General features: G+C 34.8%; 83 protein-coding genes, 4 tRNA genes and 1 pseudogene. 29 read left to right on the top strand and 59 right to left on the bottom strand.

Annotated elements, in window-relative coordinates:
• Positions 1-132 precede the first annotated feature (132 nt).
• The 8 genes from COL05_RS10555 to COL05_RS10515 form a co-directional block, all read right to left on the bottom strand.
• Positions 133-1,188 carry a GGDEF domain-containing protein gene (locus COL05_RS10555; protein ID WP_098668577.1) on the bottom strand — a complete coding sequence of 352 codons (1,056 nt, stop codon included), beginning with the start codon at positions 1,186-1,188 and terminating at the stop codon, positions 133-135.
• 141 nt (positions 1,189-1,329) lie between these two features.
• Positions 1,330-1,533, bottom strand: coding sequence for a YbdD/YjiX family protein (locus tag COL05_RS10550; protein WP_000919824.1), 204 nt, complete (start codon positions 1,531-1,533; stop codon positions 1,330-1,332).
• On the bottom strand, positions 1,526-3,601 hold the full coding sequence (cstA, locus tag COL05_RS10545) for a carbon starvation protein CstA (RefSeq protein ID WP_098668575.1): 2,076 nt from the start codon (positions 3,599-3,601) through the stop codon (positions 1,526-1,528). The genes COL05_RS10550 and cstA overlap by 8 nt, the downstream gene beginning before the upstream one ends.
• A gap of 121 nt (positions 3,602-3,722) precedes the next feature.
• Positions 3,723-4,439: a LytR/AlgR family response regulator transcription factor gene (locus COL05_RS10540; protein ID WP_098668574.1), complete on the bottom strand. Its 717-nt coding sequence runs from the start codon at positions 4,437-4,439 to the stop codon at positions 3,723-3,725.
• A 209-nt stretch (positions 4,440-4,648) separates the two neighbouring features.
• The gene (locus COL05_RS10535; protein WP_098668573.1) at positions 4,649-5,848 is read right to left on the bottom strand and encodes an MFS transporter; all 1,200 of its coding nucleotides are present in this window, start codon (positions 5,846-5,848) and stop codon (positions 4,649-4,651) included.
• A 238-nt stretch (positions 5,849-6,086) separates the two neighbouring features.
• Positions 6,087-6,827: a WecB/TagA/CpsF family glycosyltransferase gene (locus COL05_RS10525; RefSeq protein WP_098668572.1), complete on the bottom strand. Its 741-nt coding sequence runs from the start codon at positions 6,825-6,827 to the stop codon at positions 6,087-6,089.
• Positions 6,828-6,848: 21 nt separating this feature from the next.
• Positions 6,849-7,958, bottom strand: coding sequence for a glycosyltransferase family 4 protein (locus tag COL05_RS10520; RefSeq protein ID WP_098668571.1), 1,110 nt, complete (start codon positions 7,956-7,958; stop codon positions 6,849-6,851).
• A 95-nt stretch (positions 7,959-8,053) separates the two neighbouring features.
• Positions 8,054-9,526 (bottom strand): O-antigen ligase family protein, encoded by a 1,473-nt coding sequence (locus COL05_RS10515; protein WP_098668570.1) that lies wholly within the window; start codon positions 9,524-9,526, stop codon positions 8,054-8,056.
• A gap of 494 nt (positions 9,527-10,020) precedes the next feature.
• Between COL05_RS10515 and COL05_RS10510 the strand changes: the two genes are divergently transcribed.
• The 3 genes and pseudogenes from COL05_RS10510 to COL05_RS32295 all read left to right on the top strand — a co-directional run bounded on the left by COL05_RS10510 (position 10,021) and on the right by COL05_RS32295 (position 12,085).
• The gene (locus tag COL05_RS10510) at positions 10,021-10,653 is read left to right on the top strand and encodes a trimeric intracellular cation channel family protein (RefSeq protein WP_000924376.1); all 633 of its coding nucleotides are present in this window, start codon (positions 10,021-10,023) and stop codon (positions 10,651-10,653) included.
• 130 nt (positions 10,654-10,783) lie between these two features.
• Positions 10,784-11,281 (top strand): annotated as a pseudogene (locus COL05_RS32300) (protoglobin family protein); the annotation flags it as partial.
• A 63-nt stretch (positions 11,282-11,344) separates the two neighbouring features.
• Positions 11,345-12,085: a methyl-accepting chemotaxis protein gene (locus COL05_RS32295; RefSeq protein WP_370530095.1), complete on the top strand. Its 741-nt coding sequence runs from the start codon at positions 11,345-11,347 to the stop codon at positions 12,083-12,085.
• 92 nt (positions 12,086-12,177) lie between these two features.
• On the opposite strand, the gene COL05_RS10500 is transcribed toward COL05_RS32295, so the two are convergent.
• Entirely contained in the window at positions 12,178-13,491 is a 1,314-nt protein-coding gene (locus COL05_RS10500; protein WP_098668568.1) for an ArnT family glycosyltransferase, read from the bottom strand.
• Between the two features lie 298 nt (positions 13,492-13,789).
• Between COL05_RS10500 and COL05_RS10495 the strand changes: the two genes are divergently transcribed.
• The 3 genes from COL05_RS10495 (at position 13,790) to COL05_RS10485 (ending at position 15,610) form a co-directional block, all read left to right on the top strand.
• Positions 13,790-14,302, top strand: coding sequence for an acyl-CoA thioesterase (locus COL05_RS10495; RefSeq protein ID WP_000412126.1), 513 nt, complete (start codon positions 13,790-13,792; stop codon positions 14,300-14,302).
• Between the two features lie 216 nt (positions 14,303-14,518).
• Positions 14,519-15,247 carry a glycosyltransferase family 2 protein gene (locus tag COL05_RS10490; RefSeq protein ID WP_098668567.1) on the top strand — a complete coding sequence of 243 codons (729 nt, stop codon included), beginning with the start codon at positions 14,519-14,521 and terminating at the stop codon, positions 15,245-15,247.
• A 6-nt stretch (positions 15,248-15,253) separates the two neighbouring features.
• Positions 15,254-15,610, top strand: a complete 357-nt coding sequence (locus COL05_RS10485) for a DUF2304 domain-containing protein (protein ID WP_098668566.1) — start codon at positions 15,254-15,256, stop codon at positions 15,608-15,610.
• Between the two features lie 75 nt (positions 15,611-15,685).
• Here COL05_RS10485 and COL05_RS10480 read toward each other — a convergent pair whose 3' ends face one another.
• Complete coding sequence (locus tag COL05_RS10480) at positions 15,686-16,963, bottom strand: glycosyltransferase family 39 protein (RefSeq protein WP_142337426.1); 1,278 nt, start codon at positions 16,961-16,963, stop codon at positions 15,686-15,688.
• Positions 16,964-17,188: 225 nt separating this feature from the next.
• Between COL05_RS10480 and COL05_RS10475 the strand changes: the two genes are divergently transcribed.
• From COL05_RS10475 to COL05_RS10455, 5 genes are all read left to right on the top strand, one after another.
• Complete coding sequence (locus COL05_RS10475; protein ID WP_098668565.1) at positions 17,189-18,169, top strand: glycosyltransferase family 2 protein; 981 nt, start codon at positions 17,189-17,191, stop codon at positions 18,167-18,169.
• 96 nt (positions 18,170-18,265) lie between these two features.
• On the top strand, positions 18,266-19,687 hold the full coding sequence (locus tag COL05_RS10470; protein WP_098668564.1) for an oligosaccharide flippase family protein: 1,422 nt from the start codon (positions 18,266-18,268) through the stop codon (positions 19,685-19,687).
• A gap of 309 nt (positions 19,688-19,996) precedes the next feature.
• Positions 19,997-22,663 (top strand): YfhO family protein, encoded by a 2,667-nt coding sequence (locus COL05_RS10465; RefSeq protein WP_098668563.1) that lies wholly within the window; start codon positions 19,997-19,999, stop codon positions 22,661-22,663.
• A gap of 96 nt (positions 22,664-22,759) precedes the next feature.
• Positions 22,760-23,698, top strand: a complete 939-nt coding sequence (locus COL05_RS10460) for a glycosyltransferase family 2 protein (protein ID WP_098668562.1) — start codon at positions 22,760-22,762, stop codon at positions 23,696-23,698.
• 156 nt (positions 23,699-23,854) lie between these two features.
• Positions 23,855-25,408 (top strand): ABC-F family ATP-binding cassette domain-containing protein, encoded by a 1,554-nt coding sequence (locus COL05_RS10455; RefSeq protein ID WP_000055410.1) that lies wholly within the window; start codon positions 23,855-23,857, stop codon positions 25,406-25,408.
• Between the two features lie 47 nt (positions 25,409-25,455).
• On the opposite strand, the gene COL05_RS10450 is transcribed toward COL05_RS10455, so the two are convergent.
• Positions 25,456-26,331 carry a TetR/AcrR family transcriptional regulator gene (locus COL05_RS10450; protein ID WP_098668561.1) on the bottom strand — a complete coding sequence of 292 codons (876 nt, stop codon included), beginning with the start codon at positions 26,329-26,331 and terminating at the stop codon, positions 25,456-25,458.
• A 142-nt stretch (positions 26,332-26,473) separates the two neighbouring features.
• Here COL05_RS10450 and COL05_RS10445 point away from each other — a divergent pair, with 142 nt between their 5' ends.
• The gene (locus COL05_RS10445; protein WP_098668560.1) at positions 26,474-29,590 is read left to right on the top strand and encodes an efflux RND transporter permease subunit; all 3,117 of its coding nucleotides are present in this window, start codon (positions 26,474-26,476) and stop codon (positions 29,588-29,590) included.
• Between the two features lie 27 nt (positions 29,591-29,617).
• Here COL05_RS10445 and msrB read toward each other — a convergent pair whose 3' ends face one another.
• The 6 genes from msrB to lytS form a co-directional block, all read right to left on the bottom strand.
• Positions 29,618-30,583, bottom strand: a complete 966-nt coding sequence (gene msrB / locus COL05_RS10440) for a peptide-methionine (R)-S-oxide reductase MsrB (protein ID WP_098668559.1) — start codon at positions 30,581-30,583, stop codon at positions 29,618-29,620.
• Between the two features lie 90 nt (positions 30,584-30,673).
• A complete protein-coding gene (locus COL05_RS10435; protein WP_098668558.1) occupies positions 30,674-31,717 on the bottom strand; it encodes an AI-2E family transporter in 1,044 nt (347 codons plus the stop codon).
• A 328-nt stretch (positions 31,718-32,045) separates the two neighbouring features.
• Positions 32,046-32,738 (bottom strand): antiholin-like protein LrgB, encoded by a 693-nt coding sequence (gene lrgB / locus COL05_RS10430; RefSeq protein WP_000168869.1) that lies wholly within the window; start codon positions 32,736-32,738, stop codon positions 32,046-32,048.
• Positions 32,739-32,772: 34 nt separating this feature from the next.
• Positions 32,773-33,204, bottom strand: a complete 432-nt coding sequence (gene lrgA, locus COL05_RS10425) for an antiholin-like murein hydrolase modulator LrgA (RefSeq protein WP_098668557.1) — start codon at positions 33,202-33,204, stop codon at positions 32,773-32,775.
• Positions 33,205-33,337: 133 nt separating this feature from the next.
• A complete protein-coding gene (locus tag COL05_RS10420) occupies positions 33,338-34,078 on the bottom strand; it encodes a LytR/AlgR family response regulator transcription factor (RefSeq protein WP_098668556.1) in 741 nt (246 codons plus the stop codon).
• Positions 34,056-35,825: a two-component system sensor histidine kinase LytS gene (lytS, locus tag COL05_RS10415; RefSeq protein ID WP_098668555.1), complete on the bottom strand. Its 1,770-nt coding sequence runs from the start codon at positions 35,823-35,825 to the stop codon at positions 34,056-34,058. The genes COL05_RS10420 and lytS overlap by 23 nt, the downstream gene beginning before the upstream one ends.
• A gap of 331 nt (positions 35,826-36,156) precedes the next feature.
• On the opposite strand from lytS, the gene COL05_RS10410 reads away from it, so the two are divergent.
• Positions 36,157-37,455, top strand: a complete 1,299-nt coding sequence (locus tag COL05_RS10410; protein ID WP_098668554.1) for an MFS transporter — start codon at positions 36,157-36,159, stop codon at positions 37,453-37,455.
• Between the two features lie 95 nt (positions 37,456-37,550).
• Here the strand turns inward: COL05_RS10410 and COL05_RS10405 are convergent, their stop codons facing one another.
• A complete protein-coding gene (locus COL05_RS10405) occupies positions 37,551-39,119 on the bottom strand; it encodes a BCCT family transporter (protein ID WP_098668553.1) in 1,569 nt (522 codons plus the stop codon).
• A 362-nt stretch (positions 39,120-39,481) separates the two neighbouring features.
• On the bottom strand, positions 39,482-40,552 hold the full coding sequence (locus COL05_RS10400; RefSeq protein ID WP_098668552.1) for a nitric oxide synthase oxygenase: 1,071 nt from the start codon (positions 40,550-40,552) through the stop codon (positions 39,482-39,484).
• A 215-nt stretch (positions 40,553-40,767) separates the two neighbouring features.
• On the opposite strand from COL05_RS10400, the gene sodA reads away from it, so the two are divergent.
• On the top strand, positions 40,768-41,394 hold the full coding sequence (gene sodA, locus COL05_RS10390) for a superoxide dismutase [Mn] (protein ID WP_098668551.1): 627 nt from the start codon (positions 40,768-40,770) through the stop codon (positions 41,392-41,394).
• Between the two features lie 88 nt (positions 41,395-41,482).
• Here the strand turns inward: sodA and COL05_RS10385 are convergent, their stop codons facing one another.
• The 3 genes from COL05_RS10385 to COL05_RS10375 all read right to left on the bottom strand — a co-directional run bounded on the left by COL05_RS10385 (position 41,483) and on the right by COL05_RS10375 (position 44,315).
• On the bottom strand, positions 41,483-42,364 hold the full coding sequence (locus tag COL05_RS10385; RefSeq protein WP_098668578.1) for an NAD-dependent epimerase/dehydratase family protein: 882 nt from the start codon (positions 42,362-42,364) through the stop codon (positions 41,483-41,485).
• A 105-nt stretch (positions 42,365-42,469) separates the two neighbouring features.
• The gene (locus COL05_RS10380) at positions 42,470-43,060 is read right to left on the bottom strand and encodes an AmiS/UreI family transporter (RefSeq protein ID WP_000542569.1); all 591 of its coding nucleotides are present in this window, start codon (positions 43,058-43,060) and stop codon (positions 42,470-42,472) included.
• Positions 43,061-43,496: 436 nt separating this feature from the next.
• Positions 43,497-44,315 (bottom strand): endo alpha-1,4 polygalactosaminidase, encoded by an 819-nt coding sequence (locus tag COL05_RS10375; RefSeq protein WP_098668550.1) that lies wholly within the window; start codon positions 44,313-44,315, stop codon positions 43,497-43,499.
• 296 nt (positions 44,316-44,611) lie between these two features.
• Between COL05_RS10375 and COL05_RS10370 the strand changes: the two genes are divergently transcribed.
• From COL05_RS10370 to pelG, 5 genes are read left to right on the top strand one after another with little or no spacing between them, the layout of a single operon-like run.
• Entirely contained in the window at positions 44,612-45,835 is a 1,224-nt protein-coding gene (locus COL05_RS10370; RefSeq protein ID WP_098668549.1) for a GAF domain-containing protein, read from the top strand.
• The gene (locus COL05_RS10365; protein WP_098668548.1) at positions 45,835-46,755 is read left to right on the top strand and encodes a tetratricopeptide repeat protein; all 921 of its coding nucleotides are present in this window, start codon (positions 45,835-45,837) and stop codon (positions 46,753-46,755) included. Before COL05_RS10370 ends, COL05_RS10365 begins: the two co-directional genes overlap by 1 nt.
• Positions 46,739-48,571 carry a DUF2194 domain-containing protein gene (locus COL05_RS10360; RefSeq protein ID WP_098668547.1) on the top strand — a complete coding sequence of 611 codons (1,833 nt, stop codon included), beginning with the start codon at positions 46,739-46,741 and terminating at the stop codon, positions 48,569-48,571. The genes COL05_RS10365 and COL05_RS10360 overlap by 17 nt, the downstream gene beginning before the upstream one ends.
• Before the next feature lie 3 nt (positions 48,572-48,574).
• Positions 48,575-49,996, top strand: coding sequence for a GT4 family glycosyltransferase PelF (pelF, locus tag COL05_RS10355; RefSeq protein WP_098668546.1), 1,422 nt, complete (start codon positions 48,575-48,577; stop codon positions 49,994-49,996).
• A complete protein-coding gene (gene pelG, locus COL05_RS10350) occupies positions 49,984-51,438 on the top strand; it encodes an exopolysaccharide Pel transporter PelG (protein WP_098668545.1) in 1,455 nt (484 codons plus the stop codon). The genes pelF and pelG overlap by 13 nt, the downstream gene beginning before the upstream one ends.
• A 50-nt stretch (positions 51,439-51,488) precedes the next feature.
• On the opposite strand, the gene galE is transcribed toward pelG, so the two are convergent.
• Positions 51,489-52,505: a UDP-glucose 4-epimerase GalE gene (gene galE, locus COL05_RS10345; RefSeq protein ID WP_098668544.1), complete on the bottom strand. Its 1,017-nt coding sequence runs from the start codon at positions 52,503-52,505 to the stop codon at positions 51,489-51,491.
• Between the two features lie 178 nt (positions 52,506-52,683).
• Positions 52,684-53,331, bottom strand: a complete 648-nt coding sequence (gene trhA, locus COL05_RS10340; protein WP_000995364.1) for a PAQR family membrane homeostasis protein TrhA — start codon at positions 53,329-53,331, stop codon at positions 52,684-52,686.
• 164 nt (positions 53,332-53,495) lie between these two features.
• On the opposite strand from trhA, the gene COL05_RS10335 reads away from it, so the two are divergent.
• Entirely contained in the window at positions 53,496-54,056 is a 561-nt protein-coding gene (locus tag COL05_RS10335; RefSeq protein WP_098668543.1) for a DUF1836 domain-containing protein, read from the top strand.
• 38 nt (positions 54,057-54,094) lie between these two features.
• On the opposite strand, the gene COL05_RS10330 is transcribed toward COL05_RS10335, so the two are convergent.
• Positions 54,095-55,540 (bottom strand): DEAD/DEAH box helicase, encoded by a 1,446-nt coding sequence (locus COL05_RS10330; RefSeq protein ID WP_098668542.1) that lies wholly within the window; start codon positions 55,538-55,540, stop codon positions 54,095-54,097.
• 474 nt (positions 55,541-56,014) lie between these two features.
• Here COL05_RS10330 and guaC point away from each other — a divergent pair, with 474 nt between their 5' ends.
• Together guaC and pepF are read left to right on the top strand one after the other, a co-directional pair.
• Positions 56,015-56,998 (top strand): GMP reductase, encoded by a 984-nt coding sequence (guaC, locus tag COL05_RS10325; RefSeq protein WP_000432444.1) that lies wholly within the window; start codon positions 56,015-56,017, stop codon positions 56,996-56,998.
• 134 nt (positions 56,999-57,132) lie between these two features.
• Positions 57,133-58,950 (top strand): oligoendopeptidase F, encoded by a 1,818-nt coding sequence (gene pepF, locus COL05_RS10320; RefSeq protein ID WP_098668541.1) that lies wholly within the window; start codon positions 57,133-57,135, stop codon positions 58,948-58,950.
• 187 nt (positions 58,951-59,137) lie between these two features.
• Here the strand turns inward: pepF and COL05_RS10315 are convergent, their stop codons facing one another.
• The 24 genes from COL05_RS10315 to COL05_RS10200 all read right to left on the bottom strand — a co-directional run bounded on the left by COL05_RS10315 (position 59,138) and on the right by COL05_RS10200 (position 78,615).
• On the bottom strand, positions 59,138-60,016 hold the full coding sequence (locus COL05_RS10315; RefSeq protein WP_097852436.1) for a radical SAM/SPASM domain-containing protein: 879 nt from the start codon (positions 60,014-60,016) through the stop codon (positions 59,138-59,140).
• A gap of 136 nt (positions 60,017-60,152) precedes the next feature.
• Positions 60,153-60,632 (bottom strand): 23S rRNA (pseudouridine(1915)-N(3))-methyltransferase RlmH, encoded by a 480-nt coding sequence (gene rlmH / locus COL05_RS10310; RefSeq protein WP_001027003.1) that lies wholly within the window; start codon positions 60,630-60,632, stop codon positions 60,153-60,155.
• 59 nt (positions 60,633-60,691) lie between these two features.
• Complete coding sequence (locus tag COL05_RS10305) at positions 60,692-60,877, bottom strand: CxxH/CxxC protein (RefSeq protein ID WP_001052827.1); 186 nt, start codon at positions 60,875-60,877, stop codon at positions 60,692-60,694.
• Between the two features lie 53 nt (positions 60,878-60,930).
• Positions 60,931-62,106 carry a S1C family serine protease gene (locus tag COL05_RS10300; RefSeq protein WP_098668540.1) on the bottom strand — a complete coding sequence of 392 codons (1,176 nt, stop codon included), beginning with the start codon at positions 62,104-62,106 and terminating at the stop codon, positions 60,931-60,933.
• A gap of 63 nt (positions 62,107-62,169) precedes the next feature.
• Positions 62,170-62,964 carry an MBL fold metallo-hydrolase gene (locus tag COL05_RS10295; RefSeq protein WP_098668539.1) on the bottom strand — a complete coding sequence of 265 codons (795 nt, stop codon included), beginning with the start codon at positions 62,962-62,964 and terminating at the stop codon, positions 62,170-62,172.
• Positions 62,948-63,790, bottom strand: coding sequence for a two-component system regulatory protein YycI (locus tag COL05_RS10290; protein ID WP_098668538.1), 843 nt, complete (start codon positions 63,788-63,790; stop codon positions 62,948-62,950). Before COL05_RS10290 ends, COL05_RS10295 begins: the two co-directional genes overlap by 17 nt.
• Entirely contained in the window at positions 63,771-65,087 is a 1,317-nt protein-coding gene (locus COL05_RS10285; protein ID WP_098668537.1) for a YycH family regulatory protein, read from the bottom strand. The genes COL05_RS10290 and COL05_RS10285 overlap by 20 nt, the downstream gene beginning before the upstream one ends.
• Positions 65,084-66,925 carry a cell wall metabolism sensor histidine kinase WalK gene (gene walK, locus COL05_RS10280; protein ID WP_098668536.1) on the bottom strand — a complete coding sequence of 614 codons (1,842 nt, stop codon included), beginning with the start codon at positions 66,923-66,925 and terminating at the stop codon, positions 65,084-65,086. The genes COL05_RS10285 and walK overlap by 4 nt, the downstream gene beginning before the upstream one ends.
• 3 nt (positions 66,926-66,928) lie before the next feature.
• Entirely contained in the window at positions 66,929-67,636 is a 708-nt protein-coding gene (gene walR, locus COL05_RS10275) for a cell wall metabolism DNA-binding response regulator WalR (protein ID WP_000971872.1), read from the bottom strand.
• 435 nt (positions 67,637-68,071) lie between these two features.
• Positions 68,072-68,144, bottom strand: a tRNA-Phe gene (locus COL05_RS10270).
• 41 nt (positions 68,145-68,185) lie between these two features.
• A tRNA-Asp gene (locus tag COL05_RS10265) sits at positions 68,186-68,261 on the bottom strand.
• Positions 68,262-68,282: 21 nt separating this feature from the next.
• Positions 68,283-68,354 (bottom strand) — tRNA-Glu (locus COL05_RS10260).
• 13 nt (positions 68,355-68,367) lie between these two features.
• Positions 68,368-68,443: transfer RNA gene (locus tag COL05_RS10255), tRNA-Lys, on the bottom strand.
• 141 nt (positions 68,444-68,584) lie between these two features.
• Positions 68,585-69,874 carry an adenylosuccinate synthase gene (locus tag COL05_RS10250; RefSeq protein WP_001977509.1) on the bottom strand — a complete coding sequence of 430 codons (1,290 nt, stop codon included), beginning with the start codon at positions 69,872-69,874 and terminating at the stop codon, positions 68,585-68,587.
• Between the two features lie 216 nt (positions 69,875-70,090).
• The gene (gene dnaB / locus COL05_RS10245) at positions 70,091-71,452 is read right to left on the bottom strand and encodes a replicative DNA helicase (RefSeq protein ID WP_001286244.1); all 1,362 of its coding nucleotides are present in this window, start codon (positions 71,450-71,452) and stop codon (positions 70,091-70,093) included.
• Positions 71,453-71,479: 27 nt separating this feature from the next.
• Positions 71,480-71,926, bottom strand: a complete 447-nt coding sequence (rplI, locus tag COL05_RS10240; protein ID WP_000864230.1) for a 50S ribosomal protein L9 — start codon at positions 71,924-71,926, stop codon at positions 71,480-71,482.
• The gene (locus COL05_RS10235) at positions 71,923-73,896 is read right to left on the bottom strand and encodes a DHH family phosphoesterase (protein ID WP_001113895.1); all 1,974 of its coding nucleotides are present in this window, start codon (positions 73,894-73,896) and stop codon (positions 71,923-71,925) included. Before COL05_RS10235 ends, rplI begins: the two co-directional genes overlap by 4 nt.
• Positions 73,897-73,974: 78 nt before the next feature.
• Positions 73,975-74,910: a YybS family protein gene (locus COL05_RS10230; protein WP_142337425.1), complete on the bottom strand. Its 936-nt coding sequence runs from the start codon at positions 74,908-74,910 to the stop codon at positions 73,975-73,977.
• A gap of 80 nt (positions 74,911-74,990) precedes the next feature.
• A complete protein-coding gene (rpsR, locus tag COL05_RS10225) occupies positions 74,991-75,224 on the bottom strand; it encodes a 30S ribosomal protein S18 (RefSeq protein ID WP_000918873.1) in 234 nt (77 codons plus the stop codon).
• Positions 75,225-75,269: 45 nt separating this feature from the next.
• Positions 75,270-75,791, bottom strand: a complete 522-nt coding sequence (gene ssb, locus COL05_RS10220) for a single-stranded DNA-binding protein (RefSeq protein WP_000981967.1) — start codon at positions 75,789-75,791, stop codon at positions 75,270-75,272.
• Positions 75,792-75,817: 26 nt separating this feature from the next.
• A complete protein-coding gene (rpsF, locus tag COL05_RS10215; RefSeq protein ID WP_001233778.1) occupies positions 75,818-76,108 on the bottom strand; it encodes a 30S ribosomal protein S6 in 291 nt (96 codons plus the stop codon).
• Positions 76,109-76,299: 191 nt separating this feature from the next.
• Positions 76,300-77,400 (bottom strand): redox-regulated ATPase YchF, encoded by a 1,101-nt coding sequence (ychF, locus tag COL05_RS10210; protein WP_000524669.1) that lies wholly within the window; start codon positions 77,398-77,400, stop codon positions 76,300-76,302.
• Between the two features lie 115 nt (positions 77,401-77,515).
• On the bottom strand, positions 77,516-77,713 hold the full coding sequence (locus tag COL05_RS10205) for a DUF951 domain-containing protein (protein ID WP_000436051.1): 198 nt from the start codon (positions 77,711-77,713) through the stop codon (positions 77,516-77,518).
• 20 nt (positions 77,714-77,733) lie between these two features.
• The gene (locus tag COL05_RS10200) at positions 77,734-78,615 is read right to left on the bottom strand and encodes a mechanosensitive ion channel family protein (protein WP_098668534.1); all 882 of its coding nucleotides are present in this window, start codon (positions 78,613-78,615) and stop codon (positions 77,734-77,736) included.
• A 259-nt stretch (positions 78,616-78,874) separates the two neighbouring features.
• Here COL05_RS10200 and yyaC point away from each other — a divergent pair, with 259 nt between their 5' ends.
• Positions 78,875-79,471: a spore protease YyaC gene (gene yyaC, locus COL05_RS10195; protein WP_098668533.1), complete on the top strand. Its 597-nt coding sequence runs from the start codon at positions 78,875-78,877 to the stop codon at positions 79,469-79,471.
• Between the two features lie 20 nt (positions 79,472-79,491).
• Here yyaC and spo0J read toward each other — a convergent pair whose 3' ends face one another.
• The 10 genes from spo0J to rpmH form a co-directional block, all read right to left on the bottom strand.
• Positions 79,492-80,343 carry a stage 0 sporulation protein Spo0J gene (gene spo0J, locus COL05_RS10190; RefSeq protein WP_098668532.1) on the bottom strand — a complete coding sequence of 284 codons (852 nt, stop codon included), beginning with the start codon at positions 80,341-80,343 and terminating at the stop codon, positions 79,492-79,494.
• On the bottom strand, positions 80,336-81,097 hold the full coding sequence (soj, locus tag COL05_RS10185) for a sporulation initiation inhibitor protein Soj (protein ID WP_000516117.1): 762 nt from the start codon (positions 81,095-81,097) through the stop codon (positions 80,336-80,338). Before soj ends, spo0J begins: the two co-directional genes overlap by 8 nt.
• 189 nt (positions 81,098-81,286) lie before the next feature.
• Positions 81,287-82,159, bottom strand: coding sequence for a nucleoid occlusion protein (gene noc / locus COL05_RS10180; protein ID WP_000799027.1), 873 nt, complete (start codon positions 82,157-82,159; stop codon positions 81,287-81,289).
• 105 nt (positions 82,160-82,264) lie between these two features.
• Positions 82,265-82,984: a 16S rRNA (guanine(527)-N(7))-methyltransferase RsmG gene (rsmG, locus tag COL05_RS10175; protein WP_001019622.1), complete on the bottom strand. Its 720-nt coding sequence runs from the start codon at positions 82,982-82,984 to the stop codon at positions 82,265-82,267.
• A 21-nt stretch (positions 82,985-83,005) separates the two neighbouring features.
• Positions 83,006-84,895 (bottom strand): tRNA uridine-5-carboxymethylaminomethyl(34) synthesis enzyme MnmG, encoded by a 1,890-nt coding sequence (mnmG, locus tag COL05_RS10170; protein ID WP_000541043.1) that lies wholly within the window; start codon positions 84,893-84,895, stop codon positions 83,006-83,008.
• A 46-nt stretch (positions 84,896-84,941) separates the two neighbouring features.
• On the bottom strand, positions 84,942-86,318 hold the full coding sequence (gene mnmE / locus COL05_RS10165; protein WP_098668531.1) for a tRNA uridine-5-carboxymethylaminomethyl(34) synthesis GTPase MnmE: 1,377 nt from the start codon (positions 86,316-86,318) through the stop codon (positions 84,942-84,944).
• A gap of 226 nt (positions 86,319-86,544) precedes the next feature.
• The gene (gene jag / locus COL05_RS10160) at positions 86,545-87,162 is read right to left on the bottom strand and encodes an RNA-binding cell elongation regulator Jag/EloR (protein ID WP_098668530.1); all 618 of its coding nucleotides are present in this window, start codon (positions 87,160-87,162) and stop codon (positions 86,545-86,547) included.
• Positions 87,159-87,926 (bottom strand): YidC family membrane integrase SpoIIIJ, encoded by a 768-nt coding sequence (gene spoIIIJ, locus COL05_RS10155; RefSeq protein WP_098668529.1) that lies wholly within the window; start codon positions 87,924-87,926, stop codon positions 87,159-87,161. Before spoIIIJ ends, jag begins: the two co-directional genes overlap by 4 nt.
• Positions 87,927-87,978: 52 nt before the next feature.
• Positions 87,979-88,326: a ribonuclease P protein component gene (rnpA, locus tag COL05_RS10150; RefSeq protein ID WP_000726626.1), complete on the bottom strand. Its 348-nt coding sequence runs from the start codon at positions 88,324-88,326 to the stop codon at positions 87,979-87,981.
• A 76-nt stretch (positions 88,327-88,402) separates the two neighbouring features.
• Entirely contained in the window at positions 88,403-88,537 is a 135-nt protein-coding gene (gene rpmH / locus COL05_RS10145) for a 50S ribosomal protein L34 (protein ID WP_000831901.1), read from the bottom strand.
• Positions 88,538-89,102: 565 nt separating this feature from the next.
• Here rpmH and dnaA point away from each other — a divergent pair.
• From dnaA to gyrA, 6 genes are all read left to right on the top strand, one after another.
• Positions 89,103-90,443: a chromosomal replication initiator protein DnaA gene (gene dnaA, locus COL05_RS10140; RefSeq protein ID WP_098668528.1), complete on the top strand. Its 1,341-nt coding sequence runs from the start codon at positions 89,103-89,105 to the stop codon at positions 90,441-90,443.
• A 178-nt stretch (positions 90,444-90,621) separates the two neighbouring features.
• A complete protein-coding gene (gene dnaN, locus COL05_RS10135) occupies positions 90,622-91,761 on the top strand; it encodes a DNA polymerase III subunit beta (protein ID WP_098668527.1) in 1,140 nt (379 codons plus the stop codon).
• A 127-nt stretch (positions 91,762-91,888) separates the two neighbouring features.
• The gene (yaaA, locus tag COL05_RS10130; protein ID WP_000821367.1) at positions 91,889-92,101 is read left to right on the top strand and encodes a S4 domain-containing protein YaaA; all 213 of its coding nucleotides are present in this window, start codon (positions 91,889-91,891) and stop codon (positions 92,099-92,101) included.
• A gap of 12 nt (positions 92,102-92,113) precedes the next feature.
• A complete protein-coding gene (recF, locus tag COL05_RS10125; RefSeq protein WP_000470750.1) occupies positions 92,114-93,241 on the top strand; it encodes a DNA replication/repair protein RecF in 1,128 nt (375 codons plus the stop codon).
• Between the two features lie 38 nt (positions 93,242-93,279).
• Positions 93,280-95,202, top strand: coding sequence for a DNA topoisomerase (ATP-hydrolyzing) subunit B (gene gyrB, locus COL05_RS10120; protein ID WP_098668526.1), 1,923 nt, complete (start codon positions 93,280-93,282; stop codon positions 95,200-95,202).
• An 88-nt stretch (positions 95,203-95,290) separates the two neighbouring features.
• The gene (gyrA, locus tag COL05_RS10115; RefSeq protein WP_098668525.1) at positions 95,291-97,762 is read left to right on the top strand and encodes a DNA gyrase subunit A; all 2,472 of its coding nucleotides are present in this window, start codon (positions 95,291-95,293) and stop codon (positions 97,760-97,762) included.
• The last annotated feature ends 161 nt before the right edge of the window (positions 97,763-97,923 follow it).

The raw sequence follows: 97,923 nt of genomic DNA, 5'->3' as shown, positions 1-97,923 counted from the left end.
AGTTAAACTACCTGTCTCCTGTAGAATATAAGAAACAGGTAGCATAGGTGTTTTTTTCATGTACCAAATTCGTGGGTCAGTTCATTTCCTCTCTGTGGGTGTTTTTTATAAGCTCTTCGGGTCATCTTACCTTTAAGAGGCAGAACTAACCTGATTTCTACCATTTCTTTTGGAATAATATAATGCATCATCAGCTGCTTGAATAAATTGCTCTGGAGATTCTTCATACACTGAAATGCCTACTGAAACTGTAATATTTATTTTTGTTCCATTTAACAACTGAAATGAATGGTTTTCAACAGCTGTACGAACTTGTTCTCCCGTACGCATTCCATAAGCTATTCCCTTTTTTGGTATCAAAAGAGCGAACTCCTCTCCACCTTTTCGAAAGGCCAAATTTGGGAACGATGAAACTTCTCTTAAAATATAACCTATTTGTTTTAATACTTCATCTCCTGCAGGATGTCCATACGTATCATTTACATACTTAAAATGATCAATATCTATAAGTAGTAAACAAAGTGAATCATTCGTCATACGCTTATTACCAATATGACGATTCATCTCTAAATCAAATTGTCTTACGTTTCCTAAACCTGTCAATGCATCTATCGTTGCATATTGCTTCATCGTTTGAAATAACTCATTGGATTGCAATACATAATTTGCACTTATAAATGTGATATATGCTGCAACACTACTACAAACTAAATATAGTGCTACTATAGACATATCCTCAAATAAAATAGAAAGCGGCACTGCTAAAATAAATAAACTGTATACATTAAACCAGACCCACTTTGTAAATATAGAGGCTTTCATCCGCCAAATGAAAGTAATCCCAACACCTATCAATATAATCGTATAACAAGCCAATTCAGAGGCTAAAGAATACTCAGTTAAAAATAATCGGGTAATCAAAATAATTGTAACTGTTATACTACTAGCTATCGGACCTCCGATTATAATTGCCAAAATAACCGCTAAATAGCGTAGATCCAACATAATATTTTCAATATGTACACCAAAGTACATCAACAATACACTTAACATTCCAGTAATAATACCTACTACACATTTCTGCCAAAAAGAGAACTCTTCTTTTAACGGCCTATCTCTTAAAATCTGACCTCCAACAAAAATAAAGGAAAGAATAATTGTTGTATTTACAAATAAGTCCTTTAACATAAAATAATCTCCCTACTTTTCTATCTATCCCTTTCCTTATTTTATTGTATACGAAATACCTATAATTCCCAAAGCTTTTTATTTATTTTTGCTGTTCCACGTGAAACAGCAAAAATAAAAAGGGCGAAAATTCGCCCTTTATTAACAACAACGTGATATCTTTCCACCCTTCGCATTAAATCTAGCTTCTTGCGCTTCTGCAAAAAACTGTTTTTGACATACAACTTCTTCTTCTGGATGATGCTTTTTCATATGCTCTACATATGTTTCATAACTTGGCACCCCAACGAGCAAACTAATAAAGTGTTTTCTTTGTCCCCATACTTGTCGTAGTCTTTTAAGCATAGTTTCTCGACTCACTTTCATCTCTAGGTATATATGGTGCCTCTTTTAGCGACATTGGCTTATTTCTTAATACTTGAATCCAAATTCTAATCGCAGAAATTAATACAGCAATTACAACAATCATAAAAATTCCGCAAAGTGCTGCATCGATATAATCGTTGAAGATGATTTGCTTCATTTGAGCGACATTTTTAGCTGGTGCTAACACTTTCCCTTCATCTAATGCTCCCTGAAACACCTTTGCATGAGATAAAAATCCTATTTTAGGGTTTTCATGAAATAGCTTTTGATAACCCGCCGTCATTGTTACAATAAGCAATCCAACAGTTGGAATAAGCGTCACCCAAACATATGCCTTTTTCCCCATTTTGAACAAAATTGTCGTTCCAAGTAATAATGCAATACCTGCTAACATTTGGTTTGCAATGCCGAAAAGTGGCCATAATGTATTAATCCCACCAAGCGGATCAACTACCCCTTGATATAAGAAATAGCCCCATCCTAATACACATAACGTTGTAGCTATTACATTTGCTAATGTAGAATCCGTTTTCCCAAATGGCTTATATACATGCCCTAAAATATCTTGAATCATAAATCGGCCTACACGCGTTCCAGCATCAATTGTTGTTAAAATGAATAAAGCTTCAAAGAGGATTGCAAAATGATACCAAAATGCCATCATGGCCGTTCCACCTATTACTTGCGAGAAAATATATGCCATACCTATCGCTAACGTTGGCGCACCACCTGTACGTGATAAAATCGTTTGCTCTCCAACGTTCACAGCGAGATCTTTTAATTCATTTGGTGTAATAGCAAATCCCCATGAAGAAATAACTTGAGCTGCTTGAGAGACATCCGTACCGATAAGTGCTGCTGGGCTATTGATTGCAAAGTAAGTTCCTGGTGTTAATACACAAGCTGCAATCATCGCCATCGCGGCTACAAACGACTCCATTAACATCGCTCCGTAACCGATTGGCTGTGCGTGTCCCTCTTGCTCAATCATCTTCGGCGTCGTACCTGATGAAACGAGAGCATGGAATCCAGACACTGCACCACAAGCAATTGTAATAAATAAGAATGGGAATAAGTTTCCGGAGAACACGGGACCAGTTCCATCAATAAATTTTGAAACTGCCGGCATTTGTAAATCTGGTGCTACAATTAAAATACCGATTGCTAACCCTACAATTGTTCCAACTTTTAAAAATGTGCTTAAATAGTCACGCGGTGCTAAAAGCATCCAAACTGGTAAGGCCGATGCGATAAATCCATATATAATAAGCATAATAGCAATCGTTTCACCACTAAACGTGAACATACTTGCAAGGGTTGGATTTTCGGCTACATACTGCCCTCCAATAAGAGACAATATAAGTAGGATAATTCCGATTGCTGACCCTTCGCCAACCCGTCCAGGCCTAATGTAGCGCATGTATACTCCCATTAAAATAGCGATAGGAATCGTCGCTGCTATTGTAAACATTCCCCAAGGACTTCCGACAAGCGCCTTTACTACTACTAATGCTAATACCGCTAATAAAATAATCATAATGCCTAAAATGCCAATCATTGCAATGAGCCCTGTAACAGGACCGATTTCATCTTTAATCATTTCTCCTAAAGATTTACCATTACGTCTCATCGAAGCAAATAAAATTACAAAATCTTGCACAGCTCCAGCGACAACTACCCCAACAATAATCCATATTGTCCCTGGTAAATAACCCATTTGCGCTGCCAAAATCGGTCCTACTAACGGTCCTGCCCCAGCAATCGCTGCAAAATGATGCCCAAATAATACCCATTTATTTGTCGGAACATAGTCCTTTCCATCGTTTAATGTATGGGCTGGTGTTTGCCGATTATTATCTAAACCGAATACCTTTCTCGCTATAAATCTACTATAAAATCGATAAGCAACTGCATATACACATACCGCAGCTACTAAGAGCCACACGGCATTAATAGTTTCACCTTGCGATAAAGCTATTACACCAAAAGCACCCGCTCCTACTGCTGCAATAACTCCCCAAAGCAAAATCGACTTCAATGTTCTCACATACAATTCCCCCAATACTATTTCTTAGTGGGATTGTACTAAATTTTCTGAATATTTAACTTAAATCCTCCTTATCATGAAGGATTTTTAGTTTATCATGTTAAAAAGTTCGCATTATCTACTATAATTCAATTTTATTTCGGAGTTTTTTCACATAATTACGACTAACTGGAATCGGTTGCTCATCATATTTATCTAAATACAAATTATATGTGCCATTATAGTAAGGTTTTAACTCTTGTACATATGACATGTTAATTAAATAACTTTTATGCACACGTAAAAAATCATATACATTTAGCTTATTTTCCAGCTCCTGAAGTGTATATGTTGAAATATACTGATTATTTGTTGTATAAATTGAAACCGTTTTGTTTTCCTTATTTTTGCTTACATATACAATATCTTCAGGGAAAATATACCGAATCCCCTCTTGACCTTCTATCGGCAGTTTTCGTAAATAACTCTTTGCTTTCTCGCCTTGCTCTTTCCCCATTCTATATAAAAGGAATTGCAAATCTTCTTCGCGAAATGGGCGTAGTAAATAATAAAATGCTTGAAAACGAAATGCCGTAATCGACTCTTCTATATCTTCACCCATAAAAATAAATTTCGTATAACAATTTACTTCACGTAATAAACTTGCATATTCAAAACCTGTTCCATCTAGTAATTTAGAGTTCAAAAAAACAAAATCTGGTGTATGCTTTTTCATGATAAATAATGATTCTGTTCCTGTGTTTGCTTCAAAACATTCTACATTCCTTATATTTTCAGTGAATTTTTCAGCTAAACTTCTTCGCTCTTCTGCTTCTTCCATGATCAGTAAAATTTTCATTCCTTCAACCACCTAATTCCTTTGTCCGTATGTCCTGTTGTATACATTCGCTTTTATAAGGAACATTCCCTTTTTCTTACTATACCATTATTTATCTAAAAAAACAGAAAAAAGGAAACCTTCACGGTTCCCCCCTGCCTTTTTATTCCGCTATCGGTAAGGACCAATAATCAGCGTGGGAATAACCCCTCACTGATTAAAGCCTCATCTTATACTAATTCTCGTTGTTTCGTTTCTTGTCCGAGTACAATTACAGCAAGTACGCCAATTAAAATCGATCCACAGAAAATCGTAAATATTAGTGATAGTGAAGCCTGTGAAGCAACCAAATACCCTACTAATAACGGCCCAAGAATACCGCCAATACGACCAAATGCTGCAGCCATCCCTGCACCTGTACCACGAATAACTGTCGGATACTGTTCAGGTGTATAAGCGTACAATGCACCCCAAGCACCTAAATTAAAGAAGGATAATAACATGCCTGCTACGATTAATACCGTTAATGACTCTGCCACTCCAAACAAGTAAGCACTGCACGCTGTACCGATTAAATACGTAACTAAAACAAATTTACGACCAAGACGTTCAATAAACCAAGCAGCTGTGAAATACCCTGGCAATTGAGCTAACGTCATAATCAGTACGTATTGGAAACTTTTTATTAAGCTAAATCCTTTTAATACCATAACACTAGGTAACCAAAGGAACATCCCATAATAGGAAAAGACAACAGAAAACCATAGAACCCATAACATAATTGTTGCCTTACGGTATTCCCCAGACCAAACTGATTTTATATTTTCAATAACGGACGGTCTTTTTTCAACCTTTTGGAATCTCGGAGAATCCGGTAAATTCCATCTTAAGTATAAAGCATATAGTGCTGGAACCGCACTCAATACCATTGCAACTTCCCAACCATATTTCGGAATAACAAAATAAGAGATAAGAGCTGCAATTAGCCATCCACCTGCCCAAAAACTTTCTAATAGCACAACTATTTTGCCACGTTCATGTGCTTCAACGCTCTCCGATACTAATGTAGAAGCAACTGGAAGTTCTCCGCCAAGCCCCATACCAATTAAAAATCGTAAAACAAGGAACATCGCAAGTGTTGTCGTTAAAGCAGTTAAACCACTACCGATAGAAAATAGTAATAATGTAATAATAAAGACTGATTTCCGTCCTATTTTATCTGATAGTATTCCAAAAATGAGCGCTCCAACTGCCATACCAATTGAATTAATGCTGCCTATCCAGCCCATTTCTTGCGTACTTAATCCCCAATCTTTTTGCAGCGCTACCATTACGAATGAAAGCATTCCAACATCCATTGCGTCAAATAACCATCCAAGCCCTGCTATACCAAGTAGCTTTCGCTTCGAAATTTCTTTCACCTTACCCACAAGAAGTCCTCCTTACACAGCTGTCTTTACACATCATTTTACATGTGTGAATTGTATAAGTAAAATACTTTCGTGTAAAAAAATTCTCCTTCATCATTCCCAAAAAATAAAATACTTATCCCACTATTTGAGCGCCCAGTAAGACCCTTGCCTCAAAATTCAGCTGGAGCAATGAGTAATAGATGATAAAAACCTTACTTGATCAAAAATGGCCAAATAAAAAAGTAGCGATAGGACGCTACTTTTTTGAACGCATGACTTCTTTTAAAAATTCCGCTAATACTAACTGACGACGCCAGCGCGTTGGATTACTACACAATCTATAAAACCACTCTAAATGGATTGCTTGAATCCATTTTGGTGCGCGTTTTACTTCTCCAGCCCATACGTCTAAACTTCCGCCCACTCCAACAGCCATTTTCGTTTCTAAACGATGCTTATTCGTTTGGATAAAGTTCTCTTGTCTTGGGAAACCAAGTGCGACAAGTAATAAATCCGGCTTTGCTTCTTGAATACGAGAAACGATATTCTCTTCTTCTTCTTTTTTAAAATACCCATCTTGTATACCAACAATAGATACAGCTGGATATGTCTTCGTTAGATGATCTGCTGCAGCTTGTACAACATGCGGTTTTGCACCTAATAAGAAAACTGATACTGGTTTACTATCTTCTGATAACGATGCAAGTAAATTACACATTAAATCAAACCCTGCTACACGTTCCTTTACAGGTGTACCTAACATACCACTTGCTTTTACGACTCCAATACCATCAGGTGTAATTAAATCTGCATTTAATAATGTTTGATGGAACGCTTCATCCTTTTTTGCACACATAACAATTTCAGGATTTGCTGTTACTACCTGAAAGGTATGTGTTCGCTCCACTTCTAGTTGTTCTTTTAAATATTGGACCGTTTCATCCATTGTCATTGTAGAAAAAGGAACGCCCAGAATATCAACTGTTTGTACTGCCATAGTTAACTATCCTCTCTATCATTACAAGTTTTTCGCTATTAATTGCTTATATGTTTCCTTTGTATCTTCATATAGTTTTTGAAGTGAGAAGTTCATAGTAGCATGCTCATAAATATGTTTCCCCATTGCTGCTAATTCTCCAGTTTTCCACTTATCATACGCTTCTTCTAAAGCTAATGCTAATGCCTTTCCATCACCTGTTGGCACAATCCATCCGTACGTTTCATCTACAATTAATGGTTCAATTTCTCCCGCCCTAGTCACAATTGATGGTACGCGTTGATTTGCTGCTTCTAATAAAACTAGTGGGAACCCTTCACTATGGGAGGTTAATAAATTTACATGTGACGACGCAAATAATTGTTTTACATCTTGACGATGCCCTAAAAACTCAACTTTATTATTAATCCCTTTTTCAGTAGCCAATGACTTTAGATTTTCTTCTAACGGGCCATCGCCAACTAACAATACTTTAATTTTCTCTAATTTTGTTTGTTGTAACGCATCAAATAGAACTTCATGTCCTTTCACAGGATGCAATCGTGCTACTTGGATTGCCGTAAATACATCTTCATCAATATTGAACATTTCTTTTTTATTATAACCTTCTGCTTTTTCCTTATCATATTCAATTCCATTATAAATAACATGCATCTTTTCATTAGAAATACCTAAAGCAGCTAAACTTTTCTTTAATCTATTTGTTACAACAAAAAATAAATCTATATTTTTTAAGGCTTTCAAATTTAACTTAGTAAAAATCCAACCTTTTAAGCCTTGTTTAGTAAAGTCTTCAAATGGATCACTATGAATAGTCGTTACCCATTTTGCCGTTATTCTCTTTTTCATTAAAGAAACATAGAAATTCGCCCTAGGACCATGCGTATGAACTATATCAAATTTTTCATTATTAATGAATTCACCTATATTCTTTAAAATGGATAAATCATAGCGAGATTTTTGTGAAAACACATGGACTTTTATCCCTAACTCTCTTGCTTCTTTCGCAACAATTCCATCTTCAAATACCGCTAATTCTACTTCACCAGTTGGAAACTGATCAAGAAGTGAAATAATATGTGTTTTCCCTCCCCCATCTTCTGCTCCTGCATTCATATGCAATATCCTCATATTTTTTCCTCCTTTAAATCCTCGCTACATTTCCATCTATCTTTATTTTACTGTACTAAAAAATAAAAGCTAACAAAAGTTAGCTTTTATTTTGATCATTCAATTTCTAAGTCTACAATTAGATAAGCTAACACCACTACAAAGTAAATCCCAACTCCTGGTGCTGTTAAAATATGTCCTGCAATATAAGCAATACCTAATGCTAACAATAAGCTTGCTGCAATCATTCCATATTTTATATTAAATATCTCTTTAAACCTTGTAATAAATACTAGTAGGATTCTTAAGCCGTAATAAATAAATGGAATCATTAGTAATGCAAAACCAATAATCCCAAAGTCATAAAACCAATCGTGGAAGTCCATTTCAATTAGCTTTGGATCTGGCTGCTTTTGTTCATTATATTTAAAATTACCTGCATAACCCATTCCTAATAACTTTTGTGACATTGGCGCTTCTTTAAAGAACTGCTTATGTCTTTCTTCATATACTTGACGTCCGCTGAAAATAAGATTTTCTTGATTTTCTTTCTTTTGCTCTTTCTCAAGCTCTTTCTTAACTTCCTCTTCTATCTTCGCCTTTTCTTCTGGCTTTTCAACTTTATGATGATTTTCTTCTTTTGCTTTAAGTTCTTGCTCTTTTTTCAGCTTTTCTTTAATTTCTTTTTCCTTTTGACCTTGCTGTGCCACATTTTGCTCTGATAAATAGTTATTGTGAATACCCATATTTTGTGCTAATGGCGTTTGTTTAAACGTTCCAACTACACCAGCTAATAGGACAATAGCAATGAATGCATTAAACACAAGAGATCTTTTGTTTGGATTTTTTCTATCAAATAATAATTGTAGTACAATGATTCCGATTGCTGCCGCTAACGTAGCACCAATTGAGCCCATTCCTACTTTCGTACCGACCTGAATTAATGAGTAAATCATTAAAAGCGATGGAATCCAATATAAAACGTGTTTCCAGCTCTTTGTTTTTTGAATAGAATATAGTACCACAATAGGGAAAATAATAGCTAAGATTGAACCTAGTTCATTCCCTGCATAGAACCAACCTCGAGAACCTACCTTCATCCATTCATAACTACCAAAGTCAGTAGATGTTGAAATAGAAATAACCATAATTGCGTTAATGATTAATGTAGCATATACAATACTATTTCGAACCTTATCACTAATATTAACTTTCTTTTTCAATGATTTTAAAGCTAAAATGTATGATCCCAGCATGATATATATATATAATGCTTTCGCAACGAATTTAACTTCTTCACTAAGTACAATAGGATCCTTAACTAGTTTATTATTAATAAATCCTACCCCTAAAACTCCGGCTAATAATATAAGATAAATTAAAAACTTTCTATTTTCCTTCTCTTTTGCCTGAATTAAAATGTAAATACCACCAACAGCCATAATAAGGAATCTTACTAAAATTCCAACGGTAGCACTTGACTTTAATAAAGTGATGCTAAGAGACGTTAATAAATCTAAAACAGGCTGTAAAATAATAAAAAAGAGCAAAAAACGCTCAAATCTAACCCTAGCTTGATTTGCTAACATTCCAAGACCTCCATACAAAATCTTAACATTATCTTTTAATCATAATTTTTTATCATTCAAACACACCTAGCAATTATAACATAACTCATATTCAAATCGAGAACTATTTTTCCAGCTAAAACTAGCCAGGACAAGTATTAATCAGTAATAGAAATTACTGTCCTTTAGCTATACTCCCTATTTTTACAAAAGCTATCTAACAACCATCCCCTTATTTTTGTCAGTATATACATATTTTTTTATCATTTTATACAGATGTAAATAACATATCTAACATTGTAACATTTTACCAACTAGGTAACATCAAAAAAATGTAAAATTAATCTTTTCATATCTTTTTCAAATTACTTTATAGCTATTTTCCAAACATTTTCAAACGCTTTCTTTATGTATTTTATCCGTTTTTCTACATGTAGCGAAAAGTAATTGTTATTTCCAATACTTTAGTGTATATTTTTTCTCTGGAACATCTTTAAGAGGAAGGGATTAAGGCCATGTTATTAATCGATATATTTACGTTTCTTGGCATTATCGCCGCTGCCATTTCTGGTACATTAGTTGGTTTAAAAAAAGATTTAGATTTATTTGGTGTCCTTTGTTTAGCTGTAGCTACTGCGCTCGGCGGCGGTATTATTCGTGATATTATGATCGGTAACCTGCCTCCCGTCGCATTTGTTAAACCCATTTACTTTTTCGTAAGCGTATTATCAGCATTATTTACTTGTATGTTTTTTGAGCGTATCAATAAACTTCAAGTTGTTATTATGCTTTCTGATGCTGTTGGCTTAGGTGTTTTTACAGCTATTGGTGCAAATGCGGCAATGTCACATCATGTTGACGCCTCATTTTTAGTTGTTTCAATGGGAGTCATTACAGGTATTGGAGGCGGTATTTTGCGTGACATTTGCGCTCAAGATATCCCCTACGTATTCCGAAAAGAAATTTACGCCATCGCTTCTATTTTAGGAGCAATTAGTTTCCTAATCACATATGCAATGGGGGCACACGTATTGGCTTTCTATGTTTGTTTACTAGTAACATTCATTATTCGTGTTGTCACTGTCATATATAATGTACATTTCCCAGTTTTCTTTAAAACACATGCTAAAATTAATAAAGGTCATTAAGAGAATTCTATATGGAATTCTCTTAATTTATATACTATTCTACACACCAATATAGAGTAATTGTATATAAAAATATATAATTATATTAGAACTAAAAAATGAAAACGCTTTACAAACAGGGGGAAGAACGATGCTTGGGGTTTTTAAAAAACATAACAATAAAACAAACGTCAGTATACTTGAATTAAGTAAGAATCAACAAATCACTTTTAACGTTCCTACTAATTCTGAACTGAAAATTCAAATGGATATGCTACATATTTCAAAAGAAGATTTACAAATCGTAAAGGTACTACAGCCCTTTATTTATGAAGAAATTGATTGGATTACTGAAAAATTCTATTCCAATATTACAAAACAGCCTAATTTAATTACGATTATCGAACGTTATAGCTCTATTCCAAAACTAAAGCAAACTTTAAAAACACATATAAAAGAATTATTTAGCGGAGATATGCATGAAGACTTTATTGAACAACGTGTTAGAATTGCCAAAAGACATGTACAAATTGGGTTACATAGAAAATGGTATACTGCCGCTTATCAAGAATTATTCCGCTCTATCATGAAGATTTTAAAAACGAAAATTACAACAATTGACGATTTTTCTTATTCCATAAACGTAATAAATAAATTATTTACTCTTGAACAAGAACTCGTTATTGCGGCTTATGAATCTGAATATGAAAGAATGCAAAAAGAACTTGAAAAAGAAAAAGAAATAACAGCTATGACCATTACGCATATTGCAACAGAACTAGCATCTGTATCTGAAAAAACAAGCGCTTCTATTCAGCAGTTAACCGCTAAATCTGAAACGATTGTAGAGATTGCTAAAACAGGTACGTCATTAGCTACAACATCAGAAGAAAAAGCAAATAAAGGTAAAGAACAATTAAATGAGCAAAATAAACGAATGGAATACATTCAAACGAACATGGAAACGATTATTACAGATACGCATGAACTTCTCGATATTTCTAACAAAATTAACGAAATTATAGATATTGTAAAATCAATTGCAGAGCAAACAAATTTACTCGCACTAAATGCTGCAATTGAATCTGCGCGTGCTGGGGAATTTGGCAAAGGCTTTTCTGTTGTAGCTGGAGAAATTAGAAAGTTATCAGAGCAAACGAAAGAATCTATATTTAACGTTACAAAGCTCGTTGAAAAAACAAATGAACAGATTGTTCGTGTCTCTTCTTCCGTGAAACAAATTAGCTCTCTCGTATCTGAAGGAACTGATAGTATGTCTGCAACGGATCAATACTTCCAAGAAATCGTAAAAGACATGTCTAACTCGAAAGAACAGAATAAAAAAATTGAAAATGAGTTAGAAACCATTTCACAAGTAATGAAAGGAATTCAAGACGATTCCTCAAAAATGGCTCTAACAGCCGATAGTTTACAACTGGAATTAAATCGATAGAGTGAAGTTTATGTCAGTAGAGATATTTTATCCCTGCTGACTCTTAGCTTTCATCTTCTATCCATAAAAAAAGAATCCAAACTGGATTCTTTTTATTTTCTGAAAAATATTTTTTGACAATACACATAACTCATATAAACACCAAAGCTCTGCAAAATAAACAATGCTGGCATAATTACATTGTAATATGCCATATCTACTTGGAAGAGCTTTAACAATACGTAGCCACTAGTTAAAAATAAGAACAACATATATCCCTCATTTTGTTGTTTCTTAATAAGGAAGTGTAATAGAGCTATAGTCATAAACAATGTTACGGCTATATATATCAGTTTTTCACATTTAAAAAGAATAGAATTTATTCCCTCATCTGAAAACTGATTTATCATCGGTTCTAAAAGTTTAAATCTTTCTCCCTCAATCTCTTTTAACTTTTGATCAATATGCTCTGTTACACTTTGATTTTTCGATACTCTTTCCTCATGTTGCGTTTTTCCAATTAAGACAGATTGAACATACGTCTCATTCGTAATCGTATATTGTGACAGTCCCATTGTCTTAATTCCATAATTCACACTAAAATGAGCACTATAAAATAGAATAAGTACCCCTATCGTCTTTAGTAACACTTTTTGTTTCGTTGCTGATTGAAACACTTCAATTAATAATACATATATCGTGATAAAAATAGGAAGAAATAATCCCATTGGGAAAATCATATTACTAAATGCAAATAAAATCGCTGAAAACACCCACATATAAGGATGATCTAATCCTTTATATAAAAGTATGTAGCAAGCAAAATAAAATAAAAATATTGCAAGTGACTCAGGAGTTAATACGGAACTCATGAATATATTTGGAATATACAGAGCATAAAATGTGGAAGCAATACGACCGCATTCTTCTCCAAAAACTATTGCCGCAATACGATAAATAAAAAATGCAGTTCCTGCGCAAAATAACACATTAAATAGTTGTAAAGCGAATAATGTATCACCAAATATACGAATAATTACTGACTCATATATAATAAACGGCAAATGAGTTACAGTCCCTATATTATTACCAATTGCAATCTCCTTTGCAGACTCATACATCACTTTCAGATCACCAATTATTGGAGCGTCTACAAATAACAGCATACTAAGCCTCACAACTATAGATATACTTATAAGAAAAATAAGAAATTGTTTGTCTGTAAAACGATATTGTAGAATTGATGCCACTAACAAAATGAGTATGACGAAAATTGCCAATATGATTGTTACACTTGTTGTACTTCCCCCAAAAAATTGCTTACTTGTCTCAAATGCTGTCCAACAACTATAAACAAAAAATGCAAGCATCGCACCAATCGTAATTTTATTGAAGAAAGATGAAAAATTTGTTTGTATATGATTCATATGTCCATTGCACCTCTATTTCCATTCATAACAAAACGATTCTATCATGAATGGGTACACGGCTGATAGGGAATTTCTATGACAAATACATAGTCATTACTTTTTGCTTGCAATGTAAGCGAATCCTCTTTTACACTACATTTTAGATAAAATAAATTTTCTTTCAGTTACATGAATACAAATACAGAAGTTTAAATAATCCTCTTTTGGAATACGCTTTACTTTATTAAATATCTAATATGAGTAATCCACTTACACATATTATTCTGATTGAAAACAGACTATAGGGGCTGAATATATGGAAAAGAAATTCATGCGAGAATCTAAAGCAATTAAAACAACACGTGTTTTTCCTAACGATTTAAATAATCACCAAACACTTTTTGGAGGGAAATTATTAGCAGAAATTGATAGTATTGCTTCAATTGCGGCTGCAAGACATAGTCGTAAACATTGCGTAACAGCATCTATTGATTCAGTTGATTTTTTAACTCCAATTCACCAAGCTGATTCTGTTTGTTATGAAGCATTTGTATGTTATACAGGGAAATCTTCAATGGAAGTTTTCGTAAAAGTAATCGCAGAAAATTTATTAGCAGGCGAGCGTAGAATTGCTGCTACTTGCTTTATTACATTTGTGGCAATAAAAGATGGAAAACCTTCGTCCGTACCACAAGTACTTCCTGAAACTCAGGAAGAACATTGGTTACACACAACCGGTTTAGAACGCGCGGAAAATAGAAAAAAAGGACGTTTAAAAAGTAAAGAGATGGCTGAAGTTTTAACTTTAAGTAAGCCATGGAATATATAATAAGATACTCTCACTTCATACATGCACAGGTTTATTTCATCCTTGCATGTATTTTTTTATCGTAAAAAATTCTATCTCTTATCTTTTATTTACTGTTTGCCTCCTAAACAACCCACCAGTTTTTCCTTTATTTTGCTATACTATTAATGGTATATTAGATAAGGTTCGTTTAAAAATAACTATAATATAATTAAGTATATAAGGGATGGTGCGATAATGTCTATTGAGGTACCAATTTCAATACCAAAAACGTTAATTATTATTCCTGCGTATAACGAGGAAGAAGCAATTGCAGATACATTAACAAGATTATTAAAACTAAAACAGCATTTTACAGGATTAAGCATTTGCGTTATTAATGATGGATCACATGATAAAACAGCTCAAATCGTAAATGATTTTCCTGTTCATCTTGTGAACTTACCATATAACCTAGGTATTGGATCAGCTGTACAAACTGGTTATAAATACGCTTATGAGAATGGATATGATATTGCGATTCAGTTCGATGCTGATGGGCAACATAATCCTGATGACTTGTACAAAATTATAAAACCTATTGCTGAAGACCAATGCGATATGGTGCTAGGTTCACGTTTTACAGAGAAAACAGCCTATAAAGGTAGTATTTCCAGAAGAATTGGTATTTTTTATTTTACTGCTCTACTGAAAGTCCTAACAAAACAAACCTTTATGGATCCAACTTCTGGGTATCGTGCTATCAATCGAGAAGTAATTAAGATTTTTGCACATAATTATCCAAAAGATTATCCAGAACCAGAGGTCCTTATTCATTTAAAAAAGAAAAAATTACGCATTAATGAAATCTCCGTAAATATGCAAGAGCGCCAAGGGGGACAATCTTCTATTACACCCCTTAAATCTGCATATTACATGATTAAAGTAAGTCTCGCTATATTGATGCAAAAAATTGTGAAAGGTTGATAATAAATGCCTATAATTACCTTTTCATTTATCTTCATTCTATTATTATTTTTATTAATTATTAATTCCATTCGTCGTGGAGCTTTAGAAACTAAATATGCCATTTTGTGGATTTTCGTTTGTGTTTCAATGGCAATTTTAAGTTCTACTGAAAAAATTATAAATTGGATTGGACAACTATTACACGTAGAATATCCTCCATCTGTTTTATTCTTATTTGGACTATTATTCTGTTTCATCTTAATTTTTGACTTAACAAGAAAAATTTCTAAATTACATCATCAACTTGTAACGTTAACGCAAGATTATGCGTTATTAAAGCAAAAATTAAAAGTAACGCAACCTGAAACCGATAACGAATAGTTTTCTATTTAAATATGAATATATACAAAAAACATCTTAATTTTTTTAAAAAATTAAGATGTTTTTTATTACAAACTATTTTTTTCTAATTAATAATTTACTAATTTTCATAACCGTTGCCACGGTCCCTACTCCAATTATAATAAATAAGAATGGTATTAACGGTAATGCATAACGTTCATATGCAACATAAAAACATGTTAAAGCTGTTTGTAATACAAGGATTGACCATAAAAATGTAGTCTCTCTCCACCTTTTTAAAAGGCAGATAAACGAAAGTACTGTACATATTAAAAACGTCGTCTTAATAAAATTATATATTTCATTCATATCTTTTGCAGAAACATTGAACACTTCAATATTATGCTCTATAGAATAATACGGTTTTTTCCAAAGAATTTCTGGCTTCAAGACTATATAACTCTCTATCATAGATTCCTTATCAGTTTTCCACCATTCTTTCATTTTATCAATCGCTATTTTTTCTTCTAATTCCATAAATTCATGTGCTTCAAGATTAGGGTACTTTGCATGTAACTCTATTTCAAGTTCCCCCATATCCTTACCTTCTGGGTAGCCTTTCCCTTGATACGTTCCAAGTAATAACGGATTCCCTGCCCCAGCAGTTAGTGGGATAAATTTATCAAATTGAATGTAATTGCGAGCCCACCATGGTCCAAGTACGATAAGCCCTATTCCTATGCTTATAATCGCTTGCTTCATCATAATACGGAATGGGTAGCGTTTCATTAAAAGGTACCCAAATAGTAAGATTGGATATAAGGCAATTTGTACGCGGAGGTACAGTGCTAAAAAGTAGAAAATTAATACGATCAGAAGATGTTTCGTTTTATGAGTATCAGCTAATTTTAAACTCCAATATACTAATCCTAATGAAAGGAATAGAAATGGCCCTTCTGTTAAAGTTAAATTTTCCATAACAATCTCTGGAGGATACACAGCTAATAAGAAAGCACCTATTAATCCTGCAGCAGGATTCAATAAATAAGTACCAATCTTATAAGTTAGCAAAATACTAAGTACCCCTAAGAGGATAATAATTAATTTTGCTACAAAAAGACCTTCACTGCCATTTCCAAAAAAATAAAATACAGCAGCTAATAAGGCTGGAAAACCCGGCATGATATGAATCGTTGGTTTATCTGGTTCATGATATGTTAACATCCCTGTTTCCAATAAAATATTTGCCGTTTTTTGATAACCTATATCATCACTAGCTATAGATAAATCTGCACCATGTGTTTGTAAAGTTGCAAAACGAAGTGCAAAACCGACTATCATAATAATCCCTAAAAGGATTATATTAGATTTGCGAGTAAATCGCCTTAACATCTCATCTTCTCCCTTCAGATACATAATTTTCAAAATATATTTCTATATTTTTACAACACAATACGTTCTATAATAAATACTTTTTATACAAAGTACAACAATAGAAAGTTGATTTACAAAGTTTATATGCGTTAAACTTATACAGATGTTCTTGTAATCTTCTTCCTTTCAAAAGGCTTGTATATATGATGCAAGACATAAAAAACTTGAGGAGATAAAAATTCTATGATGGAACAAAAGCAACTTGTTTCTGTTGTCATACCCCTGTATAACACGGAAAAATATATTGAAGAAACGATGCAGTCAATACTAGATCAAACATATAAAAACATTGAAATTATAATTGTAGATGATGGGAGTAAAGATCAATCACCTTCTATCGTGAAAAACCTTGCTGAAAAATACCCAGGGCAAGTAAAATACGTTCATCAAAAAAACCAAGGTGTTTCGGTAGCCCGTAATACAGGTATCGAAAATGCTAGCGGAGAATATATCGCTTTCCTTGATAGTGATGACTTATGGCATCCAACTAAAATTGAGAAGCAAGTCGAAAGTATGCATAAAAACGAAATGGACGCGTGCTATTGTGGTTATATGAATTTCTACGAAGAAACAGGTGAGAAAGTTGAGCATACAACAAACTTCATTAAAGGCGATATGACAAAAGCGTTCTTAACACATCAAGTTGTCGCTCAAACAAGTACTTGGATTTTCAAACGATCTATCGTTATGGATCATAACATTCGTTTTACGCCAGAATGTAGTTGGGGAGAAGATTTGGAGTTTTTATTTAAACTAATGAGTGTGACAAATGTATGCTATGTAGATGAGTATTTAACATATTATCGAATCTTATCAGAAGGAAATCTTTCTTCTAAGTATAAAGATTATGAATTAAAAACAACAAAAGAACTGGAAGTATTCAATCGTATGAAAGACTGGGTACATAATAAATCTCAAGATTTCATTACACAAGACCCCCAGTCACTTGTTGAAATCCTTGAGACTTATTTATTTCCTTATACAGTCATCAATAACGCTTGTATATACATTAAAGAAAACTCTCAATTAGATAAATCACAAGTCAAATTAATTAAAAAAGATATAAAGAAATATTGCCGTAAAATCTATTCAAAAAACGGAAAGCGTAGTAAAAAGCTATATGCAATGCTTTGGTTTGTACGAATTAAATTTTTGTTTTCTTAAACCAAAAATTTAATGCTACTCTCTCTTTCTGTAAACAGATCAAATTACAAATAGGACAAACTAACGAGATCCTAAAGAATAGAAAGGTCTTTTCTCATGAAAACAAATAAAATTTTAAAAAACGCATCCTACCTCTTTGTAGGAAACATTACTGTTCGCTTTGTACTAGCTATTGCAACAATTCTCTTTGCACGATATGTTTCTCCAGAGGATTACGGTATGTTTACAACTGCATTAGCTGTTTCAGCTGTTATTTGTTACTTTACAGATGCAGGTTTAACACATACATTTATGCGTGAAGGAACAAGAAGCGATGCTAATATTAGCGTACTAATAAGTAGTTATTTACGCATTCGTTTAATATTAGCTATCGTAATTTCTGTACTTTTCGCTATTTTTGCCCAGTTCTTCTATCCTGACGCTTACTTACGTGCGATGGTATATTGGGTTGTTCTACCAACGATGTTCGGAGCAACCTTACAAGGTGTTGGTATGGCTTACTTCCAAGTTACAGAGCGCATGCAATTTACAGCTATTATTTCTGTACTACAAGGTGTAACAGCTGCTGCTGCCCTATTATTAGGGATGTCTTTTCAATGGTCACTTATGATGGTTGCTGCCATGTACGGGGTATCTAGTCTTGTAACAGGTGTTATTGCCTTTATAATGACAATACGCTATACGAAAGTCCATAAAGGTTGGGATAAAGGTATTTTAGATCAACTACTTATTTTCACAATCAATGGAATCATCATTATGCTCTTACCACAATTAGGGCCTATTATATTAGAAAAAGTTTCAACATATAAGCAAGTTGGATTCTTTGGTGCTGCATATAAAATACCTGCCGTACTATATCAAATACCTGGAGTAATTGCAGCTGCCTTTTATCCAAGGCTTTTTGCTTTTGGTAATGAGCAAAATATTGAAGAACATAGAAAATTATCAAGCTTTGAACTAAAACTTATGTCTTTTTTAGGAATGGGAATTTCTATCCCCTTTATTGCTGATCCAAGTTTCTGGATTGTTAGTTTATTAGGGGAAAAATATGCTCCCGCCGGGGGCGCTCTTGCTATTCTAGCGTTTATGGTTATTTTACAATCAATTAACTATCCACTAGCTGACAATTTAACAACGATTGGCCAGCAATGGAAACGTGCAACAACAATGACTATTGGATTAGTTGTTGCCATCATAGGTTATATTGTATTAGGTAGTAAATATGGAATGATGGGGGCTGCTGCAGCAGCTATCCTTACAGAAATTACACTATTAATTGGATTTACCCTCTTTATTCGTAAAGGCATGCAATTATTAGTTAAAGGAATTATATTTAATTCCTTAGCCTTTATTATTAGTTACGGTATATACCGAATTGCATTAATCAACTTACCGCCACTAATTGCTTTAACTCTTACTGGTATACTATACGGTATGATTGGAATTGGAATTGATCCTCAAATACGTGGATTCGTTTTAGGGTTTATAAAACAAAAGCTCATTCGCAAACATACTTAAAAGCAAAAAGCTTTTCCTATTTAAAAATGGAAAAGCTTTTTGCTTTTTTTATATCCCCTCATTTTTCTTCAGTAAAAAAATTCTATATATTCCAGCTCAAATTGACTTACTTTCTGAAAATGCCTTATACTAAATTACATGTAAACTATGAACTTCAACACTTGTAAAAATATATATGCTTCAACAAAAATATATATTTTCTCATGTTAAAACTAAAAAACACACCTTTAAAAATTGGTGTGTTTTTATATGCTAACTAAAAACTAGTGGCTACATGTAACGACTTTCAAAGGAGGATTATCAATTTTTATGAGCATAAAGCCGAATAATACATTCTTTTCCAAGAAAACAATGATAATTATGCCAATATTATTATTGTGCGCTTTTGCTTTTCATTATTTCTTTTTAACATCTAACCAAGCCTTTTCTGGTACAGGGGATGCGTTACGTCAATTTGGCTTTTTTACGTTCCTTCTACAACATGCCTTTAAAGATGGCAACCTTTTTTGGTCTTTTGATTATGGTTTAGGTGGAGATTTATTTGGAGAGTTTAGTTATTATTACAGCACATCACCGTTTTTCTGGATTACACTGTTACTACCTAAACTAAGTCTTGAACAAGTATATGATATGAAATTATACATGAGTATTTTAAAAAACTTTTTAGCTATGTTATTCATGTATGGTTCTTTACGTTATCATAATAAAACAGTATTCTCATCTTTTGTTGCTGCTATTATATATGGTGGCTGCATTACTTTCATGCGTCATTCTTTACTATGGGATTTCATGGCTGATGCCATTGTATTTTTACCATTAGTAATGTGGGGGCTTGATAAATATATTATTGAAAAGAAGCGAGGACTTTTCTTAATTGCTTCTACTTTAATGTTAGCATCAAACTTTTATTTTGCTTTTATCACAAGTATTTTCCTGTTCATTTATGCATTGTTCCAATACTTTGCAACACAGCAAAATAAAACGATTATCTCTTTTCTAACCTATTACATTAGAATCGGCTTACTGTACGGACTATCACTCGGTTTAGCCGCCGTTTGCTTCCTCCCATCAGTTAATGCCGTATTTAGCGCTGATAGACTATCAAAAAAGTTTGAAATACCATTATTATTTGAAGATACATTTTATAAAGATTTAATGGAAAATATTTTCTTCATGTATAGTGCTGAAAATCATCAATTAGCTTTACCAGCTTTAATTTTATTCTTAATCGTATTTGGAATGTTTATACGTGATAAACTTGTTAAAAACAAAGTATTCTTTACGTTTTTCATGTTTATTCTGTTTATGCTTCCATATACATATTCTGTGTTTAATGGTTTTTCAGCAATGCAATCTAGATGGTTTTATTTGTTTGTATTTGTAATTGCCCAAACAATTGCATACATTCTAGATTGGATGATTATTCATAAGAAAGACTACAAATTACCTTATTTAATAAGTTTATTAGTGTCTATTGGATTATTCATTTATGCATTTTATAGAAAAGCAAATATAAATGTAACTGATAAACCTTTACAAGACGTTGATAACATTTTACTCGGAACTGTCATTTTTTCTGTTATTACAGTATGTTTATGGCGCTATATTTCTAGATCTTTCATACAATTTTTAGTTATATTAAACATACTCGTTAGCACAATTTCTATGAATTATATGTATGCGAATAATATACTTAGTACAGTTTATGGACAGAGCCAGATTTCAACTGAAAAGTTACACGAACCAGGCTACGATAATAAAGAAGAAATTGACGCAATCCGCTACATCCAAGAACATGATAAAGGCTTTTATCGTATTCTTAATCCAGGTAGCGAATATAACGCACCAATGCTACAAGGATATCATGGCGTAAGTACGTATCAAAGTTTAGTTAATTATTATGTCCATGACTTTATGAAAAATAAATACGGCGTATACCAAAACTACGATACACCTTCAATGTTTTATCAAGCTGATAGTCGACTACTACTTGAAAATATGCTAGGTGTAAAATATCGCGTATTAAGCGCTAATACAGATCCAAAGAATATACCTTATGGATATAAACTATTAAAGCAAGTGGGACCATATAATATTTACAAAAATGATTATGCTTTACCGTTAGGATATGTATATGATTCGGCTATAAGTGAAGAGGAGTTTTCTAAATTAAACTTCGCTCAGCGTGATCAATTATTATTACACGCTGTTGTCGTTAATAATACAAAAGAATTTTCATTAAACCATTTTAATAAACAAGACCTTAAATCAAAGGCAATATCTATTAAACCAGAAAAGGCAAAATTCGAAAACATGGAAAAAGAGGGAAATAAATTAATTGTTCATGGTTTTGGAAATATGATCGTACCTATCAATTATCCTAATACGTCTGGTGACCTACTGATAGAATTAAAACTGAAAAATACAGGTACATTCAATACAACTGTTAATGGAAAAACGCTAGGAAAAGGTGACGATGCTGGTGCATACTCATATCCATTAGAAAGGTTCGTTTATAATTTAGGCACTAATCGTCCAGACAACCTAACTATTTCTATTGATAACGCAGGTGAGTATGAATTAGGGGACTTACAAGCAAATATCGTAAACTATGAAAGTGTACAAAAAGAAACAAAAAAATTAACTGAAAATAAGCTTGAAAATATTTATTATAAAAACAATTATTTAAAAGGGGACATCAATTCAAATAAAGATGGTCTACTATATTTATCGGTTCCATATAGTAAGGGCTGGACTATAAAAGTTGATGGAAAAGAAACAGAATTTACAAAGGCAAACTCTGCCTTTATCGGTGTTCCAATTACAAAAGGTTCACATGTAATCGAAATGACTTACGTTACACCTTACTTCAAATTAGGTATGATTATATCGATCATTTCACTAATTATTTGTGTAGCTTTATTAATTTTCACAAATCCAAACGCACGACGAAAATTCTCTTTTAAAAAGCAATAGTAAGCACCTAATTAATCATGAAGCTATCCAATTGGATAGCTTCATATAAAAATGCGTAATATTGTTTTAACCCATTTCAAACAAGGAGTGTCAAAAATGACTCTTTCAATCGTTGTACCATGCTACAATGAAGAAAAGGTGCTTCGTGCCTTTTATTCAGAGACTTCTCTTGAAATTCATAAATTAACTACCGATTATGAATTTGTTTTTGTTAATGATGGTAGTAAAGATGATACATTAAATATTTTACGTGATTTAGCTAGTGCAGATTCATCGGTACATTATATATCATTTAGCCGAAACTTCGGAAAAGAGGCTGCAATGTTAGCCGGTTTAAAATATGCTACAGGTGATGCAATTGTTATTATGGATGCTGACTTACAACATCCTCCTACGTTAATAAAAGAACTATTAGAAGGATATAACGAAGGCTACGACCAAGTAATTGCAAAGAGAACAAGAACTGGTGATTCACCTGTTCGCTCTTTCGTCTCTCGTCTTTACTATAAAGTGATGAATAAATTTGTAGATATTGAACTAGTAGACGGCATTGGTGACTTTAGACTTTTAAGCCGAAGAGCAGTTGATTCTTTATTATCTTTAAGTGAATACAATCGATTTTCAAAAGGCTTGTTTTCTTGGATCGGTTATAACGAATTAATCATTGAATATGAAAATGTATTACGTTCAGACGGGGAAAGTAAATGGACGTTTTCAAAGTTATTAAACTACGGAATCGACGGTGTAATTTCATTCAATAATAAGCCGTTACGCCTATCTATATACCTTGGATTATTAACAACTATTTTGGGACTTTTATACGTAATCACTACATTCGTTCAAATCATACTTGGTGGTGTAGAAGTTCCCGGTTACTTTACTCTCATTTCCGCTATACTATTTATTGGCGGTATTCAACTCATATTCCTAGGTGTTATTGGTGAATATATCGGTCGTATTTATTATGAAACAAAACGTAGACCGCATTTTATTGTAGCTGAAAAGAAAGTTAGTGAAGTGAAACAAAAAGCATAATAAAAAAGTTACTTCTGTAGGTAGAAGTAACTTTTTTATATATTAACATTTACAAACACTTCTTTTGAAAAAATATACATTTTGAAATGATGGCATTATATGAAAGAATTTAGTATCATGATTCAAGGTACTATTTCAAGTTGGACGGAGGATACTATGAGCTTATTAACAGTTGAAAAATTAGGACATACATTTGGCGATCGTACATTATTTAAAGATGTATCTATGCGATTACTAGCAGGTGAGCACGTTGGATTAGTTGGTGCAAACGGTGTTGGTAAATCAACATTCATGAATATCATTACTGGTCAGCTTATTCATGACCAAGGTCGTGTAGAATGGACACCGGGCACACATTACGGTTACTTAGATCAGCATACGGTTTTAACGCCTGGACGTACAATTCGTGACGTACTAGCGGATGCATTTTTACCGCTATTTGAAAAGGAAAAAGCTTTAAATGAAGTTACAGAAAAAATGGGAACTGCTACACCAGAAGAACTAGAAGAACTTCTTGAGCAAATGGCAGAAATACAAGATGCACTTGAGGCGGGCGGTTTCTATTTACTAGATATGAAAATTGAAGAGGCTGCACGTGGTCTTGGAATTGATGCAATTGGTTTAGATCGTGATGTTTCAGCACTAAGTGGTGGACAACGTACAAAGGTATTGCTTGCAAAGCTATTACTTGAACAACCAGAAGTATTATTACTTGATGAACCTACCAACTATTTAGACGTTGAACATATTCATTGGTTAACAAATTATTTAAAAGAATACCCACATGCGTTCCTGTTGATTTCCCATGATACGGAATTTATGAATAAATGTGTTGATGTTATTTTCCATCTAGAATTTACAAAAATGACGCGTTATACAGCAACATATGAAAAATTCCTAGAGCTAGCAGAAATCAATAAAAATCAACATATAAACGCTTATGAAAAACAACGCGAGTTTATCAAAAAGCAAGAGGACTTCATTGCAAAGAACAAAGCTCGTTATTCAACGACAGGTCGTGCAAAGAGTCGTCAAAAACAACTTGATCGTATGGAGCTTATTGATCGCCCGGAAACAGCAATTAAACCGGAATTCTCATTTAAAGAAAGTCGTGCAAGTAGTCGCTTCGTCTTTGAAGGTGAAAATGTAGAAATCGGATATACACATCCGCTACTACCAAAGTTATCAATGACAATCGAACGTGGTGAAAAAATTGCTATTGTTGGATGTAACGGTGTTGGTAAATCAACATTACTAAAAACAATCTTAGGTAAAATTAAACCTTTAAGCGGTAAAACAAGCCTTGGTGACTTCTTAGAGCCTGCATACTTTGAGCAAGAAGTTAAGGCTGACAATATAACACCAATTGATGACGTATGGAATACATTCCCTGGTCTAGACCAGCATCAAATTCGTGCGATGTTAGCAAAATGCGGATTAAAAAATGAACATATTTCTCGCCCATTAAGTCAATTAAGTGGTGGAGAACAAGCAAAAGTTCGTTTATGTAAACTAATGGGTGAAGAAAGTAACTGGCTACTATTTGACGAGCCGACAAACCATCTTGATGTTACAGCAAAAGCGGAACTTAAGAAGGCTATGAAAGCATATAAAGGAACAATCCTCCTTGTATGTCACGAACCAGACTTCTATGAAGATTGGATCACAAAAGTTTGGGATGTTGAAGAGTGGTCTCAAAATAGTAAGTAGTCTTAAAAAACTCCTTGTATGGACAAGGAGTTTTTTGCTTGTTTTTATTAAGAATTTTTTATATTGTAATATCCCATAAGTCGTAATTGAAATTCTTTTAATTCCGGATATGTCTCTAAATTTGCTAACATTCCTCTAATGACCGGAATTCTTGGATTAGACAATCTCATCTCCGCCTCTAAAACATCTAATGTAACAAGTAATTCATCATTTTCTAATTGATCTGCTAATGTACGTTTAAATGTAATAATTTCTTTTAAAAAATGTTCTTTAACCTGTTCCTTAATAAGTTCTGATTTACAAAGAAACTCCCCAAGCCTTTCTTCATGCAAAACAGGTTTCTCTGCAGATTCTACAAGCCCTCCTACTAAATGATCTACTCTTTTTAAAATAAAAGTTGAGACATACGATAAGTCAATTTCTGGCGCCTGTAAAATAATTAATTCCAAGTATCCGCGGCATATACCTTCTACCATAATTACTAAATCCAATAAATAGGGTATAACCTTTTCACCATAAATGGACAATAAACTATTCCGATAAAATGCATGGGACTCTAACTTCATCCGCATCATAAACTCTTCCACTTCTTTATTAAAAGGAATCGCATTTTCCCTCGCATGCATAATAATAAATTCTTTATGCTTTTGTATATCATTAAACTGGCAATGCAATTGTTTCGCAAATTTTTCACGCGGCAATAACGATTCTTTTTCAATATCCATCATTTTATTTTGAATCTTGTCATAGTAATATCGAAGTGTTGCTAATAAAAGCTCTTCTTTCGATTTAAAGTATAAATAGAAAGCTCCCTTAGATATACCACAAGCGGTCACAATTTCCTGCACTGATGTCGCATTTACACCCTTAGTCGCAAACAACTTCATAGCCATCTCTATAATTAAACGCTCTTTTTCTTTCATATCATGTCTCTCCTAAATTTAATCTCGCATCTTATTATGAATGTATTATACCATCTCTTTTCATTGACGACTGACCAATCAGTCAGTTATATTATGTATTAGACTGACCAGTTGGTCAATACAATACAAAGGGAGCGCAAACATGAACAAAATTATTAATTTCTCGTTAAAAAATAAGTTCGCAGTTTGGCTACTAACCATTATTGTTACCATTGCAGGTATTTATTCTGGGCTAAATATGAAGCTAGAAACAATTCCTGATATTACAACACCTGTTGTAACAGTAACCACGGTTTATCCTGGTGCTACACCAGAAGAAGTAGCTGATAAAGTTTCAAAACCGATGGAAGAGCAACTACAAAATTTAAGTGGTGTAAACGTTGTTAGTTCATCATCTTTTCAAAATGCATCTTCTATTCAGGTAGAATATGATTTTGATAAAAATATGGAAAAGGCTGAAACAGAAATAAAAGACGCACTCGCAAATGTGAAACTGCCAGAAGGCGTAAATGATCCGAAAGTTTCACGTGTAAACTTCAATGCCTTTCCTGTTATTTCATTAAGCGTAGCAAGTAAAAATGAATCTTTAGCTACCTTAACTGAAAATGTAGAAAAAAATGTTGTTCCAGGATTAAAAGGACTTGATGGTGTTGCATCTGTTCAAATTTCAGGTCAACAAGTAGATGAAGTACAACTTGTCTTCAAGAAAGATAAGATGAAAGAGTTGGGTCTAAGTGAAGATACTGTAAAAAATGTAATTAAAGGATCGGACGTATCTTTACCACTTGGTTTATATACATTTAAAGACACAGAAAAATCAGTTGTTATAGATGGCAATATTACAACAATGAAAGCATTAAAAGAATTGAAAATCCCAGCTGTTCCTACCTCACCGAGCGGTCAAGGTAGTCAAAATCCTGGGGCCGGTGCACAAACATCGCAAATGAATCCAGCCGCTATGAACGGGATTCCAACAGTTACGTTAGACGAAATTGCTGACATTAAAGAAGTCGGAAAAGCTGAATCTATTTCTCGAACAAATGGAAAAGAAGCAATTGGAATTCAAATCGTAAAAGCTGCTGATGCGAATACAGTTGATGTTGTAAATGCAGTAAAAGATAAAGTAAAAGAGCTTGAGAAAAAATATAAAGACTTAGAGATTATTTCAACATTTGACCAAGGTGCACCTATTGAGAAATCAGTAGAAACAATGCTGAGCAAAGCTATTTTCGGCGCTATCTTTGCGATTGTTATTATTATGCTGTTCCTACGAAATATCCGAACAACATTAATCTCTGTCGTTTCCATACCACTTTCTTTATTAATTGCTGTATTAGTTATAAAGCAAATGGATATTACGCTTAACATTATGACACTCGGAGCAATGACAGTCGCTATCGGGCGCGTTGTGGATGACTCCATTGTTGTTATTGAAAATATTTACCGACGTATGTCATTATCGGAAGAGAAGCTGCGCGGAAAAGATTTAATTCGTGAAGCTACGAAAGAAATGTTTATCCCGATTATGTCTTCTACCATCGTAACAATTGCAGTATTTTTACCGCTTGGACTAGTAAAAGGTATGATTGGTGAAATGTTCTTACCATTCGCCTTAACTATCGTCTTCGCTTTATTAGCATCGTTACTAGTGGCAGTTACAATTGTACCAATGCTAGCTCACTCTTTATTTAAAAAAGAGAGCATGAGGGAAAAAGAAGTACATCATGAAGAAAAACCAAGTAAATTAGCAAACATTTATAAATGCATACTTGCATGGGCTTTAAATCATAAAATTATTACATCAAGTATCGCTATCCTTCTATTAGTTGGTAGTCTTGCACTTGTTCCAGTTATCGGTGTAAGTTTCTTACCATCTGAAGAAGAAAAAATGATCATTGCAACGTACAATCCTGAACCAGGTCAAACGTTAGAAGACGTTGAAAAAATTGCAACGAAAGCTGAAAAGCACTTCCAAGATAATAAAGACGTCAAAACAATTCAATTCTCATTAGGTGGCGAAAACCCAATGAGTCCTGGTCAATCGAACCAGGCAATGTTCTTTGTGCAATATGATAACGACACGAAAAACTTCGAAAAAGAGAAGGAACAGGTCGTTAAAGATTTACAGAAGATGTCTGGAAAAGGCGAATGGAAAAACCAAGATTTCGGAGCAAGTGGCGGTAGTAATGACATTAAACTATACGTGTACGGAGATAGCTCGGAAGACATTAAGCCTGTCGTAAAAGATATTCAAAACATAATGAAGAAAAACAAAGACTTAAAAGATATAGACTCTAGTATTGCAAAAACATACGCAGAGTACACTTTAGTCGCAGATCAGGAAAAGCTAAGTAAAATGGGTCTAACGGCGGCGCAAATTGGAATGGGACTTTCTAATCAACATGATCGCCCTGTTCTGACAACAATTAAAAAAGACGGTAAAGACGTCAATGTATATGTAGAAGCTGAAAAACAAAATTATGAAACAATCGATGACTTAACAAATCGAAAACTTACAACACCACTCGGTAATGAAGTGGCTGTGAAAGATGTGATGACTGTAAAAGAAGGGGAAACTTCAAATACAGTGAAACACCGCGATGGCCGTGTTTATGCAGAAGTAAGTGCAAAACTAACATCTGATGACGTTTCAAAAGCATCTGCTGCTGTTCAAAAAGAAGTAGATAAAATGGATCTTCCTTCTGGCGTAGATGTTTCTATGGGCGGCGTTACAAAAGATATTGAAGAATCATTTAAGCAACTTGGCTTAGCGATGTTAGCTGCGATTGCCATTGTATACTTCGTTCTTGTCGTTACATTTGGTGGTGCCCTTGCACCATTCGCAATTTTATTCTCGCTACCATTTACAATTATCGGAGCTCTTGTTGCCTTATTAATCTCCGGTGAAACATTAAGTGTGTCTGCAATGATTGGTGCGCTTATGTTAATCGGTATCGTTGTAACAAACGCAATCGTACTTATCGACCGCGTTATTCATAAAGAGAATGAAGGTCTATCAACACGTGAAGCTTTATTAGAAGCTGGTGCAACACGCCTTCGTCCGATTTTAATGACTGCAATTGCAACGATTGGGGCCCTTATCCCGCTTGCATTAGGATTTGAAGGTAGCGGCTTAATTTCTAAAGGACTTGGTGTAACCGTAATTGGTGGATTAACAAGTTCAACGTTATTAACACTTCTTATTGTTCCAATCGTTTATGAAGTATTAAGCAAATTTAAAAAGAAAAAAGCAAAATAATAAAAAATAACCTCGCAGTTAGCGAGGTTATTTTTTATTTCCAAACAAGACTAGAAAATCACCATAGCCTTCTTTCTCTAATTCCTCTTTTGGAATAAATCGAAGGGCTGCAGAATTAATGCAGTAACGAAGTCCATTTGGTCCTGGACCGTCTGGAAATACATGCCCAAGATGTGAATCTCCTTCTTTACTTCTCACTTCTGTACGCGTCATATTATGACTCACATCCATTTTTTCTTTCACACTAGCTGACATAACTGGCTTCGTAAAACTAGGCCATCCACACCCACTATCAAATTTATCTAAAGAAGTAAATAACGGTTCTCCTGAAACGATGTCTACATAAAGACCTTCTTCTTTATGATTCCAATACTCATTTCGAAATGGTGGTTCTGTACCATTTTCCTGCGTTACATAAAACTGCATCTCATTTAGTTTTTCTTTTAAATGAGCATTATCCTTTGGCCAATGTTGCTTAATAAAAGCATCTCGTCCCGAGCCTTTACGGTATAACTCGTAGCGAAATGTATTTTTCTTATGATATCCTTGATGGTATTCCTCAGCCGGATAAAACGTAGTAGCTGGTAATATTTTTGTCGCAATTGGCTTTGAAAAGCGTCCACTCTTTGCAAGATCCGCTTTTGAAGCCTCTGCTTTTTTATGTTGCTCTTCATTATGATAAAAAATCACTGTTTCGTAAGACTGTCCGCGATCGTGGAATTGTCCACCTACATCGGTCGGATCAATTTGTCTCCAATATATATTTAATAACTCCTCATACGGTATTTTATTTGCGTCAAATGTAATTTGTACTGCCTCATAATGTCCCGTCGTTTCTGAACATACTTCTTTATATGTTGGATTCTCTTTATGACCACCTGTATAGCCCGAAACAACTTTTATAATCCCTTCCATCTCTTCAAATGGCAAAACCATACACCAGAAACATCCTCCAGCAAATGTAGCTAACTCTACCTTTTCATTTACAGCCATTCTTTCACCCCTATTCTATGTTCTTCTTACAGTATGGCATAAGGAACATCATGTTATAAAAGAAAAAGCATCGAACATCGATGCTTTTTCTTACTTCACTTTATTTTTTCCAACTTCCTTCTCCATCTCATCACTTGTCACATCTAAGACGTCTAATAAGAAAATGAAGATTGGAATACCGATAATTAATCCCCATACACCTAAGAAGTGTTCTGAGAAGATTAATACCATAAACGTATAGAAAATCGGTAAGTTTGTTTTTTGGGACATAAACTTCGGATTTAACACGTAACTTTCAAGCGCATGAATGACTGTTACGATAACTAAAATATAAACAACGTACATAATACCGCCGATATTGTAAGCAATCATACAAAGCGGGAATAACGAAATGATAACCCCAGCTACTGGAATTAAGCCGAGTAAGAAGATCATTAACGCTAAACCTAATAATTGCGGGAATCCTAATATCCATAGTGCAATAACAGATAGAACACAGTTAACAACTGCAATTAAAAATTGTGCTTCGATTACTTTTCCGAATGAACGTGCAAATTTCTTACCGAAGTACTCAATTTCAGTATAGAAAATTGCAAGTCGGCTTTCTTTAAACTTTGCAGTAAAGGCAACGATACGAGCTTTCTCCAATAAGAAAAATAGGCTTAAAATTAAAGAAAGTAACACTTGAAGGCCAAATTTTCCAACATTCGTAATCGATTTATATAAAATGTCTACGCCTTGTCCTACATACTTCGACAGTTCCATATGATTGACAGCATTAACTGCATACTTAATTAATTCACTATCTGGTGGATTTCTTAAAAATACGTTAAATTGATAAATCAATTGTGAAATTTGTATCGTTAATACTGGTAAATATTTAAATAGCGTAATAGCAATTCCGCCAATTAACATGACATATAGAAATGCTATAATGAGTTTTCGATTAATGGGCATGAAATGATCTAATTTGCGGGAAATAAACTTTTGGAATCGATCCATTAAATACGTAAGAATAAACGTAATTAAAATTAAATTCAACATACTTTGCAGCCCGTATAACACGAGAGCAAGTATTACTAATATGAGTAACCTCTGAAATCCTTTGCTTTGAAACAGGTTTTTTATTTGCATAATCGACGAGTACTCTCTCCTGTCCTATAAAGTAAAACGTTAATAAGTAGATTTTTTCTCTATTCTCTACCTTTAATTATTCATTCATATGAAGATTTTTATAAGCTTATTATATGTCTCCCTTAGCAGACCCTATAGTAGCTTACTTCTTATTTTACAATACAATGACCTAATTCAAAACGTATTCTACACAGTATTAATGAAGATTTAAGGAAACTTACATTTTGTTAAAATAGGTCTTACCACTACTGTAACATAAAAAGCAAGCTATCAGTAGAAATCTGTCCTACAAATAGCTTGCTTTTCTCATTTTTCCAAGTAAGTTTTACTAGCCAATGAATGGCATAAACATCGGTATGACAACTACAGTTACAACCCCAACTACTGTTACAGCAATACTCGCCATAGCTGCCTCTACTTCACCCATTTCAATTCCTACTGCTACTCCTAATGCGTGACCTGCTGTTCCAAGTGCTAAACCTTTTGCAATTGGATGTTTTACTCTAAATGTTTTTAAGAATAATGCTCCCAATGCGTATACAATAACTGCGTTAAAAATAACTGCAAATGATGTAATTGCTGGTATACCACCGATACTTTCAGAGATTGGTAATGCAATTGCTGTTGTTGCTGCTTGTGGTAACATTGAATTCATTACTGCTGTATCTAAACCAATTGCTTTTGCAACAATAAATACAACAATTACTGAACAAATAGATCCAACTACGATAGCCGATAAAATTTGCCACCAATATTTTTTTAACTTATCCACTTGTTTATATAATGGAATTGCAAATGCAATTGTTGCTGGCTCTAAGAAGAAACTAATCATTTTTCCGCCAGTATTATATTCTTCGAAAGTAAAATTACCTACTTTTAGAAAGACAATCCCTAATACCATCGCTACGAATAATGGTGTGAATAAGAAGAATCCTTTTGAATGCTTAAATAATAATGTTCCGATTCCGTATGCGATCAACGAAACGACAATTCCGAAATATGGAGTCATTGTGCTTGCCATGTTCATTCCCTCCAAACAATATATACTAAATTGGTTACGCAACTTTTCCGTGCTTGCGTCCTTTATTTACTACTTTCAATTCTTTCGTATCTTTTGTTTCTTTATCGTCTTTGCCTAAAATGAATTGTGCAAATAACCCTGTTACAGCGAGTAAAATAACTGTTGCGACAACAATTACAGTTAAAATTTGTACAAAATATTGTCCCATTACACCAAGAGAGTTAATAACTGAAATACCTGATGGGACGAAAAGGAATCCGATAATACCTGTTAAAGCTGTTCCAAGTGATTCAACTTGCTCCAATTTAATAACTTTTAAACATAATAGACTAAATAAAATGACTAACCCGATTACCGATGAAGGCATCGGAATTGGTAAATGTGTTGCAATAATATTAGAAACTAACATAATAGCTGAAAATATGAATGCTTGTGATAAGAAACTATATACTTTTTTCGTACTCATTTCGGCCACCTCTTTCGATTTGGTACCTTTATTGTATAAAATACAAACGAAACTGTAAGCGTTTACACATTAGAACGTCAAATATACAAAATTAGTTACAAAAATAGGCAGATGAAATGCAAAAAGCTACTTCTTAAATACGAAGTAGCTTTTTGAGTTCTTTTGCATATGTTCGGCTAACAGGTACTTTTGACCCTTCTTTCATAATTAAGTTATAAGTAGAGTTAAACCACGGTTGTATTTCCGTAATATGATTAATATTTGCAATAAAACTACGATGAACACGCATAAAACTTGCTTGCGGCAACTTCTTTTCCAAAATGACAAGTGTATCATGTGTTACATATGTTTCCTTCATCGTTTTTACTGTCACTTTTCCGTCCACAAGTCCTACATATATAATATCTTCAATATTCACAAGTACGATCGATTCCTCAATTGGTAATGCTAATTTATGCATCTCCGTCGTTACATCTACACTCTTTACTTCCTGTTTTGTTTCTAATTTTATTTGTTTTTGCTTTTTATATTTCTTTAATGTCTGTACGATACGTTCTTCATCAAATGGCTTTAAAATGTAGTCTAACGCATCTACTTCAAATGCTTGCAGTGCGTATTGATCGTAGGCAGTCGCAAACACAATTGCAGGTGGATTTTTCATCTTCTTTAATATATTTGCGATCTCAAATCCGTTATCATCCGATAACTGAATGTCTAGGAAAACAATATCTGGTTTGTTTTGCATTAGCTCTTCTAATGCATCTTCTACACAATCAGCCTCACCAACTATTTCTACTTCTTTCGTTTGTTCTAATAAATATTTCAACTCATCCCGTGCTAACATTTCATCGTCAACTACTAATACTTTTAACACTCCGCTTTTCCTCCCCTACTTTTTTCGGGATTACGAAGGAGATTTTTGTCCCTTGCTCTAATTCACTTTCAATTTGAAGCATTGTCTCTTTCCCAAATAACCCGATAAGTCGTTCATTAATGTTATATAAAGCCGTTCCAGTCCCTTTCTTTGATGGAACTACCATTTTTCCTAATTGCCCTAGACGTTCACTCTCAATCCCTTGTCCATTATCTCGCACTTCAAAATGAACCATCTCCTCTTCTTCAAACACATGTATCTCAACTTGGCAAACTGGCTGCTTTTTCGGAAAAGCATGACGTAATGCATTTTCAACTAATAACTGAAGTACAAACGGTGGAACTAAGGTCGTCTTTAACTCTTCCTCAATGTACATCTTCACCTCATACTTATTTGGAAACCTCGCTTGTTCTAAAGATAAATATGCATGTACATGATTTAACTCTTGTTCTAATGGAATAAGTAATTGGCGTGCTCCTTGCAAATTACAACGGAAATACACGCTAAGCTGTAATAATAACTTCCTTGCCTTCTCTACATCTGTTCGGCATAAAGCTGATACTGTATTAATCGCATTAAATAAAAAGTGTGGGTTAATTTGTGCTTGTAATGCTTTTATCTCTGCATCTTGCAATAATTTACTTTGCAACTCAGCTTCACCTAATTCAAGTTGTGTAGAGAATATTTTTGCTAACCCTTCTGCTAATTCCTCTTCTACGCGACTTAACTGATTAGAATTTTTAAAATACAGTTTTAATGTCCCAATTGTATTTCCATGTGAAGTTAGTGGAATAACGATCGCCGCTTGCAAAGGGCAGCTTTCATGTTGACAATTAATAACCTCACGCGATTTTGCCTTCATTATTTTTCCCGTATTCAACACTTCTTTCGATAAACCCGTTATTAAACTATGTGAAGGAATATGATGATCTGATGCTAATCCAACATGAGCTAATATTTTCTCTGTATCTGTTAAGGATACCGCATCTGTTCCCGTAAAGCGGTGAATAATTTGTGCCACATGTTTACAAGAATCCTCTGTTAATCCGCGGCGAAAATATGGTAATGTTTTGTCAGCAATTCGTAATACTTTATGCGTTTGCAGGGCTTTCGCATTTTCTTCCTGACGCAAAATAGCTTGTATCATAGAAAGTAAAATAAAACTCCCAAAACTATTTACAAGGATCATTGGTATCGCAATTGTTTTCACGATACTACTCCCATCCTCTACGATTAATAGGATCATAATCATTTCTAAAGAAACGATAAACACACTTAAAACCGCTGAAAATTTAGGCGTAATTACACGATTATATTTTTTGAAAATGTATCCAATGTACCCTGTTATAACACCTGCTAAAATTGACGAAATTGCACAACTTAGCGCTGTCGTCCCGCCAAGCATATAACGGTGAATACCTGCAATTGATCCTACTCCAATGCCGACGATAGGACCTCCAAGCAATCCACTAATTCCAACACCCATAATACGTGTATTCGCAATTGTACTAGATGACGAAACACCTTGTAGCCAATTTTCTTTCATAATTGTATTCCCGGCAATTTCAATTCCTGTGTAATTGCTTACAATTGTAAACACTGAAAAAATACAAATAAGCTTAAGCTTATCTACATATCCATCTTGCTTATGAAGAAGGCGCCTGAACGTTTTAATATGAGAAAGTAAAAATCCTAAAATAACAATAAGTCCGACACGTTCAATCATCATAAGTACTAAATTTAGCATCCGTGATTCATTCCTTTTTATATGAGTTAGTTTTATTATGGGAAAATAATGAAGTGTGCGTCAAGAAGAATGAAATATCTTTTGAAATATTTTACACATAACAATTCCCTCATTATTTGACAATGTAATAGAAGAGTGCTAAAAATAAAGTAATATAATACAGTCCTTTAACCCAACCCCGTGAGGTTGAGAAGGAAGTCGGAATATACTCTATACGTATGCCCTTTTTTAGGGATACGTATGAATTTTTGGCCTTCTCATCATATCAGGTGAGAAGGCCTTTTGTTATTCTTCCATAGCGACTGTAGAAAGAAAATGAGGAGGAGTAATGATGAACGTCACTACTGATGTACAATCAACAACAGAGGAGACGAAAGAGAAAAGATATAAAACATTATTTGGTTCTGCGCTAGGGTATGCAGCAGAAGGTTTAGATATGTTGCTCTTATCTTTCGTACTCGTCTACATTTTAAAGGAATTTCATTTAAGCCCTGTTGAAGGTGGAAACTTAACATTAGCCACCACAGTAGGAATGCTAATCGGGTCTTATTTATTTGGATTTATTGCTGATTTATTTGGTCGTATCCGTACGATGGCCTTCACAATCTTACTATTTTCACTCGCAACAGCACTCATTTATTTCGCAACAGATTATTGGCAATTATTAATTCTTCGCTTTTTAGTTGGAATGGGAGTTGGTGGTGAATTCGGGATTGGAATGGCCATCGTAACTGAAACATGGTCGAAAGAAATGCGCGCAAAGGCAACATCCGTTGTGGCACTTGGATGGCAATTCGGCGTACTAGTCGCTTCACTCCTACCAGCATTTATCGTTCCACACTTTGGATGGAGAGCCGTTTTCTTATTTGGACTCATTCCCGCACTACTAGCTGTCTATGTCCGAAAAAGTTTAAGTGAACCGAAAATATGGGAACAAAAACAACGATACAAAAAAGAATTGTTACAAAAAGAAGCTGAAGGTAGTTTAACAACTACTGAGGCAGAGCAACTAAAGCAAATGAAAAAGTTCCCACTCCGAAAGTTATTTGCAAATAAAAAAGTAACGATAACAACAATTGGTCTTATTATTATGTCATTCATCCAAAACTTCGGATATTATGGAATTTTCACATGGATGCCAACTATTTTAGCGAATAAATATAACTACACATTAGCAAAGGCGAGCGGCTGGATGTTCATCTCTACGATCGGTATGCTAATTGGTATTGCAACTTTTGGTATTCTAGCTGATAAAATTGGTCGCCGTAAAACTTTTACAATCTATTATGTCGGTGGTACTATATACTGTCTCATTTACTTCTTCTTATTCACAGACTCAACATTATTGTTATGGGGAAGTGCATTGCTTGGATTCTTTGCCAATGGCATGATGGGAGGATTCGGGGCAGTTTTAGCCGAAAACTATCCTGCTGAAGCTCGCTCTACAGCAGAAAACTTTATTTTCGGTACAGGACGTGGTTTAGCTGGATTTGGGCCTGTTATTATCGGCTTACTTGCTGCAGGTGGTAATTTAATGGGAGCATTATCTCTCATCTTCATTATCTATCCAATTGGTTTAGTTACGATGTTATTATGTGTTCCAGAGACGAAAGATAAAGTATTAGAATAGATTGAAACTGTATCCTTCAAAAAAATAGTTGGATAAATAGGAAAGAGGAAGTATCTCAAATGAGATGCTTCCTCTTTTTATATAAATACAATTATTTACTTTGATTTACTAGCTTTTTGGAACAAGAAGGAGGTTTTCTCTTCTTCTTTTACAATACCTTGCTTTAAAGCTAATTCCCCCGCAACTTTTGGCGCTAGCCATAGCATTGGGAATAACAGAATGGATACCGGGACAGCTGTTACTACGATGAATGATTGCAGCGCATTAATACTTCCCTCACCCATGTATAAAAGAATCGCTGCAACTGTTCCCATAATAAGCGACCAAAACACTCGTAAGCTAATTCTAGGGTCTCCATCTCCAGTCACTGCCATTGAAATCGAATACGCCATTGAATCCCCTGTTGTTACTACAAATAAAATTGTTAATAAAAGAAATGCCGGTCCAATAATGTGAGAGAGTGGCAGTTGCTCTGTAATTGCAATCATAGCCGCTGGCATGCCAGATTCACTTAATGCTGCCGATATAGAACCAGGATTCATTAACTCATAAAACACACCTGATCCTCCCAAAATAGTAAACCAAAACGTTGTAATAATCGGTGCAATAATTCCAATTGCAACGATTATTTCTCGGATTGTTCTTCCTCTTGAAATACGGCTCACTAAAATTGCCATCATCGGTCCATACCCAATAAACCATCCCCAGAAAAAGATTGTCCAGGATCCTAACCAAGTTGTATCACCACGATATGTGCTCATTGGAATAAATTCATTTATATAAAATCCAAACGAAGAAACAAATGAATCAATAATAAATCCACCTGGTCCAAACAGTAATACGAATAGCATTAATAAAACTGCTAACCTAACATTTAAATTACTTATAATTTGAATCCCTTTATCAATTCCTGTTACCGCAGATATAGTAGAAACAGCTACTACACAAACAATAATGGCTAATTGAGTCGTAAACACATCCGGGATGTTAAACAATGCTTGTAGGCCATAACTTGCTTGTAGACCTAAAAATCCAATTGGACCAATCGTCCCTGCCGCTACCGCAATAATGGCAAATACATCGATCATTGTTCCAAGCCAACTCTTTCGCAATTTCTCTCCAAAAATAGGATATAAAAGCGTTCGAGGTTTTAATGGCATACCTTTATGATAATGACCATACATCATAACTACCGCACTAATTGTCCCTAAAATCGTCCAAGCCAGGAACCCCCAGTGCATATAACTTTGTGCTAAAGCAGGCATAACTGCTTCTTTCGTTCCAGCAGTTATACCTTCATGTATTGGTGGCACCGTCATTAAATGGTACATCGGCTCTGCCGCTGCCCAGAAAACACCACCTCCGGCCAGTAATGTAGACATTATAATAGCAAGCCATTTTGTCGTACTAATCTCAGGTTTTTCTAATCCCCCAAGTTTAACTCTCCCATACTTCGAGAACGCCATACACATTGCAACAACAAATGTACCAATTAATAGAATCTGCCAAAAAGCACCAAAGTATTTAATTGAAGCTGTAAAACTGCTATTAATGACTCTCTCTACGTAACTTTTATTTAAGAAAACCGCAATTACAAATAATAAAAGCGAGCCACCACTAATAAGAAATACAGGCCAATCCGTTTTTCGACTCTTCATCCTCATTTACACTTCCTCCTTCCTCAGCAATCTAAAAAAACAACTTTATTATGTTTTATTGTTTACACCCAAAACATAATGATTATATAAGCATAATAATTCATCAATTTTCTACACACTTATGTTGTCCCTAAAAATATGCTAAATCCCTTATTTAAAAGAAAATTTCTATTCCTCTTACATAAAAAAGCAAAACAAAAGACCTTATATTTCTATAAGGTCTTCGAAACAGAAATTTGATTATAACATAAGGAACTCTTTGGTTCAAAAAGCTCCTTCCAAAAATAACCGAGAGTAAAGGCTTCCATTTGCTACGTAACAGTAATGAAAAAAATTATATTTTTATAGAAAACGCCCTATACTACAAACTATTTATGAAAGAAATTCGGCTTCAAAATTTCATTTGGATACGGTTTATGATAAATATGAGTGGTAGCTGGAGATAATGGTGGAATGAGCCATACCCAATTGCCGGTTACAACACGACCACAAGCAGCTTCTTGCTTCTCAAATTGCTGAAATTGTTGTGCAGCAGTATGATGATCAACAATACTAACTCCTTGTTTTTTAAAGGAATGTAAAACAGCCACGTTTAATTCAATTAATGCCTTGTCTTTCCATAACGTACCGTTTCTCGATGTATCTAGCTTCATCATCTCCGCAACTGCCGGAAGTAAATTATAACGATCATGATCCGCTAAATTACGGGCCCCAATTTCCGTACCCATGTACCATCCATTAAACGGAGCGGCAGTATAAGAAATGCCCCCAATTTCTAAGCGCATATCTGAAATCATCGGTACTCCATACCACTTGACTCCTAAAGATGAAATTGGGTACTCTGGATGTTCAATTGGTACTTCTTTCACTTCGTTTTTAGGAATTTCTTTATATACAGGTTCCTTTCCATCGATAGAAAACACCAGTGGCAATACATCGAAATTCGTGCCTTCTCCTTGCCAGCCAAGTTCCTGACAAAAATCCGTAAATGCAGCGGAATGAGAGTCACCAATCACTCCCATTTCTGTTTTATATCCTGCATATCGAATTAATTGATGATTATAAATTCGTATATTATTCTCTTCACCTTGATATTGCTTAAAAATCGTAATTGTCGGTTTCACTTTTCCATCGTTCGTTGCATATTTAATATGATGAATCAACGCATTATATACACCTTCCTCATTATCTACTTCACGTGCATCTAATATGTGCATCTTACTCCAAAATAGTCTTCCGATACATCGATTACTATTGCGCCATGCCATTCGCGATCCATGGACAAGTTCTTCAAATGTATGTTCATACGTCCCCGTCTTTTCTATTTCAACTTGAATTTCTTTCATACGTTCTTCTATGAATTGTTCTTTATTAAGTTCTTTATAGCAAATCGTAATAAATTGACTCGCTTCCTCTATTAATTGTTTCGTTTTACTCATAAACGATCTCCTTCTATTCCAACAAAACGTTCTACTTTACAGTATAAGCAAAAAGAATAAGAGTCACAAACGAAAGTCGAATTGTTACTTTTATTGTAATATTTTTCAGAAAATTAAAGAGATTACTATTGACTTACATAAAAAATAGGTGTATTTTTGACTCAGGTAAATTATTTTTACCAAGACCAACTTTTAAAGAGAAAGGAGGTAATGTTATGTCTTCATTTCAATTGCCAAAGCTTTCATATGACTATGATGAACTAGAGCCATATATCGATGGCGACACACTTTCTATTCATCATGGAAAACACCATGCGACATACGTAAATAACTTGAATGCTGCTTTAAAAAACTATACGGAATTACATAATAAATCTTTAGAAGAGTTACTATGTAATTTAGAAACTTTACCAAAGGAAATTGTTACAGCTGTCAGAAATAACGGTGGTGGACATTATTGTCATAGTCTGTTTTGGGAAGTAATGAGCCCACAAGGTGGCGGCGAGCCTAATGGAGACGTTGCAAAAGTAATTGATTATTATTTCAATACCTTTGACAACTTAAAAGATCAACTGTCTAAAGCAGCAATTAGCCGTTTTGGAAGTGGCTATGGGTGGCTTGTCCTTGATGGTCAAGAACTTACTGTTATGAGTACACCTAATCAAGATACACCTCTGCAAGAAGGGAAGACTCCATTACTCGTCATCGATGTATGGGAACACGCCTATTATTTAAAGTATCAAAATCGGCGTCCAGAATTTGTTACCAATTGGTGGCATACAGTGAACTGGGACCAGGTAAATGAAAAGTATTTACAAGCAATTCAGTCACAAACACATTAGTCGTGCGTATAAGGTAAGTTTGGTAATGTAAAATTAGTATTGTCGAAATCCTCCAGAATCCCCCGGATTGCCACCGGGGGATTTATGATTATTTCATTGCATGTATGTAATAACGTAATACTTGTTCTATTTCTATTTTCAACTCTCGGAACGGGAATCCTAGTTTACTAGCTTTTCCATTATGTAATGTACAATTAATCACTTCATTATAAGGCGCTACATGATCTCCTACCTCTTGAACGAGTGCTTTTAATCCCGTATTTTCTTCTATGAAATGAATAACTTCGCTAGTAGAAACTACCCCATTGCTACAAGCATTAATTGGCCCTTCTATGTCCTTCATCCCGCACCAAGCTAAAAATTCTCCTGCTTCTTTCTCATGTATAAATGACAACTCTCCATCTAAATGCTTCACGGCGACAGGCTCTTGTTTCACAATATGTTCAACGTAAAAATGTAATCTTTTCGTATAATCGTTTTCTCCAATAACAACTGGAAAACGCACTGCAACAACTGGAAATGTTGCTTGTTGAAATACAGCAGCTTCAGCTAATCGCTTGCCTTCACCATAAGTAAAATCCTTCCTATCCCCATACGTAATGGCATACTCATACGGATTAAAGTTTTCTTCTAACAAGCCTATTGCTGGCTCGTAAACAGCCATTGAAGATGTCATAACGTATTTCTTCGTTTTCCCTCGTAACACTTCACATATTATCTTCGCTGCATTCGAGCTATAGCATAAATTATCGTATACAATATCATAACTTTTATCTTCTAGACGCTCTGTTAGTTGTTTTTCATCTTCTCTATCTACAATAAGTCTTTTTACTCTACTGCCAAAAGAATCTTCCGTAATTCCTCTCGTCGCAATCGTTACATCGTGCCCATCTTGCAAAAGCGCTTCTACTAAATGTTTACCAAAAAATCTTGTTCCCCCTAGCACCAATACTTTTTTCAACTTCATCATCCCCATTTTAATAAATTGTAAAATACTACCTCTCTATTATAAGTGTTAACATATAAAAAGCATGGAATTCGTTTAACGATTCCACGCTTTTCTACAGAACATATATTAACGTACTCGATATTTATAAATACAATAACAGAAGTATAAAATAGAAATTACAGATACATAAACCCATAATTCATATACGAATCCCTCTCCCCATACTCCCATAAAATAAAAGAGTGAAGGTAACGTCAATGTTACCCATGATTGTACGAAGGCAATCCTTCCAAGATATTGATTGATGTTCTTTTTTTGTGTATTTAATACAAAGAATAAATACCAAAGTAATGCCCACATAAACCACGTTAACGCATTCACAACATCGTGGAATTGAACAAATGAAACAACCATATAGAATAAAGCAATAATTGCTACCCAAATGCAGAACCACCCTAAACCGCTACTGTCCATTCCTTTTATAAAAGTAACACCTACATATAAATAGGTTAATCCAAATAAGAAAGTAGCTGCATATGAATATACTGTCCAATTGCTTTGGTCAGAAATCATGATCAAATAGAACGGAATAATAATTTGTAGTGCACCTACAAATAAATTAAAAACACCCGCACTTTTCATCTCTGCTTTTCCTAATATAACAAGACTATTTAAAAATAAAGCTGCACCCGAAAGTAATAATCCTACGTAACCCATATATATTCGTGTGAAAGTCTTTCCCTTTCACACTTTTAACCTCCCCACAATATAAAGTGATTCTTTATTATTTTTCTTCCCATTTAAAACTACATACATAATTTTTAATCTAAATAGGTCAGACTTCCTACCTTAAAGAACGCCAGATTTAAAACGCTTTCAATTATAAATAACCCTATCAGAACATTAATAGGATTCCTTGATTATAAACGTACTCTAACCATGACACAAGTATTGATGTTATTTTAAATATTACGTTTTTCATTTCTATAAAAATTAATAGGATAATGCATTTTTTCTATCTCACTCTACTAATTTCTAACATGGAATATTATAGAATGAGCTAGTCAGTAATACATTCATCTTTATAAGATAGTCGTATTACTGACCTAAACTTTCATAGTTAATATTGATAGTTTCTCATCCCTAATAATTGCTATTTATCATAAATATCATTCGGATTAATTGTGGGAATAAATCCATTTATAGAACTATATTTTTTAGATACGGTATTTGGAGTAACGGTAAACGTTACAATCTTATTACTTTGTTGTTTAAAATAGCGCATCCAATTTTGACTCCATTCATCTTTCGTAATAACTTGTTTATTGAAGTCTTCCCACAATACACCATGTATAAAATTCAAGGATGTATTTTTGATTGTGTCAAATCCCCAATTCTGTATAAGAAGCAAATCAGAATCAGCACCTTTTATTTCTTTTAATAAATTTACATATGCTTCGCGAAATTTCCCTTGTGTAACTGGCTGATCATAAAAATAGTCATCAATATCACCAGCGGTATCTAAAAACACACCGTCTATTCCTTTTCCAATAACTTGCTGTTTCACCTTATTTACAACAATCCGACGGTAATGTTCATCAGCTAAATTCATAATATATGTATCCCACTGCTCAATCTTCATTTTCTTACCGTCTCGATAATAATAGTCTGATTCAACTACTTGCGATTTATGCCACGATTCTAATTCTAAAACACTAACATACCCAAGGACTACTGTTCCTGATTTTTTTAATTGCTGAACTTGCCCTTTCGTAAATGCATATGGCTCTATAATGACCATGTCATACTTTGAAAGTCTCTCAATTACTTGCTCATTTGCTTCACCATAATAAATTTTATAACTTCGTACATTTTTTAAAACTGGTTCCACGACATTTGCTTGTGCGGATGTACTTGAGGAAAAAATAAAAGAAAATATAGCTAAAAAGCATATGGAACGTTTCCACTCCATAATAATATCCCCCCCTATAAAACTGTAATTTTTTATCATTTTAAATATTAATACAAGTATAGTAATACAATAACATTTTACATTTTTTCAAACTCGACATTTAATAAAAATTCCAATAAATACAATACATTAACAAAAATTAGAATTTTTTTCACTTGAATTTACTACATCTCTGTTGATAAAATGATTTGGGCTTCATATATTATATATTTTAAAATAATTCTTTTAAATTATGTATTTTATTTCAGTGTACTATTCCTCAAAATTAAATTTGCAAACGAAAGAAGGGATTTTTTATGCACTATAGACAATCTAATTTATTACAAAAAATGATTGAACCTACGATTCTCTTTATTGCTCTATTTTTTCTCTCAATACTAACTGATTTTCTAACACCAACGTATGAATACTTCTTACTCTTATTTATTACATTAATTATTTCGAGCCGGTATGGCATATCTATCGCCCTTTTCACCTTTCTAGAAGCAATGATTTATATTTTTGTAAGCGGTATATATAAAGAAGATGATATATTACTGTACTTTTATTCATTAGATTACTGGATTAATTGGATTTTCTTACTTGTTATTAGTTTATGTTGTGGACTAATGAGTACTGCACAAAAAGAACGGTATGAAGATGTACATATGATAAATAATGAGCTAAAAGCCGAAAATAAAGAATTAAAGTATGTTGTGAAACAATTGGATGAAACACGTATTACACTACGTTCTCGTGTACTTGAATCAAATAATCACTTATCTAAAATGTATCATATGTTTAAAGCTTTAAATCATACACATCCTGAAATTGTACTCGATGAAGGAATAAATGTATTAAAAATGTATTTCGGAGCAAAAAAAATTGGTATCTATCACGTCGATAACAATAAACAATCACTTCGTATTAAATTAAGAGCAGAAACTGGTAAACATACATTACCTCAATCCATTTTTGTTAAAAATGCTTCGCTAGTCATCAAAAATGCTGTAGCGCATAATCGACCTTTCTTCCGTACAGAAGAGGATTTTCAAGACGCTCCACTTTTAGTTGGTCCCGTCCTATTCCAAGATGATGTACAATACGTCATTATATTAGACGAAATTGAATTTTCAAAAGTAACTTCTGAGCAATTCGAACTTTTCACATGGTATTTACGCTGGATGGGCGATCGTTTACAAAACGCTTCTAATCTTTGGCTATCAAGTCAAAAGGATCGTACATTCCCTAAAACGAGCATTTATTATGAAGATGAATTTGAACATTTACTAAAAATAGAAAAGAAACGTTACGAAACATTATCTTATCCATATTCCTATTTTGAATTTACTGTTCCACAAGATTCCTTAGAAATGATAAATTCTATTTTAAAAGATCATTTGCGGAATATTGATATATTCGGTTATAGCACGACCAAACAAAAAGTTATGATTCTATTACCTGGCACTGAAGAAAAGTTTTTATTACCAGTCCAAACTCGTATACAAAACGCTCTTTCTTCTAAAGGAGTGATATTCTAATGATTTTACTCCTTCTTTACTTTATTTATGCTATTTTGGTTTTTCTTTTATTTCGATTTACGAAAGGTTTGATTACTGAAGATAAGAAAGGAATTATTGAATTTTGCTTGATTATCTCTCTCCTTTTCCCGCTTGTCGGACTTATTGTATCAGCAATCATGTTATTACTGAATATAAGACGCTCCAAAACCGAGTGGTTACAGCAATACTCTGAGTATGTTTCCTTTCAAGTTGATCATTATGAAGATATTTTGGCAGCTGCAAAACAAGATATGGACCTAATTTCATTTTCTTCTGGATTAGAACTAGATAAGCCTGAATTACATAAACAACTCATTGTACAGTTAAGCTCCTCCTCTATTTCCAATGAAGGAGGCTTATTGAAAGAAGCCATTCACCATAAAGATCCTGAAACTGTACATTACGCAGCAACTACTATTAATTTACTAAATGAACGGTACGAAAAACAGATCGAATACTTAAATAAGCAATTTCTACAAAATCCACAAAATGAAATTGCAAAAGAGTTGGTTTCTAACTATTTAAGATATATAGACAGTGGTCTTCTTTCTAATCAGAAAAAGGAAAAAATAATCGCTGAATTTATGAATTTTATTACACAAAGTGTAGAACTATTCCCTACCGAATCTCTTTACCCTTTCCACCTTGGAAATCTGTTTCTACATACAAAACAATATGCAAAGTCTGAAGAACAATTTTTAAATCTTATTCATTTCTATCCTGAATCATATTACGGTTATGTTGGGTTACTTGAAATATATTATGAGCAAAAGTTATGGGACGAGCTCTATAACTTAATCAATAATCTAGCAGTTGCAAAAAGAGTTCATATACTACCGCGTAAATATCAATTATTTGTAAGGCAGTTTGGAGGCGTACACATTGAAAAAGGGGATTAATATATATATCGGAATTGTTAGTATCATTTTATTTCTCTTAATTACATCTATCCTTATATATCGAACAGAAAATTTCTATCAAAAGTTTTCTGTTCCTAAAACTAAAGAAACAGATACTGTTAAAACACTCAAAGCAAAAGATGTAGCCCAAAATGGACAAAAAATGCAATTATACGTTTTAAAAACGGATAATACATTAGGGCAACAAGTCGAATTTAATACGAAAAAGGCTATGGATTACGCACACCTACACTATAAAGATATTACAGCTAATGAAATTAAGGGACTTACTCCCTCCCCCTATACAGGGATTATTATTACAGGTGAAATAATGGCGCAACTTCCACAAGCTGATATTCAAAATTTTGTACAAATGGGCGGAAGGGTTATTATCGCAAACCGACTTGATTCAGATCCCTCCTGGAACACATTATTTGGTATTACAAAAAAAGAAGGCTTTAAAGATGTGAAAGGATTAACCTTTGAAGAAGTTTTATTCCCTGGTTATCCTGATCTCTCAAGTTCTTCTCCATTGTTCACTCATAGCTCAATGAATATTACGCTAGATGAGAATACAACTAATACTTGGATTACTGCAGAAGATACTCCCATCCTTTGGACCAATGACTACGGTGAAGGAAAAGTCTTATATTGGAATACAACAGCATTGAACGATAAATTAGGTAGGGGTATGTTCGTTCAATCACTGGGTACTATTTTCCCGACTTTCGCTACAGTACAACTTGGAGCGGAGATTATGTATATCGATGACTTCCCATCTCCAATTCCAAGTGGAGAACTAAAAAACTTAACAACAGAAAAAATTTCTGTTGAAGAATTTTATAAAAAACATTGGTGGAAAAATATGAAGGATATCTCTGAAGAGCTTGACATTAAATATACAGGGGTTGCAATTGGGACATACCAAAATAAAGTAACGCCACCTTTTGAAGATTTCACAGGTAAAAATAGAAATACCTATTTATTATTTGGGAGAGAATTATTAAGTCACGGTGGAGAAATCGGTATTCATGGCTATAACCATCAACCTTTATTATTACCACCAGACCAAGTAGATAAAGCACTTGAATATGTTCCGTGGAATTCAAAAGAGGACATGGAGAGATCCTTAGATGCTTTACAAAAACTCGTGTATAACTTCTTTCCAAACGAAAAACTAAAAACCTATGTACCACCATCCAATATTATAAATACAACTGGATTAAGTGCATTAAACGACGCGGTTCCAACTATGGAAACAGTTGCTTCTCTATATGTGGGAAGTAAAAGTAACGGCAGTTTAATTCAAGAATTTGGACCAGACGAGCACAACAAAAATATTTATCACTTCCCGCGTATTACGAGTGGCTACGCTATCCCAGATGAAGAACAATTTATTTTAGCTGATGTTACCGCAAATTTAGGGGTTATCTCACATTTCGTCCATCCAGATGATATCCTTGATGAAAAACGTTCGGGTAATTTAACATGGGAAGAATTATTTAAGGCTTATAAAACGACAATTAAAGAAATACGAGAAAGATATCCTTATATAAAAAGTATGACACAAAGCGAAGCAACTGCTTCCATGAAAATTTATCAAACTGGTGATTTAGCTGTTTCTTATGAAGATGATGCTGTTCACATTGCATATAAAGGATTACCAAACCACACTGCAACGATTATACGTGTGGAAGAAGGGAAAAAACTGAAAACCGGTTCATTCCCATACGGCACAGTTACAAAGCTAGATTCACAAATTTATAGCGTTATATTAAAACAAGCTAACGCTACAATTCCAATTAAAGGGGTATAGCAGATGAGAATAGGTTTAGTCGTTGAAGGAAGTTATCCTTTTGTCAGTGGCGGAGTAGCAAGTTGGGTACAAATGATCATCCAGCAATTTAAAGAACATGAATTCACAATTTTTGCGATCGTACCGCAAATAAAAACAGAAGAGGAATATCAATATGAAATTCCTAACAATGTAAAAGATATCATTATGATTCCCTTACAATCAGAAAGTGACTCAAAACATATAAAAACCAATTTAACGACTGATGAAGTACAAACACTTCAAAAATGGTTTACATTCCAAGCTAACGACACAGAAGCATTACAAATATTAGGGAATAAGCAAAAGCTAGGAACACTACATTCCTTCTTCGAAAGTCGTGAATTTTATGAAATAGTGAAAGAAAGCTATTGGTATGAAGAAAGTAGTGGTTCTTTCTTAAATTACTTTTGGATGTGGAGATCTATGTTCACACCAATCATTCAAATTTTACAAATTGATTTTCCTGAGTTAGATCTTATCCATTCTGTATCTACAGGCTATGGTGGGCTTCTTGGAGCTGCAATTAGTGCCAAATCTGACATACCATTTATTCTAACAGAGCATGGTATTTATTCTCGGGAACGTGAAGAGGAAATACTCCAATCAACTTGGATACCAATCGAATACAAAAAAAGATGGGTTTCTTTCTTCCATCATTTATCTCACCAAGCATATGAACAAGCTGCTGATGTGATTACGTTATTCGGACGGAATAGTACATATCAAAAAGAACTAGGAGCTCCGGCCCATAAACTAAAAATTGTTCCAAATGGTGTTACTTTATCTGACTATAAAGGGCTACGTAAGCCAAAACATAATTCAGATAAACTCATTATTTCTGCTATTATACGAGTTGTGCCAATTAAAGACGTAAAAACAATGATTTATGCAGCTAAATTATTATTAGAAAAAGGTATTCCGTTTATCTTCTACTTATTAGGTCCTGATACAGAAGAACCAGAGTATGCCCAAGAATGTCGTGATTTAATTCAGCAACTTGGATTAAAAGAACATGTAATAATGACTGGCAGAGTAAACATTAAAGATTACTTAAAACAAACGGATATTCTCGTATTAACTAGTATATCTGAAGGACAACCACTAGCTATGTTAGAAGGAATGGCATCGGGATTACCATGGGTTGTTACAGACGTTGGTTCTTGTAAGGAGTTAATTTATGGACAAGATGAAGATCCTTACGGCCAATGTGGCTTTGTTGTACCACCTGTATCTCCTGAACAAGTTGCCACCCACTTAGAATGGTATTATCGCCACCCTGAATCCATTCAACAATTCGGAAACAATGGACGTAATCGTATTGAAGCATATTATCAATTATCAGGTGTTGTTGATAGTTATCGTAAGCTTTATTTAGAAAGGGGTGCGAAAACATGGCAGGTATAGGATTTAGATTACAAAAATTATTTCAGGAAGACTACTATTCTTCAAGAGTAAAAGCTTATGGATTTTCGTTATTTGTTACAGCCGGTCCTTGGTTAGTCGTTATTTTAGCAGTAACAACTATTCGATTCATTTTGAGTTTATTTCATTCTATTTCAATTGAAGAACAGCGCCTTTTCACTATTTCAATTTCATATTGCTTTATTTTTTCTCAAATTATTTACGGAGCATTGCAGCTCATTGTAACTAGATATGTAGCTGACCTTTTATACGAACAAAAAGCTGATAAAGTATTTTCTTCATTTTTAGGAATGACGAAGATCACACTTTTTTTAGCTATTATGTTATGGCTTTTGTTTGCATTTTTCACACCATTAGCTTTATATTATAAAATCGTGATGCTATTTTTATTTTTAGCTTTAAATATCATCTGGATTCAGTCCATTTATTTAACAGCAGCTAAAGATTATCAATCAATTGCACTGGCATTTTTAATCGGATCCATTTTTTCCCTATTAGGAATTATCCTAGTAGCTTACTGGCACCCTACACTTGGGTTAGAACATGGATCTGCCCTATTGCTTTTAATTTCTTTTACACTCGGTACTTTCATTACACTAGTATGGTTAAGTATCGTTATTGTACGAATGTTTCCAAATAGTGATGCTACTGAACAATTTACCTTTCTGTCTTATTTAGATAAATATCCAGAATTATTTTGGTCAAGCCTATTTTACAATGTGGGTATTTGGGTATGTAATTTTGTTATTTGGTTTGGAGACGGTCGGGGAAATATTGAAGACACATTTATTTATCATCAAATTTATGATACTTCTGTTTTCTGGGCGTATTTAAGTATTATCCCAACCTATATTTTCTTTGTAGTATCTATTGAAACCAGGTTTTATGAAAGATATAAAAAGTTCTTCGGTTCGGTAAACAATGGCGGAACATTACATACGCTTTTACAATTGAAAGATTCCATGAACTTTGTCTTAAAGCAGGAAATGGAACGTATACTTCGTAATCAAGGTATTTTTTCCTTACTTATTATTTTTATAATATGGATGTTTAGTTCGCAATCTGGAAACACAACACTTAATTATTCTATTCTGCAACTAACTATAGTTGGTGCTTATGCAAATGGAATGGTGCTCGTTATTACATTACTACTCCTATACTTTGAGGATCGTAAAGGGGCATTTCGAACATCAGCTATTTTCTTTTTTGCAAACTTGTTATTAAGCCTTATCCTGCTTCCATTTGGATTCAATGGTTACGGCATTAGTTTCGCAGTTGGATCTTCTATTACATTCCTATATGCTATTTCTAGGCTCTTTACTTACATTAAAGATATTGATTATTATACATTTTGCCAGTCAAATATTCCTATAAAACAGCGGACCTTTTTTACCAAATTAGCTAATAAACTTAACGGGAAATAAATACAAAAATGACCTTTGCTCATGCAAAGGTCATTTTTTGTATCTACATATTAAACTTCCAAATAGCCATTTTTATTATTTAATTGCCATCTCCAAGAATCTGCACACATTTCTTCTAATCCACGTTTTGCTTCCCATCCTAGTTCACGTTTTGCCTTTGATGCATCTGCAAAACATATTGCGACATCACCAGGACGACGCTCTGTAATTTTATAAGGAACTTTTTTTCCTGAAACCCTTTCAAATGCTTCAACCATCTCAAGTACACTATACCCTGTACCTGTGCCCAGATTATAAGCATCTACTCCTGTTGTATTCAGTACTTTCTCTAGCGCTTTTACGTGACCTTTTGCTAAGTCTACAACATGTATGTAGTCACGGATGCCTGTTCCATCTTTCGTTGGGTAGTCATTTCCAAATACACTTAATTCTTTTAGCTTACCTACTGCCACTTGTGTGACATATGGCATTAAGTTATTTGGAATTCCATTTGGATCCTCTCCAATACGTCCACTTTCATGTGCACCAAATGGGTTGAAATAGCGAAGTAACGCGATACTCCATTCTGTATCCGCAAATGCTACATCACGCATAATTTGCTCAATCATTAATTTCGTTTGACCATATGGATTTGTTGCACTTAATGGAAACTCCTCTGTAATCGGTGACGTTTCCGGGATACCATATACAGTTGCAGATGAACTAAAAATCATCTTCTTTACATTATGTTTCTGCATTACTTCACATAGCACTAACGTGCTCGTAATGTTGTTATGATAATATGTTAATGGAATTGCTACTGATTCCCCTACAGCTTTAAACCCTGCAAAGTGAATAACTGCTTCGATTGCATTTTCTTCAAAAATTGCGTCAAGTGCTTCTTGATTTAAAACATCTTCTTTATAAAACTTAAATTGTTTTCCTGTTATTTCTTTCACTCGATTTATAGATTCTACCGAGCTATTCGAAAGATTATCCACTACTATAATTTCGTAACCGCTATTTAGTAATTCTACACATGTATGACTACCAATATACCCTGCTCCACCTGTTACAAGTATTGCCATAATTATAGTCCTCCATATTTCATTCATTATAAACTTCTCAAAGTATATCACATATTTCTTATCCTATGTTTAATATGCGAACACAGAAACTTACATTTTATCCCATAATATTTTTATAACATATACGATTCCAATCAAGTAATAAGAAAAACGCCACATNNATGTGGCGTTTTTCTTATTAAATTACATAACAATATACACTTAGAAAATGCGCAAGACTACCTAATAATACAAAAACATGAAAAATTTCATGATGTCCCATATATTTAAACTCTAGCCATTTTGGCTTTGTTCCATAAATAAATCCACCAATTGTATAAAAAATGCCCCCAAGTACTAAGAAAACAATGCCTCCTGTACTTAAATTTTCAGCTAACGGTGCAAAGAATAAAACAATTAACCAACCCATCGTAATATAAATTGCTGTCGATAACCATCTTGGACAATTAAACCAAAACATTTTAAACACAATGCCACAAATCGCAGTTGCATAGACTAAACAAAATAATAGCAAACCACTTGCTGAATTTAATGTAATTAAGCAAAAGGGTGCATATGTACCTGCAATTAATATAAAAATCATAGAATGATCTAGCTTCCTAAAGAAGTAAATAACACGTTCATTGGCCACAACACTATGATATACAGCTGACGCCGTATAAAGGACCATCATTCCAATACCAAACAAAATAACAGCTGTAATTGCAGCAAATGATGGCATCTTGATAGAAACTTTCACAAGCATAGCTAATAAGGCAATAAATGATAATATCGCTCCACCTAAGTGAGTAAATGCATTAACTGGTTCCCTTACATAAGCATTCATAATAACACCCCTCATATAATTACACGTAGTTTTGATAACTACTTGTAATTATATACACATTTCTTTTTAAGGTCAACATTTACAATTCATTTGTTTCGTAATACCATATTTAAAGATGTATTAGACATTAAGTTCCACTAAGTTATAAAAGTGAGGGATTCTACGTGGAAAATATAAATGAATTACTTGAGACATTGCATTTAGAAAAAAATATTAAACTTGAGGATATTCCAAATGTTGACTTATATGTAGATCAAGTTGTCCAACTATTTGAGAATACTTATGCAAATACAACGAGAACTGATGATGAAAAAGTATTAACAAAAACGATGATTAATAATTACGCAAAAGGGAAACTATTCATCCCTATCAAAAATAAAAAGTATTCAAAAGAGCATATGATTTTAATTAGCCTAATTTATCAATTAAAAGGTGCTCTTTCCATTAACGACATAAAAAGTTCATTAGAAACTATAAATGACTCCTTATTAAATGATGATTCATTCGAATTAAATACGTTATACAAAAATTATCTTGCTCTTACTGAAAGCAATGTCGAAAGCTTTAAACAAGACGTAAATAACCGTGTTACAGAAGTAAATGAGATTTCTTCCTTAGAAGACACAAAGCTAGAAAAATTTCTACTACTAACATCCTTCGTGACTATGAGTAATATGTATAGACGTTTAGCGGAGCAACTAGTGGATGATTTAAAAGAATCATAAATAAAAACTATCCACCTATTAAAGTGGATAGTTTTTATTTACTTAATTGCTTCATGAACTTTTAGTTGTTTCCCTTTAATCGTTGTAGTCTTCATGACTTTCAAGACAAGTGGTCCTTTTCCATTTAATATTTCAACGTAAGAAACATTATCTTGTATCGTAATAATGCCTATATCTTCCGCTGTAACACCTTTAATTTTAGCGATTGTACCGACGAAATCTACCGCCCTAATTTTCTTTTTCTTCCCACCATTAAAGTACAGCTTCATAATGCCTTTGTTGATGTCTGCATTTTTATCTTTCTTTATAATTGGTTTAGCATGTATCTTTTCTTCAAATGCAGCTTTCCCTTTCATAACTTCTTCTTTCAAAGGTCCAATTGCCTTTGGAATTTCAAAGCCAATATACTCCTCAATCTCTTCTAAAAATCTATTTTCATATGGTGTTATAAATGTAATAGCTTTTCCACTATTTCCAGCTCGTCCCGTTCTTCCAGTACGATGTACATAGCTTTCTTTTTCAAGTGGAATATCATAATTAATAACATGTGTAATATTATCAATATCAATTCCCCTCGCAGCCACGTCTGTTGCTACTAAATAACGGAATTTTCCTTTTCTAAAATCATCCATGACTTCAAAACGATCTTCTTGTACCATACCACCATGTATTTTGTCACAAGGATAGTTAGCTCTGTTTAATTGTCTATATACATGATCTACATTGTCTTGTGTACGGCAGAAAATAATACAACTATCCGGATTCTCAATCGTTGTTACATCTTTAAGTAGTGAAAGCTTCTCATCTTCTATCACCTCAAAAAGAGTATGTTCAATTTTATCCGTCGTAATCCCAGCCGCTTTAATTTCAATATGAGTTGGTGAATTCATATATGTACGAGACAATTTCTCAACATCTTCTGGGAGTGTTGCTGAAAATAACATTGTCATTCTTTTTGTAGGTAATTCATCAATAATTGCCTCTACTTGATCGATAAAGCCCATATTTAGCATCTCATCTGCTTCATCAATAACTAAATACTTCAAACACCCTAAAGAAAGGGTACCCTTCTCAATATGATCCAACACACGACCAGGAGTCCCAACTACAATATGTGTCTTTTGCTTTAATTCTAATTTTTGACGTGCAAATGGGGATTTCCCATAAACTGCCGCAGCCTTGATTCTTTTGAATCGACCTATATTTGTAATATCTTCTTTTACCTGTACCGCAAGCTCTCTCGTTGGTGTTAAAACTAATGCTTGTGGTTTATTCTCTTCCCACTCCACCATTTCACAAAGTGGAATACCAAATGAAGCTGTTTTTCCACTTCCCGTCTGGGACTTCACAACAAGATCCTTCTTTTGTAATGCGACTGGAATAACCTCACCTTGTACTTCTGTTGGATGATCATACCCTAACCCAGTAAGCGCCCTTACAATTTCTTTACTTAATTTATACTCAAAAAAACCTTTTTCACTCATATATTAACCTCATTTTATTCTGTATTATTTTCTTTTTTATCTTTTGTATACGTTACTATCGCCCTACTTATTATACTTGAAACCTTACATAAAAAGGTGGATCATGTCAGATTCATCTTTTTATATAGAAATAAACCTTATCATTTCATATATTGTTCAACTACTTGATAACATCTTTTACTCGTATTGTTAGCATTAACCTTTTCAAAGTTCCTACATCTACTCCCAAAAATAAAAAGAATACATACAACTTTGTGTAATTATCTTTATTTTCCGTATTTTTTATAGACGAACAATACTAATAAAAAAACGTTTTAGGTTCGTTTTTAACGTTATTTTTTAGATATAAAATCTACTTTTTTAAAAAATGTTAAGAAATCCTTTGACTTCTTAATGAAAATAATGTAAATTATCATATGGACGAACATTTTTGATTAATAAAAATAAAATATTCGTATTTTAGGGGTGTAAATGATGGAAAACGTATTCGACTATGAAGATATTCAATTAATTCCTGCAAAATGTATTGTGAACAGCCGCTCTGAATGTGATACAACTGTCACTTTAGGTAAACATAAATTTAAATTACCTGTCGTACCTGCAAATATGCAAACGATTATTGATGAAAGAATCGCAACTTACTTAGCTGAAAACAATTATTTCTATATCATGCATCGTTTCCAACCAGAGAAACGAATCTCATTCATTAGAGATATGCAATCACGTGGTTTAATCGCTTCTATTAGCGTTGGTGTAAAAGAAGACGAATATGAATTCGTACAGCAATTAGCTGCTGAACAACTTACACCTGAATACATCACGATTGATATCGCGCATGGACATTCTAATGCTGTGATCAACATGATTCAACATATTAAAAAGCATTTACCAGAAAGCTTCGTTATCGCTGGAAACGTTGGAACGCCAGAAGCGGTAAGAGAATTAGAAAACGCTGGTGCTGACGCAACAAAAGTTGGCATTGGACCTGGTAAAGTTTGTATTACTAAAATTAAAACAGGCTTTGGAACTGGCGGTTGGCAACTAGCTGCACTTCGCTGGTGTGCAAAAGCTGCAAGTAAGCCAATTATCGCTGACGGTGGTATTCGTACACACGGTGACGTAGCTAAATCTATTCGATTTGGGGCGACTATGGTTATGATCGGTTCTCTATTCGCTGGTCATGAAGAGTCTCCAGGGGAAACAATCGAAAAAGACGGCAAACTTTATAAAGAGTATTTTGGTTCAGCTTCTGAATTCCAAAAAGGCGAAAAGAAAAACGTTGAAGGTAAGAAAATGTTCGTTGAGCATAAAGGTTCTTTAGAAGACACTTTAATCGAAATGGAACAAGATCTTCAATCTTCTATCTCTTATGCTGGTGGAACAAAATTAGACTCAATTCGTACTGTAGATTATGTAGTCGTGAAAAACTCTATTTTCAACGGTGATAAAGTATATTAATTTTTAAATGTAACTCGAAGGACAAGCATTTTTATGCTTGTTCTTTTTCCTATATAGAAATGTAAAATATTTTCATTTTACTGAATTTTCTAGTATTATATTTTTAGATACTTATACTAAGGGGGTTATAACAAATGAAAAATACCATTGAGAAACGCCATATTCGCGCGGAAGTCCCTGCTGAGCTAACATGGGACCTCTCTGATTTATACGAATCTGATAAAGAGTGGGAAACTGCATTACGTGTATTAACAGAAGATATAAAAAAACTTGATGTGTTTAAAGGACAATTACACACTAGCCCTACTACTTTATTACATTGCCTACTTTTAGAAGAAGAGCTTCTAATGAAGTTAACAAAATTATACTCCTACGCAAATTTAAAAGAATCTACTGACCGTACAAATCCAGTTGTTCAAGCGAACTCTTCCAAAATTGCTGCTTTATGGACGAAAGTACATACTGCACTATCCTTTATCCGTAATGAAATCCTCTTATTTGACGAAGGAACGATTGAAAAATATTTAACAGAAGAAATCAAACTGGAACCTTTCCGTAAATCATTACTAGACATACTACAAAAAAGGCAGCACACGCTCTCTCCTGAAACAGAAGAAGCTCTTGCTGCACTTGGCGAAGTACATAGTTCTCCATACAAAATTTACGGTATGACTAAATTAGCCGATATGGATTTTAACTCCATACAAGATGAACAAGGAAATGAACTTCCTGTATCGTTTGCATTATTTGAAAGCAAATATGAGTTTTCTCCAAGCGCAGACATACGTAGGAAAGCATACTCATCATTTGTTTCCACCTTGAAACGATACAAGAATACAGTGGCAACAACATATACGACTGAAGTAAAAAAACAAGTGACACTTTCTCGCTTACGCAAATTTGAATCTGTTACTCATATGCTTTTAGAACCTCAAAAAGTTCCTCTTGAAATGTATAATAATCAACTTGATATTATTTATAAAGAATTAGCGCCTCATATGCGCCGTTTTGCAGATTTAAAAAAGAAAGTATTGGGACTCGATGAAATGCTGTTCTGCGACTTACATGCGCCTTTAGATCCCGAATTTAACCCGACAATTACTTACGAAGAAGCTGGAAAACTTATTCAAGACTCTTTACAAGTACTCGGGGATGAATATAGTTCCATTATCGAAAAAGGATTCAAAGAAAGATGGGTCGACCTTGCAGATAACGTAGGGAAATCAACAGGGGCATTTTGTTCAAGTCCGTATGGTTCTCATCCATACATTTTAATTACATGGCAAAATACGATGCGCGGCTGCTTCACATTAGCTCATGAATTTGGGCATGCTGGTCATTTTTATTTAGCAAATAAAAACCAACGTATTATGAATGTACGTCCATCTATGTACTTCGTTGAAGCACCATCTACAATGAATGAATTACTATTAGCCCAGCATTTATTAGCGACGAATGACGATAAGAGAATGCGCAGATGGGTAATCCTGCAACTACTTGGTACATATTATCACAACTTTGTTACTCACTTACTTGAGGGAGAATATCAAAGAAGAGTATACAGCCTAGCAGAAGAAGGAGAAGCACTTACAGCTACAACTTTAACTGAAATAAAAGCAAATGTACTTTCAACATTCTGGGGAGATTCCGTAAAAATTGATGAAGGTGCTGGCTTAACTTGGATGCGTCAACCTCATTATTATATGGGCTTATATTCTTACACGTATTCCGCAGGCCTCACTGCATCTACTGCAGTAGCTCAAATGATTAAAGAAGAAGGACAACCTGCCGTTAATCGCTGGTTAGATGTACTTCGCGCTGGTGGTACAATGAAACCACTTGAATTAATGAAACATGCCGGAGTCGATATGTCAAAACCAGACGCAATCCGCAGAGCTGTTTCTTACGTTGGTTCCTTAATTGATGAATTAGAGAGCTCTTATCAAGAATAAAGTGAAACTTTAATCAGTGGGGGGTGTCCATCCCCCACTGATTATTAGTTGAACCAATCGGGCTTTTACGGGCAGTTGATTTCCTACCTAACTTCTTTGCTTCCGCTGAATTTTGAGGTGGGGATCTTACTGCCCGTTAATGCGGGATAAAAAATAAGCCCTCGCTTTATGAGGGCTTATTTCATATTTACTTTCCAAATCTTTTACGGTATCCACATTTTCTGCATAGCTCTTCGACTGCAACTCTTCTCGAAAATCCATCGACAATGTTTGTAGCTCTTTCGCCTTCTATAATGTTAGAAAATGAATCATTATTAATATTCCCAAGATTAATAATCCCTTCACCATCTAAACAACAAGGAATAACTGTTCCATTCGCTAAAATACCAGCTTGATTTCGAAGACCGTGACAGAATCCTCTTCCATCATCCTCTTCTTCATGTAATGCTGGCCACTGGAATTCATAGTCTTGATTAATAAAGACACGCTCCGCAATTTTTATACCCTTTCCTGGTGTAAGCTTCTCTTCAATTTGATAAGATAAATTAAACTCATTTTCAATGATAGATAATAACTCTCTATTCTTCTGGATTTCAGCATTTGTTTTATTATCCTGCGTTAAGTTCCATAATCTAAGTGAAACAATTAAATCCGATTGACTTGTCGCCTCTCTAATGAAGGAAAGTATACTTCTTACATACCCCTCTTTGTCTTGTGAACCTGGGTGTCCATCAAAACTATGCAGTGAAAAATTCATTTGTCTTAAAGCAGGCTTATTTAACAATCTATGCCTTCTCTTATTAATTAACGTTCCGTTCGTTGTAATATTAACTTTAAACCCTTTTTCATGGCTTAAATCTAACAATTGATCTATTTTTGGATGTAGCAACGGCTCACCCTTCACGTGCAAATAAATGTAGTCTGTGTGTGGTTTAATTTGGTCTAACCTTTTTGCAAAATCCTCCACAGAAATGAATTGCTTCTGTCTTTCCGTCGGCGGACAAAAGCTGCACGCAAGATTACATACACTCGTAATCTCCAAGTAAAATTTCTTAAACTTCTTCACCTTTAACTCCTCACTTCTATGACTACTTATACTTTTTCCTCTTCATATTACAGCATACTTTTTTAGAAATAGAAACATACTTATTTTAGGAAATATAGAAAACGGCCACATCTGTAGCCGTTTGAATGTACTATTACTATTTATGATACGGTTCCCCGCGATTAATACGAAATGCTCTATACACTTGCTCAAGCAATACTAATCGCATTAATTGGTGTGGTAATGTCATCTTTGAAAAAGAAAGTGATTCGTTTGAACGCTTCATTACTTCTGAACTTAGTCCAAGTGATCCTCCAATTACAAAGGCAACTTTACTCTTTCCATATGTAGCAAGACGATCTAAGCTTACTGCAAATTCTTCTGATGATTTTTGTTTTCCTTCTATTGCTAACGCAATGACGTGCGTATCATCAGAAATTTTATCCAGTATACGTATACCCTCTTTTTCTTTTACAATTAACATTTCTGCTTCACTTAAATTTTCTGGCGCCTTTTCATCTGGTAATTCAATTACTTCCACTTTTGCGTATGCAGATAATCGTTTTAAGTATTCTGCTATACCTTGTTTTAAATATTTTTCTTTTAATTTCCCAATTGAAATAATCGAGATATTCACACGTATTCCCCACCTTACAAACATGTTATCCACATAACTTATCCACATATCCACAAATGTTACCCACATATTGTGTGAGAATCTGTGTTCGATACAACATATGTCGCCTCATTTTGACAAAATTCACATGTTTTTTTCTCTTTTTCTGAGTTATCCACATTGTTGATAACCGGTGCAACTTCACACTCATCCACAATAATATCTAAAGCTAATTCAACATGTTCTAAACAACAAGGTAAATTCATATTCTTCACCTCACTTTTCTACAATAGAAAACAGGAGGTAGGCCCTCCTGTTTTTAATACTTTTGAATGCCTAGTTTAACCGTTGTTGTTGCTCGTTTTGTACCACGATAAAATGTAAGAGTCATTTTATCATTAATTTTTTTATCATATAAGGCCGTACGGAATCCGATAATATCCCGAACCGGTTTTCCATCTACTGCTACAATCACATCATGTTCTCGTAAACCAGCATCTGCACCTGGCGAAGGACTTTTCACATCTAAAATGCAAACTCCCTCTGTTATATTGCCCGGTAAATGCAATGTTTTTGACCAATAATAATTCGGAATCTCATTTAACGATCTAAGTTCAATTCCAACATATGGTCTTCTTACTTTTCCGTACTTCTCTAATTCATTCATAATAGGAACAGCTCTATTAACAGGAATGGCTAGTCCAATTCCTTCTACTTCTTTTGCAGCAATTTTCATTGAGTTAATACCAATTAATTGACCTGCTGCGTTTACAAGCGCACCACCACTATTACCTGGGTTAATTGCTGCGTCTGTTTGCAATACTTCTACTTGCCAATCATAATGTCCATCTTGATCTAAATCCACAGGGACAATACGTTCATTAGCCGAAATAATGCCTTGTGTGACAGTTCCAGAAAATTGTAGCCCGAGCGGGTTTCCAATCGCAATGACCGGTTCTCCTCTACGAACAGCATTAGAATCACCAATTTCAATTACTTTTTTCACATACTTTGCATCTATTTCTAGTACAGCCAAATCTGTGACTACATCAGTGCCTAATACTTTTCCTGGAACTTTCTTACCGTCACTTAAACTTACTTCAATACGATTCGCCCCAGCAACAACATGATTATTCGTTACAATGTAAGCTTGGCCATCTGTCTTTTTATAAATTACACCCGATCCTGTACCAGCTTCTGAATCTGCCTCTGAAAAATTATCTCGCTGAATATTAATAACGCCAACAACAGCTTCAGATGCACGATCAACAGCATCGACAAAGCTAATCTGTTTAATTCCTTGCGCTTGGGCCATATTACTTCCACTTGCTTCTGCTTGTGGAAACGCGCCTGCATCATTTGAAAACAAAGGAGCTCCAAATGCAAATAACGAAGCTCCTACAATTGTTCCTGCTATACTAGAAATAACAATACCTTTATGCTTCTTTTTTCTTGCACGTTTCATACGATAATTTTCTTCATCAATAAAGGACATATTTGTTCACCTATCTTCCTGAAAACAACTATATTCACCTTTATTGTTTACTAAAATGAAGAATTATACGTATTGAATTTTTGTCGGCATTTTTGGATCTGTATCGTGGATTTCAAAGGCTTCTCCCACTCCAAATCCCTTTTCCTCTAATACTTGTGATACTGACATACGTGCTAGTTCTTTCATGTTATTATCTAAACTTAAATGTGCTAAATAAATATGTTTTGTCTCATCTGTAATTACATCTGCCATCGCTAATGCAGCGTCCTCATTACAAACGTGACCCACATCACTTAAAATACGTCGCTTAATACTCCATGGATAACGCCCCATACGAAGCATTTCTACGTCATGATTACTTTCAAATACAAAAGCATTAGCTCCCTTAATAACACCTTTCATACGGTCACTCACGTATCCCGTATCTGTAATAAGGGCTAATTTTCTATTATTGTTATGAAAAGCATAGAACATCGGCTCTGCCGCATCATGAGACACCCCAAATGACTCGACCTCAATATCACCAAATGTTTTCACATCCCCAACTGAGAAAATAAACTTTTGCTCAGTCGGGATATTTCCTATTAAGTGTTCCATTGCGTTCCATGTTTTCTCATTTGCATAAATAGGCAAATCATATTTACGTGCCAATACACCTAATCCTTTAATATGATCACTATGTTCATGTGTTACAAGAATACCTGATATATCATTTATATTTAGTTCTGCCTGTTTAAATAAAGCCTCTGTTGCTTTACCACTTAAACCTGCATCGACGAGTAATTTCTTTTCATCCGTTCCTACATATAGCATATTCCCTGTACTTCCACTTGCAAGTACGCTAAAATGCAACCCCATTCTTTCTCACTCCAGTATGTTCATCAACCACTTGATTTTCCTTTTCACCTAATTCCATAACTTGTCCTTCAATTGCATTTACAAAGAAGTCCTGCTTCTGCTCCGTTTTTAAATTCCATGTTGGAGCGAGTACTTGGTTATTAGAAGTAGATGCGGTAAGGTTGGCATAACCAATTTGTGCTTCTTTTACATGTGTATTCCCATGAATTTTATTTTTTAAATATAGGTTTTCTAAAGCCGTTTGGGCAGTAATAATTTCTTGCTGTTTCGTTTTTTCACTTTCGCCCATTTCTTTTAAATCAGTTAGCATCGTTTGCGTGTACGACACAAGTTCATTTTTTTCATTTAATTCCACAACAATTATCGCCTGATCGTTATAAAAAATAGGCTTATCTTTATATTTTTGGAAGAAGTAAATTTTAGAGTCTTTCATCGCACCAAACTCATACTTTTGCCCATCCAATACATAGTTCTTCAAAAAATCACTATACTTATCTTTAGATAATGATTTTGTATTCAAAAAGGGCTCTTTTAGCTTACTTTCTATTTTGTACATATTTTGTATATGGGCTGTTTGATTTTTTAAAGACTGTACATCTTCTTCTTTAAATGCCTTGTTTTCCGCCCTAATAAATGACTCTTTTTTTGGTTCTTTAGGGAAATTACCCATCGTAATTTTGTTCGCTTTTAATTCTTGATCTATCTTTGTTTCTGCAATAAGCTCCAATTGATTACTATCTTGCTTTTGAATGAATTGAAAAATGAGAAAGAGGTCCAAAACAAAAAAGGTCACAATAAATATGGTTTTAATCCGATCCCAATCCATTTAGTCCTCCCTCACTCCACTCATATATTTTTTGTTTGCCAGCTTCATCTTCAACAAACTTTACATACCAAATTGGCTGTAGTCGAGCTACTTGCCCATCTAGTGATAATTTGTATCCAATACCAATGTCTTTAATGAATCGTTTATCTACTGCGGGATTATTTTCTAAGGATGCTATTACAACGTGACCTGATGGAAGAGTGACCTTTTGCTCTATACCTTTCGTATTTAAAGACAACAACGGTCTTTCATATTCCATTACTTCTTCTGATCCCCATACTTGTCTCAATTCAGCTAATCCATCTGTATTGAATACGGAATATCCATCTTCATGTAGACGAAATACCGTCTGTCCTTTATTCATATAGTCCAAACGATATGAATCCAAGCTCCCACTGTGACCATTTACAAAATCAAAGCTTTTTTGTAAAAGCATTAAATTATCTGTCGTTTTCTCACTTGAAACAGAAGAATTTTTATACTTTAGCATATGATGATCGTTTTCAATCTCCATAGACCTAATACCGTCTGTAAATGTTTCTTTCGATTTCTCGGTAATAGGACTTAAATAACGCGGGTCACTAAAAAGAGCATTCTTAAATGTATCAACCGCTAAATTAGATGAAATATATGTTATATTACTTAATTCTGTCGTTCCATCTGGTAAAAATAACTTTTTCATATCATTAATTTGATAGTCAAAATAAGGTTTTGCCGATACTATAAATTGATTTTGTGCATTTACAATATCTTTTAAATACAAACCACTTAATTTTGCTTCATATATTCTAGAGTTATCACCATCAGAAACAAAATTAATTTTAATTTCTTGATCCCTACTTCTAGAAGGATCAAGAATAATTCGATTAAAATATTTAGGCTTATTTATACTTTTTTCTTTCATATTAAACATAGATTTAACTGCATCAAATGGGATGTTGGTAGGAAAAACAAGTTCAATTTTCCCTTCACCATGCACATAAGAAAGGAAATCAGCTTTAGCAATCGATATCTCTTTGAAATCATATAATTCCCCTGCTTCCAAAGGTTTATAGATTGATTCTATATCTCCCTCTCTTTTGCTCCCGTAATGATTTTTATCTTTGTGGACAATGATAGAAGTAGGGCGGACAACATCACCGATTTTAGTTTGAGTAGTTCCTTCATTACCTTGCACAAATTTTGCGTTTTGCATAGACGTGGAATCTGGCACATACGTCCATAAGTTAAAAGTAAGAAATAGGCTAATTACAACTAAATTAATTAAAACGATCGTTTTAACATTTTCCATACTCATTCCCAATCGTCCTCTTCATCCGCTGCCATTGGTAATGTGAAATAAATAGTTGTCCCTTTTCCTTCCTCACTCTTCGCCCAAATCGAGCCACCATGTGCCTCAATCATTTCTTTCGCAATTGCTAATCCAAGTCCTGTACCACCCATTTGTCTTGAACGTGCTTTATCTACGCGGTAAAAACGTTCAAAGATTTTATCAACATTCTCTTTCGGAATACCCATTCCTTGGTCGCTTACACTAATCTCTAATAACTCACCACGATCACGTAAGCGATATGTTACTGTTCCACCTTCTGGTGAATACTTTAATGCATTCGAAATAATGTTATACAATACTTGTGTAATTTTATCCGTATCCATATCAATAAATCGGGATTTCTTAGAGAAAGATCGTTTGAAACTTACGTTTTGCTCTTTAGACATTTCAAAACGATCAATAATGTTATTAAAGAAGTCAGTAAAGTCGACCCATTCTTTCATTAAACGATGCTCTGTACTATCAAGCTTAGAAAGTTGCAATAACGCATTTACAAGTCTAATCATTCTTTCTGTTTCTTCTTGTGTAACTGTTAAAAATTGCGGTGCAATATTCGGATCTTGCCACGCGCCGTCCGTAAGAGCCTCTAAGTAACTGCGCATCGTCGTTAATGGCGTTCTTAATTCATGGGAAACGTTTGCCACAAACTCGCGGCGTTCCCTCTCTATACGCTCTTGTTCAGTTACGTCATATAATACGGCTATTAAACCATTTGCTTTCCCTGTCTCTTTTTGAATAACAGAGAAACTAGCACGTAAAATATATGGCTCATTTCTCGTACTAAAATCTAATAAAACGGAATCAGGCTCTTCGTATAAATGATCGAGCGTAAATTCTTCCTGTATCCCTAATACTTCTAAAACAGATTGATCAAGTGCCGTTTCACGAGAAACATTTAGCATCTTTTCCGCAGGATCATTTAATAAAATAATGTCTCCTTTTCGGTCGGTAGCAATTACCCCATCTGTCATATGTGATAAAACGGATGATAATTTACGTCTTTCACTTTCCGTTGAAGAACGAGCTTGTTGTAATTTTTTTGATAAATTATTGAAAGATAATGCTAATTGTCCAATTTCATCATGGCTATGCACTTTTACTTTTCTTGAATAGTTTCCTTTTGCCATTTCAATCGCTTGTCTTCGCATATCTGAGATTGGTCTCGTAATCGTTTGAGCTAACAAAATTCCAAGTACAGCTGTTACGAGTAATGCAATAACAGTTCCAGTCGCAAAAATTTGATTAATATCCTTCATCTGTTTATAGACATCTTCCATAGATGCAACAATATAAATAACACCAAGTGCATCCTTGCCGTTATCATCTAGAATAGGAGTAAGCATAACTTGTACGCGATGACCTGTACGACCATCCTTCTCAATTTTCACTTCTGGCTTTTTTTGTACCAATACCCGCTGAACAGCTATATCAGTTGATGTTCTATTTACCTTGTTTTGCTTTGACTCATCTGAAATAGCAAGTAACTTTCTATTCGAATCAAATACACTTACCTCTTGGATATCTTTCTTTCGATCAGAGGCAAATTTTCGAATTGAAGTTTTAATCGTTTCATCTGTTGATTCTGTTTCTGCTTTTGTATGACTTTTTTTAAACTCTTGTTTCAAGTTATATGATAATAAATTCGTTTGCTGCGTTAAAGAATCTCTAAATCCTTGTACAAGACTCTTTTCTAATTCTCTAACGAAATATACCCCAATAACCTGCATAGCTATCAATATTAATAGCATATATATGAGTACAAATTTTAAATGAATAGATTGAAAAAAACCGACTTTCTTCATATACTATTCCTGCTCTGGGTCACGCAAGTAATACCCTACTCCACGTCTAGTGACTATTAATGTAGGATGACTTGGATTATCTTCAATTTTTTCACGTAAACGACGAACTGTTACATCCACTGTACGTACATCTCCAAAGTAGTCATAACCCCAAACTGTTTGCAATAAATGTTCGCGCGTCATAACTTGTCCTAAATGTTTTGCTAAATAATGTAGTAGCTCAAATTCACGATGTGTAAGTTCAATATTTTCTTCACGCTTCGTTACACTATATGCATTCGGGTTGATAACAATTGGGCCAATAACCATTTCCGTATTTTCTTCTTTTTCTGCAGCACCACCTTGTTGATGGCGACGTAAATTCGCCTTCACGCGAGCAAGTAATTCCCTCGTACTAAATGGCTTTGTTACATAATCATCTGCTCCAAGCTCAAGTCCTAATACTTTATCGATTTCAGAGTCCTTCGCTGTAAGCATAATAATCGGCATTTCTGAGCTTTTACGTATTTCACGGCAAACCTCTAAGCCATCCTTACCTGGTAGCATAATATCTAATAAAACCATATCTGGCTGTTCTTCAGTCGCTTTTTCAATCGCTTCATCACCATCATGCGCCATTACAATTTCAAAACCTTCTTTTTCTAGGTTGAACTTCAAAATATCCGCAATCGGCTTTTCATCATCAACTACTAAAATTTTCTTTCCCATCATCGTCTATTTCCTCCTTATAAAGTGAAACTTTAATTGGTGGGTGTTTTCTTCATCACCCACTGATTATTAGCCCTCACCAATTGGGCTTTTACGGGCAGCCCGCTCCCCACCTAACTTCTTTGCTTTTGCTGAAATTTAAGGCGGGGGCTTACTGCCCAGTAAATAGTGGGGTAAAAATATGGTCAATATCCTTAAACACATTGATGTCTACATAGTATGTCCCTATATGACCGCATCTTTTGCTTAAGTACTTTTTCCTCTATTCTCACAGACTCATGTATGATCCACATTTACACGGAATCCTATACGATCTATAGAAAAACCTCTAGCTTCAACTGCTAGAGGCTCCTCATTCTATTTTAAAATAACTACTCCATTTTGTAAAATTACACAAATAAAAAGGATATTAAGTGGGCCCACTTAATATCCTGAGAGTGGCTCGGGACGGAATCGAACCGCCGACACGAGGATTTTCAGTCCTCTGCTCTACCGACTGAGCTACCGAGCCAAAACTATATATAAAACCACTAATGGTGGTATAAACAAAAGTGGCGGTCCCGACCGGGGTCGAACCGGCGATCTCCTGCGTGACAGGCAGGCATGTTAACCACTACACCACGGGACCAAAAATGAACATAAAAAAACATGACCCGTACGGGATTCGAACCCGTGTTACCGCCGTGAAAGGGCGGTGTCTTAACCACTTGACCAACGGGCCACGAAAAATAAAATGGTGAGCCATGAAGGACTCGAACCTTCGACCCTCTGATTAAAAGTCAGATGCTCTACCAACTGAGCTAATGGCTCATACTCACCAACGTCATATTTTCGTGACGACAAGATGTATCATAACATGTTTTCTTTATCTTTTGCAATACCTTTTTTTATTTTTTTATAAAAGATAAGAAAAAACTCATGCGGACATGAGTTTTTTCTCAAAAATATCAATTAAGCTTCGTATACGTTACGAACGATATTTGTTTGGTTACGATCTGGTCCAACTGAGAACATAGATAATTGAATTCCTGTTAATTCAGAAACACGTTCTACGTATTTTCGTGCATTTTCAGGAAGCTCGTCTAATGATCTTACACCAGTAATATCTTCTGTCCAACCTGGAAGCTCTTCGTATACAGGCTCACATTTCGCTAAAATGTTTAAGTTTGCTGGAACTTCATCGATAACTTCGCCATCGCATTTGTAAGCGACACAAATTTTAAGAGTTGGAATACCAGTTAGAACGTCGATAGAGTTTAATGATAAATCTGTTAAACCACTAACACGACGTGCATGTCTTACAACAACGCTATCGAACCAACCTACGCGGCGTGGACGACCAGTTGTCGTTCCATACTCACGACCAACTTCACGAATTTGATGACCAATTTCATCATGAAGCTCAGTAGGGAATGGACCATCACCAACACGGCTTGTATATGCTTTACATACACCTACAACGCGAGTAACTTTCGCAGGGCCAACTCCAGTTCCAACTGTTACACCACCAGCAATCGGGTTAGAAGATGTAACGAATGGGTACGTACCATGGTCGATATCAAGCATAACACCTTGTGCACCTTCAAATAATACACGGTGATTGTTATCTAATGCATCATTTAATACAACAGACGTATCACACACATATTGTGCGATTTGTTGTCCATACTCGAAGTACTCTTCGAAAATTTCTTCTACACTGAAACCTTCTGTATCATACATTTTTTCAAACAAACGATTTTTTTGTGCTAAATTGCGCTCAAGCTTCTCTTTAAATGCTTCACGGTCTAAAAGATCAGCCATACGGATACCGATACGAGCAGCTTTGTCCATATATGCAGGACCGATACCTTTTTTCGTTGTACCGATTTTGTCATCACCTTTACTTGCTTCTTCTAACTCATCTTGTTTTAAGTGATAAGGTAAAATAACGTGCGCACGGTTACTTACGCGTAAATTATCAGTACTTACACCACGATCGTGTAAGTATTTTAACTCTTCAAGTAACGCTTTCGGATCTACTACTAAGCCGTTTCCGATTACACAAATTTTTTCTTTATAGAAAATACCAGATGGAATTAAGTGTAATTTATATTTAACCCCGCCGAATACAATTGTATGTCCTGCGTTATTTCCACCTTGATATCTTGCAACTACTTCCGCATGCTCAGAAAGAAAATCAGTGATTTTACCTTTTCCTTCGTCGCCCCATTGTGTTCCTACAACTACTACTGAAGACATTATTAAAGCACCTCCGCAATTTTCAAACGATCTATTCAAACAATATAATTGTACCAAAACGGAAAAAGAAGTCAACCAAAAAGCGAACATTTTTTTATAAAAAAACTTTTTCGTTCGTAAGAATTATATTTTTACATTATGAAAGCCTTATCTTTTATATAAAAAAAAAAGAAACACATCTTATTATAAGAAATGTGTTTCTTTTTTATACTATCTTTATGCCGGCGGCGCATGTCCATCTTCGAAGCGACGTTCTAAGTTAACGAACTTATTGAACTCCTTAACGAATGCAAGCTCTACTGAGCCTACTGGACCGTTACGCTGCTTCGCAATAATAATTTCAATCGTATTTTTGTTTTCCGTTTCTCGGTCATAGTAATCTTCACGATATAAGAAGGCTACAATATCAGCATCCTGCTCAATACTTCCCGATTCACGAATATCAGACATCATCGGACGTTTATCTTGACGAGATTCTACACCACGAGATAACTGCGACAAGGCAATAACAGGCACTTGCAATTCACGTGCAATCCCTTTTAGTGTACGAGAAATCTCAGATACTTCCTGCTGACGGTTCTCTCCTGATTTCCCACTTCCTTGAATAAGCTGTAAGTAGTCAATCAAGATCATACCAAGACCCTGTTCTTGTTTTAATCTACGACATTTTGCTCGAATCTCATTCACCTTAATTCCAGGCGTATCATCAATATAAATACCGGCATTAGAAAGGCTCCCCATCGCCATCGTTAATTTCGCCCAATCATCAGAAGTTAATGATCCTGTACGAAGTCTTTGTGCATCGATATTCCCTTCTGCACAAAGCATACGCATAACTAACTGATCGGCACCCATCTCTAGACTAAAAATCGCTACATTTTCATCCGTTTTCGTCGCTACGTTTTGTGCGATATTTAATGAAAATGCCGTTTTCCCTACTGATGGACGTGCTGCTACGATGATTAAATCATTTCGTTGGAACCCTGCCGTCATCTTATCTAATTCAGTAAATCCAGTTGGTATCCCGGTAACTTCACCTTTTTGGTTATGCAAAAGTTCGATTTTATCGTAGGCATCTACAAGAACGTCTTTAATATTTTGGAATGCCTTAGCATTTGTTTGATGTGATACTTCTAATATTTTTTTCTCAGCCTCATTTAATAGGCCATCCACATCATCTTCCCTCTCATATCCATCAGACACAATATGAGTCGCTGTTCGAATTAAACGACGTAACAGCGCTTTTTCAGCGATGATTCGTGCATAATACTCTACGTTAGCAGCAGTTGGAACAACTTCTGCTAATTCTGCTAAGTAAGAAACACCACCAACTTCTTCAAGTAACCCTTGATCAGCCATCGCTGACGTCATCATTACTAAGTCGATCGGCTCCCCCTTATCAGATAAACCAAGCATGACTTCGAAAATCTTTTGGTGTTTCGTTCGATAAAATGAGTCAGGTACCAATAGTTCCGATGCTGACGTTAATGCATCCTGATCAATCAATATAGCACCTAAGACTGCCTGCTCAGCTTCTATATTATGCGGAGGGGTACGATCAGCCATTACATCACTCATACGCAATCCTCCTTGCTTAACTTAGTTTTATTGTTCACTAACATGAACTTTTACTGTTGCTGTTACTTGCGGATGCAATTTCACAGTAACATTTGTATAGCCTAATGCACGAATTGCATCATCCATTTCAAATTTACGCTTATCAAGTTTAATTTTGTGTGATTTTTGCATTGCATCTACGATTTGTTTACTTGTGATTGAACCGAATAGACGGCCACCTTCTCCAGATTTAGCCTTTAATTCTACAGTTAGTTTCTCTAACGTTTCTTTTAATTGTTTTGCATTTTCAAGCTCTGCTGCTGCATCTTTTTCTTCTTTGCGCTTTTGAGCTTCTAAAGTTTTCATACTGCTATTTGTCGCTTCAGCAGCTAATCCTTGTTTTAGTAAGAAGTTATTTGCATAACCATCTGGTACGTTTTTTACTTCTCCTTTTTTCCCTTTACCTTTTACGTCTTTTAGAAAAATTACTTTCATGATTGTGTGCCTCCCTGTAAATAGTCATCAATAACAAATCGAAGCTTCTCCTCAGCTTCATCTACTGTAACATTTTTCATTTGTGTGGCTGCATTCGTTAAATGCCCACCACCACCTAAGTTTTCCATAATTAGCTGCACATTCACTTCACCTAAAGACCTGCCGCTAATTCCAATGAAATTCTCACCACGTTTTGCAATAACAAATGATGCAGTAATTCCTGTCATTGTTAATAATGTGTCCGCTGATTGTGCAATAAGCACTTGATCGTAGTAATCATCACTATCAACTTTTGCAATCGCAATTCCATTTGTATAAATGTACGCATTTTTAATAGCTTTTGCAACCCGTAAATACTGATCCATATCTTCTTTTAAAAGCTCTTGTACAAGTACGGTATCTGCACCATGAGAACGTAAATAAGAAGCGGCATCAAACGTACGAGCACCCGTACGGAATGTAAAGCTTTTTGTATCAACAATAATACCTGCTAACAATGCCGTTGCTTCTAGCATTGTCATTTTTAAATTTTTCGGTTGGTATTCAAGTAATTCTGTAACAAGCTCTGCCGTGGAAGAAGCGTAAGGTTCCATGTAAACAAGCAATGGATCTTCAATAAAATCTTCTCCTCGGCGATGATGGTCAATAACAACTACATTTTCAATCTTGCGTAACAGCTTTTCTTCCATCACCATTGAAGGTTTATGCGTATCAACAACAACAAGTAATGAATCATCATTTGCAAATTCCATCGCTTGTTCTGGTGTAATAAAGTGAGACCACAACTCTTCGTTTTGTTTCACTTTATCCATTAAACGCTTAATTCCCTTATCAGAATCATTTTCATCTAGCACAATATATCCTTTGCGCTCATTTAATTGCGCTACCTTTAAAATACCAATCGCAGCGCCAATTGCGTCCATATCAGGAGCCCTATGCCCCATTATAATGACGTTACTACTTTCTAATACTAAATCTTTTAATGCGTGCGAAATAACTCTAGCACGTACACGAGTACGTTTTTCTACCGGATTTGTCTTGCCACCATAAAACTTAACTTTACCTGTTGCTTGCTTAATAGCTACTTGATCTCCACCGCGGCCAAGTGCAAGGTCTAAGCCAGACTGAGCCATCGCTCCAAGCTCTGATAAAGGTAAATCACCTGAACCGACACCTACACTTAAGGTGAGTGGTATATTCCTTTTGGACGTCTCTTCACGCACTTGATCTAAAATGCTAAATTTCCCTTTCTCCATCTGCGCTAAAATACTTTCATTTAACACAACGAAGAATCTTTCTGAAGATGCACGTTTTAAATATGCTCCATACTTAACGGCCCATTCATTTAGTCTTGATGTTACAAGACTTGTTATATTCGTACGTAATTGATCATCTAATCCTTGTGTAACTTCATCATAATTATCTAAATAAATGACGGCCAAAACAGTACGTTGATCCTCGTACATCTTTTCAATCTCTGTTTGTTCCGTTACATCAAAGAAATAAATTAACTTTTCTTCTTTCCTTACAAAGACACGAAACTTTCGATTATTTAAAGAGACTATATCATCGGAAGTTTCTCCCTTAATAAAAAGAAGTAACGTTTCTGATACATCATAAAGGTGCCATCCAGCTAATGCATGCTGCCCGAGACACGAAGATAAATAAGGATTCGCCCAATCAATCCCATAATCCTTATTGTATAACAAAATACCAATCGGCATCTGGTTAAATGCTTCATTACTCACTTTCTTTACCCTTGTAATCATATCTGTCGTATGTTTCTCGAAATTCTTTTGAAAGGTTAGTTCAAATCGTACAACAAGAAAAAGGACGATACAAAAAATAAAGAAGGAGACTATCCCCATTATTAAATGAAAATAACAGAGGATTGAAATGAGCACAAACACAAAAAATGCCAATACGTAAACAGGATATAAAAACCACTGTTTCTTATAAAATTCAGGCATGTATACAACTCCTATAAAGTAAAACTAACTCACCTTCCAGTTAGTAATACAGATTAAAATAGTATAAGGAATATTATTTTATCCTCCTATTTTAGAACGCAATGAAATCCCTAAATCAATTATACCTAAGATTGTCACAAGAGGAAACAGCATCGGGATAAACATGCAAGCGATAAAACTAATAATAGGAACCCCTTTCGTAAAACCTTTACTATGCGCTAGAAAAGCGATAAATGTCAGACCTTGCAGTACTAGTAGTAACGCAAATATGACATATAGGTTAGAAAATACCATATGTAAATATGATGTCGGTTCTACTTTTATAAAAGTTGATAGCAAAATAAATATAACGTAATACCAAACAATACTCTTTGGTAATTGGATATCTTTAAACTTAGGCCAATGTATAACGTCATGTTTTAACTTTCTTAAAACACTACCGGATATCATCACTGTAATCCAAGAACAACATACCGATACCATGACAAGTAAACTTGGGGATAACGTTTGTAACACATCATTAAATTGCGCTAACAAATCTTTTTGCTCTTTACTAATAGGCATGCCCGCAGCAGTAACTATCTTTTCGCTTTGCGCCATACTTTCATTAAACATATTTTGCATTTGCTTCATTAAATCTATGTTAAAAAACTTTATACTCGCAACATAAATGAGCATAATACCAATTAAGTAAGCAAGCGTCCCTGCCATCAAAATTTCTACTGGCTTCTTTTGTTTTTTATACATATGTCCTAAAACGATACCTATTAATCCAAACATAGTTGTCTTTACTAGGTTCATCGGTTGACTAACAATAACAGTAATAAAAAGCGCTGCCGTAAAAATTACAAAAGCTTTAGATAGTTTATATCTTATCGTTAGTAATATAAATGGCAACGGCAACGCAAACGTTACAACTGTGCCTAAAATTGGAACATACATAGATATAAGCAATAACATTGCATATATCGCTAACAACGCTGCACCCTCAGTAATAAATTTCGTATTCCTCATCATCTAACCTCTCTTTCAAAAAAGAAAAGCATAGCAAAATGCACAGTAGAGTCCGACTCTACTGTGCATTTCATACGCTATTATTCACCAACATATGGTAAAAGTGCCATTTGACGAGCACGTTTAATTGCAACTGTAAGTTTGCGTTGGTATTTTGCGCTTGTTCCTGTTACACGACGAGGTAAAATTTTACCACGCTCAGAAACGAAACGTTTTAATAAATCAACATCTTTATAATCGATGCGAGTGATGCCGTTAGCTGTGAAGAAACACACCTTACGACGTTTCGCACGTCCACCTTTGCGTCCTGCCATGTCTATTTCCCTCCATTCTTTGTTAAAACTAACAAATTTACTGTATTAGAACGGTAAATCGTCGTCAGAAATGTCGATCGGTTGACCTACATTTGAAAATGGATCGTCATTCTTTGTAAATCCAGAGTTTCCTTGGTTACCTTGGTTGCCTGAATTACTAGATTGACCAAATGGGTTAGAGCTTTGGTTACCGAAACCAGCTCCTGATGGTTGCTGATTAAATGAACCACGTTGCTCCCCACCGCCATTACGCGGCTCTAAAAATTGTACGCTTTCCGCAAGAACTTCTGTTACATATACACGTTTACCATCTTGTCCCTCGTAATTACGAGTTTGAAGACGCCCATCTACGCCTGCTAAGCTACCTTTTTTCAAATAATTTGCTACGTTTTCTGCTTGTTTACGCCATATTACACAATTAATAAAGTCAGCTTCACGCTCACCTTGTTGATTCGCAAATGCGCGATTCACAGCTAACGTAAAAGTAGCTACTGCAACACCATTGGGCGTGTAACGTAAGTCAGGGTCCTTAGTTAAACGACCAACGAGGATAACACGATTCATCAATCGAACCACTCTCCCTTATATATCAATTATTTTTCTTCTTCTTTAACAACGATATGACGAAGGATGTCTTCGTTGATCTTAGCTAAACGGTCGAATTCATTAATCGCTTCTGCGTTAGATTTCACGTTTAAGATCATGTAGAAACCTTCACGTAAGTCGTTGATTTCGTAAGCTAAACGACGCTTACCCCACTCTTTCGTGTTAATGATTTCTGCACCATTGTTTGTTAAAACACCTGCAAAACGTTCAACTAAAGCTTTTTGAGCTTCTTCTTCAACGCCAGGACGAATGATGTACATAATTTCGTACTTTCTCATTACACTTTCACCTCCTTTTGGTCTAAACGGCCCATAATGGGCAAGGAGCAATTAATTTATAGTAATTACTCACGAGTTTAGATTATATCATAGTAAGTTAGATGAATCAACTCACCCATACATAAAAAACTTGGCAAACACATAATATATTTGCCAAGTTCATATCTTTATTTTTCCTAGGAAATATTAAATTAAACGTTGAAACGGAAATGCATAACGTCTCCGTCTTTTACGATATACTCTTTTCCTTCTAAACGAACCTTACCAGCTTCTTTTGCAGCTGTCATAGAACCGTTTGTCATTAAGTCTTCGTAAGATACTGTTTCCGCACGAATAAATCCACGCTCGAAGTCTGTGTGAATTACACCAGCGCATTGTGGTGCTTTCATACCTTGTTTGAACGTCCATGCACGTACTTCTTGCACACCAGCTGTGAAGTACGTAGCAAGTCCTAATAAATCATATGCAGCACGAATTAATTGATCTAAACCAGATTCTTCAATACCTAGTTCTTCAAGGAATACTTTTTTCTCTTCCTCATCTAGCTCGGCGATTTCTGATTCGATTTTTGCACATACAACGATTACTTGAGAGTTTTCATTCGCAGCAAATTCTTTTACCATTTGTACATATTTGTTTTCAGAAGGATCTATTACATCGTCCTCGCTTACGTTTGCTACATATAACATTTCTTTCGTTGTCAGTAAATGAAGGCCTTTAACAATCTTCATTTGCTCTTCTGTAAATTCAACAGTACGAGCCGGTTTTCCCTCTTCAAAAGCTTCTTTTAAACGAACTAAAATTTCATGCTCATATACTGCTTCTTTATCTTTTTGTCTTGCTAATTTCGCAACACGTTCGATACGTTTATCAACAGATTCTAAATCTGCTAAGATTAGCTCTAAGTTGATTGTTTCAATATCATCGATTGGATCTACTTTCCCTGAAACGTGCGTAATATTTTCGTCTTCAAAACAACGAACAACTTGGCAAATTGCATCTACTTGGCGAATGTGAGATAAGAATTTATTCCCTAAACCTTCACCTTTACTAGCACCTTTTACGATACCTGCAATATCAGTAAACTCAAATACAGTCGGAACAGTTTTTTTCGGTTCTACTAATTCCGTTAATTTATTTAAACGCTCATCTGGTACTTCTACAATTCCTACGTTTGGATCAATTGTACAGAATGGATAGTTTGCAGATTCTGCTCCTGCTTGTGTAATTGCATTAAATAAAGTGGACTTCCCTACGTTAGGTAATCCAACAATCCCAGCCGTTAATCCCATATTTTTCACTCCTATGTCTCAATCTTTCATCATTATAGATAGTAACGAAAAAAATGACAAGTTTCCTCCAAACGAAAAAAAGTAACAGCTACCTAGCGCAACTGTTACGTTCTCTCTATTCTTCGTGCTTCACAAGTATTTTTTTCACCTTACGATCGAACTCTCTTCGAGGAATCATTACTGAATGGTCACATCCCTCGCACTTAATGCGGATATCCATTCCCATACGAATAATCTTCCAACGATTCTCACCACATGGGTGGGCTTTCTTCATTTCCACAACATCATACAAGTTATACTGCTTTTGCTCCATTCTCCAAACCCCTCTCCATACTAAATTGCTTTTCCACTCACTAATTCTTCACGATTATATAAAACCATACGTGGATATGGAATTTCAATACCATGTAGATCTAGACGATTTTTAATTTCTTTACGAAGTGCCCTTGCAATAACTGCATGTTGCATTGGCTCTACTTCAGCAATAACACGTAGTATAACTTCTGAAGCAGCTAATGTTTGTACACCTAACAACTGAGGCGTTGTTACCATTTGTTCATACTTTGCAGGTAACTCCTCTAATAACTCTTCAATGACTTGCTCTGCTTTTGCAATGTCCGCCTCATATGAAATAGATACATCCACAAACGCTACACTATTACTTACCGAGAAGTTCGTAACTTGAATAATACTTCCGTTTGGTAAAGTATGAATTTCACCTGTCCAACTTTTCACTTTCGTTGTACGAAGTCCAATTTCTAAAACGACACCTTCGAATTGGCCAATTTTTACATAATCACCTACTGAAAATTGATCTTCTAGCAAGATAAATAATCCTGTAATAACATCTTTCACTAAACTTTGAGCACCAAATCCGACTGCTAAACCAATTACCCCAGCACCGGCTAATAAACCTGATGCATTAATATTAAACACACCTAAAATCGCAATTAACATAATGAACATAACAACGTATGCCACAATATTTTCAAGTAACTTCGCTACTGTAACTGTACGACGTTCTGAAATTTGAATTGGAGAACGACTTCCCATACGAAACGCATTTCGTACAACCGCTCTTGCAATTCGCACTACAATTGCACCAATTGTTAAAATGATACATATTTTTAATGACGCAATTCCAATATGAGCCCAACGATCAGCATCTAATAAATACTGTTTCGTAGCATTAAACCACTTCGTTAATAAATCCATGTACCTCTACCTCTCCAGCCAAAATTTCTTTTTAATTATCCTTCTTATTGTATCAGAAGTCTCCTAATTGCTGAAAAAATTTTATGACTTTAATTCTATTTATTAACTTCCATGCAGGTATAAAATGGAACAAATATATATATACTAGTACTATTATTTCCGTCTTCATTTAAGTTTCACATCACATATGCACTTATAGTTTTCCATTTCACTCAACATATAACATATTTTGAAAATTTATTAAAAGGATGGGTGCTTCATGAATATTGGAAGTTTTCGCTTACCTTTTTTCGAAAAAGAAACTCAAAACGTTATGCACCAAGATTTAGAAGCCTCCGAGACAATTAGTAACTTCTTACTTTCCCATATCCCTATTAAAAACCATATACCAATTATTCTCGTTTGTATCGGAACAGATCGTTCTACAGGCGATGCACTCGGGCCATTAGTCGGTACGAAACTAGAACAAATAGGAATTACAAACTTCCAAGTGTTCGGCACACTAGATGAACCAGTACATGCGCTAAATTTAGAAGAAAAAATTCAGAATATACAGAAAGATAATCCTACTTCATTTATAATTGCGGTTGATGCCTGTTTAGGAAAATCTCAAAGTATCGGTTCCATCACTACCGGAATGGGGCCTAGTAAACCCGGAGCTGCGATGAATAAGAAATTACCAGCAGTTGGTGACTTACATATTCATGGCATCGTAAATCTAAACGGTTTTATGGAGTTTTTCGTCCTGCAAAATACAAGATTAAGCTTAGTCATGAAAATGGCTGATGTAATTGCACAAAGCATAAAAGAAACAGACCAAAAATTGTCTGTATTAAAAAAAGCAAACCATCTATAAATAATAAGATGGTTTGCTCTTTAGTTTTGCTGCGCTAATAATTCTAAAATACGATTTAAATCTTCTTTATTGAAAAATTCAATTTCGATTTTACCTTTTTCTTTTTTTGTTTCTTTAATTTTTACCTCTGTGCCAAACTTTTCTCTTAAGAACGTTTCGCGTTCTACGAAAAATATGTTTCTCTCTTTTTTCACTTGTTTTGTTTCACGTGAAACGCGTTGATTAATCTCCTGAACAATTTTCTCCAATTGACGAACATTTAATCCTTCTTTTTCAATTCGTTTCAGTAAAGATTTCAACTGTTCTTCATCTTTTATCGTAAGTAAAGTTCTCCCATGAGCCATTGAAAGTTGACCGTTTGCAATCATATCTTGCACAAAAGAAGGGAGGCTTAATAATCGCGTATAGTTTGCAATGTAAGGTCTGCTCTTACCAAGACGTTTTGCTAATTGTTCTTGCGTTATATTTAGCTCATTCATTAACATTTGGTATGCCATTGCTTCTTCCATTGGATTTAAATCTTCTCGTTGTAAGTTTTCAAGCAATGCAAACTCCATCATTTGCTGCTCATTTAATTGTCTTACAACGGCAGGCACCTTTTCGAGCCCAGCCTCTTTAGCAGCACGATACCTTCTTTCACCTGCGACAATTTCATATCCTTTAATACTCTTTCTAGCAATTAACGGTTGTAATATGCCATGCTCTTTAATAGAAGCCGATAATTCTTGAATCGCCTCTTTATTAAAGTGTTTACGTGGTTGATATGGATTCGGTCTTAATTCAGTTATCGCAATCTCCTGAATTGTCTCTTCTTCTTTCACATCTAAATCAGGAAAAAACACATTGATTCCTCTTCCTAATCCTTTAGCCACCTGCAATCACTTCCTCTGCTAAATCTATATATACTTCTGCCCCTCTTGATTTAGCGTCATACTGCATAATTGGTTTCCCATGACTTGGTGCTTCACTCAAACGAACATTACGAGGGATAATTGAACGGTATACTTTGTCTCTAAAATATTTTTTCACTTCATCTATAACTTGAATCCCTAAATTTGTACGGGCATCCAACATTGTTAGCAATACACCTTGGATTGCTAGATTTTTATTTAAGTGCTTTTGCACAAGTCGAACTGTATTTAATAGCTGACTTAACCCTTCTAATGCGTAATATTCGCATTGAACAGGAATAATAACAGAATCTGCTGCTGTTAATGCATTAATCGTTAATAACCCTAAGGATGGGGGACAGTCGATAATAATATAATCGTATTCATCACGAACTGGCTGTAATGCCCTTTGCAAACGTACTTCCCGGGAAATAGTCGGTACCAATTCAATTTCAGCACCTGCTAATTGAATTGTAGCGGGTAGAACATCTAAGTTTTCAGTTGCGGTTTTCCGTATAACCCCTTGAACATCTGCATCTTCCACAAGAACGTTGTAAATACATTGATCTAATTCGGATTTTTCTATTCCCACACCAGTCGTTGCATTTCCTTGAGCATCAATATCTACAAGAAGGACCTTTTTACCTACTTGTGCCAATCCAGCCCCTAAATTGACAGATGTTGTTGTTTTCCCAACGCCACCTTTTTGATTGGCAATAGCAATGATTTTTCCCATGATGTCACCTACTTTCAACCTTTCTATCTTATTCTAGTAACAATTATGTTTATTGTAACATGAAATAAAAGTTTTTCTTTTACGTCCTTATTAAACTTCAAAATTTATTTGTAAACTCCTTCTTCCTCTAACAAGAAAATATAGTAAAAGAGACCTATCCAATAGGATCAGGTCTCTAACACGCCATTATTATTTTTTCTTCGGGATTTGGATTGTAATTTGATAGTATTCATCAAATTCTTCTTCCTCAGAATTAACATTCAAACCACTGTCAGCAACCATTTGTAATGATTGCCTAATTGTATTCATGGCAATTCTTGTATCTCGACTTACTGCTTTTTGCTTTGCCTTACGCTTCGGTTTTGCTTCCTCTAGTAACTTTGCAATTCGTTCCTCTGTTTGCTTTACATTCAGTTGTTTCTCCACAATTTCCTGTAAAACCTTCAGTTGCAATTCCTCATTCTTTAAAGGAATGAGCGCTCGGGCATGGCGTTCTGTAATGCTTTTTTCTAATAACGCACTTTTTATTTCTTCAGGCAACTTTAACAATCGCAACTTATTTGCGATTGTGGATTGTCCTTTTCCAAGTCGTTGTGCCAATGCTTCTTGTGTTAAATTATGTAACTCAATTAGCTTTTGATATGCCACAGCTTCCTCGATTGCTGTTAGTTCCTCACGTTGCAAGTTTTCAATTAAAGCTACAGATGCTGTTTCTGTATCATTTAAGTTCTTTATAATTGCAGGAACTTTTTCCCAACCTAATTTTGTTGCCGCACGGAAACGTCTTTCTCCAGCAATAATTTCATACTTATCATCCTCATATTGCCTCACAACAATTGGCTGAATAAGTCCGTGTGTACGAATCGTTAATGCTAGTTCCTCAATACGCGCATCATCAAAAACTGTTCGTGGTTGATAACGGTTAGGAGTAATATTTACTATCGGAATTTCTTGTATTTCTTCATATACCTTTTTATCTATTTCTTCATGGCTTTCGTCTTGTAATTCGAATTCGCTCTCTTTATCTCCAAAGCCAAATAAACGAGAAAACGTATTTTTCATACATATTCCACCACCTTTTAGGCCTATTGACTATTCTCCATAAAATGTTTCCTATGAAACATTTACGTTTTCATTTATATAATTTAATCTTACGTCTAATAAGATTTATTTTTCAATAGGTAATTTATTGGGTGTTCCCGGTTTGCGTGGATATTTCTTTGGTGTCTTGCGTTTTTTCTCGATTAATAAAATATTACGTTCACTTTCTTCAAACGGTAATTGGAACGTAGACATTTCTTTTAAATCCCCGCCTAGCACCTCTAAAGCATACTTGCCATTTTCAATTTCTTCGTTTGCTGCGGCACCTTTCATTGCAATAAATGTTCCCCCAACTTTTACAAGTGGTAAACATAGCTCGCTTAATACTGAAAGACGTGCAACTGCACGTGCCATTACAATATCGTACGATTCACGTACACCTTCTTTTTTACCAAATGTTTCAGCACGATCGTGACAAAATGCAACATCGCTTAATTCCAACTTTTGTGCTAAATGATTTAAGAAATTAATACGTTTTTGCAATGAGTCTACAATTGTAACCTTTAAGTGCGGGAAACAGATTTTTAAAGGAATACTTGGGAATCCAGCTCCTGCACCAACATCACAAATTGAGAATGGTTTTGAAAAATCATAGTAAAAAGCAGCTGTAATGGAATCAAAAAAGTGTTTTAAATATACTTCCTCTTTCTCCGTAATAGCCGTTAAGTTCATCTTTTCATTCCACTCTACTAATGTTTCGAAGTAGATTTCGAACTGCTCTAACTGTCTAGAAGAGAGGGTGATACCCTTCTCTTCTAGCATAGATTGAAATTGTTCTATGTTCATCTAACAATATCTCCTTACTATTTATTGGTTCGATACTCGTGCAATTTTTCCTTGTTCGATATACACAAGTAAAATGGAAATATCCGCTGGGTTTACACCAGAGATACGTGAAGCTTGCCCCATTGATAGTGGACGAACATCTTTCAATTTCTGTCTAGCTTCAGAGGCAAGACTTGAAATTGCATCATAATCAATATCCACAGGGATTTTTTTGTTTTCCATTTTCTTCATACGCTCTACTTGTTGTAAAGATTTTTCAATATATCCTTCGTACTTAATCTGAATTTCAACTTGTTCTGTAACTTCATCACTTAATTCTACTTCACTTGGTACTAAAAGATGAATATGCTCATATGTCATCTCCGGACGACGTAATAAGTCACTTGCACGTATGCCATCTTTTAATTCACTTCCACCAATACTGCGAATTAATTCTTGAACTTCAGGACGTGGTTTAATAATAATGCTGCTTAAACGTTCTTTTTCTTGTTCAATTTGTAATTTTTTATTTGTAAATCGCTCATAGCGATCTTCCTTAATTAATCCAATTTCATGACCAATTTCAGTTAAACGAAGATCCGCATTATCGTGGCGTAATAATAGGCGATATTCTGCACGAGATGTTAGTAAACGATACGGTTCATTCGTTCCTTTCGTTACAAGATCATCAATTAAAACACCGATATAAGCATCTTCACGACCTAAAATAACCTCTTTTTTACCTAAAGAACGACATGCTGCATTAATTCCGGCCATAAGCCCTTGTCCTGCCGCCTCTTCGTAACCAGAAGTTCCGTTAATTTGTCCTGCTGTATATAAGTTTTTAATTTTTTTCGTTTCAAGTGTTGGCCATAGTTGCGTTGGCACAATTGCATCATATTCAATTGCATAACCTGTACGCATCATTTCAACATTTTCTAGACCAGGGATTGTTCTAAGCATATCACGCTGTACGTCTTCTGGTAAGCTTGTAGACAAACCTTGTACGTATACTTCTTGTGTATTACGTCCTTCTGGCTCTAAGAAAATTTGATGACGTGGTTTATCATTAAACCTTACTACCTTGTCTTCAATTGACGGACAATATCTAGGCCCCGTTCCCTTAATCATACCCGAATACATAGCTGAGCGATGTAAGTTTTCATCTATTAAACGATGTGTTTCCGTACTTGTATACGTTAACCAACATGGAATTTGATCCATAATAAATTTTGTCGTTTCAAAAGAGAAAGATCTTGGTTTATCATCACCTGGCTGAATTTCTGTTTTACTATAATCAATCGTATTACTATTTACACGCGGAGGTGTACCTGTTTTAAATCTAACAAGATCAAATCCAAGCTCCTCTAAATGTTCCGATAAAGTAATAGATGGTTGTTGATTATTCGGACCGCTCGAATATTTTAACTCTCCCATAATAATCTCGCCGCGTAAAAACGTACCAGTCGTAATTACCACTGTTTTTGCCGTATATTCAGCGCCAGCTTGCGTAATTACCCCTTTACATTCGCCATCTTCAACGATTAAACGCTCTACCATTCCTTGGAACAACGTTAAGTTTGGTGTTTCTTCAATTGTTTTCTTTAATTCATGCTGGTAAGAGAATTTATCTGCTTGCGCTCGAAGTGCGCGTACAGCTGGTCCTTTACCCGTATTTAACATACGCATTTGAATATGCGTTTTATCAATGTTACGTCCCATTTCTCCGCCTAATGCATCAATTTCACGAACAACAATCCCTTTTGCTGGTCCACCAACAGAAGGGTTACATGGCATAAACGCTACCATATCTAAATTAATCGTTAACATTAATGTTTTAGAGCCCATTCGTGCTGCCGCAAGACCAGCTTCACATCCTGCATGACCTGCACCGATTACTATGACATCGTATGAACCGGCATTGTATCCCATTGTTTATTCCTCCTAATAATCTCTATCTTTCTGAAACATCACTATATTATTTTCCTAAACAAAATTGAGAGAACAACTGGTCAATTAGGCTTTCATGAACGGTATCACCAGTAATTTCACCAAGTATTTCCCACGTTCTTGTTAAATCAATTTGCACCATATCAATTGGAACACCATTTTCTATCGCCTCAATTGCATCTCCAATTGTTTTTCCTGCTTGTGTTAATAATCCAATATGTCTCGCATTAGAAACATATGTTACATCTGCAGAATCAATTGTTCCTTCAAAGAATAAATCAGCTATTGCTTTTTCAAGCTCATCTATCCCTTGTTCTTCGATTAGCGACGTTGTGATAATACGATTTCCCGCTGCCAATTCTGTAACACGTTCCATATCGATTGCTTGCGATAAATCTGTCTTATTTACAATAACAATGAAGTCTTTTCCTTGTACCGCTCTGAATAGATCTTCATCCTCATTGGTTAAAGCTTCGCTATAATTAACGACAACTAACACTAAATCAGCTTGGCCCATCATTTCTTTTGAACGCTCTACACCAATTCGTTCAACAACATCTTCTGTTTCACGAATCCCAGCCGTATCTATAAGTTTAAGTGGTACACCACGCACATTAACGTACTCTTCAATAACATCACGAGTTGTTCCTGCAATATCAGTTACAATTGCCTTTTTCTCTTGAACAAGACTATTTAATAGCGATGATTTCCCAACGTTAGGTCTACCAATAATTGCAGTAGCAATTCCTTCACGTAAAATCTTTCCTTGCTTCGATGTTTCTAATATTTTTGCAATTTCAGCACGAACATGTGTAGCTTTCTCAATTAAAATATTATGCGTCATTTCTTCCACATCATCATATTCCGGGTAATCTATATTTACCTCAACATGAGCTAACGTTTCTAATATGTCTTGACGCAGACGGCCGATTAATTTAGATAATCGTCCTTCCATTTGATTAATTGCTACGTTCATTGCACGATCTGTTTTTGCACGAATTAAATCCATAACAGCTTCTGCTTGTGATAAATCAATACGGCCATTTAAAAAAGCACGTTTTGTAAATTCACCAGGCTCCGCTAATCGTACTCCTTGCGCTAAAATAAGCTGCAATACTTTATTTACCGAAACAAGTCCACCGTGACAGTTAATTTCTACTATATTTTCACGTGTAAAAGTCCTTGGTGCACGCATAATAGATACCATAACTTCTTCAATAACCTGATTTGTATCTAAATCAACGATATGACCATAATGAATTGTGTGAGAAGGAACCTCTGTTAAGTCCTTCCCTTTAAAAATACGATTAACTTTTTCAACCGCATCATCCCCACTTACTCGAACAATGGCAATTGCACCCTCTCCAAGCGCTGTGGAAATCGCGGCAATTGTATCAAATTCCATGTCCTTTCACCTCACTTGCTTATTTATCTCTATTTCAACATGATTATTTTCTTCACTAAATTATTAGAATACCATAACGAACCTATCTACAAAAGAATAATAACTCATTTTATTATGTCCTCATGTAAAAAACACTAAACTTATTCACAGTGGATAAGTTTAGTGTTTTTTAGTTATCCACATCTATTTTCCCCTCAAAAAAACCGGCACTCAATCGAGTAACCGGTCACTTGGAAGATATTACAACATGTCGATGTGGCTCTTTTCCCTCAGAAGTTGTAATGATATTTTGATGATTAGATAATGCTTGGTGGATAATCTTTCGTTCAAAAGATGGCATAGGCTCCAACACAACCCTTTTTTTCGTATTCACTACTTGTTTTGCTAATCGATAAGAAAGTGCTTCTAATGTAGCTTTTCTCTTACTACGATAATTTTCAGCGTCTAGTGTGATACCAATATACTGCTTCGTATTACGATTCGCCACAAGTTTTGTTAAATACTGTAAAGAATTCAAGGTGTTTCCTCTTTTACCAATCAAAACACCTACGTTTTTACCGGAAATTGTAAATTCGACTTCTCGTCCTTTTACAATTTTACTAATCTCAGCTTCCACACCCATATCGTGAATAACATTTTTTAAATATTCTTCACATTCCTGAATGGGGTCTTTCTTCAATACAATTTCTACTACTGCAGGTCGGTTCCCAAATAAACCTAAGAATCCTCTCTTACCCTCATCGATAATATTTATATCTACTCGGTCTTTTGAAGCATTTAATTGCCTTAAAGCATCCTCTACTGCCAGCTCAACTGTTTGACCCTTAGCAGTGATTACATTCACTTGCCTGATCCCCCAGCCTTACTCGCCTTAATTTCTGGTCCTTTGATAAAATACATTTGAGCGATACCAAAGATATTACCAACAACCCAGTAAAGTGATAATGCTGCTGGGAAATTAATTGCAAAGATTAAAATCATGATTGGCATAAGCCAAATCATCATTGCCATTTGTGGGTTTTGGCCAGCAGTTCCTGCCATTGCAAGCTTTTGCTGAATAAATGTCGTAATTGCTGCAACAATCGGTAAGATATAGTACGGATCTGCATGTCCTAAATCAAACCATAAGAAACTGTGCTGCTTAATTTCAGCCGTTCTCATAATCGCATGATAAAAAGCGAATAGAATTGGCATTTGAATGAAGATTGGTAAACATCCTGCTAATGGATTTACACCATTTTTTTGATATAACTGCATCATTTCTTGTTGTAGTTTTTGCTGTGTTGCTTGATCTTTAGAACTATATTTCTCTTTTAACTTCACCATTTCTGGTTGTAACGCTTGCATAGCTTTCGTACTCTTCGTTTGTTTAATCATTAATGGTAATAATGCAAAACGAATAATAAGAGTTGTAACAACAATCGCTAAACCGTAATTACTACCAAATAAGTTGGCAAAATACGTAATTAACTGAGAAAGCGGGTATACGAAGTATTCATTCCAAATTCCAGTGCTTTTTGGTGTAATTGGCTGATTTACTTCACTACAGCCAGCAGTAATCGCCATTAATGCAACAACCATGGCTAGTAAACCTAATTTCTTTTTCAAAGCCTACTCCTCCTTGTATCGGTATGTATATAGTGTAATTCATTTCCTTACGCTACTTTTTTATTCTTTTCATACCAGAGCGTTTAAAGACATGAATTAAGCTTTTCTTTACTTCTTCATATGTCATCTCTGCACAAGGCTTCCTTGCTATTATAACAAAATCTTTTCCAGAATCTATCTCATCTTTTAATTCTGTGATCGACTGGCGAATCATACGCTTAATTCGGTTACGCACTACTGCATTTCCTATTTTCTTGCTGACAGATAGGCCAATACGAAAGTATGGCTGTTCTGCTTTATCTAGTTGATACACAACAAATTGACGATTCGCATTCGATTTTCCTTTTTGAAAAACCGTCTGGAATTCATCATTCTTTTTTATACGATGTTTTTTCTTCATATCAATTGACACTCCTGTAGTTCATCAGCGGAAATTCACTATTATTAGAAAAAAAGACCACTGAACGATCAGTGGTCTACGCAGATAATACTTTTCTTCCTTTACGACGACGAGCTGCTAGCACTTTACGTCCGTTCGCTGTGCTCATACGGCTGCGGAAACCATGTACTTTGCTGCGCTTACGTTTATTTGGTTGGTAAGTTCTTTTCATTATATGACACCTCCCTGAGGAATATCTGTTAAAGACAGTCTTATAAATTATAGTTAATCAACTAGGGAAATGTCAATGGTTCTAGAAATTTTCATCAAATATTCATTTTGAACCTATTCACATACTTTTTCACAGACCCTACATTTCCTTGTGGATAAATGTTTTTTCTTGTTTTTTATATCCACAAACTCTTTTCGTACTTTTACACAGTATATCGTGTTGTGGACAAGTTTATTCCACAAGGTATTGATTTTGTGGATAACTTTCTTAATTTCATTGCTATAGCTACTTTTTTTTGATATTATAGTTGTGTTTTCACTTTGAATAAGTTTTCCACATCTTTATTTTATCCACAATTTGTGTATAACATGTGGACAGTTTTAATCACATGTGGGTAAATCATTATCCACATTTACTTTTTTTGTCGAAAACCCTATCTCATATACAAACGACGTTTTTAGGTTTTAAAATACGTTTCGTATAAATATACATTTTATATTTATTTAGGTTGTACATTTGTTGCGCAGCCTTATTCTTTTACCAACTTAGTAAAGGAGGGACACCTTTGGAAAACATCTCTGATTTATGGAACAGTGCCTTAAAAGAACTAGAAAAAAAGGTCAGTAAACCAAGTTATGAAACGTGGTTGAAATCAACAACCGCACATAATTTAAAGAAAGACGTATTAACAATTACGGCTCCAAATGAATTCGCCCGTGATTGGTTAGAATCTCATTATTCAGAGCTAATTTCGGAAACACTTTATGATTTAACAGGGGCAAAATTAGCCATTCGCTTTATTATTCCCCAAAGTCAAACTGAAGAGGAGATTGATCTTCCTCCTTCTAAACCAAATTCAGCACAAGATGATTCCAATCATTTACCACAGAGTATGCTAAACCCAAAATATACGTTTGATACATTTGTTATTGGCTCTGGTAACCGTTTTGCTCATGCTGCTTCATTGGCCGTAGCCGAAGCACCAGCTAAAGCATATAATCCCCTCTTTATTTATGGGGGAGTTGGACTTGGAAAGACCCATTTAATGCATGCAATTGGTCATTATGTAATTGAACATAACCCAAATGCGAAAGTTGTATATTTATCATCAGAAAAATTCACAAATGAATTCATTAATTCTATTCGTGATAATAAAGCGGTCGATTTCCGTAATAAATACCGTAATGTAGATGTTTTATTGATAGATGATATTCAATTTTTAGCAGGAAAAGAACAAACTCAAGAAGAGTTTTTCCATACATTCAATGCATTACACGAAGAAAGTAAACAAATTGTAATTTCCAGTGATCGGCCACCAAAAGAAATTCCAACTTTAGAAGATCGTCTTCGTTCTCGCTTTGAATGGGGGCTCATTACGGATATTACGCCGCCAGATTTAGAAACACGAATCGCAATTTTACGTAAAAAGGCAAAGGCTGAAGGGCTTGATATACCAAATGAAGTCATGCTTTATATTGCGAATCAAATTGATTCAAACATTCGTGAACTAGAAGGCGCACTCATCCGAGTTGTAGCTTATTCATCTTTAATTAACAAAGATATTAATGCTGATTTAGCAGCTGAGGCACTTAAAGATATTATTCCAAATTCTAAACCAAAAATTATCTCCATTTATGATATTCAAAAAGCTGTCGGAGATGTTTATCAAGTAAAATTGGAAGATTTCAAGGCGAAAAAGCGTACAAAATCTGTTGCCTTTCCTCGCCAAATTGCCATGTATTTATCACGTGAACTGACAGACTCATCCTTACCTAAAATAGGTGAAGAATTCGGTGGACGTGATCATACAACCGTTATCCATGCTCATGAAAAAATTTCTAAATTGCTTAAAACGGATACACAATTACAAAAACAAGTTGAAGAAATTAACGATATTTTAAAGTAGTAGCTGAATAGTGTGAATAACTTCCCTTGGTTTACGCACAGTCTATCCACATGTAGATAGACTGTTTTTACATCCTTTAACGAGGTTATCCACATATCCACAAGCCCTATTACTATTACTACTACTTTTTATCTTTATTAATTAAATAAAATCTTATACTTACCGGAGGTTTTTCTTTATGCGTTTTACAATACAAAAAGACTATCTTGTAAGAAGTGTACAAGATGTAATGAAGGCTGTTTCTTCTCGTACAACAATTCCGATTCTTACAGGAATTAAAGTTGTCGCTACAGAGGAAGGCGTTACATTAACAGGAAGCGATGCTGATATTTCTATTGAATCTTTTATTCCAGTTGAAGAAGATGGAAAAGAAATTGTAGAAGTAACACAATCAGGAAGTATTGTTTTACAAGCAAAGTATTTTAGTGAAATTGTAAAAAAATTACCTAAGGAAACTGTAGAAATTTCTGTAGAAAATCATTTGATGACAAAAATAACTTCTGGAAAATCAGAGTTTAATTTAAATGGTTTAGATTCTGCGGAATATCCATTGTTACCACAAATTGAAGAACATCATGTTTTTAAAGTTCCAACAGATTTACTAAAACATATGATCAGACAAACTGTATTTGCAGTTTCTACTTCTGAAACAAGACCAATCTTGACAGGTGTAAACTGGAAAGTATATAACAGCGAACTAACTTGCATTGCTACAGATAGTCACAGGTTAGCTCTTCGAAAAGCAAAAATCGAAGGTATTGGAGATGAATTCCAGGCGAATGTTGTTATTCCAGGTAAAAGCTTAAATGAATTAAGTAAAATTCTAGATGAGTCTGAAGAAATGGTAGATATCGTTATTACGGAGTATCAAGTATTATTCCGTACAAAACATTTATTATTCTTCTCAAGATTGTTAGAAGGAAATTATCCTGATACAACTCGTTTAATTCCAGCAGAGAGTAAAACAGATATTTTTGTAAATACAAAAGAATTTTTACAAGCAATTGATCGTGCATCTCTTTTAGCGAGAGATGGTCGTAATAATGTTGTAAAATTATCAACTTTAGAACAAGAAATGCTAGAAATTTCCTCGAATTCACCGGAAATCGGAAAAGTAGTAGAAGAAGTTCAATGTGAAAAAGTAGATGGGGAAGAGTTAAAAATATCTTTTAGTGCAAAATATATGATGGATGCACTAAAAGCCTTAGATAGTACTGAAATTAAAATTAGCTTTACTGGAGCAATGCGACCGTTCTTAATTCGTACAGTAAATGATGAGTCCATTATTCAATTAATTTTACCGGTTCGTACTTACTAAGTAAGAAATAAGGGTTGCTAGTTTTCAGATACTAGTAGCCCTTATTTGATTTTTGGGTATTACTTTCCTAATGTTAGTTTATTTAGTACAATGAAAGAATGAACACTTTCAGAAAGTGAGCGATTTTATGAAACGTATTAAAATTTCAACAGAGTATATTACACTAGGGCAATTTTTAAAGTTAGCCGATGTAATTGATACAGGTGGCGCTGTAAAATGGTTTTTACAAGAATATGAAGTGTACGTGAATCAAGAACTTGAAAATAGAAGAGGTCGCAAACTATATGCGAATGATATTATTGAAATTCCAGGAAGCGGAAGTTTCCAAGTTCAGTCATAAAGGGGGAGCCCTTTGTTTATTTCAGAAATACAATTAAAAAACTATCGCAATTATGAAAAGTTAGAGCTTTCCTTTGAAGATAAAGTAAATGTAATTATCGGCGAAAATGCGCAAGGGAAAACGAATTTGATGGAAGCTATTTATGTTTTAGCGATGGCGAAATCTCATAGAACCTCTAATGATCGTGAACTTATCCGTTGGGATGAAGATTTCGGTCAAATTAAAGGGAAATTACAAAAAAGAAATAGTTCTTTGTCTTTGGAATTAAATATCTCGAAAAAAGGTAAAAAGGCAAAATTAAATCAACTTGAACAACAAAAATTGAGTCAATATATTGGCGTGATGAATGTTGTCATGTTTGCCCCAGAAGATTTAAATCTTGTAAAAGGAAGCCCTCAAGTAAGAAGACGCTTTTTAGATATGGAATTAGGCCAAATAGCTCCGGTCTATTTGTATGAATTGAGTCAATATCAAAAGGTGCTCACACAACGAAATCACTTGCTGAAAAAGATGCAAGGGAATAGTAAGAATGAGGAAACGATGTTGGATGTATTTACACTTCAACTTATTGAGCATGGTACAAAAATATTGCAAAAGCGCTTTGAATTTTTGCATTTACTACAAGAATGGGCAGCTCCAATTCATCGTGGTATAAGCCGCGGATTAGAAGAATTAGAAATTGTTTATAAACCAAGTGTAGATGTATCAGAATCAATGGATTTGTCGAAAATAAAAGAAGTATACTATGAAAGTTTTCAATCTGTGAAACAACGTGAAATTTTCCGTGGTACGACTTTAATTGGTCCTCATCGTGATGATTTACAATTCTTCGTTAATAGTAAAAATGTTCAAGTCTTTGGTTCGCAAGGACAACAACGAACGACCGCACTGTCCCTAAAATTAGCTGAAATTGAATTGATTTACTCAGAAGTTAAGGAATATCCAATTCTTCTATTGGATGACGTATTATCAGAATTAGATGATTATCGTCAATCGCATCTGTTAAATACAATTCAAGGAAAAGTGCAAACATTTGTGACAACGACGAGTGTCGACGGAATTGAACACGAAACATTAAAAGAAGCGAAAACAATTCATGTAACGAACGGCACGGTAGATTGTGAAATAGATAGGGCATAATCCCTGTTTAAATGGAAAAGTAGGTGATCTTTGTGTCAATGGAACAAAAGCAAATGCAAGAAAATTCATATGATGAAAGTCAGATACAGGTACTTGAAGGACTAGAAGCAGTTCGAAAACGCCCTGGTATGTATATTGGATCTACAAGTGGAAAAGGACTTCACCATCTTGTATGGGAAATCGTCGATAATAGTATTGATGAAGCACTTGCAGGGTACTGTGATGAAATTAACGTTAGTATCGAAGAAGATAATAGTATTCGTGTAACGGATAACGGACGTGGTATTCCAGTTGGTATACAAGAAAAAATGGGACGTCCTGCTGTAGAAGTTATTATGACCGTTCTTCATGCTGGTGGTAAGTTTGGCGGCGGCGGTTATAAAGTTTCTGGTGGTTTGCATGGTGTTGGGGCATCTGTAGTAAATGCTCTATCAACAGAATTAGAGGTATTTGTACATCGTGAAGGTAAAATCCATTACCAAAAATACGAAAGAGGTATTCCTGTTGCAGATTTAAAGGTCATTGGTGACACAGATCAAACAGGAACGATAACTCGATTTAAACCAGATCCAGAAATTTTTCAGGAAACAACAGTATACGAATTTGATACACTAGCAAGTCGTATGCGTGAATTAGCATTTTTAAATCGTAATATTAAACTGACGATTGAAGATAAACGTGAACATAAGCAAAAGAAAGAATTCCATTATGAAGGTGGAATTAAATCATATGTTGAGCATTTAAACCGCTCAAAACAACCAATCCATGAAGAACCTGTATATGTAGAAGGATCAAAAGATGGTATTCAAGTTGAGGTTTCCTTACAGTATAACGAAGGATATACAAATAATATTTACTCATTTACGAATAACATTCATACGTATGAAGGTGGAACACATGAAGTAGGTTTTAAAACAGCTTTAACTCGTGTTATTAACGATTACGGTCGTAAAAATAGTATTTTGAAAGATGCAGACAGTAACCTAACTGGTGAGGATGTTCGTGAAGGTTTAACTGCAATCGTATCAATTAAACATCCAAATCCACAATTCGAAGGACAAACGAAGACGAAACTTGGGAATAGTGAAGCGAGAACGATTACAGAGTCTGTATTTTCAGAGGCATTTGAAAAGTTCTTACTAGAAAACCCAAACGTTGCACGAAAAATTGTGGAAAAAGGTACGATGGCAGCACGTGCACGTGTTGCAGCGAAAAAAGCACGTGAATTAACACGCCGTAAGAGTGCCTTAGAAGTTTCAAGTTTACCTGGTAAATTAGCGGATTGCTCTTCAAAAGATCCAGCAATTAGCGAAATTTATATTGTAGAGGGTGATTCTGCCGGCGGATCAGCAAAGCAAGGTCGTGACCGTCACTTCCAGGCGATTTTACCACTAAAGGGTAAAATTATTAACGTTGAAAAAGCAAGATTAGATAAAATTTTATCTAACGATGAAGTACGTACAATTATTACTGCAATTGGTACAAACATTGGCGGAGATTTTGATATTGAGAAAGCTCGTTATCATAAAGTTATTATTATGACGGATGCCGATGTGGATGGTGCGCATATTCGTACCCTATTATTAACGTTCTTCTATCGTTATATGCGCCAAATTATTGAGTATGGTTATATCTATATTGCGCAGCCACCATTGTTTAAAGTACAACAAGGTAAAAAAATTCAATATGCTTATAATGAGAAAGAGCTTGAAAAGATTTTAGCTGAATTACCAGCGCAACCTAAACCTGGAATCCAACGTTACAAAGGTCTAGGAGAAATGAATCCAACTCAGCTTTGGGAGACAACAATGGACCCAGAAGTGCGTTCATTACTTCAAGTTTCCCTTCAAGATGCAATTGAAGCAGATGAAACATTTGAAATTTTAATGGGGGATAAAGTAGAGCCACGTCGTAACTTTATCCAAGAAAATGCAAAATACGTGAAAAACCTTGATATTTAAATGAGTAATGACAGGAATCTGAGTATTCCTGTCTTCTACATATAAATCAATGTATGTGTAACGGAAATGTAAGAGGAGGTGCTCGTTGATGTCAGACAATCAACAACAAGCACGAATTCGAGAAATTAATATTAGCCATGAAATGCGTACCTCATTTTTAGATTACGCAATGAGTGTTATCGTATCTCGTGCATTACCAGATGTTCGTGATGGATTAAAACCTGTGCATCGTAGGGTTTTATATGCGATGAATGATTTAGGAATTACGGCCGATAAAGCGTATAAGAAATCAGCACGTATTGTTGGTGAAGTAATTGGTAAGTATCACCCGCACGGTGATTCAGCTGTTTATGAAACGATGGTACGTATGGCCCAAGATTTCAGTCAACGTTATATGCTTGTTGATGGGCATGGTAACTTTGGATCTGTCGATGGAGATTCAGCGGCAGCAATGCGTTATACAGAAGCAAAAATGTCTAAAATATCTATGGAATTAATACGTGATATTTCAAAAAATACAATTGATTATCAAGATAACTATGATGGTTCTGAAAGAGAACCGATTGTATTGCCAGCACGTTTTCCTAACTTACTAGTAAATGGTACGACAGGTATTGCGGTTGGTATGGCAACGAATATTCCGCCACATCAACTTGGCGAAGTAATTGATGGCGTATTGGCATTAAGTCATAATCCTGATATTACTATTGCAGAATTAATGGAGTTCATTCCAGGTCCAGATTTCCCAACGGCAGGTTTAATTTTAGGAAGAAGTGGTATTCGTAGAGCTTATGAAACAGGACGCGGATCTATCATACTTCGTGCTAAAGTTGAAATTGAAGAGAAGTCAAATGGTAAACAATCTATTATCGTAACGGAACTACCTTATCAAGTGAATAAGGCGCGATTAATTGAAAAAATTGCAGAATTAGTTCGCGATAAGAAAATAGAAGGTATTACAGATTTACGCGATGAATCAGATCGAAATGGTATGCGTATTGTTATGGAAGTACGTCGTGATGCCAATGCCAATGTACTATTAAATAATTTATATAAACATACAGCACTTCAAACAAGTTTCGGTATTAACATGCTGTCTCTTGTAAATGGGGAGCCACAAGTACTGAACTTAAAACAAAATTTATATCATTACTTGGAACATCAAAAGGTAGTAATTCGTAGACGTACTGCTTATGAACTAGAAAAAGCAGAAGCGCGTGCTCATATCTTAGAAGGGTTACGAATTGCTTTAGACCACCTTGATGAAGTTATTACATTAATTCGTAGTTCGAAAACAGCGGAAATTGCAAAGCAAGGTTTAATGGAACGTTTCGGCTTAAGTGAAAAACAAGCACAAGCTATTTTAGATATGCGTCTGCAACGCTTAACAGGATTAGAACGCGAAAAAATCGAACAAGAATATCAAGAATTAATGAAGTTAATTGCTGAATTAAAAGCAATCTTAGCGGATGAAGAAAAGGTTCTTGAGATTATTCGTGAAGAATTAACGGAAGTAAAAGAGCGCTTCAATGATAAGAGACGTACAGAAATTACAATTGGTGGTATGGAGTCTATTGAAGATGAAGACTTAATTCCAGAACAAAATATCGCTATTACATTAACTCATAATGGTTATATTAAGAGGTTGCCAGCTTCTACGTACAAAACGCAGAACCGTGGTGGACGTGGTGTACAGGGAATGGGAACAAATGATGATGATTTTGTAGAGCATTTATTAACTACTTCTACGCATGATCATATTTTATTCTTCACTAATAAGGGTAAAGTATACCGTACGAAAGGGTATGAAATCCCAGAGTATAGCCGTACAGCAAAAGGTATACCTATTATTAACCTATTAGGTGTAGATAAGGGCGAATGGATTAATGCCATTATTCCGATTCGTGAATTTGGCGACGATGAATTCTTATTCTTCACAACAAAACAAGGTATCTCTAAGAGAACACCACTTTCATCGTTTGCAAATATACGTACAAATGGTTTAATTGCAATTTCTCTTCGTGAAGAGGATGAAGTAATATCTGTACGTTTAACATCTGGTGATAAGGATATTATTGTAGGAACAAGCAATGGTATGTTAATTCGCTTTAACGAGCAAGATGTGCGTTCTATGGGACGTAATGCGGCTGGTGTAAAAGCAATTACATTAGGTGACGAAGATCAAGTTGTAGGTATGGAAATTGTTGAAGAGGATGTAAATGTTTTAATCGTAACTAAGAATGGTTATGGAAAACGTACACCAATTGATGAATACCGTCTACAAAGCCGTGGTGGTAAGGGTCTGAAGACTTGTAACATTACAGATAAAAACGGTAAATTAGTAGCTGTTAAATCTGTAACAGGTGAAGAAGATATCATGTTAATTACAGCTGCAGGTGTAATTATTCGTATGCCAGTTGATCAAATCTCTCAAATGGGACGTAATACACAAGGTGTTCGTCTAATTCGATTAGAGGATGAGCAAGAGGTAGCGACAGTAGCAAAAGCACAAAAAGATGATGAGGAAGAAACGAGCGAAGAGGTTTCTTCAGAAGAATAAGAGGGGGATATCTCCCCTCTTTATTTTTTTATAATAATACTTGCATAGGAGAGAGAAAGTCTATATAATAGGCAGAGTCAGCAAATGAGAGATACAAGTTATCGAAAAAAACTTGTTGACGAAAATAATATACTATGATATATTATAAAAGTCGCTGAAAC

The sequence above is a fragment of the Bacillus sp. AFS059628 genome (genome assembly GCF_002571225.1).
Taxonomy (GTDB): Bacteria; Bacillota; Bacilli; order Bacillales; family Bacillaceae_G; genus Bacillus_A.
This window is presented reverse-complemented; position numbering and strand designations above follow the sequence as displayed.

What these genes read in the sequence shown, in the direction of transcription:
- COL05_RS10555 (WP_098668577.1), bottom strand. Translation starts at nt 1,188, where the DNA reads ATGTTAAAGGACTTATTTGTAAATACAACAATTATTCTTTCCTTTATT.
- COL05_RS10550 (WP_000919824.1), bottom strand. Translation starts at nt 1,533, where the DNA reads ATGCTTAAAAGACTACGACAAGTATGGGGACAAAGAAAACACTTTATT.
- COL05_RS10540 (WP_098668574.1), bottom strand. Translation starts at nt 4,439, where the DNA reads ATGAAAATTTTACTGATCATGGAAGAAGCAGAAGAGCGAAGAAGTTTA.
- COL05_RS10525 (WP_098668572.1), bottom strand. Translation starts at nt 6,827, where the DNA reads ATGGCAGTACAAACAGTTGATATTCTGGGCGTTCCTTTTTCTACAATG.
- COL05_RS10520 (WP_098668571.1), bottom strand. Translation starts at nt 7,958, where the DNA reads ATGAGGATATTGCATATGAATGCAGGAGCAGAAGATGGGGGAGGGAAA.
- COL05_RS10515 (WP_098668570.1), bottom strand. Translation starts at nt 9,526, where the DNA reads ATGTTAGCAAATCAAGCTAGGGTTAGATTTGAGCGTTTTTTGCTCTTT.
- COL05_RS10510 (WP_000924376.1), top strand. Translation starts at nt 10,021, where the DNA reads ATGTTATTAATCGATATATTTACGTTTCTTGGCATTATCGCCGCTGCC.
- COL05_RS32295 (WP_370530095.1), top strand. Translation starts at nt 11,345, where the DNA reads ATGCAAAAAGAACTTGAAAAAGAAAAAGAAATAACAGCTATGACCATT.
- COL05_RS10500 (WP_098668568.1), bottom strand. Translation starts at nt 13,491, where the DNA reads ATGAATCATATACAAACAAATTTTTCATCTTTCTTCAATAAAATTACG.
- COL05_RS10495 (WP_000412126.1), top strand. Translation starts at nt 13,790, where the DNA reads ATGGAAAAGAAATTCATGCGAGAATCTAAAGCAATTAAAACAACACGT.
- COL05_RS10490 (WP_098668567.1), top strand. Translation starts at nt 14,519, where the DNA reads ATGTCTATTGAGGTACCAATTTCAATACCAAAAACGTTAATTATTATT.
- COL05_RS10485 (WP_098668566.1), top strand. Translation starts at nt 15,254, where the DNA reads ATGCCTATAATTACCTTTTCATTTATCTTCATTCTATTATTATTTTTA.
- COL05_RS10480 (WP_142337426.1), bottom strand. Translation starts at nt 16,963, where the DNA reads ATGTTAAGGCGATTTACTCGCAAATCTAATATAATCCTTTTAGGGATT.
- COL05_RS10475 (WP_098668565.1), top strand. Translation starts at nt 17,189, where the DNA reads ATGATGGAACAAAAGCAACTTGTTTCTGTTGTCATACCCCTGTATAAC.
- COL05_RS10470 (WP_098668564.1), top strand. Translation starts at nt 18,266, where the DNA reads ATGAAAACAAATAAAATTTTAAAAAACGCATCCTACCTCTTTGTAGGA.
- COL05_RS10465 (WP_098668563.1), top strand. Translation starts at nt 19,997, where the DNA reads ATGAGCATAAAGCCGAATAATACATTCTTTTCCAAGAAAACAATGATA.
- COL05_RS10460 (WP_098668562.1), top strand. Translation starts at nt 22,760, where the DNA reads ATGACTCTTTCAATCGTTGTACCATGCTACAATGAAGAAAAGGTGCTT.
- COL05_RS10455 (WP_000055410.1), top strand. Translation starts at nt 23,855, where the DNA reads ATGAGCTTATTAACAGTTGAAAAATTAGGACATACATTTGGCGATCGT.
- COL05_RS10450 (WP_098668561.1), bottom strand. Translation starts at nt 26,331, where the DNA reads ATGAAAGAAAAAGAGCGTTTAATTATAGAGATGGCTATGAAGTTGTTT.
- COL05_RS10445 (WP_098668560.1), top strand. Translation starts at nt 26,474, where the DNA reads ATGAACAAAATTATTAATTTCTCGTTAAAAAATAAGTTCGCAGTTTGG.
- msrB (WP_098668559.1), bottom strand. Translation starts at nt 30,583, where the DNA reads ATGGCTGTAAATGAAAAGGTAGAGTTAGCTACATTTGCTGGAGGATGT.
- COL05_RS10435 (WP_098668558.1), bottom strand. Translation starts at nt 31,717, where the DNA reads ATGCAAATAAAAAACCTGTTTCAAAGCAAAGGATTTCAGAGGTTACTC.
- lrgB (WP_000168869.1), bottom strand. Translation starts at nt 32,738, where the DNA reads ATGGCAAGCACAATGACTCCATATTTCGGAATTGTCGTTTCGTTGATC.
- lrgA (WP_098668557.1), bottom strand. Translation starts at nt 33,204, where the DNA reads ATGAGTACGAAAAAAGTATATAGTTTCTTATCACAAGCATTCATATTT.
- lytS (WP_098668555.1), bottom strand. Translation starts at nt 35,825, where the DNA reads ATGCTAAATTTAGTACTTATGATGATTGAACGTGTCGGACTTATTGTT.
- COL05_RS10410 (WP_098668554.1), top strand. Translation starts at nt 36,157, where the DNA reads ATGAACGTCACTACTGATGTACAATCAACAACAGAGGAGACGAAAGAG.
- COL05_RS10405 (WP_098668553.1), bottom strand. Translation starts at nt 39,119, where the DNA reads ATGAGGATGAAGAGTCGAAAAACGGATTGGCCTGTATTTCTTATTAGT.
- COL05_RS10400 (WP_098668552.1), bottom strand. Translation starts at nt 40,552, where the DNA reads ATGAGTAAAACGAAACAATTAATAGAGGAAGCGAGTCAATTTATTACG.
- sodA (WP_098668551.1), top strand. Translation starts at nt 40,768, where the DNA reads ATGTCTTCATTTCAATTGCCAAAGCTTTCATATGACTATGATGAACTA.
- COL05_RS10385 (WP_098668578.1), bottom strand. Translation starts at nt 42,364, where the DNA reads ATGATGAAGTTGAAAAAAGTATTGGTGCTAGGGGGAACAAGATTTTTT.
- COL05_RS10380 (WP_000542569.1), bottom strand. Translation starts at nt 43,060, where the DNA reads ATGGGTTACGTAGGATTATTACTTTCGGGTGCAGCTTTATTTTTAAAT.
- COL05_RS10375 (WP_098668550.1), bottom strand. Translation starts at nt 44,315, where the DNA reads ATGGAGTGGAAACGTTCCATATGCTTTTTAGCTATATTTTCTTTTATT.
- COL05_RS10370 (WP_098668549.1), top strand. Translation starts at nt 44,612, where the DNA reads ATGCACTATAGACAATCTAATTTATTACAAAAAATGATTGAACCTACG.
- COL05_RS10365 (WP_098668548.1), top strand. Translation starts at nt 45,835, where the DNA reads ATGATTTTACTCCTTCTTTACTTTATTTATGCTATTTTGGTTTTTCTT.
- pelF (WP_098668546.1), top strand. Translation starts at nt 48,575, where the DNA reads ATGAGAATAGGTTTAGTCGTTGAAGGAAGTTATCCTTTTGTCAGTGGC.
- pelG (WP_098668545.1), top strand. Translation starts at nt 49,984, where the DNA reads ATGGCAGGTATAGGATTTAGATTACAAAAATTATTTCAGGAAGACTAC.
- galE (WP_098668544.1), bottom strand. Translation starts at nt 52,505, where the DNA reads ATGGCAATACTTGTAACAGGTGGAGCAGGGTATATTGGTAGTCATACA.
- trhA (WP_000995364.1), bottom strand. Translation starts at nt 53,331, where the DNA reads ATGAATGCTTATGTAAGGGAACCAGTTAATGCATTTACTCACTTAGGT.
- COL05_RS10330 (WP_098668542.1), bottom strand. Translation starts at nt 55,540, where the DNA reads ATGAGTGAAAAAGGTTTTTTTGAGTATAAATTAAGTAAAGAAATTGTA.
- guaC (WP_000432444.1), top strand. Translation starts at nt 56,015, where the DNA reads ATGGAAAACGTATTCGACTATGAAGATATTCAATTAATTCCTGCAAAA.
- pepF (WP_098668541.1), top strand. Translation starts at nt 57,133, where the DNA reads ATGAAAAATACCATTGAGAAACGCCATATTCGCGCGGAAGTCCCTGCT.
- COL05_RS10305 (WP_001052827.1), bottom strand. Translation starts at nt 60,877, where the DNA reads ATGAATTTACCTTGTTGTTTAGAACATGTTGAATTAGCTTTAGATATT.
- COL05_RS10300 (WP_098668540.1), bottom strand. Translation starts at nt 62,106, where the DNA reads ATGTCCTTTATTGATGAAGAAAATTATCGTATGAAACGTGCAAGAAAA.
- COL05_RS10295 (WP_098668539.1), bottom strand. Translation starts at nt 62,964, where the DNA reads ATGGGGTTGCATTTTAGCGTACTTGCAAGTGGAAGTACAGGGAATATG.
- COL05_RS10290 (WP_098668538.1), bottom strand. Translation starts at nt 63,790, where the DNA reads ATGGATTGGGATCGGATTAAAACCATATTTATTGTGACCTTTTTTGTT.
- COL05_RS10285 (WP_098668537.1), bottom strand. Translation starts at nt 65,087, where the DNA reads ATGAGTATGGAAAATGTTAAAACGATCGTTTTAATTAATTTAGTTGTA.
- walK (WP_098668536.1), bottom strand. Translation starts at nt 66,925, where the DNA reads ATGAAGAAAGTCGGTTTTTTTCAATCTATTCATTTAAAATTTGTACTC.
- walR (WP_000971872.1), bottom strand. Translation starts at nt 67,636, where the DNA reads ATGATGGGAAAGAAAATTTTAGTAGTTGATGATGAAAAGCCGATTGCG.
- COL05_RS10250 (WP_001977509.1), bottom strand. Translation starts at nt 69,874, where the DNA reads ATGTCTTCAGTAGTAGTTGTAGGAACACAATGGGGCGACGAAGGAAAA.
- dnaB (WP_001286244.1), bottom strand. Translation starts at nt 71,452, where the DNA reads ATGAGTGATGTAATGGCTGATCGTACCCCTCCGCATAATATAGAAGCT.
- rplI (WP_000864230.1), bottom strand. Translation starts at nt 71,926, where the DNA reads ATGAAAGTAATTTTTCTAAAAGACGTAAAAGGTAAAGGGAAAAAAGGA.
- COL05_RS10235 (WP_001113895.1), bottom strand. Translation starts at nt 73,896, where the DNA reads ATGCCTGAATTTTATAAGAAACAGTGGTTTTTATATCCTGTTTACGTA.
- COL05_RS10230 (WP_142337425.1), bottom strand. Translation starts at nt 74,910, where the DNA reads ATGAGGAATACGAAATTTATTACTGAGGGTGCAGCGTTGTTAGCGATA.
- rpsR (WP_000918873.1), bottom strand. Translation starts at nt 75,224, where the DNA reads ATGGCAGGACGCAAAGGTGGACGTGCGAAACGTCGTAAGGTGTGTTTC.
- rpsF (WP_001233778.1), bottom strand. Translation starts at nt 76,108, where the DNA reads ATGAGAAAGTACGAAATTATGTACATCATTCGTCCTGGCGTTGAAGAA.
- ychF (WP_000524669.1), bottom strand. Translation starts at nt 77,400, where the DNA reads ATGGGATTAACGGCTGGGATTGTTGGATTACCTAACGTAGGGAAGTCC.
- COL05_RS10205 (WP_000436051.1), bottom strand. Translation starts at nt 77,713, where the DNA reads ATGGAGCAAAAGCAGTATAACTTGTATGATGTTGTGGAAATGAAGAAA.
- COL05_RS10200 (WP_098668534.1), bottom strand. Translation starts at nt 78,615, where the DNA reads ATGGATTTATTAACGAAGTGGTTTAATGCTACGAAACAGTATTTATTA.
- yyaC (WP_098668533.1), top strand. Translation starts at nt 78,875, where the DNA reads ATGAATATTGGAAGTTTTCGCTTACCTTTTTTCGAAAAAGAAACTCAA.
- soj (WP_000516117.1), bottom strand. Translation starts at nt 81,097, where the DNA reads ATGGGAAAAATCATTGCTATTGCCAATCAAAAAGGTGGCGTTGGGAAA.
- noc (WP_000799027.1), bottom strand. Translation starts at nt 82,159, where the DNA reads ATGAAAAATACGTTTTCTCGTTTATTTGGCTTTGGAGATAAAGAGAGC.
- rsmG (WP_001019622.1), bottom strand. Translation starts at nt 82,984, where the DNA reads ATGAACATAGAACAATTTCAATCTATGCTAGAAGAGAAGGGTATCACC.
- mnmG (WP_000541043.1), bottom strand. Translation starts at nt 84,895, where the DNA reads ATGGGATACAATGCCGGTTCATACGATGTCATAGTAATCGGTGCAGGT.
- mnmE (WP_098668531.1), bottom strand. Translation starts at nt 86,318, where the DNA reads ATGGAATTTGATACAATTGCCGCGATTTCCACAGCGCTTGGAGAGGGT.
- rnpA (WP_000726626.1), bottom strand. Translation starts at nt 88,326, where the DNA reads ATGAAGAAAAAACATCGTATAAAAAAGAATGATGAATTCCAGACGGTT.
- rpmH (WP_000831901.1), bottom strand. Translation starts at nt 88,537, where the DNA reads ATGAAAAGAACTTACCAACCAAATAAACGTAAGCGCAGCAAAGTACAT.
- dnaN (WP_098668527.1), top strand. Translation starts at nt 90,622, where the DNA reads ATGCGTTTTACAATACAAAAAGACTATCTTGTAAGAAGTGTACAAGAT.
- yaaA (WP_000821367.1), top strand. Translation starts at nt 91,889, where the DNA reads ATGAAACGTATTAAAATTTCAACAGAGTATATTACACTAGGGCAATTT.
- gyrB (WP_098668526.1), top strand. Translation starts at nt 93,280, where the DNA reads ATGGAACAAAAGCAAATGCAAGAAAATTCATATGATGAAAGTCAGATA.
- gyrA (WP_098668525.1), top strand. Translation starts at nt 95,291, where the DNA reads ATGTCAGACAATCAACAACAAGCACGAATTCGAGAAATTAATATTAGC.